This is a genomic window from Cupriavidus sp. 96C5-1 (assembly GCF_057798855.1).
In genome coordinates, this window is sequence record NZ_JBYOJU010000042.1 from 1 (window position 1) to 91,589 (window position 91,589).

The window sequence follows — 91,589 nt, forward strand, 5'->3', positions numbered from 1 at the left end:
AGAACCTGTTTCAAAAAGACCAGCTGGGTACTGTTAACCGCAAGGCGAAGCTGTTAACCTCGTCCGTTGTGACAACAGGATAGAGAGGATGGGCAAGCCGATCATCGACGACGAATTGTGGGCATTGATCGAACCGCTTCTGCCGCCAGCCAAGCCGCGGCGATTCCGGTATCCGGGTCGTATGCCGGTGTCGGACCGGGCCGCATTGACCGGCATCCTGTTTGTGCTGAGAAGCGGCATTCGCTGGAACGAACTACCCATCGAAATGGGCTGCGGCTCCGGGGTCAGTTGCTGGCGGCGGCTGCGCGACTGGCAAAGCGCGGGGGTATGGGATCGCCTGCACGAGATCTTGCTGGCAAAGTTGCGTGCAGCGGACCGCATCGATTTCTCGCGCGTCATCATCGACTCCTCTTCAGTTCGGGCGGTTGGGGCGGGCCAAAAACAGGACCGAACCCCACCGACCGCGCGCGACCCGGTTCCAAGCACCACGTCGCTACCGACGCCAACGGCACGCCGATTGCGGTCATCCTGACCGGCGCGAACCGTAACGATATCACCCAGCTTTTGCCTCTGATCGAAGCGATTCCTGCGATCCGGGGATGTCGAGGCCGTCCCTTGCGCAAGCCAGGTCGGATCTACGCAGACCGCGCATACGACCACGACAAGTATCGTCGACCGCTTCATGCTGCCGGCATCCCGACTTCGATCGCCCGGCGTGGTCAGCCCCACGGTAGTGGACTCGGCAAGATCCGCTGGGTCGTCGAGCGTACTCATGCCTGGTTGCACGCATTCCGTCGTCTGCGCACCCGCTTCGAGCGTCGCGCAGACATTCACGAAGCTCTTCTCAAGCTGGCCTGTTGCCTTATTTGCTGGCGCACCCTTCAGCGTGAAGAGAGTTCATTTTGAAATGAGTTCTTAGTGCCCCCGATACATTGATATCTGTGGCTGCCCCAAGTCCCCGCGGACGCGGAGCGCACGAGCAAGCCACTAGGACGCATTGGATGATGCCCGGCGAGCCTATTCCAGTCGGCTTTGGAAGAAACGCCGTGTTCCTTCATCCATGAAGTGCACATAGCATCCCTTAATACCACGAGTGAGCAATACTCGATATGTGTTCTTCACTAGCTCCACGAACTGATCTTTCGAGCGCTTGACAGTCGAGTCCGCTGATTTTCTTACGTCCCCGATCCACTCTCCGGCATCCGCGTCATAGCGTAGGTCCGGACCGAAAATCACTCCAACGTAGTCAAACTCGAAACCCTGGGCTGTATAGATGCAACCCACTTGCTCAATGCCGCCTGGGTCAGATGCCCAAAAATTTGACTTCGGGATCCCAGCTGCTAACCTGCCCGCATCGGGCTTTGCATTCCAGGGCATTTCCCACGCACCGATTTGCACGTCATTGATCAAGGTCCCCTCGGCGCGAGGATCGCTCCAGGGCCAACAGAAGCCCGCCACTAAACGCGCTGTATTTCCGGATGCGTTTTTGGCTCTTATAGTCTGCTCAAGTTCCTCAATGGAACGGCAAATCCCGAACTCATACGTTTCGGTCACTGGCCAAAGGACATTGGCCGTTCGTCTCACATCAAGCGTATTGTCAACCCAATTAATGAAGCCATCTGACCCCCCGCATCGAAATTGGGTTTCAAGCGTGAATTCGATAAGCTCGGCATTTAGCTTCGCTGCTGTTTCGCGTACGAGTTCAGCGCTGCCAACTTCACCTGGGCGGACAACCTGGAGATCATCAATAAAGAAGACTGACACCTTGGACGCTTCGATCAGCTCCTCGATCTGAGTCTTTCCTGACCTATGCTCCGCTTTCGTGAATCGAGTTGCACTGACGGCCCTGATCCGATGTGCCTCGTCCACTATTAGCGCGTCGAAGAATCCCGATTGGATATCGCCTTTCATATTGAAATGCGTGTATCCGAATTGGGCCGCAGCACGTGTCCCCACAACCTTCTTGATATTCTCAGTAAACGCCTTTGATCCGGTCGCGTGAAGCACACTGAATCCGTCCGCGGACAGCTCCCCAAGCAAGTGAAGAGCGATCACGGACTTGCCAGTACCGGGACCGCCCTGAACCAGCACCATTGTTCGCCTTGGCGAATGCCGAGCCTTTGTTCGAACTCGAGATAGTACCTTGTTGAAGACAACTTTCTGGTCATCCAGCAACACATAGCTCGTCTGCCGCCTGACAACACTCGCAGTATGCTCGAGAAGCTTTTTGCTCTGAGCATATTTGCTGGAGAGCACTTTCTCCATAACCGGCAAGCCCTTTGCCCTGGCGAGTCGCGCTTGTAGATATCCCCTGAACGCGTCAACCTGATCACCCCCGAAGACCGGATAGGCCTCCAGTAGCGCCGCATGGCGAGTTTGGTAGATTTCATTCGCGGGATCGTGCTGTAAGTTGTGCAAGAAGACGCATGCGGAAAGCCCGACTTCACCGGCACTAAATGCCGAGTGTACATCCTTCAAATACTGCTCGTACTGACCAACCTGGCTGGAAGGGTGAAGGACGTCCCGCTGGCATCCAGCAAGCCATGTGGAGACGCAATCCTCTGTATCACTCGGACCGACCTCAGTCCATTGCTTCAGTTCCACCACTACAGCGTGAGGATTACCGCCCTCATCGTGGCCGGTAATCATGAAGTCCAATCTCTTGGCGCTCAACGGGAGCTGGTATTCGAGCACGACGCCATGATCTGTTAGACGCGCATGCTGAAGAGCAACTGCCATCTGCAGTAGCGAGTTCTGCCACGACATCACCTCTTGTTTTGAGGGGTGATAGCGAAATGCCTGAAAGAACTTGGCCTGAAGCTCGCCGGTAATGGCATTCCTTGTTGTCTGATCAATAAATTTTTGCGAGCTCCCCGCATATAGCTGCATGACTGCGTATCCCGATTTCTTCTGTCAATCCGTTCTCTCTCGAGTAGCGTTGCCCCTAAAAAAGAGCAACCTAAAACTCCCCTCGCATGCCCCCTGGAGGTAATATTCCATCCCGCAGGGCAGGTATTTCACTCAATCAGGGTGAGCATTCACCTCGGATAGAGCAGCCTTGAGCTGCACTGCAACTAGCTTCTTTATATCGGAAACGCGTTTTTGATATGCCTCCATTCGGTTTTGATTCAGCGAAAGCATCGATGGACGGCTCGGCAGACCAGACAATAATGGACCAAAATTTTTCCAAACCAGAACACGATCTTTCGCGTGATTAAGCTGATCATTCAAAAACAAAACTCGCGCATCCAGATAATCCAGGAAATTGTTAATTTTTTTATAAGAATATTCCTCGGAACTATTGATGAAGAGCTTCACCCGGTCGAAAAGATCTTTTGTCGTACCAACGACGCCGGTACGAGCCTCAGAACGAACAAGCTGCTTTCGTGTCGCCTTTGACAAGAACAAACTCTCCAGGACGCAGGCATCTGCAAGCATTTTTGACGAAGCGAAAACTGCTGATAGGGACTCTTCGAAATCCTGATACTCACCAATCACATCTGCCAGGGACCCATAGACAGTCGCATATACTATAAGTGAACCGTCCTTCGTCTTGACCTCTGGTCTAATATCTGAACAAAGCAATAACTTCCCTCGAGCCTCTTGATAATGCTTAACCTCCACCTCATAGGCGGCCTTCTCAGAAGCACTCAAGCTTATTTTTTCAATCCTCGCGTAGCCCTGCGAAAGGATTGTTTCCCGGACGTAATCTGCCATATCTACGATCAGATAATTCTAGATTTTGAATAATTTTCTTTAAATGCCTCAATTCTCTCGCGGCGAGCATCACTTCCTGGACGCTCCCCAAGAATCTGTATGAGACCCCTCGACAAATTCATCAAAATTAATGTCTCGTACGAATAACTCAACATCTCCTCATGCCGAGTCGAGAAAAATAGCGCAGAATTTCTGACGTTGAAGTTTAGTGCATAGGCCATCGCGTAAGACCTAAAGCATTTTTCTATATCATCCTCTACTAAACCCAGAAGGTAAACCGAGGAGAGATATGAATCCAACGACGGAATTGACGTTATGTGATAATCAAATTCAGATAAATCATCAACCGAGCAGCATTCGCTTATTTTCTGATAAATCAAGTCGGAATCAGCCCCCAAAAGGAACTGATTCTTCTCACGCAGATGCGCTCCGAGTGCTCTTGTTAGCGTACGCAATGCCGCCTCCGCTGCACTCGCAATTCCGCCAAGAAATGCACTCGCTTTCCTGATGGGAAGTTGCATCCAAAATGCTGAATTCTGATTTAGAATCTTCAGGACTGGCGATTCGAAGCTATCCAATCGCTCGTATTCTGCTATTTTATTTACAAGAAAAGTCTCAAGCTTGCGAGTTGCCGTTAAAAGATAGGGTTCAGTGTATAAACCACTAACATCGAAGATCCGCTTATTATCCGGGTGCTCCTCCCGAATCAAGATTGTCGGTCTCGCCGATACGGACAATCGAACCCCTAATTCGAACATCACATTGGGGTTAGCATGACTCCCCGAGAGGTCGCATATCACGACATCGGCCCTTGCCAAATCTTCAATTATGCGATCCAAGATAAGAAACGAATTACCCGAACGAACAACTTCATATTCGTCGTGCAAAATCTTACTTTCCTCAATCGGCTGCCTAATATAGTCGTTAAAGAAAGTGGTCAGATCTGCCTGCGTTCTACCATTGGCCTCCACGAAAGGCATTATGACAAAGATCTTCTTCTTTGCGCCCGCCACGTTAGTGCTCACCCGGTCCCCCAATAGTACGATGCGTGTAGGATCACCCACGTCACACAATCATAACGTTGTGCGCATTCGTGAGCCACCCCCACAGAGGGGTGTAAAGCGTGGGAATTTTTTTGTAGCGATGCTAGCCCCAAACCGCCGGCGGATAGAATCCCGCATAGAGTCGCGGTTCTCCGAACGTCGTAGAATAGCCGTTCCCCTGGCTCCCCAAGCCGCTACGGCACGACCAAATCTACTGCTGGTGCGGGTTTCAAATTGATGTATAGATTGCAGAAAGTTGCAATTCGAATCCTTTCAACGTACCCGAGCAGACGACGCTCTATTCCTGCTAGCGCCCGGCATTCCTCTCCACGATTATCACCTTAATCGGCTGCGCGAAACGCACCAGGACCAGTGGTTCCGTTGGTCAGCTTGTAGCACTCTTCCGCTGACGGAGTGCTCGGCACCAGAGGCGGAGACGGACCGCTGCTTGCCGATCTCCTCGTCGAACGGCTCATAGACATTCGCCATACCATCATCGGTATCAGGGGTACCGAGCGGTCCGCGCCTGCGTCTCTAGGAGCTAGCGTTGGCCCAATAGCGAAGGCTTCTTGGCTCTAAAAATCGATACTGCAATGGGACATAAAATGGAATGAATTTTAGGCCTCCATTAACAAATCGACCTCTCCAGGTTTTTCGCTGGTATCACCAAATAGGTGAGTTTGCGTCTTCCTTTCAAATGGACGATCAAGTTGTTGCAGCCTTTTGTGAGGGAATGTTGCCTCTAGAACTTCGGCTATTGTGCTAAGCGTAAAATCACGCGCATCCACCCTGACCAAAATACGCGCATCCGTCGCAAGCAAGGGCGCAGCGCGAGAAAAAACCGTTTCAATTAATCTTTTATAATTATCTCTACTTTGGAATTTATTTTGCCATTCGCCACTCGAATACGTTGGATGATCGGGCCCGCCCAGCATCCAACGGCGAATCCACTGGTCGTAGTTGTAATTCACAATACCAAAATATGGTGGTGACGTCAGGAGTAAGTTGAATGGACCGACCGCCCTTGCTTTGCTCAGGTCACGCGTACTATCACCAAAAATGGCCTTGATATTCTTACCATGCTTAAAAATCCCGTGTCGATATCTCCAATTTAGCTTGCCACGTATGAGGTCACATCCGTCCTGAGGCATCGGTGTCATACGTCGCTCCTTCCACCAACGGACCGCATAGTCCGGCGCCATAGACTTAGTCTGGCGCATTTGGTTACTAAGCGAATCGTTGACCTTACCGTGGAGATCCACAAGAATAAAGGCCATCAGGGTGCGGTCGACTTTGCTGTCTTTCCATCGAAGATGTGTACGTGCTGCGATCAAGAATTGGAGCACACTCTTGCAAAACGCCCACGAAAAGAATTCTGGCAACTCAGGCACATTCGTCTCTCTCGCTACCATCTCCAGTTCGCCCAGGCGGCGGAGTACATGACCTTGTGATGCCGGATCCGTTTTCGTACGCGCATATAACCATGCGATAGGATTGATTTCGATCCCCGCGGCGTCGCGCCCTAGCACAGAGGCTGCCGCTAAAGTTGTACCGCGGCCCATGAACGGGTCTAGGACGGCGTCGCCGGGTGCCGAATGCTGTTCAATAGCAGATAGCGCGAATTCCGCCGGGAACATGGCGTACCATGGTCCCATCCGCATCCATCTTTTGGCTGCTGCTGGAATTGTCGTTAGGAGATTTGGCGCTGTGTTGGGTCCACTCATTGGCTACTTTACCCCTTTGCCAATGTGCTCTCGAGCTAACTTATCAAGGACTTTTTCACCCATTTGCAAAGGAATTGCCGCCTCGGCATGCGCTGCGATCAAAGGAATGATGGCATTCGGATACCGCATCGACACCAGCAGATCAAGCAAATCAAGTGTGTCCCCAAGGCGCGGAAATTCGCTCACGGTCGCCAGTGAGCGATTGTCATGCTCTGGTGTCAGAATTGCACTAATGCCTACAATCATCGCGCCGGTTTTTGTTTTGTATAGAAAGGGCCTACCATAATAAGTATCCTTCCCGTGTGGCTTGTCACTCTCAGTTGGAACAACGTATCGCTTTATGTATGAATTATCGGGGAGTAGCGCAGATTGACTTTCCAATCGCCCCCCCGTAATTGCTTGAAAAGCGGCGTCTTCGCCTTCCTCGCTCTCTATTCTCTCCCGATCGTGGTCTGCTCGGCTCTTGACATCAAGGCGACACCAATGATCGAAAAATCTGCCGCTCTTCTCAATCCCAAAAACGAGCATATCATCACCCGTCTTTGTCCGAACCACATTGTTAATTCGTGCCAGTTCCTTTTTTATGGCCTGGCTTAGCCATGCCGGATGGCCGAAGATTGCTAAACTACCATCCATTACGACGGCCGTATCAGTAAACATTGCCCATTCGCCGCTTTCGGTACAAATGCGCTCCATGTGCCTCAGATAGGCCACGAGAAGCAAGTGCTCCAATACGCGCATTACTTCCCCGAAGCTTTCTCCATTTGTATTGCTGTCGGTGAAACGCTCATGTATGCGCAAAATATCCGTTGTGTACACCGGGTATTTACCGCATGCGCATTTTTTACTTTCGTAATCAGGTGCAGGTAAATTATCATCACCGCAACCGTCATTCAATGGGCATTTTTGATCGCTTTTTGTTGCTTTATGCGAAAGGAGTATGTGATACGTTTCCAGCAATGTCTCAGCTTTTGCCGCGGGACGCGTATTTACGAGTAGCTCGTACCATGATGCCCTAAACGAACTGCGTGCATCAGGGAAGCCGTGGCGCACCATGTTCGCACTGGGCAACACGATCGGTAGAGTGTAAGCCGATTGCACTTGGTTAAAGGCTACAGGGTCTATCGTAGGCTTCTCTGACTCAGCAATTAATGTATCTACATTGATCAACACCGTGGCAATGCTAATAAAGCTAAATTCTGCACCCGGAAAGCCCTTCTCGTAGGGAATCTCCTTATGGCTTCCATCTATGGCGACCACATATTTCGGTCGCCAATCTCTGCGCGCAATTTTTTCGCCACAAGCGCGGCTTTCTTCAGGGAACTCTGGTTCTTTGCATGTTTTAAGAAGTTCCTTAACGCTTGGATTTTCCACAAAGCGCCCGAGAATTTTGTGCTGGGCGAACTCGTTAGCGTACGGCATCAGGATTTTCCTGTTGAGTATCTGGGCCAAGCATTTCCGCTGAAGGAAGCTGCAACTCAAAGCGCTCAATCTGTACGGGGTTGATATATGGATTGCTTAGCATCTTAACGCGAAGGAATCCACGGTTTTGAGCCCGCAAAATCGAATCTTCGAAATTTGCAAAATCGTAAAATTTCCGAAGCTCACGCGTCTCGTCAGTGTTGTTCAAATGTGAAATGAACCAATTCGCGGTATTTTTTAGAATATTTTTTTGTATGCTCGAGACTTCCTGAGTAGCGTATACGAGACCAATTCGGTATTTACTCCCTTCCTTTGCCGTCCGTACCCATACATCCTTTAGGTCATCTGCCTTGCTAGGGGGCAATAGATTGTGGGCCTCCTCCACATAAATCAAGATATCCCTCGGGGTTTCACCCGCGATGAATGTTCGCTGATTTCCTTTGAAGATGGACCACATAATGCGACGTGCGGCCGCTTCATTCAACGCGGGGTCACCACCCGCCTGGTCAATAATGACCAGCTTTCCGCGAAGCAGATCATCATAGATTTGCTGAGCGAAATCGCGCGAATTGTGAGCGCCATGATACGACTGAAGCCGCGCCACGGACCGTGCACCGTTTGGATATCGAAACATTTCCAATAGTCGGGCAACGTTTTGATCAGCCCATGCTTCGCCGGAGCTGCTCCTTTGAATATAGGCGGTGTTGAACTCTGCGTAGCCGCTATCCTTGCTTGAAACGAAAGTCGCGAGCGCCTCCAGTGCGTTAGCTAGCTTTTCCCAAGTAAGACTAGAAGCATTTGCAAGATCTAACGCATCGGCTGCCACGGTATATCGCGCGCGCTCGTCCTGCTCTTCACAATTTCGCATCGCGTCCAGCAGCTCGCTGCCGAAAAGCCCGCTTTTCCCCAGGCCACGAATGTCCGGCTTTGCTAATTTGCTTGGCACATCGAGACCCGCTTTAGCAAGCAACGCGCGATAGATGAGTACGGCGCGGCGATATCGCACCTGTTTTGAAGAATCCTTAATATTATCCGGAACCGATATATCAACTTCGCAGAAATTTCGAATGTACTTTGCGGTGTCATCGGCGAGGAGGTCGTCAAGAATATTTTTTCCAACGACGAGCATATCTAGGTCCTCCGACGTCTGGACGCTTTCGCTCCAGTTCGAGGGAGGATTTCCAAATGCATTGATCTGTAGCAGGCACCGGTCAGGGTCAGTTTTCGGCCTGCTCAGGCCATATGTTACTACGTCATTTTCGGAACCTGCCCGTTCCTTCCAGACGTTTTTTAAAGCATTGGCGGCAATATCCTCACTTCCCTGCGTATTTTCATTGGCATATTCACCGTTGTAATCGAATATGATTTGCCCAACGCGTGTTGGTTTTTCCTCTGCTCGACGGAGATCGTAGATCGCTCTTGCGATGATCTTGGTAGTATTCGATTTTCCAGTTCTACTCATGCCAAAAAGAGCTGTGCGCTGAGCGATCATATCGGCTGGGGCGATCTGCACAGCGACTTCATCAATTCCCTGCATTGGGCGGCTTGTGCTAGCGTACCGCACGTGCCCGATCGGCACGGAATAGTCTCTCAGCGGATGGCTCGGCGTAAGCGACGGGTCGCGGTAGTTTACAATCGCAAGAAGCGCGTCGCCGATAGGCTTGTAAACCTTCAGGCCACGGTTCGGATAGAAATTGTTAATGTCCGTACCAAACCGTAGCTCAAGATCCCCATTAGGTTCATCGCTGAGTCGCCCCAGATAGAAAGTTCCAACTACCTCGCACATTAGGCCTGCAAACGACAGCTGATATCTTGTGTAGCCATCCATGAACTCCGTCGCGTCCCAGTGCGCGGTCTCGGTGCCAGTCGCGCGCCGCGCAGCTTCTGCTCGAACAACGGTATCCATCATATCGCTAGGCGTCGGCGCTGCACCCAAGACGCGTAACAGCAGCACATTTGAGTCATCCATTAGCCAGCTGATCGGCTCCTTCCAATGCTGGATACGTGATGCAACCAGGTAGCTCAAATGAGGAATGCCACCAACGAGTTTCCTGTGATGGTCGTGGACTTGCACAGTGACATTTCGGAAGTCCATGCGGACTGTCTCACCAAGGTACTGCTCCTTCTGGACCAACCTTCCAAGAATCTCCTCAGCGCGAGTTTCGTCTCTTCGGCGCGCGGTATCTAGCGCATTCAATTTCTCTTTTTCCCCTCGCTCTTCAACCACTTGAAATGGATTCGACATAGTATTCATTTTTCGTAGATGCCGGCGAAAAGGTGCAAGAATCGTTCCGGCGCAGTTTAGATGTCCATTATTTAGCTCGGTGAAGCAACCCCAGCCCCTGTACCTCGGGTATCTTACCGTGGTATGCATAGCACCGCACACTCTTCCTCGAGCCAAGCCCGGCAACTGTATCTTTGAGACACCGGATTTTTATCGACGCCTACGGGGCTCTTGCCGCATGTGCGATGGGGGAAGTGCTGCCGATGCGGGTCCGAGGGATCTTATGCTTCCTGGGATTAATTTGACAGCCGTCACGCGAAGGGCGTCAACGATTCAACGTAGTGGGGCATAGCGAGCTTGTGCCGCGTCTTACTACAGAGCTATTAGTACAGGCACCGGCTTTTTAATCCCGGCCTACCGCTAGAAAGCAATGGACTCCGTTCTGACGCCGCCGTGGTCACGCCTGTGGTCTTTGAACGCTCGCTAGGCGCGCAATGGGTTTGGCCCTTCAGTGCCAACCGCGCACCTAATATGGCCTCTGCTGACTTCTGCACCGCCATCCCGACGCCTCTTGACGTCAGTAGCCCCATGGCAGCGGCGCAGATCTCCCCGGGTATGACGCACTCGCCTTCACGCTTATGCCTGTCGGATATACGCTGCATCGTTCCGTGCAAGTACTGGGCTTTGACAATTTCGGCTACCTCACCCCGATACGACGCCTCATCAGCTTCCTGTTCGTCAGGCCAGCGCTTTGCATCGGACTTCCTTCAGACTCCCAGTCGCCCGGGAAACCCTTGTCTCTAGCTAACACTTCCCCTTGCCGGGTGTGTAAGGGACTTGCACCCTCAAGTGAGTGCGCCCTGCCGGGCGCACCAAAAAAAAGCACTTGCAACTAAACGCAAGTGCTTGATTCAGAGCTAAAAATCTATTTAGTTGGCGGGAAGTAGCATTAAGACTAATCTACGACGAATTAGGAGACCGACGTCGCAAGTGGAAAGGTGAAAACAACCTCACACACAGCCTGAACCTAGCCAGGCTACATTCAATCTCGCACAAAACATCTTTCTTCAAACATCAATATTCCTCGCCACCAACGCATTAGATTCAATAAAATTCCGCCGCGGCTCAACCTCATCCCCCATCAGCGTAGTAAAGATCTGATCCGCCGCAATAGCATCCTCAATCTGCACCTTAAGCAAGCGGCGCTGAGTAACATCAAGCGTGGTCTCAAAAAGCTGCTCAGGATTCATCTCCCCCAGCCCCTTATACCGCTGACGAGAAACCCCACGCTCAGCCTCAGACAACAGCCACTGCATAGCAGCATGGAAGTCATTCACCGTCTGATCCCGCATCTTCTCGCCCTCGCCACGGCGCACCTTGGTGCCTTCCGCAATCAACCCCTGGAAGGTCTTGGCAGCCAGCGACAGTGCAGCGTAATCAGCCCCGTGGACGAAGTCAGCGTCCAGATGCGACAACCGCACATTGCCATGATGCCGGCGAGCAATCATCAAACGGTGCTTATCCGTCTTCTCATCAAACTGCGCATAGACATCCGCCGTGCCGTCGTCGTTGACGGCGGCGCCCAGCAGGGTCTTGGCGTGCATTTCCGACAGCTTGGCCTTCAGCGCGTTGGCTGAGGCTTCGGCGGCGGCGGCGCTGTCCAGGTCCAGCTCCACGCCGTCGGCGATGGCGCGCAGGGCGTCGGCGTCAACAATGCGGGAGAGGCGGCCGATCACGGCTTCGGCCAGTTGGTACTGGCGGGCCAGTTCGGTCAGTGCGTCGCCGGAGACTTCCGTGCTGTCCGGGTAGACCAGCGCGGCCTTTTCCATGGCCAGGCGCAGCAGGTAGGCGTTGAGCTCGTTGTCATCCTTGATATAGCGCTCTTCCTTGCCGTGCTTGATCTTGTACAGCGGCGGCTGGGCGATATACACGTAGCCGCGCTCGATGATGTCGGGCATCTGGCGGTAGAAGAAGGTGAGCAGCAGCGTGCGGATGTGGGAGCCGTCCACGTCCGCGTCGGTCATGATGATGATGCGGTGGTAGCGCAGCTTCTCGAGGTTGTAGTCGTCCTTGCCGATGCCGGTGCCTAGCGCGGTGATCAGCGTGAGCACTTCCTGGCTGGAGAGCATCTTGTCAAAGCGGGCGCGCTCCACGTTCAGGATCTTGCCCTTGAGCGGCAGGATGGCCTGGAACTTTCGGTCGCGGCCTTGCTTGGCGGAGCCGCCTGCGGAGTCACCCTCCACCAGGAAGAGTTCGGACTGGGCCGGATCTTTCTCCTGGCAGTCTGCCAGCTTGCCGGGCAGGCCCATGCCGTCGAGCACGCCTTTGCGGCGGGTCATTTCGCGGGCCTTGCGGGCGGCTTCGCGGGCGCGGGCGGCGTCTACGATCTTGCCGCAGATGATCTTGGCGTCGACCGGGGTTTCCAGCAGGAAATCGCCCAGGGCCTTGGCGACGAGTTCTTCCACGGGCAGGCGCACTTCCGACGAGACCAGCTTGTCCTTGGTCTGCGAGCTGAACTTGGGCTCGGGGACCTTGACGGAGAGCACGCAGGCCAGGCCTTCGCGCATGTCGTCGCCGGTGGTTTCCACCTTGGCCTTTTTGGCGATCTCGTTTTCTTCGATGTACTTGTTCATCACGCGCGTCATGGCGGCGCGCAACCCGGTGAGGTGGGTGCCGCCGTCACGCTGCGGGATGTTGTTGGTGAAGCAGAGTACCTGCTCGTTGTAGCCGTCGTTCCACTGCATGGAGACTTCCACGGCGATACCGTCTTTTTCGGTGTTGGCGTAGAAGATGTTGGGGTGCAGGGTGCTCTTGCCGCGGTTGATGTATTCGACAAAGCCCTTCACGCCGCCGGAGAAGGCGAAGTCTTCTTCCTTGCCGGTGCGCTGGTCGGTCAGGCGGATGTGCACGCCGTTGTTCAGGAACGAGAGCTCGCGGATGCGCTTGGAGAGGATCTCGTAGTGGAACTCGACGTTGGTGAAGATTTCTTCGTCGGCCAGGAAGTGGACTTCGGTGCCGCGCTTGTCGGTGGGGCCGATGACCTTCATCGGCGAGACTTCCACGGGCACGCCGTCGGGGCCGGGTACGGTTTCCACCAGGCGGTTCTGTACCGCGCCTTGGGCGAATTCGAGCAGGTGGGCCTGGCCGTCGCGGCGCACGGTGAGGCGCAGCCACTTGGAGAGGGCGTTCACGCAGGAGACACCCACGCCGTGCAGGCCGCCGGATACCTTGTAGCTGTTCTGGTTGAACTTGCCGCCGGCGTGCAGCTCGGTCATGGCGATTTCGGCCGCGCTGCGCTTGGGTTCGTGCTTGTCGTCGAACTTGACCAGCGGGGGGATGCCGCGGCCGTTGTCGGTGATGGAGATCGAGTTGTCGCTGTGGATGGTGACGGTGATTTCCGTGCACCAGCCGGCCAGGGCTTCGTCGATGGAGTTGTCCAGCACTTCAAATACGAGGTGGTGCAGGCCGGTGCCGTCGGACGTGTCGCCGATGTACATGCCCGGCCGCTTGCGCACCGCCTCCAGGCCTTCCAGGATCTGGATCGAGCCTGCGCCGTAGCTGTTTTCCTGTTGCGGTTGCGGTTGTTGCTGTTCGGTCATGTTCTCTTACTCACGGCGGATGCGGCGATCGCGTCGCGCCCGATGGGGCGCGTGACGGATGGGGCCGCATGGCGGGTTACATAAAAACGGCAAAAGGGGCGGATCGCCTGATCCTGCCCCTGCGTGCTGCGGTGCATCTTTCGCCTGCCGGGCGAGAGCCGTAGCCTGCCGTTCGATGTTCCGGTGTTGCGTATGTTGTTTTCCTTCTACCTTCTACCGGACCATCAGATACGCATCGGCATGACGACGTACTTGAAGTTGTCGTCTTCCGGCACGGTGATCAGCGCGCTCGAATTGGAGTCGCCGAGGCTGACCTGGACCTGTTCGCTCTTGAGGTTGGCAAGCACGTCGAGCAGGTAGGTCACGTTAAAACCGATATCGAGGGCGTCGCCCGAATAATCAAGTTCGAGTTCTTCCTGCGCTTCTTCCTGGTCGGCGTTGGTGGAGCTGATCTTGAGTACGTGGGTGTCCAGGATGCAGCGCACGCCCTTGAACTTGTCGGTGGTCAGGATGGCGGTGCGTTGCAGCGCTTGCTGCAGCTGTACGCGGTCGATCGCGAAGGCGTTCTTGTAGCCCTTGGGGATCACGCGCTGGAAATCCGGGAACTTGCCTTCCACCAGCTTGGAGATCAGCTCGATGTTGGCGAAGGTGAACTTGACCTGGTTGGCGGCCAGCTGCACCTGCACGGGATCGTCGTTGTCTTCCAGCAGGCGCTGCAGTTCCAGGATGGTCTTGCGCGGGATGATGACTTCCTGGCGCGACGGCGCGCCGCCTTCGCTGCCCGTGGCCGCGGTGTCCAGCTCCACGCCGCAGTAGGCCAGGCGGTGGCCGTCGGTGGCGACCGCCATGACCTTCTTGCCGTCCACCACCAGCAGCATGCCGTTGAGGTAGTAGCGGATGTCCTGCTGGGCCATGGCGAAGTGGACCATGGCGAGCAGGTGCTTGAAGGTCTTCTGCGGCAGGCTGACCGAGGCGCCGAACTCGCTGGCCTCGGCCACCGTGGGGAATTCCTCGGCGGCCAGGGTCTGCAGCGCGAAGCGGCTCTTGCCGGACTGCACGGTCATGCGCTTGTCGTTGAGCGACAGGGCGACTTCGCCGTCGGGCATGGCGCGCAGGATGTCGAGCAGCTTGCGGGCGGCCACGGTGGTGGCGACGCTGTCGCTGCCCACACCGCATTCGGCGTGGGTGGTGATCTGGATCTCGATGTCGGTCGAGAGGAAGGATACGTTGGACCCGGACTTGCGAATCAGCAGGTTGGCCAGGATCGGGAGGGTGTGGCGGCGCTCCACGATGCCGCTCACGATTTGCAGCGGACGCAGCAGATTGTCTCGCGAGGTTTTGACCAATTGCATTGAATTTATCCTTCGTCGTTTGTAGTAAGCGACCGCGGGTGCGAACTGACCGGGACTAACTCGGGGGTGATTCCAAAAAATCTTAGGAATCAACGAGTTAATTCGCCATTGTACCAAGGATAAGCCGCTGCGGTGAAGCGGGGCGAGCGCGTTCGGAGAGGCAGAATTATGCCGCATCAAGCACAATTCCTGGCTGTTCTTGCCATGGCCGGGCCATGGCCCGACCATCGTCCGGCCATGATCCGGCCGTTCCCTCCGCCCGCTCGTCCCGACTCACCGCAAAGCCTTAGCCCAGGCCGTTTTCTGGCGATGTTCCGGCAATGCTCCGGCGATGCTACCGATTGTTTCATGCGCCGGGCCCAGCCCGGCGCGTACCCTACAGTATGCCAGCCCTGCGTGACAGGCCCGGCAAATCCCCGCTTGATGCCTTCAGACGCGCGGGATCACCCCTTCAGCGTCTGTTCCAGCACGTGCAGCTCGTGGTTGAGCTGCGCGTCCTTGCTGCGTTCGTCGGCGATCTTGCGCACCGCGTGCAGCACGGTGGTGTGATCGCGTCCGCCGAAGAGTTCGCCGATTTCCGGCAGGCTCTTCTGCGTGAGTTCCTTGGCCAGGTACATGGCAATCTGGCGGGGCCGCGCGATATTGGCGGGCCGCTTCTTGCTGTACATGTCCGCGACCTTGATGTTGTAGAAATCGGCGCAGGTCTTCTGGATGTTCTCCACCGAGATCTGGCGGTTCTGCACCGTCAGCAGGTCCTTCAGCGCTTCGCGGGTGACATCGATGGTGATGTCCTTGCCGTGGAAGTTGGAGAAGGCCAGGATCTTGCGCAGCGCGCCTTCCAGCTCGCGCACGTTGGAGCGCAGGTGCTTGGCGACGAAGAAGGCGACTTCCTCGGGCACGCTCACGTTCTCGGCGGCGGCCTTCTTCATCAGGATGGCCACGCGCATCTCCAGCTCGGGCGGCTCGATGGCCACCGTCAGGCCGGAGTCGAAGCGCGAGATCAGGCGATCGTCGATGCCGCTGATTTCCTTGGGATACGTATCGCTGGTGATGATCACCTGCGCCCGGTTGGCGATCAGGGCCTCGAAGGCGTAGAAGAACTCTTCCTGCGTGCGGTTCTTGCCGGAGAAGAATTGAATATCGTCGATCAGCAGCAGGTCGAGCGAGTGGTAGTAGCGCTTGAACTCGTCGAAGGCCTTGCGCTGGTACGCCTTCACCACATCGGAGACGTATTGCTCGGCGTGGATGTAGCGGATGCGGGCGCGCGGGTTCTCCAGCAGCATGAAGTTGCCGATGGCGTGGATCAAGTGGGTCTTGCCCAGGCCTACGCCGCCATATAGATAGAGCGGGTTGTAGGATTTGCCGGGATTGTTGGCCACCTGGATGGCCGCGGCGCGCGCGAGCTGGTTGGCCTTACCGGTGACGAAGTTGTCGAAGGTGAGGATGGGGTTCAGGCGCGAGCGCTCGTGCACCGTGTCGTTCTGCTGCTGGGCGCCGAGCGGGTTGCCGGGGTGGCCCGGGTGGCCCATCTGGCCGCCGCCCGGGTGGCCACCCTGCGCGCCGCCCTGCATGGGCTGCTGCGGCTGGGGCACGCGGTAGGAGCGGGCACTGGCTTCGGCCGGGTCCAGCTGCGGCACGTCGATGTCGACCAGCTCGCCACCCATGCCGCCCATGCTGTTGCCCTGGCCGGGATGCGACGGATAGTTGCCGGGGTAGGGCGCCTGGCCGCCGCGCTGGCCGCCTTGCGGCTGGGTGCCGGCCTGGTTCATGGGGCCGTAGCCGGGCGCGCCGTGGCCCGGCTGGCCGAAGTTCTGCGACAGCGGCTGGCCGGACGGGTAGCCGGGGCCGGGGTGCGCCATGCCGGGCTGGCCGGCCTGCTGCGGGTAGCCGGCAGCGGCCCGGCCCGAGGCGGCGGGGTCCAGGACAAAGTGAACGCTAACGTTGGCTTCCCAGTATTCGCAGGCGAGCGCGGTGATGCGGCCGGAGAACTGGCTTTTTACCCAGTCGAGCTTGAAGCGGTTGGGCGCGGCGATACGCAGCGCGTGCGCTTCCTCGTCGAAGCCGACAGGCGCCAACGGCTTGATCCAGGTCTTGAACTGTTGCGGCGTCAGTTCGCGCTCGAGTTGCGCGGCTGCCGCCTGCCAGAAATCTTGCATTGTTATGTTGTTCGGTTTTCGCCACGGGTGGGTGGACAGTCCGGCGGCATCGAGTGGAATGGGCGGCGGGCAGGGATCGGTGGTGCATCCCTGCCAGTCGTCGGTACCTCTTTGATGCCCGGATTGCGATCGCCAAGCGATCCGCACATGACCCCGCTTCCCGGACTCCCCCTGGTGATCGACGCGATCGGCTCGCGGCAAGCGGGACGCGCTGACCGGCAGGCGACAAAAGCGTCGCCGCCGGCTGCGCATCCGTTATCCGGCATGCCAGGGTGTTGCCCGGGTTGCGCTTGCGCCACGCAGCCCGTGTGGTGTTTGGACCCGGATTGTACCCCTCGCCCCGAGTTATCCACAAAGGATAAGTCTGTGGATAAGTTGTGAAAAAGCAGTGAATTGTTGTGCACAACCCCAGTTCCGGCGCGGGTTTCCGGGTAGGCAAAACGGAGGAAAACCCAGTCGAAACAGAGACTTCCTTCTACCTGGCCGACCCCGCCCGGCACCCCTGCATAAAAAAAACTTACCCACTGGCGATTGTGGACAATGAAATACAACGGCCTGTTGCATGTTTTTCAGGCAGGGGTGGCGCACACGTCTCTAATCCATATGGAGCCTTGACACTTTCCGCGAAAATCAGTTAAATGGCGGGTTCTGCGATGCGGCAGGGGATCTCGTATGCGCATCGCCGGGTCTGACCTGTTCCGTGCAAGACCGGTGCGTTTCACCATGCTTTAACCAGCTGGAGGCGTGCCGGAAATGGCTGGATTGGCCGGAACAGGCAGCGGGCCGGCAGGCTGATGGGGTCGGGACGGATGGGTGTGCGATGGGTTCATCGGCAATCCGGTCCGGCAAGATTCCCTCCCAAACCTGCATCGCGAAATTCGAAGGCCGCCGATGATCGGTTTGATTTGTTCCGATCTGCTGGCCGGCGCATTCGAGACGCGAAACACACGGCCGGCAGCAAGATAACCACAGCAGTCGGCATACCGCATCCGCGGCAGCCCCCATGCGAACCATACGCGGCGGCCACGGCGCCCGGCACCTTGCCGGAAACCGGGCGAGCCAAGATCAACCAGAGAGTGCAACATGAAACGTACATACCAACCTTCCGTTACCCGCCGCAAGCGTACCCATGGTTTCCGCGTGCGCATGAAGACCCGTGGCGGCCGCTCCGTCATCAACGCGCGTCGCGCCAAGGGCCGCAAGCGCCTGGCAGTCTAAGGGCCTGGCGACCGGCTTTGGCGGTGCTTCACGCGCCGCCGGAGCCAACCGCCTCGCCTTTCGGACGGCCGGTAGCTCGCAGCCAGACGCAGCGTTTCCGCTAGGTTTGCCCAGCGTGTCTACCCATGCCTACCCCAAAGCCGCGAGGCTCACAAAGACGGATGAGTTTTCATCCGTTTTTGCATTGCGCCCGCGCCGCCGCAGCCAGCACTTCGTGCTGTATGTGGGCGAGAACCGCCTGCCGCAGGCCCGCCTGGGCATCGTGGTGGGCAAGAAGTTTGCCAAGCGCGCCGCCGAGCGCAACCTGGTGAAGCGCATGGTGCGGGAACTGTTCCGGCAACGGCAGGACCAACTGGCGGGCCGCGATGTATTGCTGCGCCTGCAGGCAAAGTTTCCGCGTGCGGAGTTTGCCAGCCGCAGCGCCATACGCCGGGTGTGCCTGGCCGAGTTGACTGGCCTGTTCGAGGTGGCGGTGCGTCCGCTTGCCCCGCGCCCGGCTGCCCCTTCCGGGGTGTCGCCGCCTGCGTCCGCCGAGGCTGCGCCCCCGGCGGCCCCGCCCTCCGGCGCTTCTGCTTAACCGGCCCGCCGTCCCATGAAGCGAATCCTGCTTGCCCTGCTGCGTATCTACAAGATCGCCCTGAGCCCGTTTTTCGGCTCGCAGTGCCGCTTCCTGCCCACCTGCTCCGACTACGCCCGCGAAGCCATCCTGCGCCATGGCGCAGGACGCGGCAGCTGGATGGCCGCTTGCCGGCTATGCCGTTGCCATCCTTTCACGGATGGCGGGTATGATCCGGTGCCACCGGCATCGTCAACACCGCAAGACCGGGCTTCCGCCGCGGCTGGCCAGCGGCCAGCCACGATCCGGCTGCCCCGCCCCTGATTTCCCCCGACCACAGCGAGACATGGATATCAAACGCACCATACTCTGGGTCATCTTCTCGATGTCCCTCGTGCTGCTCTACGACAACTGGCAGCGCGCCAACGGTCATCAGTCGATGTTCTTCCCCAGCGCGACGCAGCAGGCAGCGCCGGCCTCCGCCGCGGCCGCCCAGGCCGCGCAGAACGACGTGCCCAAGGCAAGCAACGGCGCCGCCGCGCCTGGCGCGCCGGCTGCCGCACCCGCGGCCGCGGCCCAGCCGGGCGGCGAGAAGATCGTGGTGAGCACCGATGTGATCCGTGCCCAGATCGATACCGCCGGCGGCATCGTCTCGCGCCTGGAGCTGCTGGATCACCACGAGCACGACGGCAAGCCCGTGGTGCTGTTCGAGCGCGACCAGACCCGCACCTATATGGCCCGCTCCGGCCTGATCGGCGGCGACCTGCCGAACCACACCACGGTGTTCACGGCGACCCCGGGTCCGCGCGGCCTGGACGGCTCGGACAAGGTGGAACTGACGCTGACGGCCGAGAAGGATGGGGTCAAGCTGGCCAAGACCTACATCTTCCGCAAGGGCAGCTACGTCATCGACACGCGCTTCGCCGTCACCAACGACAGCGGCAAGCCGATCTCGCCGACGCTGTACATGGAACTGACGCGCGACGGCAGCAAGGTCGAGCAGTCGCAGTTCTATAGCACCTTCACCGGCCCGGCCATCTACACCGACGCCGACAAGTACCACAAGATCAAGTTCGAGGACATCGCCAAGGGCAAGGCTTCGGTACCGGCGGCCAGCAACAACGGCTGGGTGGCGATGGTGCAGCATTACTTTGCCTCGGCCTGGATCCCGCAGACCGGCAAGGACCACAGCTACTACGTCGAGGCCATCGACAACAACCTGTTCCGCGTGGGCGTGCAGCAGCCGCTGGGCCAGGTTGCCCCGGGTGCCACGGTGACCACCGATGCGCGCCTGTTCGCCGGCCCGCAGGAAGAGCGCATGCTCGAGAAGATCACCCCGGGCCTGGAACTGGTCAAGGACTATGGCTGGCTGACCATCCTGGCCAAGCCGATCTTCTGGCTGCTGGAGAAGATCCACGGCATCCTGGGCAACTGGGGCTGGGCGATCATCGCGCTGACGGTGCTGATCAAGCTGGTGTTCTTCCCGCTGTCGGCGGCGAGCTACAAGTCCATGGGCAAGATGAAGGACCTGCAGCCCCGCATGACCGCGATGCGCGAACGCCTGAAGGGCGATCCGCAGAAGATGAACCAGGAGATGATGGCGCTGTACCGCACCGAGAAGGTCAACCCACTCGGCGGCTGCCTGCCCATCGTGATCCAGATCCCGGTGTTCATCGCGCTGTACTGGGTGCTGCTGTCGTCCGTGGAAATGCGCGGCGCGCCGTGGCTGGGCTGGATCCATGACCTGTCGCTGCCGGATCCGTTCTACATCCTGCCGGTGCTGATGGCGGTGTCGATGTTCGTGCAGACCAAGCTGAACCCGACCCCGCCGGACCCGGTGCAGGCCAAGGTCATGATGATCATGCCGCTGGTGTTCTCTTTCATGTTCTTCTTCTTCCCGGCCGGCCTGGTGATGTACTGGGTGACGAACAACGTGCTGTCGATCGCCCAGCAATGGCAGATCAACCGCATGCTCGGCAAGAACAAGGCGAAGACCGCCGCGATCGCCAAGAGCTGAGGTTGAAGCTGTAGTTATGTAGTTGGCGCTGGCGGGTTGCGAACCTGCTGGCGGAAAAAAGCCCGGTGCATTGCACCGGGCTTTTTTTTGGCTTCGCCGATATGCGGGGGGAATGAAGGTCGCTTGTCGGCCCCAGGCGGGCATCCGCCGGGCGTCATCCGGGCGTTGCCAGTCAAAGCACCGTCGCCTTACCGCACGGCGCTGGTGTCGCAAGCCTCAGAATCCGTTGAGGGCGTGACGTACCAGCAGGGCCGACAGGACGAGCATGGTCATGCCGATCAGGCCATCCAGCACCTGCCAGGCCCTCGCCCGGGCGAACCAGGGTGCCAGCCAGCGCGCGCCAAATCCCAGAAGCACAAACCAGAACAGGCTGCCCGAGCTTGCGCCCGCCACGAACCAGCCACGTAGCGCCGCTGGCTGCTGGGCACCGATGCTCCCCACCAGCAGCACCGTATCAAGGTAGACATGCGGGTTGAGCAGCGTGAAGGCAGCCGCCTGAGCCAAGGCGGCACCCCGGCTGAGACCATCCCCGCCCACGGAGGCTTTCAATTGGTGAGAATGCCGCGCACGTCGCAGCGCCTGCCATCCATATACCGCCAGGAAGAGGGCACCGGCCAGCGCCAGTGCACGCGCAAGGGCCGGGCGCTCCCCCAAGGCCTGGGCCATGCCCAGGACACCGGCCGCAATCAGCAGCGCGTCCCCCATGGCGCAGAACAGCACGATGCTGCCCACATGTTCACGGCGCAGACCCTGGCGCAGCACGAATGCGTTCTGCGCGCCGATGGCCACGATGAGCCCCAGGCTCAGGGCCAGGCCCTGGAGGGAAACGGATAAAGCGAGCGAAGCGGTGGCAAGCGAGGTAGTCATGGGTTGAGCTTGCCCGCACTCGCGAATGAAGACAAACTACTTCTCCTTCATTTGATTTAGCCTGCCTTATCCGATGCTGGATTACTCCGCTTTGTCTGCATTGGCTGCCGTGGTTCGAGAGGGCAGCTTCGAGCGTGCCGCCCGCGCGCTCCATGTCACGCCATCGGCGATTTCGCAGCGTATCCGGCTGCTGGAGGAGCGCGTGGGCTGCGCGCTGGTCGTGCGCGACCAGCCCTGCCGGGCCACGGAGACGGGACGACGACTGTGCCAGCACGTTGACCATGTGCGGCTGCTCGAGCAGGAATTGCAAGGCGCGCTACCGACGCTTGCGCCGCAGGGGATTGCCCGGGTAGCGCTGCCGATTGCGGTGAATGCCGACAGCCTGGCCACCTGGCTCGCCCCGGCCATCGCTGCTTTCGGTGCGGAAAACCCCGTGTTGATGGCGGTGGCGGTGGATGACCAGGACCACACCACCGAGTGGTTGCGCAGCGGCGCGGTGCTGGCCGCCGTGACCGCCACGGCCCGTCCCGCCGCTGGCTGCAATAGCCGCCCGTTGGGTTCGATGCGCTACCTGGCGGCCGCCAGCCCGGCGTTCGTGCAACGCTATTTCGCCGACGGCGTGGGGGCTGGCAGTCTGGCGACGGCGCCCAGCCTGGTGTTCAACACCAAAGATGAATTGCAGGCGCGCTGGGCACGGCGCTTGTGCCATCGGCATGTGGAGCTTCCCCGCCACACGTTGCCTTCGTCCCAGGCCTTTGTGGCGGCGGCTGTGGCTGGCATGGGCTGGGGCCTCCATCCGCAGGCGCTGATCGCCCCTCATCTTGAGGACGGCTCACTGGTCGAGCTGGTGCCGCACACCCCGCTGGACGTATCGCTTCACTGGCAACACGCACGGGCGGCGTCAGCGCTGCTCGATGGTTTGAGCCGTGAGGTTCTGGCCGCCGCCTGTTCTGCCCTGCTACCGCCCTGACTTGCGTGAAGCCAGATGCTAGCGGCGTGCAATCAGGCTACTGTCCCAGCGAGAACGAACCGAAGCGGCAAGTGGCAAATGGCAAATGGCAAATGGCAAATGGCAGCGCCTACGCCAATCGCAGATCCCACAACACATCAAGTACGTGTTGCGTGGAACGCTCGACGTAGCCCGCACGATGTGCAATGCCGAGCCGACGCCACAACGCCGGGCGCAGCGGACGCATGACAATGCGACTATCGGGTAATGGCGTAGTGGCCTCATGGGGCAACAGCGCTGCGCCGTAGCCTGCCGCTACCAGGCTCTTGATCGCGTCGTTGTAGTTGAGCTGGATGCGCGGCGCAGGATGGTGCCCCCCGCTCGCGAACCACTCCGCAGTCAGACGCGAGAGCCGCGTGGTCGCGTCATTGAGAATGAGGGGTTGGGCGGCGAGCCATTCAGGCGTGACGCGGGCCGGACACCGCCAATGCGCCGGCACAAAGGCCATCACGGGGTCGCGGCGCCAGGGCTTTATCACGAGTCCGGCTACCGGGGGCTGAGGCAGTGCGACCAGCCCGACATCCAGCGTTCCATCCGCCAGCCGGGACAGCGTTTCATGCGAAGTGAGTACGGCAACCTGGATGTCGATAGCGGGATGGTGCTGGCGCAGCACCTCAAGCGCTTGCGGCAACAGGTGCGCGAGCACGCCCGTCGACGCACCGACCCGCGCGCGCCCTTCGAGCCCCTGCACCTGGCGTTGAATATCGTCCAACGCCTGCTCCGCATCGGCCAGCAGTCGACGCGCGCGCTCCACCAGCACCTCGCCTATCGCCGACGGCCTGACATGTCCGCGCTTGCGTGACAGCAGTGGAGCCCCGATGCGGTCTTCGAGTTCGGCGATGTGGAGGCTGACCGTTGGCGGCGCCAGGTGCAATGCACGCGCCGCATCGGCAAATGAGCCACGGTCGGTAATGGCGACCAGAGTGCGCAAACGGTCCAGGCTGATCTCTCGCATGTCGGCGTCCAGATTCAGAAAAACTGAATATTCACGTTATGAAATACAACTTTCTCTATTCTAGCGGTCCATGGAACATAGGGGCTCGTTGTACTTGTTACAACCCACAGCCACCGGAGTATTCCACGTATGCGCTCTCCCCTTGTTTTCATCGACGGCGACCAAGGCACCACCGGGTTGCAAATCCACGAACGGCTGCGCAACCGGACCGACCTTAGACTGTTCACGCTTGCCGCCGCGGAACGCAAGGATGCGCGGCGTCGCGCAGAAGCCATCAACGCCTGCGACATCGCCATCCTCTGTTTGCCTGATGCCGCCGCGCGCGAGGCAGTGGACGCCATTGTCAATCCTGCCGTCAGAGTCATCGACGCAAGTTCCGCCCACCGCACGCAGCCGGACTGGACATACGGCTTTCCGGAAATGGCGCCGGGACAGGCCGAGCGCATCGCGAACGCACGTCGGGTCACCAATCCCGGTTGCTATCCGACCGGTGCCATTGGCTTGCTGCGTCCCCTGATGCAGGCTGGGCTCATACCAGGCAACTACCCGATCAGCATTCATGCGGTGTCCGGCTACTCCGGACGCGGGCGTGCCGGCGTGGAGGAACATGAGGGGCAGGGTGCCGTCAACGCGCCTTCATACCAGGTATATGGCCTGGAACTCGCGCACAAGCACACCCCGGAGATCCAGCAGCACGCCGGGCTCGCGCAGCGTCCCATCTTCGTCCCTGCGTATGGTGCGTTCCGCCAGGGCATCGTGCTGACGGTGCCCTTGGCGTTGCGGCTGCTGGCACCCGACGTGGATGGCGCCACGTTGCACGCATGCCTCGCACGCCACTATGCCGAGGCGGCCCACGTACGCGTCTTGCCGCTGCACGAATCCTGCGCCTTGAAGCACCTGGACCCGCAAGTGCTGAACGGTACGAACGACATGCGCCTGAGCGTATTTCCTAACGTGGAACACGGGCACGTCCTGCTGTCCGCGGTGTTCGATAATCTCGGCAAAGGCGCATCCGGCGCTGCGGTTCAGAACCTGAACCTGATGCTCGCGCAGCAATAGTGGCCGATGCCCGCGCTTGCTGCGGGCCTCGCTTCAGGCGAGGTCCAGCACGCTCATGGTGGCGTTGAAGCGGCTGACCAGCACCGCCTCGCCATGCACGCTGGCAAACACATCGGCCTCCACCACGATGATGCTGCGGCCGGACTTGAGCACATCCGCGCGGCAGGCCAGGCGCTCGGTGCGGGCGGCGCGGAGCAGGTTGATCTTGAACTCGGCGGTGACCACGTGGCGCCCGGTGTCGAGCATGGTGGTGGCCGCGGCGCCGGCGGTGTGATCCGCCATGGTGGCCTGCACCCCGGCATGCACGATGCCGCCGTGCTGCAGGTGGCGCGGGGTGACCAGCAGCTCGCTCTCGCACCAGCCGGGTCCGCAATCCACGAGACGGATGCCGATGTCCGTGACAAAGGCGGCCTCGCGAAAACCGGCTTCGATGGTGTCCCGCAGCAAACGCCGCTCTTGTTCGGTGGACATGGGCTTCTCCTCGCACTGCATGGGTGGTCGGGTACTGGTTGGGGTGGCCATGGCGGCCGGGCCACCAACGAACGGCCCGCGCAATGCCCCATGCGCATTGCAGCGCGAAGCGGGCGCGATGTCAACGAGTGCCGCGGCGATCACGCGCAACCGCGTCAAGGGAGTGCGGCGCAACCGGCACAATCGCCTACACTGGATAGACATGCCCTGAAACCACGCCATGCGCGCCGTCAATTCCATCCGGTTGCACCCTCGCATGCGAGCCCTCGATGCCTTCATCGCGCTCGGTGACGAGGGATTGGTCGCCATCGCCGACCTGCTCGACGCCCTGCACCGGCGCGACCATCCCGACGACGTGCACGAGCTGCGGGTGGCGGTGCGGCATCTGCGCGCCGTTTGCTGGGCGTTCGGCCCGGTCCTGCCCAGGACCATGCGCGCGCGCTGGCAGGCATGCCTGCGCCAACTGGCACGGGCCGCCAGCGAGGTGCGCGACTGGGATGTGTTTATCGCCGAGACGCTGCAGCCCGCGCTGGACCTGCAGCCGGAAGATCCTGTGCTGGCCGCCGTGCACGACGTCGCGGTCACCCGCCGCCACGCCGTGCGCGAGACCATGGTGGCGCAGCTGGCCGAATACCAGCGCTGGCCGCTGCCCGTGCTGCACCGCGACCTCACGCATCTGGGCAGCAACCCGCGGAGCGCGCGCGCCGCCGCGCGGGCCCGCCTGGGCGAGTTTGCGCCGCGCAGGGTAAGCCGCGCAGACAAGCGGGTGAGGGCGCTGGCGCGTGCGGCGAAGCCAGGGGACCTGGAGCGCGTGCATCGCTACCGCATCGGCAGCAAGCGGCTGCGCTATGTCATCGAGTCCCTGATGCCAGTACTGCCCAAGCGCCAGGGCAAGCGCCTGCACCGCAAGCTGGTCAGGCGCCAGCGCAAGCTGGGGAACCTGGTCGACGGCGCGGTGGCGCGCCGCCTGATGGCGCAATGCCTGGACATGGCTGCGGCGGATGCGCCCGCGGCGGCACCCGCGGCGGATCGATCTGCGACAATATCGCCATGACTTCTTTCCAGCCTCGTTCCGCCTCCGCTGCCCACGCCACGCCCATCGCCGCCATCGCTACCGCGCCCGGACGCGGCGGCATCGGCGTGGTGCGGGTGTCCGGCCCCGATGTCAGCGCGATCGCGCATGCCGTGTGCGGCCAGGCGCTCAAGCCGCGCCATGCCACCTACCTGCCCTTCCTCGACGCCCACGGCAAGACCATCGACCATGGCCTGGCGCTGTACTTCCCGGCGCCGCACTCCTACACCGGCGAGGAGGTGCTGGAGCTGCAGGGCCATGGCGGCCCGGTGGTGATGCAGATGCTGCTGGCGCGCTGCCTGGAAGCGGGCCGCGACATCGGCCTGCGCCTGGCCGAGCCCGGCGAGTTCACGCGCCGCGCCTTCCTCAACGACAAGCTCGACCTGGCCCAGGCGGAAGCCGTGGCCGACCTGATCGAAGCCAGCACGGAAGCGGCCGCGCGCTCGGCGGCGCGCTCCATGGAGGGCGTGTTCTCGCAGGCCATCCGCGCACTGGTGGAGCAGGTGATCCACCTGCGCATGCTGGTGGAGGCCACGCTGGATTTTCCCGAGGAAGAGATCGACTTCCTCGAAGCCTCCAACGCGCGCGGCCAGCTCGCGGCGATCCGTGATGCGCTTGGCGGCGTGCTGGCGCAGGCCAGGCAAGGCTCGCTGCTGCGCGAGGGCTTGTCGGTGGTGCTGGCGGGGCAGCCCAATGTGGGCAAGTCATCGCTGCTCAACGCGCTGGCCGGCGCGGAACTGGCCATCGTCACGCCGATTCCCGGCACCACGCGCGACCGCGTGCGCGAGACCATCCAGATCGAAGGCATCCCGCTGCATATCATCGACACCGCCGGCCTGCGCGAGGACGCCTCCGACGAGGTCGAGCGCATCGGCATCGAGCGCACCTGGGACGCGGTGCGCCGCGCCGACCTGGTGCTGCACCTGGTGGACGCCGCGGATTACGTGCGGCACGGCCTGTCTGAAATCGACGACGCCATCGATGACCGCCTCTCCGGCCACCTGCCGCCGGGCTCGCCGATCCTGCGCGTGGTCAACAAGATCGACCTGGCGCCGAAGGTGGGCGAGGTGCACTTTGGCGCGAACCGACCGCACGTGGTGGCGGCCAACGGCCCCAACCCGGCCGAGGTATGGATCTCGGCGCGCACCGGCGCCGGCATCGACCTGCTGCGCGGGCAGCTGCTGCGCCTGGTGGGCTGGCAATCCGGCAACGAAGGCGCCTTCCTCGCGCGCGAACGGCACCTGACCGCGCTGCGCAACGCGCAATCCCACCTGGACCTGGCCAACGAACGCGCGGAACAGCAGGCGCAAGCGCTGGACCTGTTCGCCGAAGAGCTGCGGCTGGCGCAGGATCACCTGAACAGCATCACCGGCGAGTTCACCAGCGACGATTTGCTGGGGACGATCTTTACGCGGTTCTGCATTGGCAAATAACCTCACTTCCACCGGGCTCCATCAAGGTCTACAAATCGCCTTGAAACCCGCATGAATACTAGGTTTCTTGCCCATAAAGCTCTGCTGAAGCACACTGAAAGCCGTCTGTTTTTATGTCCAAGTTTATGTCCAAGTAGCGGTTTTGGCCCGGGCCTTCCTCTACTTGGACATACGGAGGAAGAAGATGGCACTCACCGACACTGCCTTGAAGGCACTCAAGCCCAGGGACAAGACCTACACCGTTAGCGACGATCGCGGCCTGTACCTGGAGGTATTTCCAACCGGGGGGATGGTCTGGCGCTACCGCTACCGGCTGAACGGCAAGTACGAAAAGCTCACGCTGGGCAAGTACCCTGCATTGACCCTCAAGAACGCCAGGCTCATGCGCGATGGCGCCTCGCAGATGGCGGCCATTGGCGAGTCTCCCGCGCAGAAGAAACAGCGCGCCAAGGTGGCCGGCCCGGAAGACACCACCCTGAGCCAATTTGCCGAGCGTTTTTTCAAGGAAATCCAGCAGCGCGACCGCAAGAACAACACGATGCCGCGCCGCTATCTGGACAAGGACATTCTTCCGCACATCGGCATGAAGCCGGTATGTGAACTCACGGCCGACGACGTTCGGTCGGTTATCTGGCGCAAGAAGGAGCAGGGTTTTGACGCCGCAGCAGGGCAAGTACGCGGCATGCTTAAACGCATGTTGGACTACGCGGTGACATGCGGGCTGATCTCGGCCAATCCAGTCATGGCACTGCCCATGCGGCACATCTACAAAGCTGTCTCGCGTGAACGTGCATTGCCCACCGAGGAAGTCAAGCAGTTCCTGCAAGCCGTGCACCTGTCGAACGTCCGCCGTCAGTTCAAGATCAGCCTGCAACTCATCCTCATGACGCTGGTACGCAAATCGGAGCTGCTGTTGGCCAAGCAAAAGGACGTGCATCTCGAAGAGGCCGAGTGGCACATTCCCCAGGAGAACTCGAAGACGGGCAAGCCGCATATCGTCTATCTGTCGAAGCAAGCGGTAATGCTGTTCCGCGAACTCTTCGTGCTTGCAGGCACCAGCGAATGGGTCTTGCCTGGGCGTGGCTCACTGACGAAGCCGTTCGCCCATAACGCCCTCAACCAGGCGCTAAAGGTCTCGCTCCGGGGGCAGGATATTCCGGCATTCACCGTTCACGACCTGCGCCGGACGGCATCCACCTTGCTCCATGAGAAGGGCTGGGCGTCCGATGTGGTGGAGAAGGCACTCAACCACACCATTGGCGGCGTGCGCGGTGTCTACAACCGGGCTGAGTACGCAGAGCAGCGCAAAGAAATGTTGCAGGCTTGGGCCGACACCATCGACTCGCTTGTACCTGCCGCAAATTTGGTTGTTTCACGGCCGTAGATTGTGCTGACGGCCTGGCGATGCCGTCCCCGCGTCATCGCCATGGCCGCCATCGGCATGTGCACGAAGCCACCGCGACGGATGCACCTCCATGGCAGTCATCGACCGAGATACACCGCCGTAATCTGCGTGCGCTCGTGTCCCAACTCGCGGCTGATCGCCTGCCGCGCCTGCGCATCCATGGCGCGCTGCGCAGGCGTCAACGACCGCGCCGAAGGCCCGCCAGCGGCTGGCGCCTTCCAGCCCGTCAGCACTTCATAGCGGTCCTGCGCGTACCGATGCCGCAGCCCATGCATATTGCTCAGGCCCGCCGCCTTGCACTGACCATCGTAAGAGTTGCGCTGCTGGATAAAGCTCTTATGCGCTGGAATCAGCGATCCCGCGCCGGCCAACTGGTGCACCTGGTCGAGTACCTGCCGTTGCTCGGCCGTGGTGATCGGCACGGTGCGCTCGCGCCCGCCCTTGGTCCAACTCCCCTTGAGCGCGATGTGGTCGCCCCGGTCCGCATAGCGGGGCTGGAACTTGATGGACTCTTCGCGCCGCAGCCCGAAAGCCTGCTGCAATTGCAGGCTCATCCGCACATGCGCATCGCGCACGCCATCAAGCGCATCCCCCAACGTCCTTGACTTGTCCGCGTTGGTCACATGCTGCCGCTGCGGCACCCCCAGCAACGTGTTATCTGCCGGGATAAGGCCGGTCTTGCCCACCTTCTCGGCCCACCAGCGCACATGCGCGAGCCGGTTCTTCACCGTCCCGGCCGACAGGCCCTCGGCCTGCCAGCGCTCCACCAGCGCCTGCACATGCTTACCCTTGAGCGAATTCGGCGACATCCGCCGAAACCCCGCCTCGCCCAACTGGCGAGCCACCAGAGTCAGCCCGCCCAGCCGGTCGCCCTGGGTGGCATGGCTGCCATCCTTGTTGCGCCGGCAAAGCTGCCGCAGCCCGTAGGTCAAATCATCCATAGCGCACCTCCTGGGTGTTGGGTGTTGCGTCTTGTCCTGCTCTCTGAGATCGAATCGGTAAGTGAAATTGCCGGCTCGCAAGGCGAGGCTCCCGAAGGACGAGGGCATGGTGCTCAGAACACCGGATTTGCCTCGAAATGAGGCGTCTGCCGTACTCCCTGGAGGGAGATGGGGCAGAGGGTCAGCGAAAGACAAACAAGCCAGTGGCAGTGAAAAAACCTCCTTTGAGTGAGTGGGATGGGTAAGGCCGGTCAGCGAGCGTTGCGCTCGAAACGTGGCCGCAGGAATAGCGCGCCGTGGGCGCAGGATTGACGAGAACAGCCGGAGAAAAACGGCTCTGCCCCATGGGTAGGGGCGGCATGCGGGGGAGCCTGGGCATGCCTGGGGATGGTTCCGCCCTGGACAGGGAGACGCTTGCGGGAACCTGCGTCTTTGGGGTTGCCGATGAACAAAGCCCATCGGTCTTGGCGTACTGCAGGGCCAGTGTAGGGGGGCATCGTCACGCATGCCGCAAACAATAGGAACGCGCGCAAACCCATATTTCGTGCGGGTTCCGTGGGGCCGTCACTGCGGTGCAGTGACGGCCCCCTCGCGTCGCTGCGATGCCGTGCAAAAAGCCAAAGGCGCTGCGGCAGCATCCGCGCAGCCAGGCGCTGGGCCAGCCGTATGCGTGCCTGCTGACGCGCCCCTGCGGGGCTTGTCGGCTACCCGCCCTGGGCGCGCAATGGGTGCCCCATTGCACCCCCAGCACGGGCAGCTTGATTTGCGCAGCGGCTTGCCTGGGAGGCTCTGGACGGCGCGCAGTGGGGGTCAATGGCGGGCGCGCAGGCCGCAGCGGAGCGCAGCCGCAGGCGAGCACCGAACGGGCGAGCACCCGGCGCAGCGCACCATTGACGCCCACGCAGCGACCCAAGCCTCACGGCAGGGTGCAGGGGGGCTTTTACCCCCTGCACCCTTGCCCTTCGGCGAGAACGGAGTTCCAAGAGGCAGCGCCTCTTGGTCAAGGCCGCAGGCCGCGAAGACCTGCCCGGGCCTTGGCCTTGCGAGCCTGCCATGGACAAAGGCGGAAACCAGAGCGCCCACTTCCCCCGATTCAATAGATTATCAAGATTAAATTTTTGTTATTGATAGTTAATACAGCCAAGCCATCCGGTCTTTGTGCTGCTTTCGGCCCTTGCGCTTTTAAGATGCGGCGCAGAACCACCGGAGCCACGGCGGTTCCGGGGTCATTTCCCAAACAGTGCAACGGGCCAGACTAAACGCAATAACAGCCCATTCCGCCTGCCGGAAAAAAACTCTGTCGTCGAAAAAGTATTGATGGATTGGCGATCGCACGCGGTTGCCGGAGGGAGGAAATATGGGTAATCGCACATTCATCGCGCACAGCCCGCTGGGCGAGCAATTGGAATTCCGTTCGCTCGCTGGCAGCGAACAGATTTCGCGCCTGTACGAATTCCGTGTACGGCTCATCAGCGAGTCCGCCTCCATCTCCGCCAAATCCCTGCTCGGCAAGGACATGAGCATCGAGGTGGACCTGACCACCGAAGAAAACGGCAGCGGCACGCGCTTTCTGTCGGGCCAGGTAACGCAGTTCACCTACAGCGGTAAAGACGGAGATTTTTACGCATATGAAGCGATATTGCGCCCCTGGCTGTGGCATGCCGCACGGCGTACCGACTTCAAAATATTCCAGTTCAAGACCGTTCCCGAGATCGTCAAGGAAGTGCTGGGCAAATACGGCTTCCCCATCGAGGACAAACTGACCGGCCAATACAAGGAATGGCCGTATATCGTTCAGCACGGCGAGAGCGATTTCAACTTCGTCTCGCGCCTGATGGAGCACGACGGGCTGTATTACTTCCATCGCCACAGCAACGGCAGCCATACGCTGGTGCTGGCCGACGATATCGGCTCGCACAGTCCACTGCCCAACGGGCCAACCGCCATCCCGTATTACTCGGGCGACCGCGCCGCCCATGTGCACGATGAGGATTTCATCGATGGCTGGGGCTTCATGGAGGATATCGCTTCGGGGCATTTCGAGGCCGACGACTACGATTTCGAAAAACCGAAGGCCGACCTCACCACGCGCCAGCAGCAGCCGGCAGGCCATACCGAAGACAGCCGCGAAATCTACGACTGGCCGGGAGGCTACACCGATGTGGGCGATGGCGAGAACTACGCCCGCGTCCGCATCGAGCAGCAAAAGGCCCAGCGGGAAGTCATGCAGGGCGAGGGCAATGCCCGCAATATCGCTCCGGGCTACCTGTTCACCTTTCACAAATACCCGCGCGAGGACCAGAACCAGGACTACCTGATCGAGACAGCCTACTACCGCTTTGAAGAAAACGTGCGCCGCAGCGATGGCGCGGGCGGCTCGGGGGGAACCAAGCGCGCCGGCACCGACAGCCCGACCACGTACCGCATTGCCTTCACCGCCGTGCCCAAGCGCGTGCCCTACCGCAGCCAGCGGGTGACACCCAAGCCCAGCACCACCGGCCCGCAGACGGCCGTGGTCACCGGCCCGGCGGGCGAGGAAATCTACACCGACAAGTATGGCCGCGTGAAAGTGCAATTCCACTGGGACCGCTACGGCAAGATGGACGAAAACAGCAGCTGCTGGATTCGGGTATCGCAGACCTGGGCCGGAGCCAACTACGGCAGCATGCACATCCCGCGCATCGGGCAGGAGGTGATTGTCGACTTCCTCAATGGCGACCCGGACTATCCCATCATCACCGGCCGTGTCTACAACGCCATGCAGATGCCGCCGTGGGACTTGCCAAGTCAAAAAACCATGTCGGGCATCAAGACCCGCAGCAGCCAGGGCGGCACGCCCGGCGACGGGATGAAGGACAGCCCCGGCACCGCCAACGCCCTGCGCTTCGAGGACAAGGCGGGCGAAGAGCAGCTCTGGATACATGCGCAGAAGGACCAGCTCACCGAGGTCGAGCACGATGAAGACAAGTGGGTGGGTAACGACAGGCGCAAGACGGTGGATGGCAACGAAACCAACGTCATCCACAAGAACCGCACCGAGACGGTGGATGGTAATGAAACCATCACCGTCCACCAGAACCGTACCGAAACGGTGGACATGGATGAAAAACTCACCGTTCACCAGAACCGCGACAAAACCATCGACCAGAACGAAACCGACCACATCAAGAAGAAACTGGACGTCACGGTGGGAGAGGTGCGCGCGGAAAAAGTCGGCCTGCTCTCGACCTTCACTGCGGGAGTGGCGCATGCGGAGAACGTAGGCGGAATGCACAGCTCCATCGTGGCCGGCCCGCGCCTCGAAGTCAGCGGCTTGAACAAGATCGAGATGGTGGGCGGCTCGCGCACGGCCACGGTCAAGAGCGACACCTTGCATGTCGCGGAAAAGCACCATGTGATCGCCGAAGAGATCGTGTTTCAGGCGACAAAAGGGATCACATTCGCCTGCGGCCCTACCAACACGCATTTCACTCCGGAGCAGTTCCAGGCCCTGGCGAACCTGATCAAGCACAACTGCTGACGGGCGCATCCAGCCCTACCGTCATCACCGCATCACCAAACAACCAAGAGAGGGGGACCCTATGAGCGGCAAACCAGCAGCGCGCATCAGCGACAGCGTCAAGGGCGGCAAGATCATCACCGGCTCGCGCACGGTCCTGATAGGCAGCCAGGGCGGCATTGCCTGCTCCGTCTGCCCCGGTGGCGTCAAGGTCGGCAGCCCCGTCAATCCGCAGCTCGGCGCCAAGGTCCTCTCCGGCGCGGCCGACCTCGACTTCGCCCTGCCGGGCGCTATGCCGCTGGTGTGGCAGCGCCAGTACAGCAGCTACGTCAATGCCGAACAGGGCGGCCACTGCGGCATGCTCGGCTACGGCTGGGCCGTGTCGCTGGAGATGCGTCTTACCGTGCGGGCGGACGCCACCTTGCTGCACGACAGCCAGGGCCGCACCATCACCTTCGATGCGCTGCCTGCGGGCGAATCCCTCTACAGCCCCAGCGAAGACATCTGGCTGCTGCGCGCCGGCATGCACCCGGGCGGGCTGGCGCAAGAGCTGGCCAGCCTCAGCGGCGCGGCCCGCTTCGCCGGTGAGGCCAGCGACGAACCCCATACGGTAGAGCCCATCGCCGCAGACCAGCAAGCCCCCGCCTGGTGGCGTGATCGATTCGCCTGGGTGCGCCGCGACCTCGCCTGCAGCGCCCATCTCATCTTCGCTGCCAACGGCGCGGGCGACCATCTCTGGATCTTCGCGCCCGTTAACTGGAACGCCATCGAAACCGCGCGCCAGGCCCTGCAAGCCGGCCAGGCCCAGCCCTCGGAGAACCAACTCCCCGCGCCCAGCGCGCAATGGGTCCTGCTCGGCCAGCTCGACCGCCTGGGCCGTTCGCAGCGCTACCGCTGGAGCGACACCGACGGCCATCCGCGCATCACCACCATCGAAGACGGCGTGGGCCGCCTGTACCAACTGCACTATGGCCAGGCTCTTGCGGCGCAAGACGCCAAGCACTACACGCACAAGGACGGCAACTATTACGGCAACTATTTCTGGCAGGCCGACAGCGGCCTGCGCCTCACCGGCATCGACCTTGTGCGCGACCCCATCCACCCGCTGCTCAACCAGGAGACACAGGCCGCGCGGCCCATGCCGCTCGTGCGCTACGGCTACAGCGCGCAGGGCGACCTCATCACCGTGCACGACCGCCACGGCGAACAGGTACGCCGCTTTGGCTGGCGCAACCACCTTATGGTCTTCCACCAGGAGCGCGACGGCCCGGAGCACCACTACACCTACGACCGCGACGAGCCAGGCGGCAAAGTGATCGAGCAGCGCAACCAGCAGGGCCTGGACTACCAGTTCGACTACCGGACACTGCCGGAAGCGGACGGCCAGCCGCGCCACGCCTGCCAGGTCAGCGACAGCCTGGGCCGCATGGAGAGCTACGTGTTTCAGGGCGAGGCAGGGCTGGCGCGCCTGGTCGAACACACACGGGCCGATGGCACCACCCTGCGGTACCACTACACCCCCTACGGGCACCTGAGCGCCATCACTGACCCCCTGGGGCGCACCGCGAGCCGGCTCATCAGCCCCACGGGCCAGTTGCTCGCCACCCAGGGGCCGGACGGCGCCCGCAGCACCCAAAGCCACGACGACGCCACGGGCCTGCTGCAAAGCGCCACCGACGCGGCCGGCCGCACCACCGGCTACCACTACGACGCGCACCACCGGCTTATCCGCGTTACCGGGCCAGACGGCAGCGAAGAACGCTTCGAGTACCCCGAGCCGGCCCTCGACCGGCTCAACGCCGACAAGCCCATCCGCATCACCGACGCCAGCGGCGGCGCCAAGCAACTGGCCTACACCCCGGCCGGGCAACTGGCCAGCTACACCGACTGCTCCGGCTACACCACCCACTACGAATACACCCGCTGGGGCCAGCCAGCGGCAACGACCAACGCGCTTGGCGAGCGCATGAGCTGGCAGTACAACGAGCGGGGCCAACTGCAGGCCATGCACCATGCCGATGGCAGCACGCAGCGCTACCAGTACGACGACCGGGGGCAGGTCAGCCAGGTCAGCCACGTGCCGGCCAACGGCGGTGCCTCCGCGCCAACCCCGGTCAGCCTGGAATACGACCAGTGGGGGCGCCTCACGCGCCGCAGCCACGCCGGCCACAGCCTGGCCTTCGCCTACGACAGCGCCGGGCGCCTTGCCCGGCTCACCAACGAAAACGACGAACACACCCACTTCGCCTGGGATGCCATGGACCGGCTCGTGCGCGAAACCGGCTTCGACGCCCGGGTGCAAAGCTACCGCTACGACGCGGCCGGGCAACTCAGCCAATCGAGCGACGGCTGGGCCGACGAGCAAGAGCAGCCCGAACACACCACCCGCTACGAATGGAACCGGGCCGGCCGGCTGGCCGCGCGGCACCTGCCGGCCACGGCCCTGGCCCCGGCACTGACCCACTGCTACCAATGGAGCGTAACGGGCGAGTTGCAGCAGGCCAGCGTCTGGAGCGCAAACAGCGCCCAGGCCAGCGGCAGTGGCAACAGCGACACCGGACGGCAATGGATGCGGAGCCAGGCGCTGATCGAGCGCGACGGCGCGGGCCGGGTGACAGGCGAGGTACAACGCCTGTTCAAGGCCCCGCAGGTGAGCAACGGCCATGTGTCCCCCGTGCCGCCCGACCCCGAAATCGAATTCGAGCACCGCATCCACCATCGGCTCGACGCGCTGGGCGCCCGCATCGCCAGCCAATTGCAGGGACTGGGCGAAGTCGGCTACCTGCTCTATGGTTCGGGCCACCTGCACGGCCTGCTGTGGGAAGACAACAGCCTTGTGGACTTCGAGCGCGATGCGCTGCACCGCGAAACCAAACGCCTGTGGAGCCAAGAGACAGGCATGCCGGCCTCCGCACAGCCGTTCACCCGCCAGCTCGAATGGGACGAGGCCGGGCGGATGCGGGCCATGCGGCTGGCGGGCCTGCCCGCGGCCATGCCGGCCGACATGCTGGATGCGCCCGCGCAAGCCGCCTATGCCGCCCGCCCGGTGCGCGCGCCGCAAGCGCTGATCGGTGCGCTCACCTCGCGCCACTACCACTACGACGGCCTGGGCCAGATGGTGGGCATGGAAACCCCGGCTGGCGCGAGCCGCTTTGGCTACGACGCGGCCGGGCGCCTCACCTCTGCCCAGCACCCGCAGGGCGGGCAGCAGCAATGGCGCTTCGACGCGGCGGGCAACCGCCTGCCGATCATCGCCGGGCAGGCACCCGAAGCCATCACCACGCCTACCGGCCAGCTCACCACCATCGACCGCCAGCGGGCCGAGGAACGCGCGCAGCACCAGGCCCGCTTCGCCACGCCGGGCGGCTCCCACCAGCCGGGCCAGGCCCAGCCGCACTGGATGGAGCCGCACTACAACGTGCTGCACGGCACCGACACCTCGGAGGGAGCGCCCGGCAACGCCGCCCTGTACTGGGCTGGCAACCGCGTGGGCAACTACAGCAACAGCGAGGATTCAGGCAGCGCAGGCGCGCGGCTGCACTACCGCTACGACAGCCGGGGCAACCGCACCGAAAGCGTGGACGAAGCCAGCGGCCGGCGCATGCTGTTGGCGTACGACGGAAGCAATCAACTGGTGCAGGTGACGGTGACGCAGGGCGACACCAACAGCACCGCGCGCTACAGCTACGACGCCTTTGGCAGACGGCTCGCGAAATACAGCAGGAATGCAGAAGGCAACTGGCAGGAGCAGGCGGACTACTACGGCTGGGACGGCGACCGGCTCATCCACACCGAGCGCCATGGCGCGGGCAAGGCCCAGCCCGAGATCATCCACACCGTCTACGAGCCGGGCAGCTTCACGCCGCTGCTGCAACTCAGGCGGCCTGCCGCTGTCGAAAAAGCCGCTCCCACGCTGGTGGAAACCATCATGGGGCACCTGCCACAGCCTATGGTGCGCGATATGCTGGAGCCGATGCTGCGCGACCTGGAGGCCACGGCACAGCAGCTCGCACAAAGCGCCGAGCGCATCGGCATGGCGCAGGATGCGCAGGAGCTGATGGCCAGCCAGTTTGCGCTGTTGCAGCAGGACCGGGCAGAGAGCCGGGCGCTGCGGGCCAAAGAGATCGAGGTACGGCACTACCTGTGCGACCACTTGGGCACGCCCCAGGCACTCGTTGACCAGCAAGGCGAGGTCGAGTGGGCTGCTGCGCTGGATGCCTGGGGCAATGTGCAGCAGGAGCACAATCCGAAGGGGCTTTACCAGCCGATACGGCTGCCGGGGCAGCACCAGGATGGGGATACGGGGCTGTTCTACAACCGGCACAGGTACTACGATCCGATGCTTGGGATATATATCAACCAAGACCCAATTGGTCTCAAAGGTGGATTAAATAATAGTGCTTACCCATGGAATCCAATGGAGGGATTTGATCCTCTTGGTCTGCAGGATTTTTCTAACTTCCCGGGAATGGGGGCTGGTACAACTCAAAGAGCATCTCAAATACAAGACCTGATACAAAAAGGCTACTCGCCAGAGCAGATTGATTCTATTATTTATCCCAAGCCGGAATCCATTTTAAGCCCATTTGAGGCTATGGGCGATTTCTACAAAAATTACACAGATATGAGGGACGCCAACACTATTGGGGGAGATAAATATTTCCACTGCAAAGCGAATTGCGAGGCCGCGAAGAGAGGGGCGAATGCCTCATGGATGGCATGCAAAATATCAAACTTGCGAGAGATAACCGACCAGAGAATCAAAGGAGATCCAAGAAGCGCTTCTATAGAGGATCAAGTGGCAAACCATCATGGACGCCAAGGTGCCAACTCCCCCCAATCTTGTGAGCAGGTTTGTGATAAATTTAGGCCGAATGGATTGCCTGGAAAATACTAGTCATGAAGAGAATTTTTATTCTGATAATTATATTATTTGCCATAGTTTCCTGCATTTACTTTTATGACTGGCTGAGGGTGGATAAATGTCTTGATCTGGGTGGTCGATGGAACCACGAGCTATCTCAGTGTGAGAATGGCTTATAAATCTCCGCTAAACCATCCGTTTGGGCTGCCGGGGAACTTGGGCGCGTCGATAAGACCGGTATGCTCACCCTCATGCCGGTGGAAACAATCATGGGGCACATGCCGCAGCTAATGGTGTGCGATGCGCTGGAGCCGATGCTGCGCGACCTCACTGCCCGGCTAGGCGGATCACGCAGAGCGCCGAGTGCATCGGCATGGCGCAGGACGCGCGAGCTAATCGCCAGCCAGTTCGCGCTATTGCAGCAGGGCCAGGTCGGCGGAGCTATAAAACGAGTTGGACGGCCTCCCGTCGCGGGTCAGTTCAGGCGGATTCCGGCCGTCTTGATGACCTTGCCCCAGCGTTCGTACTCACGCAACCAGTGCTCGCGCATCTCTGCGGGTGTGCTTGGCGTCGGCTCCAGCGACAACGCATCGAAGCGCGCCAGGACTGCTGGGGAACGCAGGGCCTCTTGCAGCGCCTGCGACCAAGCCTGCAGCGTGGCGTCGTCGGTGCCAGCGGGCGCGACCAGCCCCTGCCATCCATCGGCCTCGAATCCGTCCAGACCTTGCTCGGCCAGCGTCGGAACATAGGGGTACTGCTTTAGCCTTGTAGCACTGGCAACGCCCAGCGCATGCACCTTGCCTGCGGCAATCAGCGGTGCGCCGGTTGCGCTGTCGATGAACATGAAGGGAACCTGGCCACTCACCACATCGAGCAGCGCCGGCAGCCCGCCCTTGTACACCGCATGCGTGAGCTTCCAGCCCATGCGCTGCGCCATCAGCTCGGTGGCAAGATGGTGCGGCGTGCCCAGCCCCGGGCTGGCGTAGCTGGCCGGGCCATCCTGCCGGCGAATCCAGGTATCCAGTGCCTTGAAGTTGCGCGTGGGCATCTGGTTGCCCACGACCAGCAGCAATGGCAGCCGCGCCAGCAACCCCACAGGAGCAAAGTCCTGCTGCGCGTCGTAATTGAGCTTGCTGAACAAGTGCGGATTGGCGGCAAGCGAGGGAAACCCCGCCGAGAAGACCATGTCGCCACGCAGCTTCGCGCGTGCCACGTATTCAGCCGCGATGTTGGTGCCCGCACCCGGTTTGTTCGTGACGACCACCGGCCGCCCGAGCGCCTGCCCCCAGACCTCGCCTACGCTGCGGGCAACGGCATCGTTGCCCCCGCCAGGCGCGAAGCCGACAACCCACTCGATGGGCTTGCTGGCGGCTCGCGCCGAAGCTGCGAGCGCGAACGGTGCGCCGAATGCCAGGATGGCCTGGCTTGCGTGCCTGCGTTTCATGTCTCCCTCCTTTGGTTGCTGGAGCACCCGGTAGAACCTTCACCGACGTGCCCCTCCATGGTGGGAGACAGAGCCCATTAGGGCCATGAAATAAACCATCTAAGAAATATCCATGGCGTGGATATTCCCCGATTCAAAGGACGCAGGCTACGAAGCGCCAACCATCGGCCTACGCGGAGCTGGGCCGCGTGCGCCCATCCTGCAAGAACATCTCGGCCACGATGTCGCCGGCCCGTGTTGGTTGCCCCAGGAGCCGGCGAGCCCGGGCAAGGTATGCCTGCGCCACCTCGGGCGCCGCAGGCTTATGCGCAGGTGTCGGCGGTGCAGCCGGAGTTGCCTTGTGGGCAGGCGCATTAGCGGGGTCGGGGCTGGTAGGCTTCTTCGCTGCCCACAAGCGGAATTCCCCTGCCAGCATGCGCCGCACCAAGCCGAACAGATAGGCCACGGCATTGCGCACAGCACCCAACTGCACGCGGGCCTCCAACTCGTCCAGCACGTCTTGCTGGTGTTCACTTGGCAGACGCCGCAAGGCCATCTGCACATCGCGGTGCTGGTCGGGAGCCATCTTGTCCAGGCATGGCGGCAGCCGCAGCGGGGACGCCGATGTTGGTGAGTCGCTTTCTTGCGTGCTCGCGCGGTACGTACGTACTTCTTTTAAAGAATACTTATACGTACGTACTGGCGAATCAGCCTTCGATGTGATCGAACCCGTGTCGTCGCGGGCAACTAGCAAGGGTGCTTTCCCCTTTGATGGCGGCGGAGGCGGGTTGCTGGGATCGTCATCGTCCGCCAGCCCGCCCCGAGTGCGGGCCAAGGCAATCTGCTGGCGAAGTGGCGCGGGCAAGTCCCGATCCGCCGCCAGCTCATTCAAAACGCCGATCGCCACCGAGCGCACGACGTGATTGAGGTGCGAGACGGAGCGCTCCAGCAACTCGATGTACTCGGGGTCCGAGGCACACACCTCCGGGCACGATTGCGGCGTGTCATGCACGGCATAGAGCGTGTTCTGCACCTGGCCGGTGAGCGGGTCGCGGCGATACCCCGCCAGATGCACCCAGCGCGTCATGCGCAGCACGCAGACAGTGCGCGAAGCCGTCTCGTATGCCGCCCTCTGATTGCCCGCCTTGCAGGCCAGGAACGGGCGCATTTGCTCATAGTTGGGCAGGGCACTGGTGCCGTCTTCACCCACGCGGGCGCGGAAGACCATCCAGGCATTGCGCTCCAGCGGCGTCAGCCGCTCATCGAGCAGCAACGCAAGGGGGACGCTGACGTTGCCGGGTGAGCGAGGGTTGGCCGAGGCCCGCGAATCATTGGATGAAGGGTTGGTTTGGTCGAACATGTTCGGTCTCCATACGGTCCTGGCGAGATAGCCAGATGGGCCATATGTCAGCCGAAGCCTGCCTTCGTGTCGTCGAACAATCCGGCATGCGCCCGCCCGTATTTACGGACGAACAAGGGCGTGAAAAAAATGGGCTTCGCGGCTAGAATCAAGCACGTCTGGCCTCCATGAGAGACAGGGCCTGTCTCTTGGCCAGTAGTGACCGACGAATGGCAGCGAAAGATATCCACAGGACCCGCCCCCGCACGGTATCTAGTGTCTCCACTGTCATCCACAGTCGGCCACGAAGCGCTAGGGCATGAACGTATGTCCAAGTTTATGTCCAAGCGTCTAAAGCGAGCCTAAAAAATTGCTTTAAATTCAATTGGTTAGATAGCTTTCTCTTGCTTCTGTATCGGAAAGTAACGGCCGGCCCATAGGCCGGGCGTTCGCGGCGCGGCGCCTGCACAGCCCCCGCACCAACGCTGCCCGTACGCGGTGAACGGGATTCGGCATGCAGCGACAGCGATGCCGAAGGCCTGATGTCCGAGTCAGGCGCGACGGTCAAGGAGGACGTGAAAATCCCGCGGGGTACCCGCCCGATGCATCTGGAGCAACGGCGCGGCGCGCTTCACGCCAGGTGAATCGCTTTCTCGCGGGCATGCTGCCGTGAATGTCCGGCTTTCCCGTTCCTAGTCATCGTGGCCGTGGCCGTGACCGTGGCCACGGTCATGATCGTGGCCTCGGCCATGGTCATGATCGCCTTCATGGTCATGCCAGTCATCGCGGTCGCGGCCACGGTGGTGATCTTCCCATTCCCGGCGCTCCCAATACCGGCGACCGTCGTAATACCTTTCCCCGTACCAGCCGGGCGCGATAACCACCGGGGCCGGGGCCACCACGACAGGCGCCGGGATGCCAATGCTGATGCCGACGTCGACAGCGTGCGCGGCGCTCGAAAGCCCGATGCCAAGGGCGGCAAGCATGGATGCCAGGACGGGATACTTCATGGGTTGCTCCAAAAGAGGGATGCGACAAGCCGCAAGTACAGGTAACAGTTGGCTTGCGGTCGTGGCCGCCGGTTTGGCCGCGCAAGCGCAAGCGCCATCCTCTCCATTAGTGCGAAGCCCCGCCTTGCCGTTGACATGCCGGCCGCTGCAACGTGGAAATTGACCATTGTTTTTTTGGATGCGCGGATAGCCTGCTGCTGGATGTGTCTGTTCCGCCGCGCGGAAGCACGGCCGGGCCGACACTATCTGGCATGGCGTGGCGCGCACTTCCGAATCAAGGGCACAGCCCTTCGGATGCACTCCACGCCTGCGACGCCGCCGATCAGCACCCGCGCGAAGGACGCTCCGGTACGGCAGGGAGAACGGTGGGAAAACGCATTGGCATCAGGTGCGCCAATGGTAATGACGCGGGCGGCGATGCTGTACCGCACCATGCGGAGGGCGGCGGGCATGGTGAAAGATCGCGCGGATCGCGAATATGTACACCATCAGCACCATCAGCGCGGCAACGATCAGCGTGAGGGTTGTCATGGAAGCGCCTCCCTATTGAGACGGATACGCGGGATATGCGATGCCGGCTGGCGTCTGCTGCCTACCGGCCGTGACCGCCGCCGTGGCCGCCGCCATGGCCCTCGCCGCCGCGGCCTTCTCCGTGGCCCCCGCCGTGGCCGTGGCCTTCGCCGCGGCCCTCGCCGTGGCCGCCATGGTGTCCGCCGCGATGACCATCACCACCGAAGAAGAAGCCACCGCCATAGAAGCCGGGCCACCAGCCATAGTCGTAGTAGTAGGGATCGCCGGCGTAGTAGGGCTCGTAGGGGTAGTAGCCCAGGTCACCGGCCGAAGGCTGGTAAGGGTAATAGGGGGAATAGGGGGAATAGGCGTCGTAGGCGGGCTCGGTCACGCAGCCAGCCAGTGGCACGCACACTGCCGCGCAGATAGTGAGGGTTCGGATACGTGTGTTCATCGATGTACCCCGTCCGTCCAGACTATTAGACAGCAATGCCTGTACAGCATTCCCGCCGGGCCGATCCGCTCATCGCGCCAACGGGCAGGGAGGGCAGGGGACAAAAGGAAGCCCGCCGGATGGGCGGGCCGATGCGATGCGCGTTACCGCGCTCAGTGCCGATGGATCAGATGGTCGAACCAGGCGCGTACCGAGTGTTCCTGCGCCGACAGTAGCGTCGGATCCCTTTCGCGGAGCACCCAGACAACGAGCGCGCATAACGCCAGTCCGATGAGCAGGACGACTAGTGAGGCAACCATGGCAGCCTCCTGACAGAGTGGCCATATAAGCAGTGTAGGCCGCGCTACTGCCGGTCGCGAGACAGGCGATGAAAAGAAGCCCCCAATACGGAACAGAGGGGCTCGCGGCCCCTCGTGTTTCTTGCATCTCGTCCCTGGCCGGTTGCCTGGTCATCCGATCGGCCGGCGATCCGGTCGCCAGGGGTATCGGGCCTCAGGCATCGTGCGTCGGGACAGGGCTCATTGGCCGATCTGCTTGCTCACCGCGTTTTCCTGCTGGTTGACGGCACGCTGATCGGCACGGGTGATGTGGCCGCCATCGTGGCTTGCCATCGTGCGTTCTTCCTTGCGGATCTGGCGGTCTTCGCGATGCAGCCTGGCGGCCTGGCCGCGGGAGATTTCACCTTCCTTGACCTCGTTGTGGATGCGCTTGTCCTGATTGGCCAGGCGAGCGTTGACCTGCTCGCGGCGCGGATGGGTCTTGTCCCAGTGCGTCTCTGCGGCCATTGCACCGCCAGCCATGCCTGCGGCCAGAATGGCGACGGCCAGGCTTCCGATCAGTTTGCGCGAAGTGAACATAGTGAGCTCCCGTGTCTGTTAGTGCCCGGCAGGATTGGCCGCGCATGAGCCAGTAACGCCACCGGTTCGGGCGGCGATGACGACGAGCGGGGAGCGCTTTGTAACGATATGTTCGGCCGCGCCGGGCACTTTGGCGCGCCCGGATTCACACATGTAGTGCCGCAAGCACAGCGAGCACGCCACCGAGCGCGCCGATGCCATACGATGCGAACTGCAGCCACCTGCGCCGCGTCAGCAGCGTGATCGCCGCCATGGCGATGGCGACCTGCAGCGCCACCACCGACTGCGCCCAGCGGTGGTGATGGTGCACGGCTTGCTCGCTGGCCTGGTCCGCATCCCGTGCCGCCTGTTCCTGCGCCTCCGCCTTCTGGCGGACCTGCTCCTTCTCGGCGGCATAGCGCCGGGCTTCCCGCCTGGCCGCCTCGTGATCGACCCCGGGCAGTTGCGCCGTCAGTTCGGCGATCGCTTCCTTCTGTCCCTTGGCCTGGTAGTAAGCCCATTGATTGGCGGCTTCGGTCTTGTGGATGGCGGCTTCGTTCTTCAGCAGCAGCGCTTCGTTCTGCGTAGCGCCACCCTGGTAGCCGAACACCGCGCCGGCGGTCGACAGGATGGCTGTCATGACGGCGATCCTGCCGGCCAGGCGATCGGATTCCGCCGACTCCGCGGCATGGTCAAGTACGTCGTCGTGCACGCCGCGCACCTCGAACTCTTCGGACATCGCCGCGTCTCCCCCTCGGAAAAAGTGTCTTGTGGTCTTGCCTGCGTTCCACGGCGGCAGTCTCGCCGGGCTTTCGTTCAGCCCGCCTTGTATCCCGGCAGGCCGCTGGCCAGGCTGCTCTTTGCCAGCAACAGGCCGGCCTTCACGGCCGCCTGGAAGTTGGCCTGCAGATCCTCGATGGCGATGCCGCGGCGGAAAAAGTCCGCCCAGACAAACTCGGCGAACGCCGTCGGCGTCTTGTCGTAGCCGCCCGCGTCGCGCACGTAGCCGGCCAGGGATCGATAGGGATCGTCGAGCAGTTTCTCGAGATGGCCGGGGATAAGCGAGTAGACGTGCCGCACGCCTTGCTGATCGAGCGGGTGGACCCACAGGTGCTGGTCCATCTCCTTCCAGAAGGCCGCCATATCGCTGGCCGACAGGTCTGCCTCCACCGTGAAATAGCCGCTGGTGACGCCCGCCTCCAATGCGGCGCGCCCGAGATGATGGTGGTCGGTGATGAAGAGCTTTCCCCCCGGCCCCGTCACCGCCGGTATCGGATGGGCCTGCATGAACGCCTGCTGTTCCTTGGCGCTCAGCGAGGCGAGGTGCTTTTTCTTGTCCTGGACTTCGATCATGCCCACCGTGAGCTGGGTCGGGTGGAGGTCATGAATCAAGGCTTCTTGGATCTTCGGCATTTTGCTTCTCCATGCTTTCTTGCCCCGGCGCGCCCCGGGCGGCTTTCGGGCTGGTGCTTGCGTACTGCGGTGCTGCCGCTGATACCGGCCAGCCCGCTTTCCCGATCTTCGTACCAAGATTAGTACACATTCCGGGCTACGCTTTGGCTTGCGGCTTCCGCCCGCCGGGCGGCGTTGTCCTGATCTGCCAGGCTCCTATACTGGTCGTGTCGGTAGCGCGCGAAATCCGCACTCTCCACTGCTACGGGCAGGCCCGCACGGCAGCCTGCCCGCAAGCCATGATAAGCATGCCGTGCGGCAAGACAGGAATCGGGGCGCCGGATACCGTATCCGGCGCCAGGGCGAATGTGCGCGTGGCGCCATGATCGGCCCGGATTCCGGCAAGGAGAATGTCATGGCCAACGCTCAAGGACAACTCGTCTCCACCTTGAACCACCTGATCGAGGTGGGCAAGGACGGCGAACTCAGTTGCATGACCGGCGCTCGCGAGGTGCATAACCCCGAGATACGCGCCATCCTCACGGGCACGGCGGAAACCTGCCGCGCCTCGGTGCTGGAGCTCAAGGCGCTGGTGAGCGCGCTGGGGGCGGAGCCGCGCGACCGCGGCAGCATGGGCGGCTCGCTGCATCGCGGCTGGATGGAGGTGCTGCATATGATCGCGCCGCATAACGACGATGCCGTGCTGCAACTCTGCGAACGCGACGAGGAAACCGCCAGGCGGGAGTACCAGTCCGCGCTGACGAAGGAGATGCCCGCCGATGTGCGCGCCGTGGTGCAGCGCCAGTACGAAGGCATCCAGTGGCATCACGACCGCATCCACGCGATGCGCGGCATGCAGATCCACTAAGGCAAGCCCGCTTCGATACGCTGGCACAGGCGCCGCCCGAGGGCGGCGCCGGGGAACGGCCGGGCCATCCCCCTTTGCTTTTCCTTTTCCTATACCTTTGCCTTTGCCTTTACCTTTACCAGACGAACGGTATCAGCCGGTAGCGCACCCGCGCGGCGTACGCGGCGTAGCCATCGAGGCCACGCAGCAGTTCGCGGTCTTCCATCGCCGTGCGCAAGACGATGGCGCCGTCGAGCGCCAGCGATGCGGCAAGGCCGTACCACGAGCCGAGCACCAGTGCGTTGGCCGGCAGGAATACCAGCGCGGCGGCGTACAGCGGATGACGGATCACGGCGTAGGGGCCGCTTGAAATCACGCGATGCCCGCGCTCGGCCTGGATCCTGACAACGGGCGCCAGGAAGGTGTTTTCATGCAGTACGCGGTCGATCATGCGATACGACAGCAGCAGCAGCACGGCGCCCGCGCCTTGCAGCCACAGCGGCATCGCCGACCAGCGCAGCCGCACGGCATCCAGGCCCATCAGTACCAGCCAGGCGCACCACGCCACGCTCAGGGCCAGCATGAAGATCTTGTCCCAGAGCGGCTGGCCGGCCTGGAGCGGCATTTTCATGCGCTCGGCAAGCAGCGCGGGATCATGCCGCGCGAGGCGCAGGGTCGCCCATATCCCGCAGCCGAAAAACAGGATGAGGTAGGCCCAGCCGGCAGGCCAGCGCAGCGTGCCCGCACCGCCGAACAGCAGCCCCGCGAAAACCAGCGCCTCCACCCCCAGCGCGAACCACACCTTGATGCCCATGGGACCTGCCTCCTGGCCGTCCTGCCGCAACGATGAATCGCATGCTGCGGCATGCCAACCGCTACAATGGGCCGTTTCAGCGAACGAGCCCCTGCCATGACCGATTATCCGCGCTTTACCCTCAATCGCTCGCTCGTCGTGCTGGTGCCGCAGCAGCCCTTCTTCGAATGGATCATGGCGGTGGATACCGACCCGGTGCCCACGCTCACCCTCGAGCATGTACGCGAGGACCAGAGCGTGTTCCTGGTGCCGGACGAAGTCTCCACCTCGCCGGAAGCGGTGTTGTGGGTGGAACAGCGCTGGCGCGCGTTCTTCGAATTCATGCTCGGCGAGTGGTTCGACGAAAGCTTGTGGCCCGAAAAACTGACGCTGCAGCAATTCCGCGACTGGTTCACCGTGCAGCACCACTCGATGGTGTTCGACATGGCGCCCGATACCCCGGTCGAACACGAGGACTGGGAAGAGGAAGAGGACGAGGGCGATGCCGGCCTGCGGCACCTCCACTGAGACCGGCACCGCAAGCCCCGGTCCCGCCGCTTCGCCGCGGCGTGCCTGAAGTCCGCCCGATCGCCCTGAAAGTGCTCGAAACTGCCCACGCGAAATACCGTGCGGCACGCATCCCGGGCTGTGGACAAGTCTGTGGAGAAGACCGAACAACTCTGTGGGCAAAGCTGTGGGCAACTTTTCCGGCGCCGCCGCCGGGCCCCGGAAAGCGGCGCTGGCCTTGGCCACAGGCGGGCTGGCGGCCGGGCGGGCCAGCCCGGCCCACGGCACCGGCAACGCGGATCGCCCACGGGCGGCGGCCTATTTTTATCGCAGGAACCCCCCAATGCTGAACCGTACCCAACAGATCCTGATCGCCGGCGTCGCCGTGGCCGTCCTCGGCATGCTCTGGTTCACCGGCAACCATGAAGCGCAGCTGGACGACCCGGCTCCCGCCGACGCGGCGGCCCAGCCGGCCAGCATCGTGCGCGGCGTGCCCCGCAACGGTACGCTGGACCCGATCAGCATCGATCCGGCGCGCTCCATGGACGAGCTGCCGCAATACCAGGCCGACGCCCTCGTCGACGACTACCAGGCCAATCCGGGCGAGGCCGACGACCGTTACCGGGGCCGCTATTTCATCGTGGAAGGGGTAGCCAGCGGCGTGCGGCGCGAGGACAGCGACAAGGTCTTCCTCGATATCCGCACCAACAGCCCGAAACTGGCGGTGCGCGCCAGGCTGCTGCCGCAGCAGATCTGCGGGCCGGCCGGGCGCACCTGCGAAGTGGAAGCGCGCGCCACCATGGTCCGGCGCGGGCAGAAAGTCGCGGTCGAATGCACCGGCGCCGGCCAGATGGATGGCTCGCCCCTGCTGGAAGACTGCCTGGTGCGCGGCGGCGCCAACTGAGCAACCGAGGGCGCTGGCTTGCCCTCCTGCTTGTTGTGTATGGCCGTATATAGCCGAAACCGGGCCAGGCGCTACCGGCGGCGGCTTCCGGCGAGACTCCGAGCCCCGAAAACCCTGACTCCACACCGATATTTCGCATGCAGACCCTGCTCTCCGTACTGGCCCTGACCATCCTGATCGTCACCGTGGTGGGACTGGTGACGCCGCCCTTTATCAGCAACGCCTTCCTGAAAGGCCGCCCGGTGGGACGCCTGCAGATCCTGCTGGTGGGCGTGTTCCTTGCCGCCATCTGCCTGGTGGCGGTGGGCACGATGGCGAGCGGGGGGCCGGCGGCCCGCTGAGGGAAGGCAGCCGGACCAAGCCGGCAGGATGCGCCAAGACCAACGCAAAACGATGCCACGTGGCCCGTACCGGGCCTACTTTGTTGGCGATGCGCCAGCCAGCCGCCACAAGAAGCAAAGCCAACGGCTTTATCCTGCGCCACCGCACCGCAAAGCGCCTCCCAAACCTCTTGTAGGACACGTCCCACAGCAAGATCGGCGCCCAGTCGACATTGCGCGGCCCCGGCGCTGCGTATTCTTCCATCACGATACGAACAAACGTCAACGAGCGACATCGGGCCGGGCGTCCCGCCGGACGCAGTCCGCGCCGAACATCGAATCATGAAGGAATACCGCATTCCGGGCAGTATGGCCGCGCCCCAAGCCCTGGCACTGGCCAGCATCCTCGCCGTCACCCGCCGCGAGTGGCAGTTGGCTGGCGCCGGGCGGATTGGCAGCAATACAGTCCACCACGACGGCCGGAAAGCCGGCGCCCCCGGCTCCCGACCGCGGCAGCGCCGCCGCGACCAGCTTGCGCAGCGCGCCGCGCGCGCCTTCGAAGCCCAGATCATGGCGCTGCGCTGCCGTCAGGCATTCGTTGCCTGAGCCGGGCGCCGCGCTGCGCCGCGCAACCGCGGCCTGGGCCGCAAACGTGGTGTCCAAGGGAAATTCCCCCTCTGGCCAGCCTCCCGGCTGGCTTCTTTTTTTCCTGGCGCGGCGCCGCCGTGGGCCGAGCGCGCCGCCGGACCCGTTTCCCCGCTCTGTTCCACCGATTGCCGGCGCCGCGATGGCCCTAAAGTTGGCGGGCACGCCTGCCGGCGACAGGGTTCGACCCGCCAGGCGCGCCGCCACGGCACCCGCCGGGCAGGTCCGCCAGCGCCGGGGTGCGTTCGGCACCCTTGCAGCAGCGATCCAGGAGCATCATGAAAAAAGCATTGCTAGCCGCAGCCGCCAGCCTAGGCTTGCTGGCCACCGGCTGCGCCACTTACCAGTCCGTCGTTCCGGTCGACCGCGGCGACCGCATCGCCTCCATGCAGCCGGCCGACGGCACGCTGTTCTGCGTGATCAGCAACCCGGTCGGCAACGCCTACGTGGAAGCCTTGCGCGATTCGGTACAGCAGCGCGGCTTTGAGTTCAAGGCGCTGCCGCCCGGTTCCTCGGTCGCTTCATGCCCCTATACCGCCACTTTTGTCACGCAGCGGCTGTCATACTGGCGCGATTTCCTGGGCTCGGCGGAGATCATCGTTTATGTCAACGGCGAGCGCGCGGGCAAGGCGTACTACGATGCGCTGCGCAGTGCCGGCGGCCTCAACCTGAGCAACCTGGTGCCGCCGGAGATGAAGATCGAGGAACTGGTCGAGCAACTGCTGCCCGGCATGCGGCCGAAGTCCGCCACTGCCGGTGCCGGCGGCGCGGGAGCCGCTCCCGCCGCGCCCGTCTAGGCGCCGCACGCTCCCGCGAAGGCAGGACGCTAGGGACTGCCGCCGACCGGACGATCAGCCCACCAGCTGACCCAGCCGCACCACGGTCACGCCCGGGCGCAGCTGCCGCAGCGACGGCATCACCAGCACGCAGTCCGGATACGGCGTCACCACCGGCTCGCCGTCGCGCCAGCCGATCACGGTGCCGGCCTCGGCAAAGGTCTCCAGCCCGGTGTACGGACCGGCAAAGCGGAAATCCATGCTGCTGGCGACCACCGGCTCGGTCACGCGGACCACCCGCTGCGGATGCAGGGGCCACAGCCAGCCGGCGGGCACGTCGGCCTCGTCGATCACGCCGGCGTTGAGCAGGAAACGCGCGGTGCTGTCCTTCGCCACGCCCACGGCAGCGGCCTCCCAGTGCTGGCCGCACTCGATCAGCAAGGCGTTCTTCGGGCTGGCGGGATCGCCGAAGCCTTCGTAGTCGCGCATGCGGCGGCCTTCGGGATGGCCTTCATCGACGATCACATTGGCCGGCGCGCCCACGGCGCGTGCCAGCGCGATACCCTTGTCGAGCGGGCCGGACACGATCAGCGGCAGGCTCTTCTCATGCATGGAGTGCAGGTCGAGCAACAGGTCCACGGTGTCGATGAGCGGGCGCATGGCGCGGGCGCGGCGCAGCTCGGACGAATCGCGGCTGCCGTCGTCGAGCACGGCCGCGGTCCACACGCGGTTGAAATCCTGGTCCACGTAGCGTGAGGCATCCGGGCGGGTGGGGTCGAAGGCGTGATACGCGTCGACGTTGGCAAAGGCCAGCGTCAGGCTGCCGCGGCGCGGGCGCAGGCCGAGGTCCAGCAGCGCCTTGACGGTGATGGCGCCGCACACCTCGTTGCCATGGGTGAGCGCATTGACCATCACGTGGGGGCCCGGCACGCCGCTGTCGAAAGTGTGGACGTAAGGCACGCCGCCGGTGCCGGCGGCGTAGGGGCGGATATCGGGGAACGCGACTTCAACCGGGTAGGCGTCGAAGCTGGGGGCAGTGGGGATCATGGCTGTGGGTCGGCAAGGTTGCCGCTGGTATCAGGTATATCGGGTATCGGGGATGGTGCCAGGCGGCGGCCGCGGCCGTGGCGACGATCGTGCATGCGGGCGCCGCCGCTTGCGACAAGCAAATGGTACGCCTGCCCGGCCCGCGCGGGCCGGGCCGCCCCCGACGGCTTATTCGTGGATGCCCGCGGTCTGCACGATGCTCTTGTACTTCGCTGTTTCGCGCTTGATGAACGCGCCGAACTGGCCCGGGCCGCCGGGCGCGACTTCCACGCCGGCCTCGGCCAGCTTCTTCTTCACGTCGGGCATGGCCAGCACGGCCTGCATCTCGGTATTGAGTCGCTCGGTCACGGCGCGCGGCGTGCTGGCGGGCGCCATCAGGCCGAACCACACGCCCATGTCGACGCCCTTGAGCGCGCTGCTTTCCGCCAGCGCGGGCACATGGGGCGCCACCTGGGAGCGGCGCGCCTCGGTCACGCCGTAGGCCTTGACCCGGCCCGCCTGGATATGGGGCAGGGCCGACGACAGCACCATCACGGCGAGGTCGATCTGCCCGCCGAGCAGGTCGGTCGCCATGGCCGACGCCCCCTTATAGGGCACATGGGTGATATTGACCTTGCCCTGCTGCTTGATCAGTTCGCCGGCCAGGTTGAGCGGCGTACCCACGCCGGACGAGGCGTAGGCAAGCTTGCCCGGCTGCGCCTTGGCCAGCGCGATCAGCTCGTCGGCATTCTTTGCCGGCAGCGCGCTCTTGCCCACCAGCACCATCGGCTGGGTGCCGACGAAGGTGATCGGCGCCAGGTCGCGCTCGCCGTCGTAGCGCACGGCGGGATTGGTCAGCCGCGCGATCGAGACTTCGCTGCCCGAGCCCATCAGCAGCGTGTAGCCATCGGCTTCGGCCTTGACCACCTTGGCCGCGCCGATGGTGCCGCCCGCGCCGCCGAGGTTTTCGATCACCACGCTCTGGCCCAGGCGCTTGCCCAGCTCCGGCGCGATGGTGCGCGCCACCAGGTCGACGCTGCCGCCGGCGGTGTAGCCCACCACCAGCGAAATCGGCTTGTTCGGCCAGGCCGAGGCACTGGCGTTGCCGGCGGCGCCGGCCAGCATGATGAAGGACGCGGCAGCAGCCGCACGCAGCAATTTGTTCATGGCGGGTCTCTCTCCTTTGGCTTTGCGGATCCGTTATCTGACGGATATCCGACGGATAAGCGGCGATCTTAGAGAGCGTGCGGCTGCAACAACGTGCGGCTTTGGCAACGGCGCTTGCCGTTTTGGCAAGGGGCGGGCGCGGCAGGCAGGCGGCGGCTAGGCGACCGCGGCGCGCCAGAAGGCTTCGTCCAGCGGCCGCATGGGCGCGCGCGGGCGGTAGAGCAGGATCTGCATCGCCAGGTCGGTCTCGCCGCCCGCTTCCAGCCCGACGCGCACCAGCCGCCCGGCGTGAAGGTCGTCGGCGATCAGCCGCGCCGGCAGCCAGGCGATGCCCATGCGCTGGCGCACCATCTCGTGCACCGACTCGGCCAGGTCGCTGATGGCGATCACGTCGAGCCGGCTGGCCAGGCGCCGCCGCGCGATTTCCTGGTTGACCATGCGGCCCAGCGTCAGCGTTTCGGCATAGGCGATCATCGGCACCGGCGCGCGGCCGCGTGCCTGCAGCTTGTACAACGGCCCGCCGCCGTCCGCCGCGGCGCTCACGCAGACCAGCCGCTCCTCGCCCACCAGGTGGACCCGGTAGCGCGCGTCGTCGAGCGTCACCGGCTGTTCGGGCGCGTTGTAGCAGAGCAGGAAATCGGCGTCGCCCTCGGTGAACATCACCATCGCGTCATGCGTGGGAAAGGTGGACAGCCGCGTGCGGAATCCCGCCGCCACCGGGTCGTTGCGCAGCTGCTGGCGCAGGTTGGCCAGCCACGCCGGCACCATCGAGCGCGCCAGCGTCTTGCCGGTGGCGATCACCACGGTGCTGGCATCGGCCCGATGCGCCGCGCGCAGCGACAGGCGCGCCTCGTCCAGCGTGCGCAGCGCGCTCTGGGCCGCTTCCAGGAATTGCTTGCCCTCCCTGGTCAGGCGCACCGGAAACACGCTGCGGTCGATCAGCGGGGCGCCGGCCCATACTTCCAGCGCCTGCATGCGGCGGCCGAAGGCGGGCGGCGTGACGTTGCGCAGCTCCGCCGCGCGCGCGAGGCTGCCGGCCTGTGCCAGGCACACAAAATCCTCGAGCCAGCGGATATGCATCGGAACGCGCGCGCAGGGGCGCAGTGAAGTTGAGGGGAAGGCGCCGCCCAGCGGCGGCGCTGGCGATGATTGTAGCCCTACCGGCCCGGCGCCCCGGCCCCGGGGGGATGGCGCACGGCGGCCGCGCGAGTCGGGTAGAATTTTTGCCATGGCCCTCTTCAAGCGCAGCGCTGCGCCCACCTCTCCGCCCCCCGCGCAGGATGCCGCCGCCGGCAACGGCGCGCCGCCCGAATACACCATCGACGAGCTCGCGCGCGCGGCCGGCACCACGGTGCGCAATGTGCGCTCCTACCAGGACCGCGGCCTGATCGATCCGCCCGAGCGGCGCGGCCGGGTAGGCATCTACACGCAGACGCACCTGGGCCGGCTGCGGCTGATCAACCACCTGCTGGCGCGCGGCTATACGCTTGGCAATATTCAGGAACTGCTCAAGGCCATCGTCGAGGGCCACGACCTGCGCTCCATCCTCGGGCTGGAGACGGCCATCAGCAGCCCGTGGACGGACGAGCAGCCGCGGCACTACTCCTACCTGTCGCTGGCCAGGCTGTTCGGCCGCGCGGTATCGCGCCCGGCGCTGGCCAAGGCGATCTCGCTCGGCCTGCTGGAGCCGGACGGCATGGGTTATCTCGCGCGCAGCCCGCGCACGCTGGCCGCCGGCGCCGAGATCGCGCGGGCGGGCTTTCCGCTGGAGGACGTGCTGTCCATCATCGAGCATGCGCGCGGGCATTTCGAGGCGGTATCGGACCGGATCGTGGCAATGGTGGTGCGCGAACTGGACCGCTTCGGCGAAGGCAGGCTGCCGCCGCCGCAGGACGTGCCGCGGCTGGTGGACATCCTGTGGCGCATCCGCCCGCTTGCCATGGTGGCGGTGGAGGCGGAGATGAAGCGGGCGCTGGAGCAGTCTGCCAACAAATACCTGGGCAACCGCGTGGCGGCGATCATCGAGCACCTGCATGACGAGCCGGCGGGCGAGGGCGGCAAGCCGACGCGCGCATCCGGGAAGTCCAAGCGCTGAGCAGTCAGGCCTTTGACTTGAACACCCAGGCCTACAACGCCACCATCGAGAAATCCCCCTTCCTCATCCCGCAATCCGGACACCTCCAGTCCTCCGGCACTGCCGCCCAGGCCGTCCCCGCCGCGATACCGTGCTCCGGCATGCCGGCCGCCTCGTCATAGACCAGCCCGCAGATCTCGCATTGCCACACCGTCATGCCGCGGCCCTCACCGAAGGCGCGCGGCTGGAGACGCCGGCACGCGCGGCATTCGCCTCGATCTCGGCGATCAGCGGCTCGATGCGCGCGAGCTGCGCGCGGTTGTCGTGATCCCACGGATGAAAACCCGGGCGGAAGTAATCGAACCACGCCGGCATCATCCTGCGCAGCACGCCGGGCCTGCCCCACAGGAACTTCGCCGCGCCCAGGAAGCCACCCAGCTTGTTGCGGCATTCGCGGTCGGCCATCACCAGCCGGATATGGAATACGAACACCATCGCCCAGAACGTCGCCGTGGTGGTGAGCATGGTGAAGGCCCGCAACAGGTAGCGCGAGAGCCCGGGCTTCATCACCGTGTTCCACACATCGTAGGCCACCCCCTTGTGCTCGGTTTCCTCCAGTGCGTGCCAGATCCACACCTGGTGATAGCCCGGCTCGGAGCCCCCCATCTGCTCGGGGTCGGCCAGCAGGCCGCCGGCGAGCATGGCGGTGTAGTGCTCCAGCGCGATGGTGTGCGCGAGCTGCCACGACCTGGGCAGGATCCTGCGCATGAGATTGAGCACCCTGGCCACGAAGCGGTCGAGCGGCGCGGCAGGCAGGCCGGCGTCGTTCATCAGCTTGTTGTAGAGGATATGCTCGCGCGTGTGCATCGCTTCCTGGCCGATGAAGCCGGCGATGGCGCGCTTGAGTTCGGGGTCGGCGACGTCGTCGCGATAGGCGCGCACGCTATCGATGAAGAAACGCTCGCCGGCCGGGAAGAAGATCGATAGCGCGTTGACGAAGTGGGTGACGTGGCGGCCCCGTACATGCCAGTCGCCGATGCGGCTGGCCGGTAAATGGGGATGCACATCGCGTCGGACTGGCATCATGATGATGGCTCCTGTCGATTCGTTGAATACGTCTGGCGTGGCGCCTTGCGGCAATGTCGCTATGCCGCTTCAGCGCCCGTCGAGAAAAGGCAGCAGGTCCGCCGCCACGCGCTGCGGGTCTTCTTCCATCGGGATATGGCCCAGGCCCGCGTAGCGCTGCAGGCGTGCGCCCGGAATGCGCTCGGCAAAGGCCTGCGCGTGCGCGGGCGGAATCCAGCGGTCGCGCTCGCCCCACAGCACCAGCGTGGGCGCGCGGATACCGCCGAGCATCCCGGTGTCGAGCGCGTCGAAATCCAGCTTCGGCACCATGCGGCCGACGGCCTCGCGGCTGCCCTCGGCGTAGAAGAAGTCGACGTAGCGGCGGAAGGTGGCCTCGTCCACGCGCGCGGCATCGCCATAGACGTCGCGCGTGGCGGCGCGGATCACGAACTCCGGCAGCATCCACGGCGCCGACCAGCGCACCGGCGCGTGGTTGAACAGCGCGATATAGCGCGGCAGCTGCATCGGGAAGCCGGCGGCGTCGATCAGCACCAGCTTGCCGACGCGGCCGGGATGGCGCGCCGCCATGTCCCAGGCGATCAGGCCGCCGAGCGAGTTGCCGATCACGCTGGCGCGCTGCAGGCAGACGGCGTCGCAGAAGCCATCGATGAAACGGCGATAGGCGTCGACGTCCATGGTGGCGATGCGCCGGTGCGCATCGCGCAGCGGCCCGGTCAGGCCGAAGGGCGGCAGGTCCACGCGCAGCACGCGGTAGCGCTGCGTCAGCGCCGGCATCAGTCCCTGCCAGGTATGCAGCGAGGCGCCGAAGCCGTGGATCAGCAGCAGCGGCTCGGCATCGGGCGCGCCTTCGTCGGTGTAGTGCACCAGCGTGCCCATCACCTGCACCCAGCGCGAGCCCGGCAGCGCGTGGCGGCGTGCCAGCGTTTCGCGCGACAGGCTGAACAGCCCGACGCGGCCCTGGCCGAACCAGCGCGTGAACGCGCCCGGCGGCTGTAGCAGGCGGCTGTCCGCCGGCATGGCGGCGCGGTTCATTGCGCGTCTCCGCGGCCCGCGGTCTTCGCCGCCGGCGCGCCCGTGCCGGCGGGCTTGCCGAGCGGCCCTTTGCGGCGCGCGTCGAATACCACCAGCGCCTGGTAAGCGGCGGGCAGCACCCGCGCCATCATGTCGGCGGCCACCGCGTCGGGCCCGATCAGCACGCGGCGGCGGTTGTGGCGCACGCCATCGAGGATCACGCGCGCGGCCCTGTCCGCCGTGGTGATGAAGTACTTCTCGAAATCCTCGCGCCCTTGCTGCTCGTCGTGCACCAGGAAGCCGGCGACGTTGGGCGCAATGCGGCTGGCCTGGGCGATATTGGTCTTGATGCCGCCCGGCAGCACGCAGGTGGCCGACACGCCGCAGGCGAGCATGTCCAGCTCCTGGCGCAGGGATTCGGTGAAGCCGCGCACCGCGTACTTGCTGGCGTTATAGCCGCTCATGCCGGGCTGGGCGAACAGGCCGAAGACGCTCGAGGTATTGATCACGTGGCCCTCGCCACTGGCCTTCAGGTAGGGCAGGAAGGCCTTGGTGCCATGCACCACGCCCCAGAAGTTGATACCCATGATCCATTCGAGATCCTCGTAGCTCATGCCTTCGATGGTGCTCGACAGCGCCACGCCGGCATTGTTGAAGATCAGGTTGACGCGGCCGTGCGCGCGCGCCGACTCCTCGGCCCAGGCATACATGGCGGCACGGTTGGCCACATCCACGCAGTGCTGGGTAAAGGCCAGGCCCGGCGCCACCCGCATGAGCTCGGCCACGGTCTGCGCCAGGCCTTTTTCATTGCGGTCGGACAGCGCCAGCCGGCAGCCATCGCACGCCAGCGCGAGCGCGAGCGCGCGGCCCATGCCCGAACCGGCGCCGGTGATGGCGGCCACCTTGTCTTTGAAGTGCTTCATGCCGGGGTCTCCTCGGGTGTGTCTTGCTTGCGTTTTGTGCGTTGTGCTTGCGGGCTGCCGCGCATGGGGCTCATGCCTTCATGGCCTGCCCGGCGCTGCTGGTTTCGCCCGCCTGCGCGGCAGGCGCAGTGCGCATCAGCGGGCGCGTCTCGTAATCCGCCAGCCGGAAGCGCGCGGTGGCGCGGCGGAACTGCCAGGTGAAGCCCGGCCACAGCGTGGTGTTCTTGCCGCTCTTCGGGTCGAGATACCAGCTCACGCAGCCGCCCTCCGACCACACGGCGCGCGCCAGCCTGCGCTGCAGCCCGGCGTTGTAGTCGCGCTGCGCGGGCGGGCGCACGCCGATGGCTTGCACGCCGTGCTCGCCCATGGCCTTGAGCGCGCCGAGGATGTAGTTCACCTGCGACTCGATCATGAACACCATCGAGCTGTGCCCCAGGCCGGTGTTGGGGCCGACCACCAGGAACAGGTTGGGGAAGCCGGCCACGGTGGTGCCAAGATAGGCCTCGGCGCCGTCGCGCCAGGCATCGAGCAGGTCGGTGCCGCGCTGGCCCAGGATGGCGCCGCGCGGGATCGGGTCGGTGGCGTGGAAGCCGGTGCCGAAGATGATGCAGTCGGCCTCGCGGCGGCTGCCGTCGCGCATCACGATGGCGTCTGCCTCGATGCGGTCGATGCCGGCGGTGACCACATCCACATTGGCGCGCGCCAGCGCCGGGAAGTAGTCGTTGGAGATCAGCACGCGCTTGCAGCCGATGGTGTAGTCCGGCGTGACGGTGGCACGCAACGCGGGATCGGCGATCTGCTGCCTGATATGGCGGCGCGCGATGCGCTCCACCATCTTCATCAGCCCGGGATGCACCACGAAGCCGAGCACGCGCGACTCCAGCGTCCAGTAGATGCCGGTGCGCAGCAGCTTCTGCGCAAAGGGCAAGCGGCGGAACAGCCAGCGCTCGGCGGCGGACACCCGGCGGTCGGGCTTGGGCATGATCCACGGCGGCGTGCGCTGGAACAGGTCCAGGTGCGCCACCTGCGGCGCGATCTGCGGCACGAACTGGATGGCGCTCGCGCCCGTGCCGATCACCGCCACGCGCTTGCCCGCCAGCGCATAGCCGTGGTTCCAGTGCTGCGAGTGAAACGCCTCGCCGCGGAACCGGTCCAGGCCCGGGATATCGGGATAGGCGGGCCGGCTCAGGCCGCCCATGCCGGACACCAGCACCCGTGCCCGCACGCGCTTGCCATCGGCCATCTCGAGCTGCCAGGTGCCGCCGGCCTCGTCCCACGCCGCGCGGCGCAGTTCATGGTTCAGGCGCAGGTGGGGGCGCAGGCGGAACTGGTCGGTGCAGCGTTCCAGGTAAGCGCGGATCTCCGGTTGCGGCGAGAACATGCGCGACCAGTCCGGGTTGGGCGCGAAGGAGAAGGAGTACAGGTGCGACTGCACATCGCAGGCGCAGCCCGGATAGTGATTGTCGCGCCAGGTGCCGCCGACCGCGGCGGCCTTCTCGAAAATCGCGAAGTCATGCCGCCCGGATTGCTTGAGCCGGATCGCCATGGCCAGCCCGGCGAAACCAGTGCCGATGATGGCGATATCGCAATGCTCGGCCGGGCCGGGGCCTTGGAGAAAGGGCACGGCTGTGGATAACTCGGGTGGCAGGTCCGCAGGGGCGTTCATGGGCTGTCTCTCGTGCCGCTGGCGGGTACGGCGGGATGCCGCACCGCGTCGCAACATCATTTATTGTGACATTGGTGGATGTCATCGTAGGCAGCCGAAGGCCCGGGGTCAATACGCGATTTGGAATACCAACTCTAATTTTTGGCAGATTTTAGCGATGTTTTGACCGCATTAAACGCAAGAAAAACAGCGTTTGGCGCACTGGGCGGCGTACCCACCGCTGCGTTTGAAACCGCGCACCGCGCAGTGCGGGGGTCACGAAACGATCCGCAGGGGGCAAGGAAATCAGCCGCGAGCGCCACCGAGCAGGCGCCGGCGCCAGGCGTTGGGGGTTTCCTGGGTCCAGCGTTTGAATGCGTGGCTGAACGCGCTTTGCTCCGAAAAGCCCAGCAACATGGCCAGTTGCGCCAGGCTGATGGCGGGGTCCGCAAGATAGTGCTCGGCTTTCAGGCGGCGCACGCCGTCGACCAGCGCGGAGTAGCTCAGCCCTTGCGCCTGCAGCCGGCGCTGCAGCGTGCGCACCGGCAGCCGCAGATGCGCCGCCACCGCGGCGATCGGCACCTCGCCCCGGTGCAGCGCGCCGCCGATGAAGGCGCGCGCCTGCGCGATCTCCCCGGTGCCGCCCGCCTCCAGCGCGCGCAGCTGGGCCTGGGCGATGCGCGCCATCTGCGCCTGCATCTGCGCATCGGCCTGCATCGACGGGCGCGCCAGCAGGGCGGGGGCGATGTGCATGGCATGGCGAGGCGCGTTGAACACGACCGGGCAACCGAACACCTGTGCGTAATCGTCGGCATGGCCGCCCGGCGGCGGCGCGTGGGGAAACTCGATGCGCTCGGCAAAGTGGCCATCGCCCAGCAGCCACCGCGCGAAACAGATCCACGTGGCCATATGCAACTCGTGCGCGTGGCGCGAAAGCGGGCCATGCAGTGCCTCCCACGTCATCCACGCGCCCTGCGCCGTTTCATGCAGGCGGGTGCGGCCGATGTCGTTGGCTAGCACCTCGTAGCGGATGCCTTGCAGGATGGCCTCGCGCACGGTGGGCGTGGTCAGCACCACATAGCCCATCTCCGCATAGTGGCGCGGCCGGAACTGCGCGCCCGCGTGCAGGCCCGCCAGCGCATCGCCGGCCGCATGGGCAAGGCCGTCGAGCAAGGCCAGGTAGCTGGCCGCGCGCACACGCGCGGCAGGGCCGCCGGCGCCGTCGAGCAAGGCGGGATCCAGCCCGGCCATCGCCAGCTGGTCGGCCGGCGCAATGCCGGCGGCTTCGCCGTAGTCGAGCACGGTACGCAGATACGGCAGCGACACGGTGCCGCCCGTCTCAGCGAAACAGGAAGCGGGAGCGATGGCGGTGATGGCGGCTGCGCTGGCCGCCGCATTGGCGCGTGGCATCAAATCGCTGTCATGCGGGATCAAGACCGGGGAACGATCTTTGTCCAAACTGAGGCGAGCGTCAATGCGGGCTGTCCCGCAAATGCAAGGTCCGAAGCGCCGGACGAAGCTGACCGGATGCGCCAAAGCCGTCCGAAATGACGACGGTGCTGCCCCCCTCCCACAAGCAGGAGAGGGCAGCAAACCAAACCACCGAAGACCGGAGACGCCATGCCCATCCCGCCCACCGAGCCGCCCGACGCCGCCGCGCTATCGCGTCGCGGCTTTCTCAGGATCGGCTTCGGCCTGTCCGCCGCGATCGCCTGCGCCGGGCTGATCCCGGCCTTGTCCGGCTGCTCGCCCGCGCGCAAGCAGCCGGCGGCCGGCATGCGCTTCCTGCGCGAGACCGACGTGGCGCTGTTCACCGCGCTGCTGCCGGCCGTGGTGGCCGAACTCGCCGTCCGCGACGCCGCCACGCGCCAGTTGCACCTCGAGCAGGCCCTGGGCAACGTCGACGCCACCTGTGCCGCCATGGAGGCCAACGCGCGCGCGGAACTGCGCAAGCTGCTCGACCTGCTCGCCATCGGGCCGCTGCGCCGGGTCCTGGGCGGCGTGGGCCAGGACTGGCGCCAGACGGATCCCGCGCAGGCCCGCCACTTTCTCGCGCGCTGGCGCGCCAGCCGTTTCGCCACCTTGAATGCCGGTGCCGTGGTGCTGGTCAAGCTCTGCAGCGTGGGCTACTACCTGCTGCCGGCGGCATGGCCGGGCAGCGGCTATCCCGGCCCCAATCCCGCGGTCTACCGCGCCCTGCACGCCAACGCCTCATCCGCCTCACAGCACGCCTGACATCATGGCCATCCCCGATATCTACAGCGCCGGCATCGCGTCCGGCTGGAAAGTCGTCGACGGCGCCGCGCTTACCGCGCCGCTTGCACTCGACGCCGACGTGGTCATTGCCGGCAGCGGCGCCGGCGGCGGCGTCGCCGCCGAGGTCCTGAGCGAGGCCGGCCTGCGCGTGGTGCTGCTGGAGGAGGGCGCGCTACGCACCGCCGACAGCTTCAAGGACATGGACGAAGGCCGCGCCTACCGCGAGCTATACCAGGAGGGCGCGGCGCGGGCCACCGCCGATGGCGCCATCGCCATCCTGCAGGGACGCGCCGTGGGCGGCAGCACCACCGTGAACTGGTCGTCGAGTTTTCGCACGCCCGGGCCCACGCTGGCGCACTGGGCCGGGCACCATGCGGTGAGCGGCCACGGCGCGCAGGACATGGCGCCGTGGTTCGAGCGCATGGAGGCACGGCTGTCGGTGGCGCCGTGGGGCATGCCGCCCAACCACAACAACGATGTGCTCAAGCGCGGCTGCGACAAGCTGGGCTGGGAGTCGCACGTGATCCCGCGCAATGTGAAAGGCTGCTGGAACTCCGGCTATTGCGGGCTGGGCTGCCCGGTCAACGCCAAGCAGTCGATGCTGGTGTCGACCATTCCCGCGGCGCTGGCCAAAGGCGCCACGCTGGTCCATCGCGTGCGGGTGCGGGCACTGGAACACGATGGAAAATCCGTGACGGTGCTCTCCGGCGAAGCCCTCGGCGCCGACGGCCGCACACCCTCCGGCATTGCCGTCACCGTACGCGCGCGTCACTACGTGGCCGCCGGCGGCGCCATCAACACGCCAGCCCTGTTGCTGCGCTCACGCGCGCCGGACCCATATCAGCGGCTGGGCCTGCGCACCTTCATCCATCCGGTGAACCTCAGCATCGCCGTCATGCCCGAGCAGGTGGACCCGTACTATGGTGCGCCGCAATCGATCGCCTCGGATCACTTCCAGTGGAAGGATGGCGCCACCGGTGCGATGGGCTACAAGCTGGAAGTGCCGCCGCTGTTCCCCGGCATCAGCGCCGGCGTGTTCAACCAGGTGGGCGACGCACTGCGCGCCGACATGGCCGCGTTGCCGCACACCAACGCCATGCTGGCGCTGCTGCGCGACGGCTTCGTGCCGCAGAGCGAAGGCGGGCGCGTGCGCATCGCCGGCGACGGCAGCCCGGTGCTCGACTACGACATGAGCGACTACGTATGGGACGGCGTGCGCCGCGCCTGGCTGAGCATGGCCGAGGCGCAGTTCGCCGCCGGCGCCCTGAAGGTGCGGCCGGCCCATCTCGACGCGCCTTACTACGACAGCTGGGCGCAGGCCCGGCAGGGCATCGCCGCCTTGCCGCTGGCCAAGTTCCGCGCGGCGCTGTTCACCGCGCACCTGATGGGCGGCTGCGGCATGAGCGACCAGCCCCAGGGCGGCGTGGTGGACAGCCATGGCCGGCATCACCAGTTGGGCAACCTGTCGGTGCTGGACGGCTCGGTGTTTCCCACCAGCATCGGTGCGAATCCGCAACTGTCCGTCTTCGCACTGACGGCGCAGAACGCCCACGCGCTTGCCGCTGAGCTGGCCCGGTGAGCGCCGGCGGCAGTACGGCGCGAGTGCATGCGCGCCGTGCGCGCACCCCCTGCTTGAGTGGGGGAGAACAAAGCGATCTGCCGCGCGCCGCGCAAATGCACAATGCACATTGCACAACGCAAAGGAATTAGAGTCTTCTCTCCAAAATTGCACTTGTGAAACGCCCACAGCGCTCGCTAGGCTCCCTACAGCTGTTTCAAGCATCCGTTTGCCGTCAGAGCATGGAGCGGGACAGTGGCAGGATTGGCAAGGGGTCCACTGCATGACAATACGAGACACGCCCCCTATGAAGACCGGGAAAGGCACGGCAGGAGACACCAAGGCCCGTATTCTCGACGCAACCGAGCGCTTGTTTATCGAGGTTGGCTATGAAGCCACCTCGCTGCGGCAAGTGACATCTCGCGCGATCGTCAATCTGGCCGCGGTCAACTATCACTTCCGCAGCAAGGAAATCATGATGCAGGCGGTCCTGGGCCGCCGGCTGGACCCGCTCAATACGCGGCGCCTTGCACTGCTCGACGCCTGCGAGGCCCGCTGGCCGGGCAAGGAAATCCGCTGCGAACACGTCATGGGCGCGCTGTTCGTGCCCGCACTGCAGATGGCGCGCGAGCCCGAGGCCGGCGGCCCGTCGTTCCTGCGGCTGCTGGGGCGCGTGTATTCGGACACCTCCCCCTTTATCCAGTCCTACCTGCTTGGGCACTATGCGCCGGTGTTCGGCCGCTTCTCCGACGCCTTCGCCCGCGCCCTGCCGGAGATCCCGCCGCAGGAACTGGGATGGCGCCTGAACTTCGCGCTCAAGGCGGTGGCCGGCGTGCTGGCCGGCGATGAACTCGGCAACCTGCTGCCGGCGTTCACGCAGGGCAAGGACCTGAGCGACGCGCATGTGCTCGCACAGTTGAGCGCCATGGTGGTGGCCGCGCTGAAGGCACCCGTGCCTGCCAGCCAGCAGCTCTGCGCGCTGCAGGACGTGTATCAGATCGGCGAAAACCAGCACGCCATGGCACGCGCACAGCAGGCCGCGTTGAGCGCATTGGTGGCGGAGCAGGCGCTGCGCGCCGACACCCAGGCCGCTGCCGCCCGCAGGAACCGCCGGGCGGCCCGCAATGAGGACGCCACGCGCGCCGCGGTCGCCAGCATGGCGGTGCGAGGCGCGCGCGAGCACCCCATCGTCTTCCCGAGCAATCCGCTCGACGACTGGATGCGCACCCGCTCCAGAACCTAGGGGCGCGGCAGCGCCGGCCGACCCGCCGGCGCAAGCCGAGCCGCGCTCATCCGCTGCCCGAGCCGCGTAGCCACGTCGCCACGCTATCCGCACGATCCGCGCTTGGCGGGCCGTAGGCGAACCGCGCCCAGGCAACCTGCTTCGTTGACCACACGCGTGCGTCCCGCGCACGCGCATGGCCCGCTGTCGCCTGCGTTCCGGCAAGCCAGCGCCATCACAGGAGACCTTGACCGTGAAGCCTTCGCACGCCGATGCACCGAGCGCATCCCGCACCAGAGCGCCATCCCCCTTGCTGCGCCTGCTGGCCGGCACCTGCGCGATCGCGCTGGCCTTGCCGGCCCTTGCACAGCCCGGCGGCGGCACCGTGCCTGCGGCCGCCACCATGCCCTCGGGCTCCGGCACCGCCTTCGACGGACTCTCCGCCAGGCAGCAGGCCGCGCTGTTCTCGAAGCAAGTGGCCAGCGGCGAGCTGGCCAGGCTGGCGGACGACCAGTTGCTCGCGGTATTCAACGCCCTGCAGCCCGAAACGCCGCTGCTCTGGGCCAAGGCCGAGATGAACCGCTATCCCGAGTACGAATACTGGATGACGCGCCAGGAACGGCTCAATGGCCAGTGGCAGGACCAGCCCGCACGCATGATGATCCGCTACCGCCATTCGCCGCGCCAGCTCTACGCCAGGTGGCTGCCGGGCGGCAGCCAGGCCGGCCAGGAAATCCTCTACGACGAAACGCAGCGCAAGGATGAGATGTACGGCCATCTCGGCGGCCTGATGGGCTTCACCTCGATGTGGATCGCGCTCGACGGCACCATCGCGCGCGCGCAGTCCAACCACACGGTGCGCGACCTGGGCTTCCAGTATGTGGTGGCGATGCTCGAGCGCAATGCCGGGTCGCTGCGGGCGGCGGGCCTGACGGAAAGATTCACGCGCGCCGAGGTCGTGCAGGAACAAGGCATGCGCATGGTGGCCCTGACCTGGGAGCTGCCCGCCGGCGCGCCACGCTACTACGCCAAGCGCGTGCAGTTGATGCTGGACCTGAAGAACCCGTGGCCGCGCGTGGAAACCGCGTGGGATGCCGACGGCAACATGGTCGAGAAGATCGTCTTCGAGAAGGCTGCGCGCAAGACATTCGATGCCGGCGCCTTCGATGCGAAGAACAGCGACTACAGGTTCTGATGCCGCTGCGGGTTCCGGTGGATCCGTACGCGCCGGCGCACGCGCAGTGGTTTGAACAAGCGGCGCAGGCACTTGCCCGGCCGTGGCAGGCGCTCGGTGCGGCCTGTTTGGAACGGGCGCTCTATTGACGCTCGCGCGGGCCAGCGGCGAGAGTCGCTGCACCGGAAGCGGCGTGAAAAGCCGGCAGGACCGGCAGGTCGAGCAAGACAAAACCCATAACAAAGCAAAAACAAAGCAACGAGAAAGGAGACAAGTCATGGCCCGTCTGAATGCATGCAGAGGCCTTGCAGCGATGGCTGGCACGAGCCTCGCACTGACGCTCGCCGCCTGCGGCGGCGACGGCGTTGCCAGCCCCGGCAGCGCCAATGTCGCATCCTGCGCCAGCACCAGCAGCTGCCCCGCCACGGGCGCCACGCCGACAGGACCGGCTGCCGCGCCGCTGTGTCCGGCTTCGCTCGATTACTCGACGGTCTACACGGGCGGCTCCGGCGCAGGGGAATTCGTCAAGATGCAGTTCGACACCAGCGCCATGACCTATCGGCTGCAGATCATCGAGTCGCCGGTGCCAAAGGCCATCAAGAGCGTGAGCCCCACACGCGCCGGCGTGACCTTCACCGGCAAGATCGCGCATCTCACTTCGCTACCCAGCGCGGAACAGAATCGCTGTGCGCTGGCCCTGCAAAGCGCCGCGCCTTCCGATAATGCCTCGCAGGCGATCATCGACCCGGCCAATCCGCCGGTGATCTTCGTCGGCAACGGCGTCGCCGGCGGCGGCATTCCGGGCGCGACGATTTCCTTCGACGGGCTGCTGGGCTTCGGCGTCATTCCCGCCAGGACCTTCCCGATCTACCCGGTGCTGGCCTTCGCGCAGACAGAGACCGATTTCACCAAGGTGGCCGGCACCTACAACGTGCTGGGCTACCACCAGGTGCCGTCCGGCGGCGCCTTGATCGGACCGGTCACCAATTTCGCGCCCGCCACGGCGCGCACCGTGGAGACCCTGAATGCCGATGGCAGCTGCACCGCCGGCGCAGGCAGCTGCGTCACCACGGGCAACCCCTGGACGCCGCGCGCGCAGAACGACGGCGCCTTCGAGAGCAGCAATGCCAGCGGCACCCGCCGCTACCCGGCCTTCTACAGCCAGGCCATCACGTCCGGCAACGCCAGCCGGGCCAAGGGCGTGCTGGTGGTGGGCAAGCTCAATGGCGCGCTGGTGCCGCTGCTGATCCGGGTGGGCTATGCGCAGGTGGACTCCATCCTGAGCATCAACGTCGACGACGAGTCCGGCCTGGCTATGCTCGCGCCCGCCAGCAAGCTGAGCAATGCACAACTCAACGGCGGCTACGTGGGCTCCGGCAGCGACCTGGTCTACACCGCCTCGATCGTGCAAGGCAATGCCGTCGCGCTGATCGATCCGCTCACCATGAACGCCAGGGGCGGCTACCAGCTCGACCTGACGCAGGCCACGCCGGGCCTGGTGACCACGGTGGACAACAGCGGCACCACGGGCGCGCTGATCTCGACCGGCCACGTGTTCGCCCACCTGGCCGGCACCGGCGGCGGCAATCCGACCTTCCGCGTGAGCGTGTTCGCGAGCCCCTGAGGCGGCCTCGCGGCGGCGGCCAGGAGGGCCGCCGTGCACGAAGAAAAAAATCACACATAAAGCATCCGCGCGAAACAGCGCTTCAGGAGACAAAGATCATGCATCAGCACCCCCTGCAGGATAAGGAGCAGCATCATCGCGGCCAGCGGCCGCTCGCCACGCCTCGCGCGCGCGACACGCAACGCGCGCCCGGCCGCTGGTTGCGCTATGGCGCGGCACTGCTGGGCGCGGCCCTGCTGGCCGCCTGCGGCGGCGGCGGGGGTGGCGACACCACCAGCACCAGTACCGCGGCGGCGATCCCGGTGCGCCTGTGCCCGGCCTCGCTGGATTACGCCACCACCTTCACCGGCGGTACCGGCTCGGGCGAGCTGGTCAAGGTGCAGATCGACACCACCAGGAAGACCTGGGCGGTGACTTTCCTCGATTCATCGGTGCCGCGCAAGACCGGTACGGTGCAGCCTACGCGCAGCGACACCACCGGCGGCCAGAACGTGATGACGGGCACGCTGTCGCAAGAAACCGGCCTGCCCACCGAGAAGCTCAACCAGTGCGCATTCCAGCTCAACGGCGCCAGCCTGGATCCGAGCCGGCCGGCGCGGCTGTTCGTGGGCGATGGCGTGGCGGGCGGCACCATCCCCGGCGCGCGCATCCAGTTCGATGGCGTGCTGGGCGCCGGCAAGGTACCGGACACCACCTTCCCCTACTTCCAGTTCATCGGCTTCGCGCAGACCGAGACCGACCTGAGCAAGATTGCCGGCCAGTACAACGGCTCTGGCTTCCACGAAGTGCCGTCGAAGAACTTCCAGACCGTGGCGCAGGATTACCGCATGGCGCTGGCGGCCGACGGCGCCTTCCAGGTGTGCGACAACAAGGCGGGCGGCACCTGTTCGCAGAAGGGCAAGAACTTCGTGCCGCAGGCCAATGGCAGCCTGATGTCGGCCAACTACCAGGGCGAGCTCAGTCCGCCCACGCTCGGCGCCACCCTGGGCCGCGCCTACCTGATCGTCGGCAAGCTGCGCGGCCAGCTGGTGCCGGTGATGATCCGCGTGGGCTACGCCAACGGCTCGGTCACCAACGGCATGCCGCTGGGCGCGGACGACGAGATCGGCATCGGCATGATGGCGCCGGCGGTGGCCGTCACGCAGGGCACGGTCAATGGCGAATACGTGGGCGTGGACAGCAACTTCGACTACCGCACCACGGCGCTGGTGGCTGCCGACGCCGCCATGCTCGACCCCTTCCATCCCTCGGACGCCTCGCTGGCGGTCGCGCTCAAGCTGGACTTCTCGCAACAGACCGCCGGCGTGGTGACGACCACGCGCAAGAACGGCTCGGCCAGCGATCCCACCGGCAAGTTCATCTTTGCCGGCGGCGTGTTCGGCTTTCTCGAGTCGCGCAGCGGCGGCCCGTATTTCACCATCGGCGCCTTCGTGCAATGACCGCCGCGTGGTCCGGAAAAATCAACGATAAACGCTTCGGGGAAGACACCATGACAGTGACGACGAAACCCTTTCGCCTGGCGGCATCGCTGCTGATCGCCACCCTGGCCTGGCTCGGCGGCATACCCGCCGCGCAGGCGCAGAAGGCAGGTGACAACGTGGTGGCGCTGGGCTGGTTCCATATCCGTACCGCCGGCAACAGCGGCCCGTTCACCACCAGCGTGATCGACGTGCCGATCAACGGCCCGCTGGGCCTGCCGTCGTCGTTCTCGGCGCCGGGCAGCAGCATCAGCACATCCAACGCCGACACCGTGGGATTGACCTTCAGCCATTTCTTTACCGACCATATCGCGCTGGCCACGGTGGGCGGCATTCCGCCCAAGTTCAAGCTCTACGGCCACGGCAACCTGATCCCGCCGGGCCCGGCCGGCGCGCTGGGGCAGCAGCCGCTGGGGGACGCCAACATCAACCCGATCATCAGCAGCGCGCGCCAGTGGAGCCCGGCGGCGATGGTGCAATATCACTTCTTCGAGCCCACCGCGCGGGTGCGGCCCTTCATCGGCATTGGCGTGTCGTATAACTTCTTCACCAATATCGAGCTGAACCCGGCCTTCGCCGCTTCCGTCAACAACAACCTGGGCGCGACCCTGGCCGCCGGCGCCGGCAAGCCCGGGCCGACCTCGGTGGAGGCCAAGGCATCGAACGCGTTCGCGCCGGTGTTCAACCTGGGCGGCTCGTTCGCCATCACGGACCAGTGGGGCCTGAGCGCCTCGGTGACCTATATCCCGCTCAAGACCACGTCGTCGATGGTCATCAAGGCGTCGGACGGCACGGTGCTGTCCACCTCCAAGGCGAGCCTCAGCCCGAACCCGGTCATCGTGTTCGTGGCGGCGACATACAAGTTCTGAGGGGGATGTCCAAGGCTCGTGAAATGCACGGCAGCGAAATCGGCGCGTCCTGCACGCTGGAGAAGCTCCCGCGGGCGGGAGAGGGGAGCCACAAAGCGGTCAGGATGCGCCAAAACCGTCTGCAATGACGACAGCTTTCACTCCCTCTCCCCTCATTGGAACGCTCGAGAACGCCACGCATCACTTCACCGGCAACCTCGCCGCCTGGATCGTCACGGTCTTGCGCACCGGACTCGACAGCACCAGCGACGTGGTGACCGAGCCGTGGGCCGCGAGCGTGTCGACCACGCGCTCCAGGTCCGCCGGATCGGCAATGGCGCAACGGACGATAAAGCAATGCTCGCCGGTGACGCGATCGGCCATCAGCACTTCCGGCATGGTCTCGAACAGCTTCACGTATTTCTGGATGTGCGCATGCGTGGTCTCGATGTGGATGATGGCCTGCAGGCCCACGCCCACCGCCCGCAGGTTCACGCGCGCCCCATAGCCTTCGATCACGCCCGCGTCTTCCAGCTTGCGCACGCGCTCGCTCATGGCCGGCTGCGACAGCCCGATGCGCTTGCCGAGCGCCGCCAGGCTCTGCCGCGCGTCGGCCTGCAGTGCCTCGAGGATCAATCGGTCTTTCTTGTCCAGCTCCATCCGCGGCTCCCATGCCCCGTGCGCGGCGCCGATGATTCATCGGTGCGCCGCGCCATTTTCCAATGCCTTGCCATATGCCGCGCCCGGCGATGCCATTATGCTGGAAGACATCCGGCTCGACATATCCGGTATCGATGGCGGTGTCGCCGTATCGGTAGCGAGAGCCGCAACCCCGCCCAGGAGGACAGGATGCAACTCATCGGCATGCTCGATTCACCCTATGTACGCCGCGTCGCCATTTCGCTGCGGCTGCTGGATATGCCCTTCGAACACCAACCGGTCTCGGTCTTCAGCACCTTCGAGCAGTTCCGCGCCATCAACCCGGTGGTGAAGGCGCCCACCCTGGTTTGCGACAACGGCGTGGTGCTGATGGAGTCGGGCCTGATTCTCGACTATCTCGAAACGCAGGCCGGGCGCAGCCTGATGCCGGCCGGCGGCAGCGCGCGGCAGCATGCCCTGCGCGTCGCCGGGCTGGCGCTGGCCGCATGCGAAAAGACGGTGCAGATCGTCTATGAGCGCAATCTGCGCCCCGCCGAGAAGCAGCACGAGCCGTGGCTCGCGCGGGTGCGGGGCCAGTTGCTCGCCGCCTGCTCGGCGCTGGAAACGGAACTGGCAGGGGTGGCGCTTCCGGCGGACGAGCGCACGCTCACGCAGGCTGACGTGACCACCGCCGTAGCGTGGCGCTTTACGCAGATGATGCTGCCGGAAGAGGTCGATGCATCGGCGTATCCGGTGCTGGCGTCGTTCAGCGCCGCGGCGGAGCAGCTTGCCGCGTTCAAGGACACGCCGCCGCTCTGATGCCGCCCGCGAGCTTGCCCGGCTGCACATTCGGCGCGCAACGGCGGGAGCGACGCCGGCGGGGTTGAAAATCCTTGCCGGCTACCGGCGCGCGGCATGGATTCCGGCGCAGAATTGGCATGCGGGGCCGTCCCGCGCGCAGGCGATCCGTCGCCTGCCCGCGTGCTCACGCCCGCTGGAAAGGAAGTGCATGATGGGCGAAGTTTCCCGGACCGCTACCGATGGTACGGACCCGGCCGGCGACGGCACGGGCGTGCGTTTGTTCCTGTGCGGCGACGTGATGACCGGCCGCGGCATCGACCAGATCCTGCCGCATCCGGGCAAGCCGCACCTGTTCGAGGCGTGGGTGCATTCGGCCATCGGCTACGTCGAACTGGCGGAGCGCGCGGCCGGGGCGCTGCGCCGCCCCGTCGACCCGTCCTATCCCTGGGGCGACGCGCTCGGCGTGCTCGAGCGTTTCCAGCCGCAGGCACGCATCATCAACCTGGAAACAGCCGTCACCACGAGCGAGGATGCGCAGCCAGGCAAGGGCATCCACTACCGCATGCATCCCGCCAACCTGCCGTGCATCGCCAGCGCCCGCATCGATTGCTGCGTGCTGGCGAACAACCACGTGCTGGACTGGGGACGCGCCGGGCTGGACGAAACGCTGGCCTCCCTGCATGCGGCGGGCGTGCGCACCGCGGGCGCCGGCCGCAACGCGGCGCAAGCCGCCGCGCCCGCCGCGATCGATCTCGCGCGCGGCGGCAGGGTCCTGGTGTTTGCCTACGCGACCGCCACCAGCGGGGCCCCGCCGGACTGGGCGGCTGGCGGACGGCGCGCCGGCATCGGCTTTCTGGCGGAGATTTCAACGCAGGCCGCCGACGATGTCGCCCGCCAGACGCTGGCGGCAAGTGCGGCGGGGGATATCAAAGTGGTATCGCTGCACTGGGGCGGCAACTGGGGCTTCGAGATTTCGCGGCAGGAGCAGGCCTTCGCGCACCGGCTGATCGATGTGGCCGGCGCGGACATCGTGTACGGCCACTCGTCCCATCACATCAAGGGCATCGAGGTGTATCGCGACCGGCTGATCCTCTACGGCTGCGGCGACTTTCTCAACGATTACGAAGGCATCGCCGGACACGAGCGCTACCGGCCCGACCTGTCGCTGATGTACTTCCCCCTCGTCGATGCCGCGACCGGCAGCCTGCGCGAGCTGGCCGCCGTACCGATGCAGATCCACCGGTTCCGCCTGCGCCGGGCGCCGCAAGAGGGCGTGTCCTGGCTGTGCGCCACGCTGGACCGCGAATGCGGCAGGTGGGGCGTGCGTGCCATGCGGGCGGCGGACGATACGCTGTCGTTCCGCTGGGGCGGCTAGCGTTATAGCCCGCGCTATGCGCCAACGGCCTTGGCCATCTCGGTGGTCGCATGCCAGCCCAGCGCCACATACAAGGGCCGGCCCATTTCCGTGGCATGCAGGATCGCGAACTGGAGCTTGCGCTCGGCGAATTCGTCCTCCGCCAGTTGCATCAGCCGCCGGCCCAGGCCCTGCTTGCGGTACGCCTGCTCCACGTAGACGTTCAGCACGTAGCCACGCTTGTCCTGGGTGGGATGGGACGGATGCGGCGGCCAGTCGATCGCCATCAGGCCGATGCCGGCCACGGCCTCTCCCCCGTCCATCAGCACGAAGCCGAAGTAGCTGCCGTCGCGCAGGCGCGGCGCCAGCCAGGGACGGAATTGCGCCGTCATGGTCCGGAGCACGTCGTCGCTGCGCCCGGACTCGCGGAACATTGCCTCACGATGGCGGCAGACCAGTTCCAGATCGTCGACTCCGAGCGCACGTGCTTCCATGGCAGGCTTCCTGCAGGCGGGGGTTGAGGGGGCGCGGCAACGTCATGCTAGCGCATGCGGTGCGATTCGGAAATCCTATCGGGGAAATGCGCGGCAACCGGGACAGAACCACACCGAAGGCGGGAAGCCAGCCGGAATAAAAAAAGCGAAGCGCGGTCGGCGCTTCGCTTCGAGGCCATCGGAGCGGATCGCTCCGATGGCAGGACGAAAAAACTGTCTGTCTTACTGCGTGGTCACCGCCGGCTTGATGCCCTCGGCCGACGCCACCGGACCGGTCTCGGTCAGGCCGCCGCCAAGCGACCGGTACAGGTCGATGGCGTTGTTCAGGCGCAGCTGCCGCGCCTGGATCAGCGCCTGGTCGGCGGAGAACAGCTGACGCTGCGCGTCGAGCTGGTCGAGCTGGCTGGCCACGCCGTTGCGAAAGCGCATCAGCGACAGCTCATAACGCGCCGCCTCGGCGTCGCGCACCTGCTCCTGGCTCGTCACCTGCTCTTCCAGCGTGCCGCGCGCCACCAGTGCATCCGCCACTTCGCCGAAGGCCGTCTGGATGGTCTTCTCGTAGTTGGCGATCTGGATGTTCTTGCGGACGTTGGAGAGATCCAGGTTGGACAGATTGCGGCCGTAGTCGAAGATCGGCAGCACCAGCTGCGGCGCAAACGACCACGCGCCGGTGCCGGCATCGAACAGCCGCGAGAAGGTCGGGCTGATCGCGCCGGCGTTGGCGGTGAGCGTGATGCGCGGGAAGAAGGCCGCGCGCGCCGCGCCGATATTGGCATTGGCCGACAGCAGCAGTTGCTCGGCCTGGCGGATGTCGGGACGCTGCTCGAGCAGGTCCGACGGCAGCCCGGCCGGGATGTCGCTGATGATGCGTTCGTCCGACAGGCGCATCGGCGCGGGCAGGTTCTCGATGCTGCCGATGGGCTTGCCCACCAGCACTTCGAGCGCGTTCTGCGCCTGCGCGCGCTGGCGTGCCAGCTGCGCGGCGGACACGCGTGCCTGCGCCACCAGCGACTCGTTGTCGCGCAGGTCCAGCGCCGAGGTGGCGCCCGCCTCGAAGCGCTGCCGCGCCAGTTTCAGCGTATCGTCGCGCGTCTTCAGCGTGACCTGGGCCAGTTCATACTGCTCGGCGTTCGAGCGCTCCGACAGATAGGCCTTGGCCACTTCCGAGACCAGCGAGATCTGCGCCGAACGGCGTGCTTCCTCGGTGGCGAAATACTGCGCCAGGGCCGCGTTGGAGAGGCTGCGCACGCGGCCGAAGAAATCGAGCTCGTACGAAGAGATCGCCCCGCCCGCCTGGTAGGAGTCGGCGATATAGGGCTTGTTGTTGGCGGACTGCGCGGCGGCGAAACGCTGGCGCGTATAGCCGCCGGTGGCGTTCACCGTGGGCAGCAGGTCGGCACGCTGCACCTGGTACTGGGCGCGTGCTTCCTCGATACGCAGCGCCGCGGTGCGCAGGTCGCGGTTGTTTTCCAGCGAGGTGGCGATCAGCACCTGCAGGCGCGGGTCGTGGAAAAACTCGCGCCAGCCGATATCGCTCGCGCGGCGGGTTTCGCCGCTCTTGACTTCGGCGGCCGCGTAGCCTTCCGGCGCCGCCGGGAAGTTCGTGGCCACCGGCGGGGCGGGGCGCTCATAAACGGGTGCCAGTGTGCAACCCGAGAGGACGCCCGCCACCAGCAACAGCGTGGTCAGTGTCTTTGTCATTGTCAGATTCCCTCTTTGGGTTCGAGCCGCTGCTGGTCCAGCATCTGCTCGCGCTTGCTGCCCTTGAAGCGGCTGCGGATGACCACGAAGAACACCGGCACCAGGAAAATCGCCAGCACCGTGGCGGTGATCATGCCGCCGATCACGCTGGTACCGATGGCGCGCTGGCCACCCGAGCCCGCGCCGCTGGCGATCGCCAGTGGCAGCACGCCCAGGATAAAGGCCATCGAGGTCATCAGGATCGGGCGGAAGCGCAGGTGCACGGCTTCAAGCGTAGCGTCGATGACGCTGCGGCCCTGCGCCTGCAGATCCTTGGCGAATTCCACGATCAGGATGGCGTTCTTCGCCGACAAGCCGATGGTCGCGATCAGGCCCACCTTGAAGTACACGTCGTTGGGCATGCCGCGGAAGGTCACCCCGAGCAGCGCGCCGAGCACGCCCAGCGGCACCACCAGCAGCACCGCGACCGGGATGGACCAGCTCTCGTAGAGCGCGGCCAGGCACAGGAACACGATGATCAGCGACAGCGTGTACAGCATCGGCTCCTGCGAACCGGCCAGGCGCTCTTCATACGATTGCCCGGACCACTCGAAGCCGAAGCCCGGCGGCAGCTTGGCGAAGTTCTCTTCCATGATCTTCATGGCTTCGCCGGTACTGCGTCCCGGCGCGGCCTGGCCCGCGATCTTCACCGCCGGCAAGCCGTTGTAGCGCTCCAGGCGCGGCGAGCCCATGATCCACTTGGAAGTGGCAAAGGCAGCGAACGCAACCATATCGCCCTTGCTGTTCTTCACGCGCAGCTTGGTCAGGTCGTCGGGCAGCTTGCGGTCGTTGCCTTCCGCCTGGGCAATCACCTTGCGCACACGGCCTTCATAGATGAAGTCGTTGACGTAGGAGGAGCCGAAAGCGATCGCCAGCGTCGAGTTGATGTTGGCCACCGAGACACCCAGCGCGCGTGCCTTCTCGCGGTCGATGTCGATCTGCAGCTGCGGCGCGTCTTCCTGGCCTTCGGGGCGTACGCCCGCCAGCGCAGGATTCTTCGCTGCCATGCCGAGCATCATGTTGCGCGCTTCCATCAGCTTGGCGTGACCCTGGCCGGTGCGGTCCTGCAGGCGGAAGTCGAAGCCCGAGGAGTTGCCCAGTTCGGAAATCGCCGGCGGGTTGAGCGGGAAGATGATGGCGTCCTTGATGAAGGACAGCGCGCCAAATGCCCGGCCAACCAGTGCCTGCGCGGTCTCGTTGGCGCCGGTGCGCTCCTTCCAGTCCTTGAGCCGCACGAACGCGATACCGCCGTTCTGGCCGCGGCCGAAGAAGGAGAAGCCTGCCACGGTGATCATCTGGTCCACCACCTTGGATTCCTTCTGCAGGTAGTAGTCCTCGATCTGCTTGAGCACGCCGATGGTGCGCTCCTGCGTGGCGCCGTTGGGCAGCTGCACCACCGTGATCATGTAGCCCTGGTCTTCCTCGGGGAGGAAGGACGAAGGCAGGCGCTTGAACAGCACCACCATGCCGACGACGATGAGGGCGTAGATGATCAGGTAGCGGCCGCCACGCTTCAGGATGCGGGCGACCGTGCCCTGGTAGCCGGTGGCGGCGCGGGCGAAGGTGCGGTTGAACCAGCCGAAGAAACCCTTCTTCTCGTGGTGGTGGCCGGCCTCGACCGGCTTGAGCAGCGTCGCGCACAGCGCCGGGGTCAGCGTCAGCGCCAGCAGCGCCGAGAACGCGATCGACGAGATCAGCGACAGCGAGAACTGGCGGTAGATGTTACCGACCGAGCCGGAGAAGAACGCCATCGGGATGAACACCGCGGTCAGCACCAGCGTGATGCCGACGATGGCGCCGGTGATCTGGCCCATGGCCTTGCGCGTGGCGTCGCGTGGCGAGAGTCCTTCCTCGCTCATGATCCGCTCGACGTTTTCCACCACCACGATCGCATCGTCCACCAGGATACCGATCGCCAGCACCATGCCGAACATGGTCAGCACGTTGATGGAGAAGCCGAAGGCCAGCAGCATGCCGGTCGTGCCCAGCAGCGCCACCGGCACCACCACCGTCGGGATGATGGTGGCGCGGATGTTCTGCAGGAACAGGTACATCACCAGGAACACCAGCACCACGGCTTCGACCAGGGTCTTGATCACTTCCTCGATCGAGATCTTGACGAAGGCCGAGGTGTCGTAGGGAACGGTGTACTGGTAGTCGCCCGGGAAGAACTTGGAGAGTTCCTCCATCTTGGCGCGCACCGCGGTGGCGGTGGCCAGCGCATTGCCGCTCGGGGCCAGCTTGATGGCGATGGCCGCCGACGCCTTGCCGTTGGTACGGGCCAGCGTGGAGTAGTCGGCACCGCCGAGCTCGACGCGGCCGACGTCCTTGATGCGCACCGAGGAGCCGTCCGGGTTCGTGCGCAACAGGATGTTGGCGAACTGCTCCGGCGTGGAGAGGCGGCTTTCGGTGGTGACGGTGGCGTTGAGCTCCGTGCCCTTGGGCGACGGCGTGCCGCCCAGCTCGCCCACGGCGACCTGGACGTTCTGCTCCGAGATGGCAGCGGTCACGTCCTGCGGCGTCAGGTTGAAGCCGGTCAGCTTGGCCGGGTCCACCCAGATGCGCATGGCGTACTCGGTGCCGAACAGGTCGGCCTGGCCCACGCCCGGCACGCGGCGGATCGAATCGATCACGCTGGCCGAGACGTAGTTGCCCAGCTGGATGGCATCGGCCTGTCCGGACTTGGACGTGACCGTCAGGAACATCATGTAGTTGTTCCCGGCCTTGTCCACGCGCACGCCCTGCTGGCGCACCTCCGCCGGCAGGCGCGCTTCCACGCGCTTCAGGCGGTTCTGCACCTCGACCGAGTTCAGGTCGATGTTGGAGCCCGGCTGGAAGGCGATGGTGATCGTCGACAGGCCGGTGGATTCACTGGTGGAGTTGTAGTACAGCAGCCCGGGAATGCCGTTGAGCTCCTGCTCGATCACCGAGGTGACCGAGTCTTCCAGCGTCTTGGCGGAAGCGCCCGGGTAGGTCGCCGTGACCGAGATCGTCGGCGGGGCGATGTTGGGGTACTGGGCGATCGGCAGTTGCACGACCGACAGCGCGCCCCCCAGCACGATGATCAGCGCGAGAACCCACGCGAACACCGGCCGGTCAATAAAAAACTTGGCCATAAAACTGGCTCCCTTCGTTTTGCGCTGTGGTTAGCCCTGCTTGGCGTCGGCCTTTTCCGCGGTCACCGCGGCCGGAGCCGAAGCGCCGCTGGCGGCTGGCTGCGCGGCAGGGGTCGAGGCGTCGGCGGTCTGCGAGACGAACGGCACGGCCTTGGCGGGCGCGCCGACCTTGACCTTCTGCAGGCCCTCGACGATGACCTTCTCGCCGCCCTTGAGGCCTTCGGTGACGATCCAGTTGTCGCCGATTGCCTGGGGCGCCTTGACCGGCAGCGAAGCGACCTTGCCGTCACCGCCCACCACCAGCACCGATGCGCCCTGGCCGGTGCGGATCAGCGCGCGCTGCGGCACGGTCAGTGCGTTCTCATCCACGCCCTGCTCGATCTTGACGCGCACGAAGGTGCCCGACAGCAGCTCGCGCTTGGGATTGGAGAACTGTGCGCGCAGGGTGATGGCGCCCGTGGTCGGGTCGACCGTCATGTCCGAGAACAGCAGCTTGCCGGTTTGCTCGTACTCGCGGCCATCCTCGATGAACAGGTGCACGCGCGCGCCGCCGTCGACGCCCTTGACCTTGCCGCTCTCGATCGAACGTTGCAGCTTCATCACTTCGCTGGCGGGCTGGGTGAAGGTCACCCAGATCGGATCCACCTGCTCGACCGTGGCCAGCTTGGTGGCTTCGCCGCTGCCGACCAGCGCGCCTTCGGTGACCAGCGCGCGGCCCACGCGGCCACTGATGGGCGCGGTCACGGTGGTGTAGCCGAGATTGATCTGGGCGGTGCTGACCGCTGCCTTGGCCGAGGCGATGTCCGCCGCGGCCTGGCCAGCCGCGGCGACGGCGTCGTCATACTCCTGCTTGCTGACCGCGTTGACGGCCACCAGCGGCTTGTAGCGCTCGGCCTTCAGGCGCGCGGCCACCGCATTGGCTTCGGCGCGGGCCAGGCTGGCCTTGGCCGACTCGAGTTGCGCCTGGTAGGGCGCCGGGTCTATCTTGAACAGCAACTGGCCGGCCTTGACCTCACCGCCCTCGCGATAGTTGCGGGACAGCACGATGCCGGCGACCCGCGCCCGCACTTCAGCGGTGCGCACGCCTTCCAGGCGGCCCGGCAGTTCATTGACAACGGCAACGGTGGTCGGCGTGACGGTTACGACACCGACTTCCGGCGGCGGCATGGCGCCGGCCTGTGGCTTCTTGTCACCGCAGGCGGAAAGCGCAAGCGCCGACAACACAGCAGCGGCAACGCAAGTGATACGTTGGGACTTCCTCATCGATAACCCCATGATGGCAATTTGAGATCGGCCGCATGCGTTCCCGGTGTCGCGTCCGGATACGGCGCCGTCCGCCGCCCGGCGGTTTACCGGGAAACGGGCAAAAAAAGAGTAATGCTAGCCACAATTGGCAACGCTGACGTGACGCTTGCGACGAAAGGTTGCAAATCAGTAACGACATGCCGACATGGCACCGCGAAACAAAGGAGGGCGCTGCGGTGCCGTCCGGCCGATGGGCTGGCCGAAAGTCAGGCGAACGCGTATTATATATACATTCAAGCATGTATGTAATAACCTGTTGCAATGCGGCAATATTTGCTCCATATACCGTCGTTCTAGTGCACTGGCACAGCGTACGCCGCGCATCGGCGGCCCCCATCGCCGGCGCTCCGGGAGACAGAACCAGACCGGTCCGCGTGGCCGGCAGCTGAGAACATCATGGTCAGACGCACCAAGGAAGAGGCGCTTGAAACGCGCCATCGCATTCTCGACGCGGCCGAGGCCGTATTCCACGCCCGTGGCGTGGCCCGCCCCTCGCTGGCCGACATTGCGGAGGCGGCCGGCGTGACCCGCGGCGCCATCTACTGGCACTTCAAGAACAAGAGCGATGTCTTCGCCGCCATGTCCGACCGCGTGCACCTGCCGCTGGAAGCGCTGTGCGCGCCGGAGCGCATCGCGAGCCAGGAAGACCCGCTGGGCAGCATCCGCGATATCTGCGCCTTCGTGCTGCGGCAGACGGTGGAAAACCCGCAGTGGCGGCGGGTGTTCGAGATCGTGTTCCACAAGTGTGAAATGGTGGCGGACAACGGCGCCATCTTCGAGCGCCAGCGCCAGTCGCACAAGGAAAGCGCGGTGAAGATGCTCGGGCATCTGCGCATGGCGGTGGAGCGCGGGCAGCTGCCGTCCGACCTCGACCTCGACCTCGCCGTCAACGTATTCCACGCCTCCATCGGCGGGATGCTGTCGCACTGGCTCTTCGCCCCCGAGGATTTCGATCTCGAAGCCAATGCCGAGCGGGTGTCGGATGCCTTTATCGACACGCTCAGGCTGTCGCCGGCCCTGCGCAAGGGTTATGTCCCGCGTCCCGTCGCCAAACTCAAGGAAGAAGTGGCTTCGATGTGCCAGGAGGCACAGGCGGCGCACGTCGGGCAGCTGGCGGCGACCAAGGCGGCGCAACAGGCACTGCCCGGGAAAGCCCAGCCGGGCTGAAGCCGGCGGCGGGGCAGCGGACCTCCGGCTGCTCAGCCCCGCATGGCGTCGCGCCAGCGGGCCAGGAAGGTCCGCTTGCGCAGCGTGTCCTGCGCCGCCAGCAGGCCGGGGCCCACGCTGATCGGCTTGAGCGCGTAGCCGAGGCGCTCGGCCAGCGCGGCGGCGGTGTGCACGCTGTCGGTATCCGTGCGGATGGTGTAGAGCTGCGAAGCGCTTTGCCCCAGCAGGGTCTGGCCGGCGCGCGAGAGCAGGAAATCCAGCCACAGGCGCGCCGCGTTGGGATGCGGCGCGCGGCGCGCGATAAAGGCCACGCGCGACATCACCAGCGTGTAGTCGCGCGGGGCGATCACATCGATCCCGGCGCCGCGCTCCATCAGCGAGAGCGCGTAGGACCCCAGCAGGTTGTAGCCCATCACGAACTCGCCGGAGGCGATGCGCTCGATCATGTTCGCCGTGGACGCCGACATCTGCACGCCGCAGCGGCCAAGCGCCTGCGCCAGGTACCAGAACTCGTCGCCCATGCGCGCATCCTGCTGCGCCAGCAGGTAACCCACCCCGGATTTCTCCACGTCGTAGGTCACCACGCGCCCGCGCCAGCGCGGCGCATTCTCCTGCAGCAGGCGCGCCAGGCCGGTGCGGCTGCGCGGCACCTGCATGCCGGCAAAGTGACGGCGGTTGTAGACGATCACCGCCGGCTCGAAGGTGGTGCCCCAGGCTTCGTCGCGCCACGCCGCCCAGGCCGGCAGGCCGGCCCGCTCGGGCGAGGCGTAGCGCAGGGCGTGGCCATCGTTGACCAGCTTGATCTGCAGGTCCATGGCCGTGCTCCACAGCACGTCGGCATAGTCCGGCCCGGGCGGCTGGCCAGCCTCCAGCCGCGCGTTTTCCGCCAGGTAGCGGTCGTTCAGGTCCAGCGTGTTGAGATCCTGGTAACGCACCTTGAGGCCGGGGTAGCGCGCCTCGAACGCCGTCACCAGCGGATGCGCGATATCCACGTCGGTGGAGGCATGGATGTTGACAGTGCCCTCCTGCAGCGCCCGCGCGATGATCTCCGCATAGCTCGCCGGATAGCCGGCGGGCACCGGCGGCGTAGCCTGGGCGCGCGGGCCGCTGGTCATGCCGGCGGCGCCCAGCGCCGCGGCGGCGGCCGTCAGCACGCGGCGCCGCGTGCGGCTGGCGGGCATGTCGGCGGGGGCGGCGGACGGCGGGGACGGGGGCAACTTGCGCAAGGCTGGAACCATCGGTGGCGGCATCGGTGGCTGGAAAGGGCCTGGGCGCACTCGCCGCGCGTGGCCCGGGGCGGAGGTATTATAGGCCCCCGCGGCAAGTCGCCGTGGCGCCGGCGGCTGCGCTGCCGGCGGCGAATTCAAAGCCATGGTCTCGTGCAAACGGACGCTTATCGAGCAGGGGAGGACCGGCGTGCGCTTATTGCTGGTAGAAGACGAGATTGAACTGGCGCGCTGGGTGGCGCGCGCACTGGAGCAGGGCGGCTTCGTGATCGAGCACGTGGCCGACGGCCTGCAGGCCGAGGCGCGCCTGATGGCCGAGGAATACGATGTGGTGGTGCTCGACCTGCGCCTGCCCGGCAAGGACGGCCTGGCCGTGCTCAAGTCCATGCGCGGGCGCGACGACCGCACCCCGGTGCTGATCCTGACCGCGCAGGACACGCTCGACGAGCGCGTGCGCGGGCTCAACCTGGGCGCCGACGATTACCTGCCCAAGCCCTTCGCCATCGCCGAGCTGGAGGCCCGCATCCTGGCCCTGATCCGGCGCAGCCGCGGGCGCGCCCATCCGCGCCTGCAATGCGGCTCGCTGGTGTTCGACGGCGAGACCCGCAGCTTCACGCTGGACGGCGTGCCGCTGGCGCTGACGCCGCGCGAATCGACCCTGCTGGGCGCGCTGCTGGCCAGGAGCGGCCAGCCGCTGACCAAGGCGCAACTGCTCGACAAGGTGTTCTCGCTCGACGCCGATGTCAGCCCCGACGCCATCGAGGTGCTGGTCTACCGGCTGCGCAAGAAGCTCTCGGGCCACGGCGTGACCATCGTCACGCTGCGCGGCTTCGGCTACCTGCTGGAACCGGAAGGGCAGGCCTGATGCTGCACCGGCTGCCACGCCACTGGCTGCGGCGCTGGCTGCAGGGCAGCCTGCGCCGCCAGTTGCTGCTGCTGCTGTTGCCCGCGCTGGCGGCCATGATGGCGCTCGACACCTGGCTGACCTACGGCACGCTGCGCGATGCCGCCAATGCCGCCTACGACCGCTCGCTGTACGGCTCGGTACGCGCCATCGACAACGCCATCGGCATGGCCGGCGAAAGCGTGCAGATCGCGCTGCCGGACGCCGCCATGGAAATGTTCGAGACCGCGGCCCAGACCCATGTGTTCTACCGCGTCTCGCTCGAACGCAACGGCAAGATCGAAACCGTCACCGGCTACGACGACCTGCCGCTGCCCAAGGGGGAGATCGCCAGCAACCAGCCGCGCTTCTACGATGCCGGCTATCGCGGCGACCCGGTGCGCATCGCCGTACTGGCGCATCCGGTGTATCGCCCCAACGCGCATATGCGCGTCATCGTGCAGGTGGCGGAAACCGCCGAGCCGCGTTTCGAGTTGATCGCCACCGTCTGGCGCGGCGCGCTGGCGCGCGACGTGCTGCTGATCCTGATCAGCGCCTCCATCCTGGTGGCCGGCATCACCTATGTGCTGCGCCCGCTGGCACGCGTGCGCGACGACGTGGAAGCGCGCTCGGCCGACGACCTCACCCCGCTGGCCTTCGACCACGTGCCCGTGGAAGTGCAGCCGCTGGTCGACGCGGTGAACCGGCACGTCTCGCGCTCGGCCGCGATGACGCAGGCCCAGGCCCAGTTCATCGCCGATGCCGCGCATCAGTTGCGCACGCCGCTGGCCATCCTCAAGACGCAAGCCGAATTCGCCCAGCGCCAGCTTTGCGCCAGCGCCGATCCCGCGCGCGCGCCGCAGGCCGCCAGGGAGGCGGTGGGCGGCATCGTCACCCAGCTCGAACAAGCCGCGCGGCTGACCAACCAGCTGCTGGCATTGGCGCGGGTGCGGCAGCATCCGGGCAGCGATACGCCGGGAGACGCCGAACCGCTGGAACTGATCGACGCCGTCGCCGTGGCCGAGCAGGTGGCGCTGGACTACCTGCCGCTGGCGCGCGGCAAGCAGCAGGATTTCGGGTGGGAGCGCCCGGCGGGGCTGGTATTGCCGGTACGCGCCGATGCCGCGCTGTTGCGCGAAGCCTTCGCCAACCTCGTCCACAACGCCATCCAGTATTCCCCCCGCGGCAGCCGCATCACGCTTTCCGCCGCGCGCGCCCAGGACAGTGCCTGCCTGGTGGTCGAAGACGACGGGCCCGGCATTCCCGCCGAGGAACGCGAGAAGGTGTTTGCGCGGTTTTACCGGCGGGTCGGGCACGCGGAGCCCGGATCCGGCCTGGGGCTGGCGATTTCCCGGGAGATGACCGCGCGCTTCGGGGGGGCGGTGGAACTGCGGGACGGGGCGCAGGGGCGAGGCGTCCGGGCGGTGTTGAGGCTGCCGGTCGGCGAGTGAGGCTGCTTGCCGGCGGGGTTTTCCGGATTTCCCTCGGACATTTCCTGGATGCCTCCGGGCTGCCTCCGGGACGCTTTATCAAATGACCGGTTTCCCAGACATCCAACCCCGTGTAAACCCCACCCCATTTCCAGTCAAATTGACAGGCTTTTGACAGTTTCCCCCGCCTAAAATCGCCCCCATGGCCGTCGCACCGGCCAGACCACGTAGAAAAGCCAAAGAACAAGTCCGGCATGCAAGCACAGCAAAGGACAGGAGACAACGCCCAGCCAGGCCGGCCAACCCCGGCACACCGCGAAGTTCTCCCGTCCATGCCAGCAAGCTCCGCTGCCAGCCGGATGCCTCCGGGTCGGGCCAGGCCAGCGATATCAGCCTCCCCCCTTCACCGGCAACCCTCTGAGAAAAAGCAGGAGACCGTAATGCGTCGTTCGATTCATCGCCTTGCCCATGTCGTCATGGCTTCGGCCGCCATCACCGCCACCGTGGCTGCCGCTCCCGCCTTCGCGCTCGACAGCGTGAAGTTCATGATCGGCGCCAACCCGGGCGGCGGCTTCGACCAGACCGGCCGCTCGCTGGGCGCCGCGCTGGTTGCCGCCGGCGTCGCCAAGACGGCTTCCTACGACAACAAGGGCGGCGCGGGCGGCACCATCGGCCTGACGCAGTTCGTCAATACCGACAAGGGCAACCCCAACGCGATGATCGTCACCGGCGCGGTGATGGTGGGCGCGATCGAAACCAACAAGCCGCCGGTCACGCTGAAGAACGCGACCCCGGTGGCACGCCTGTTCGCCGACACCATGGTGATCACGGTGCCGGCCGCGTCGCCGCTGAAGTCGATCAAGGACCTGACCGCGCAGCTCAAGGCCAATCCGGGCAGCGTGAGCTGGGGCGGCGGCTCCAAGGGTTCGATCGACCACATCCTGGCAGGCCTGGTGGCCAAGGAATCCGGCGTGGACCCGAAGAAGATCAACTACGTGCCGTTCCAGGGCGGCGGCGAAGCCTCGGCCTCGATCCTGGGCGGCCACGTGACGGTCGGCATTGCCGGCGTGTCCGAGTTCCTGCCCTTCATCAAGAGCGGCAAGATGCGCGCGCTGGCCGTGACGTCCAAGGAACGCACCGCCGACATCGCAACCCTGAAGGAGCAGGGCATCAACGTCGAGATCTACAACTGGCGCGGCGTGTATGGCGCGCCGGGCATCACCGCCGAGCAGCGCAAGGCCCTGGTCGACGCCGTGGTGAAGGCAACCGAATCGCCGGTGTGGAAGGAAACCCTGGCCAAGAACGACTGGACCCCGTTCCTGCTGACCGGCGATGAATTCGGCAAGTTCGTCGACAGCGAGTCGGCACGCCTGGGCGGCACGCTGCGCGAACTGGGCGTGGCCAAGTAAGCGCCAGGGGCAACCCACCTTACCGCCTGCGCACCGCTTCAACCCGTTTCACCGCTTTACCTGTCGGCCCTGCCTGCGGCGCACCGTAACACCCGGAGCGCATGCAGCAGGCGGGGGCCCGGTGTCCACCTGCGATACCCAAAACCAAACTACAAATCGCCGGGCCCCTGCCGCAAGCGGGGCGACAAACCGCGGCAAGCCAAGGGTCGGCCAACACCACCGCAGGCGCCGCATGAAGGAGCCACTTCCAACCATGAAACCCTCGCACCTGGCGATCGGCATTGCCGTATTGCTGCTCTCCCTCTTCTTCTTCCTGGGCCTGCCGGGCATTTCCGGCGACGAAGGCTATGCCGGCCTGTCGCCGCGCTTCATGCCGACGCTGGTCGCCATCGGCCTGGCCGCATGCGGCGCCGTGCTGACCTGGCAAGGCATTCGCGGCGGCTTTCGCAATATGCCCGAGGAAGACGCCGAACTGCCTTCGGCACCGCATAACTTCCGCGGCTTCCTGTGGGTGGCTGCCGGCCTGGTGGCCAATATGGCGCTGATCGGCATGCTGGGCTTCGTGCTCGCGTCGACCCTGCTGATGGTCTGCGTGGCGCGCGGCTACGGCAGCCGGCGCTTCCTGCGCGACGGCCTGATCGGCCTGTGCATCACGTTGCCGATGTGGGCGCTGTTTGAATTCCTGCTCGGCATCAATTTGCCGCTGCTGCCCGTCGCCGGGTTCTGATCGGAGCTGATTCATGGATACCCTTAACCTGCTGATGCATGGCTTTGCCATCGCCGTCACGCCGATCAACCTGATGTGGGCCCTGGTGGGCTGCTTCCTGGGCACCGCCATCGGCGTGCTGCCGGGCATCGGCCCGGCGCTGACCGTGGCCATGCTGCTGCCGCTGACCGCCAAGGTGGAACCCACCGCCGCGCTGATCATGTTCGCCGGCATCTACTACGGCGCCATGTACGGCGGCTCCACCACCTCCATCCTGATGAACACGCCGGGCGAGTCGTCGACCATGGTCACGGCGATGGAAGGCAACCTGATGGCCAAGAGCGGCCGCGCCGGCCCGGCGCTGGCTACCGCGGCCATCGGCTCCTTCGTGGCCGGCACGATCGGCACGGTGCTGCTGTCGATGTTCGCGCCGGTGGCGGCCGACGTGGCGCTGCAGTTCGGTCCCGGCGAATACTTCATGATCATGCTGCTGGCCTTCACCACGGTGTCGGCGGTGCTGGGCTCGTCCCTGCTGCGCGGCATGACCAGCCTGTTCCTGGGCCTGGGCATCGGCCTGATCGGCATGGATTCGCTGTCGGGCCAGACGCGCTATTCGATGAACGTGCAGGAGCTGTACGACGGCATCGACATCGTGGTGATCGCGGTGGGGCTGTTCGCGGTGGGCGAGGCGCTGTTCAACGCCTTCTTCCCGCAGCCCGATGGCAGCTTCAACCGGCTCAGCTCGATCATGATGACCAAGTCGGACTGGAAGCGCTCGGTGCCGGCCTGGATCCGCGGCACCGTGATCGGCTTCCCGTTCGGCCTGATCCCGGCCGGCGGCGCCGAGATCCCGACCTTCCTGTCGTACGCCACCGAGAAGAAGCTGTCCAGGCACCAGGGCGAGTTCGGCACGGTTGGCGCGATCGAAGGCGTGGCCGGCCCCGAGGCCGCCAACAACGCCGCGGTCACCGCCACGCTGGCCCCGCTGCTGACGCTGGGCATCCCGACCTCGAACACCACCGCGATCCTGCTGGCGGCGTTCCAGAACTACAACCTGCAGCCGGGCCCGATGCTGTTCCAGACCTCGGGCGACCTGGTGTGGGGCCTGCTGGCTTCGCTCTACATCGGCAACGTGATGCTGCTGGTGCTGAACCTGCCGGCCATCGGCCTGTGGGTGCGCATGCTGCGCATTCCCACGCCGCTGCTGTACGGCGGCATCCTGATCTTCGCGGGCCTGGGCGCCTACGGCATCCGCCAGTCGTGGTTCGACCTGCTGCTGCTGTTCGTGATCGGCGTGCTGGGCATGGCCATGCGCCGCTTCGACTTCCCCACCGCGCCGGTGATCGTGGGCATGATCCTGGGCCCCATCGCCGAGAAGCAGTTGCGCAATGCGCTGTCGATCAGCCAGGGCGACTGGTCAATCTTCGTGACCCAGCCGATCTCGGCCACCATCCTGGCCATGACGGTGGCGGTGGTGCTGATCCCGCGCATCCTGGGCTGGCTGGCCAGGCGCTCGGCGCGCGGCAAGGTGGCTTGATCGGGCGCAAGATGCGGGCGCTGCGCTGAACGAAGCAGACCGGATACGCCAAGACCATTTGGAATGGCGACTGTGTTTACTCCCTCTCCCCTCGCAGGCAGAGCAATCGTGTCAAGTGGCCATGGTGTTTTGCCATGGCCGACCGCTCTTCACCGTGGTGGATTGACCAACGCTATCGGAAGTCCTGCGCCAGCCAGTGCGATGCTGACCCGCGTCTCATAACCGCCGGTCGCTTCCGGCACGACGCGATCGATTTGACCTTGAGCGTTATGCTCAGCCAGGTACGCCAACGGCGTGGCGATTCCCGGCTCGTCATTGGTGAACCGGCGGCTCGCGCAGTCAGGAAAAGAAGTCAGAGCCGGCGTGTTCTTGCTAATGTCGATTCCTTCAACCTTGATATCCATTCGGCGTATTTCCATTCCATCGTTTGGGTTCAATGGCTGGGCGGTTGAGATAGGTCTGCAGGGCCTAAAGGCGGGGTGGTGTCGGGCTCTTGGGCGCATGGAGGTATTTGGTTTTCAGTAGGACCTCATGCCGTTGTAGAGACCTGATTCAGGTCTGCAGGGCCTAAAGGCGGAGTGGTGTCGGGCTCATGGGCACATGGAGGTATTTGGTTTTCAGTAGGACCTCATGCTGTTGTAGGGACCTGATTCAGGTCTGCAGGGCCTAAAGGCGGAGTGGCGTCGGGCTCATGGGCACATGGAGGTGTCACTTTTCTTTACTCGTAAAGAAAAGTAACCAAAAGAAAGCGATCCTTGCAGGAGGCTGGCTTATCAGGCTCGCTGGCTTTGCGGATTCGTCGTGGGCGCGTCAGCTCTGCCGGAATCTGCCGGTACCGGCGCTGACCATCACTACACAGCGAATGACAGTGGTCTCGTGGTACGACCCCTGAATGACGAACCTGCTTGCCCGTTCATGCATCTGCCGTTACCCGTTTATATGGCCACTCGATCATGAACGGCACTGGTTTCGTCGTGGGCGCGGTGGCTCCAGATTTGGGATATTCGCCTCAAGCGGGGCCACCGCGCCCACGACGAAACCAGCAAGGATCGGGAGGCAGTGGCCATGCGAACCGGTAACGGCAGATGCGTCAACCACCACGGGCCAGTGCCATCAGGGGCGCTATACTGAAACCAGCGCCATCCGCATTGGCAATGCCGTTCGCGCCGGTAGCGCCAGCAGTTCATTAGAACCGCCGCGCCCACCACGAATCCGCAAAGCCCCTGAGCCCGACAAGCCAGCCCCCCTGCAAGGGGTCGCTTTCTTTTGGTTACTTTTCTTTACGAGTAAAGAAAAGTGACACCTCCATGTGCCCAAGAGCCTGACGCCACTCCGCCTTCAGGCCCTGCAGACTTGTCTCAACCTACCCAAGCCCATAAGCCTGACGCCACTCCGCCTTCAGGCCCTGCAGCCCTGAATCATGCCCATAAAACTGGCCAATCGCTATCAAGAATAGAAGCTTCAATCCTGGCTCTCCCACAAACTTGAGCTTGGGTTAGTCGATCTGAAGCTTCCAGAACAGATTATGAAACACATAAGGGTTGAGGAAGGGGAGCAAACCAACAGTCGCATGCGTTATACAGTCTGAGGCCCTGCCCTCCAGAGGTGCCGGGCCTTTGCCGTTGCTGCGCCATGGCACCGGCGCCTTTGTCTCTACATTGCACTCCATCATAAGAACACCACGCCAGGCCGCTGCAACATGTCTTCTCTCATTCACCGCTGGCGTCCGGTCCTGCTGACGCTGCTGCTCGGCCTGTCGGCCGCACTGCTTTGCTCGCTGCTGCACACACCGCTGCCGTGGATGATCGGCCCGCTGCTGTCGGTAGCCATCGCGCGCATGCGCGGCGCCGACCTGCGCGCGCCGACGCAGGCGCGCAACGCCGGCCAGTGGGCCATCGGCACCGCGCTCGGGCTCTACTTCACGCCCGACGTGGTGGCGCGGCTGGTGGAGTTCCTGCCGTATATCGTCGCCGGCTCGCTGTTTGCGCTGGTGCTGGGCTGCGGCGGCGCGTTCATGCTGCGCAGGAGCACCGGCGTGGCATTCAAGACCGCGTACTTCTCGACCGCCATCGGCGGTGCCTCGGAGATGGCCAACCTGGCCGAGCGCAACGGTGCGCGCATCGACCAGGTGGCCGCCGCGCATTCGCTGCGCGTGCTGATGGTGGTGGTGGCAGTGCCCGCGCTGTTCCAGTACGGCGGCATCCACGGCCTGGACCCGTATATTCCGGGGCCGCGCACGGTGGACTACTTCTGGCTGCCCGCGCTGATCGCGATCACCGTCAGCGTGGCGCTGGCGGCCAGGCGCGTCAACCTGCCCAATCCCTTCGTGATCGGCACGCTGCTGGCGGCGGCCGCGCTGACCGCCTCGGGCATCGAGCTGTCGGCCATCCCCACCTGGATGAGCCGCGCCGGCCAGTTGCTGATCGGCGTCTCGCTGGGCGCGCGTTTCTCGCGCGACTTCCTCCACACCGCGCCACGCTTCCTCGGCGGCGTGGCGCTGTACACGCTGGCGGCGCTGGTGCTCTCCGCGCTGTTCGGCTGGGCCCTGTCGGCCATGTCGGGCGTGCATCCGGCCACCGCCATCCTGGGCACCACGCCCGGCGGCATCGCCGAGATGTGCATCACGGCCAAGGTGCTGGAGCTCGGCGTGCCGCTGGTGACAGCCTTCCATGTGATCCGGATGGCCTTCGTGGTGCTGTGCACCGGCCCCCTGTATCATTGGCTCAAACATCGCGCCGCGCCGGAGGAGATCGAATAGCAACCTGGCCCGGCCCCACCCCAGGACAAACGGGAGTGCCATGCCGGAATCCAACCTGACGCTTGCCGATATCGACGGCACCTTGCAGCACGTATTGGCGCCATGGGTGCGCCAGCTCGGCCTGCGGGCCGAGCGCGTCGATGCGCAGAGCGTAACGCTGCGCCTGCCTTTCGACGAATCATTTCGCCATGCGGGTGGCGTGGTGTGCGGCCAGGTGCTGATGTCCGCGGCCGACACCGCCATGATCGTGGCGATTGCCAGCGCGCTGGGCGGCTTCCGGCCCATGACCACGGTCACGCTGACCACCAATTTCATGCGCCCGGTGATCGAGGGCGACATCCTGGTGCGCGCCAATGTGCTGCGGCTGGGCAAGACCGTGGTGTTCGGCGAGATCGAGCTGACCGGCGCCGACGGCAAGCTGGCCGTGCAGGCCACCACCACCTACGCGCTGCTGTGAGCCACGCCATCCCTTGCATGAGTCACGCAGCATGAGTTCCCTTGTCATCCAGCCCGCCGCCGCGGCCGTGGCACCTGCCGCACACGCCGCGGCCGCCTCGCCGTTCGACCAGGTGGTATTTGCCGGTGGCGGCAACCGCTGCTGGTGGCAGGCTGGCTGGTGGGACACGGTGGCGCCGGAGCTGGGCTTGCGCCCGCGCGTGATCGCCGGCATTTCCGCCGGCGCCGCCACGGCCTGCATGATCCATGCGCACGATTCCCGCCAGGTGATGGCGTACTACCAGCAGGTGCTCGCCGGCAACCGCCGCAATGCCTACTGGGGCAATCTGCTGAGCCGGCAGCGCGTGTTCCCGCATTACGGCATCTACCGCACCGCCTTGCTCAACATCTTTGGCGAAGGCCGCCTGGCGCAACTGCAGACAGCGCCGGAGATCCGCATCGGCGTGGCGCACATCCCGCGCTGGAGCGGCCCGCGGCTGGCGGTGATGGCCGGCCTGGTGGCCTACAACATCGAGAAGCACTGGCTCAAGACGCTGCACCCGCGGCTTGGCCGCAAGCTCGGCTTCCATCCGGAGTTCGTGCGCGCGCAGGACTGCGCGTCGCCCGAACAACTGGCCGACCTGTTGCTGCAATCGGCCTCGACCCCGCCCTTTACGCCGGTGCTGCGGCGCAATGGACGGCCGGTGCTGGATGGCGGCATGGTCGACAACGTGCCGGTCGATGCGCTCGACGCAACGCCCGGCGACGTCCTGGTGCTGGTGACGCGGCTGTATCCGCGCCCGCGCCGCTTCGTATTGCGGCACGGCGCCCAGCGCCGGCTCTACCTGCAACCTTCGCAACGGGTACCGATCTCGAGCTGGGACTACACCCAGCCCGGCGCGATGATCGGTGCCTACGATCTCGGCCGGCGCGACGGGGAAACCTTCTTGCGTGAATGGCCGTCTGTCCTGAAGACGGAGCTTGGCACCGCCGCGTAGCGTCCAACCAACGCGCCGGCCGTCCTCGCGGCTCCGTCATCGCGATGTGCAACGCGGCCCTCGCGCCGCCACAGGAGGCATTGATGACGAAACGCCAGGCAAGACCCACGACCGAGCGCCAGAGCGCCCGCAGGGCGACC

General features: G+C 64.5%; 75 protein-coding genes. 37 read left to right on the forward strand and 38 right to left on the reverse strand.

Translation table 11 applies throughout. The features are described 5' to 3' along the window. The first annotated feature begins 88 nt into the window (after positions 1–88). Positions 89–906 (forward strand): IS5 family transposase gene (locus AC3FOF_RS33795; RefSeq protein ID WP_488728592.1). Its coding sequence is split into 2 segments (ribosomal slippage): positions 89–437 and positions 437–906, totalling 819 coding nucleotides; the frame shifts between segments, so codons are not numbered across the junction. A 111-nt stretch (positions 907–1,017) separates the two neighbouring features. On the opposite strand, the gene AC3FOF_RS33800 is transcribed toward AC3FOF_RS33795, so the two are convergent. From AC3FOF_RS33800 to dnaA, 9 genes are all read right to left on the reverse strand, one after another. Beyond that, positions 1,018–2,889: a DUF2075 domain-containing protein gene (locus tag AC3FOF_RS33800; RefSeq protein WP_488729073.1), complete on the reverse strand. Its 1,872-nt coding sequence runs from the start codon at positions 2,887–2,889 to the stop codon at positions 1,018–1,020. A 132-nt stretch (positions 2,890–3,021) separates the two neighbouring features. Continuing rightward, the gene (locus AC3FOF_RS33805; RefSeq protein ID WP_488729074.1) at positions 3,022–3,717 is read right to left on the reverse strand and encodes a hypothetical protein; all 696 of its coding nucleotides are present in this window, start codon (positions 3,715–3,717) and stop codon (positions 3,022–3,024) included. An 8-nt stretch (positions 3,718–3,725) separates the two neighbouring features. After that, positions 3,726–4,742 carry a hypothetical protein gene (locus tag AC3FOF_RS33810; RefSeq protein WP_488729075.1) on the reverse strand — a complete coding sequence of 339 codons (1,017 nt, stop codon included), beginning with the start codon at positions 4,740–4,742 and terminating at the stop codon, positions 3,726–3,728. A 635-nt stretch (positions 4,743–5,377) separates the two neighbouring features. Next, a complete protein-coding gene (locus AC3FOF_RS33815; RefSeq protein WP_488729076.1) occupies positions 5,378–6,397 on the reverse strand; it encodes a DNA methyltransferase in 1,020 nt (339 codons plus the stop codon). Between the two features lie 90 nt (positions 6,398–6,487). Then, on the reverse strand, positions 6,488–7,906 hold the full coding sequence (locus AC3FOF_RS33820; protein ID WP_488729077.1) for a hypothetical protein: 1,419 nt from the start codon (positions 7,904–7,906) through the stop codon (positions 6,488–6,490). After that, on the reverse strand, positions 7,893–10,151 hold the full coding sequence (locus AC3FOF_RS33825) for a helicase HerA domain-containing protein (protein WP_488729078.1): 2,259 nt from the start codon (positions 10,149–10,151) through the stop codon (positions 7,893–7,895). The genes AC3FOF_RS33820 and AC3FOF_RS33825 overlap by 14 nt, the downstream gene beginning before the upstream one ends. A 1,046-nt stretch (positions 10,152–11,197) precedes the next feature. After that, entirely contained in the window at positions 11,198–13,729 is a 2,532-nt protein-coding gene (gene gyrB, locus AC3FOF_RS33830) for a DNA topoisomerase (ATP-hydrolyzing) subunit B (protein WP_488729079.1), read from the reverse strand. A 224-nt stretch (positions 13,730–13,953) separates the two neighbouring features. Continuing rightward, the gene (gene dnaN, locus AC3FOF_RS33835) at positions 13,954–15,081 is read right to left on the reverse strand and encodes a DNA polymerase III subunit beta (protein WP_017223912.1); all 1,128 of its coding nucleotides are present in this window, start codon (positions 15,079–15,081) and stop codon (positions 13,954–13,956) included. Positions 15,082–15,524: 443 nt separating this feature from the next. After that, complete coding sequence (gene dnaA, locus AC3FOF_RS33840) at positions 15,525–17,237, reverse strand: chromosomal replication initiator protein DnaA (protein ID WP_488729080.1); 1,713 nt, start codon at positions 17,235–17,237, stop codon at positions 15,525–15,527. Between the two features lie 1,083 nt (positions 17,238–18,320). On the opposite strand from dnaA, the gene rpmH reads away from it, so the two are divergent. The 4 genes from rpmH (at position 18,321) to yidC (ending at position 21,028) form a co-directional block, all read left to right on the forward strand. Continuing rightward, positions 18,321–18,455, forward strand: a complete 135-nt coding sequence (gene rpmH, locus AC3FOF_RS33845) for a 50S ribosomal protein L34 (RefSeq protein WP_017229861.1) — start codon at positions 18,321–18,323, stop codon at positions 18,453–18,455. Between the two features lie 115 nt (positions 18,456–18,570). Next, a complete protein-coding gene (gene rnpA, locus AC3FOF_RS33850) occupies positions 18,571–19,032 on the forward strand; it encodes a ribonuclease P protein component (RefSeq protein ID WP_276269641.1) in 462 nt (153 codons plus the stop codon). A gap of 15 nt (positions 19,033–19,047) precedes the next feature. Beyond that, positions 19,048–19,335, forward strand: coding sequence for a membrane protein insertion efficiency factor YidD (yidD, locus tag AC3FOF_RS33855; RefSeq protein ID WP_488729081.1), 288 nt, complete (start codon positions 19,048–19,050; stop codon positions 19,333–19,335). 22 nt (positions 19,336–19,357) lie between these two features. After that, on the forward strand, positions 19,358–21,028 hold the full coding sequence (gene yidC, locus AC3FOF_RS33860; protein WP_488729082.1) for a membrane protein insertase YidC: 1,671 nt from the start codon (positions 19,358–19,360) through the stop codon (positions 21,026–21,028). 216 nt (positions 21,029–21,244) lie between these two features. On the opposite strand, the gene AC3FOF_RS33865 is transcribed toward yidC, so the two are convergent. Beyond that, positions 21,245–21,895, reverse strand: a complete 651-nt coding sequence (locus AC3FOF_RS33865; RefSeq protein WP_488729083.1) for a LysE/ArgO family amino acid transporter — start codon at positions 21,893–21,895, stop codon at positions 21,245–21,247. A gap of 73 nt (positions 21,896–21,968) precedes the next feature. Between AC3FOF_RS33865 and AC3FOF_RS33870 the strand changes: the two genes are divergently transcribed. Continuing rightward, a complete protein-coding gene (locus AC3FOF_RS33870; RefSeq protein ID WP_488729084.1) occupies positions 21,969–22,865 on the forward strand; it encodes a LysR family transcriptional regulator ArgP in 897 nt (298 codons plus the stop codon). Between the two features lie 109 nt (positions 22,866–22,974). Here the strand turns inward: AC3FOF_RS33870 and AC3FOF_RS33875 are convergent, their stop codons facing one another. Beyond that, complete coding sequence (locus AC3FOF_RS33875; RefSeq protein ID WP_017225460.1) at positions 22,975–23,859, reverse strand: LysR family transcriptional regulator; 885 nt, start codon at positions 23,857–23,859, stop codon at positions 22,975–22,977. Positions 23,860–23,988: 129 nt separating this feature from the next. Between AC3FOF_RS33875 and argC the strand changes: the two genes are divergently transcribed. Beyond that, on the forward strand, positions 23,989–24,918 hold the full coding sequence (argC, locus tag AC3FOF_RS33880) for an N-acetyl-gamma-glutamyl-phosphate reductase (RefSeq protein WP_488729085.1): 930 nt from the start codon (positions 23,989–23,991) through the stop codon (positions 24,916–24,918). 33 nt (positions 24,919–24,951) lie between these two features. On the opposite strand, the gene AC3FOF_RS33885 is transcribed toward argC, so the two are convergent. Then, positions 24,952–25,389: a PaaI family thioesterase gene (locus tag AC3FOF_RS33885; RefSeq protein WP_488729086.1), complete on the reverse strand. Its 438-nt coding sequence runs from the start codon at positions 25,387–25,389 to the stop codon at positions 24,952–24,954. Between the two features lie 256 nt (positions 25,390–25,645). Between AC3FOF_RS33885 and AC3FOF_RS33890 the strand changes: the two genes are divergently transcribed. The 3 genes from AC3FOF_RS33890 (at position 25,646) to AC3FOF_RS33900 (ending at position 29,278) form a co-directional block, all read left to right on the forward strand. Then, positions 25,646–26,443 (forward strand): CHAD domain-containing protein, encoded by a 798-nt coding sequence (locus AC3FOF_RS33890; protein WP_488729087.1) that lies wholly within the window; start codon positions 25,646–25,648, stop codon positions 26,441–26,443. Beyond that, complete coding sequence (gene mnmE / locus AC3FOF_RS33895) at positions 26,440–27,894, forward strand: tRNA uridine-5-carboxymethylaminomethyl(34) synthesis GTPase MnmE (RefSeq protein ID WP_488729088.1); 1,455 nt, start codon at positions 26,440–26,442, stop codon at positions 27,892–27,894. Before AC3FOF_RS33890 ends, mnmE begins: the two co-directional genes overlap by 4 nt. A gap of 184 nt (positions 27,895–28,078) precedes the next feature. Further along, entirely contained in the window at positions 28,079–29,278 is a 1,200-nt protein-coding gene (locus tag AC3FOF_RS33900; RefSeq protein WP_488729089.1) for a tyrosine-type recombinase/integrase, read from the forward strand. Between the two features lie 98 nt (positions 29,279–29,376). Here AC3FOF_RS33900 and AC3FOF_RS33905 read toward each other — a convergent pair whose 3' ends face one another. Beyond that, positions 29,377–30,240, reverse strand: a complete 864-nt coding sequence (locus AC3FOF_RS33905; RefSeq protein ID WP_488729116.1) for a phage integrase N-terminal domain-containing protein — start codon at positions 30,238–30,240, stop codon at positions 29,377–29,379. Positions 30,241–31,597: 1,357 nt separating this feature from the next. Between AC3FOF_RS33905 and AC3FOF_RS33910 the strand changes: the two genes are divergently transcribed. Next, positions 31,598–33,760: a type VI secretion system Vgr family protein gene (locus AC3FOF_RS33910; protein WP_488729090.1), complete on the forward strand. Its 2,163-nt coding sequence runs from the start codon at positions 31,598–31,600 to the stop codon at positions 33,758–33,760. A 61-nt stretch (positions 33,761–33,821) separates the two neighbouring features. Continuing rightward, positions 33,822–38,636, forward strand: a complete 4,815-nt coding sequence (locus AC3FOF_RS33915) for an RHS repeat-associated core domain-containing protein (protein ID WP_488729091.1) — start codon at positions 33,822–33,824, stop codon at positions 38,634–38,636. A gap of 442 nt (positions 38,637–39,078) precedes the next feature. Here the strand turns inward: AC3FOF_RS33915 and AC3FOF_RS33920 are convergent, their stop codons facing one another. The 8 genes from AC3FOF_RS33920 to AC3FOF_RS33955 all read right to left on the reverse strand — a co-directional run bounded on the left by AC3FOF_RS33920 (position 39,079) and on the right by AC3FOF_RS33955 (position 45,588). Beyond that, on the reverse strand, positions 39,079–40,047 hold the full coding sequence (locus tag AC3FOF_RS33920) for a Bug family tripartite tricarboxylate transporter substrate binding protein (RefSeq protein WP_488729092.1): 969 nt from the start codon (positions 40,045–40,047) through the stop codon (positions 39,079–39,081). A 169-nt stretch (positions 40,048–40,216) separates the two neighbouring features. Further along, complete coding sequence (locus tag AC3FOF_RS33925) at positions 40,217–41,386, reverse strand: STY4528 family pathogenicity island replication protein (protein ID WP_488729093.1); 1,170 nt, start codon at positions 41,384–41,386, stop codon at positions 40,217–40,219. A 671-nt stretch (positions 41,387–42,057) separates the two neighbouring features. Continuing rightward, a complete protein-coding gene (locus AC3FOF_RS33930; RefSeq protein WP_276264392.1) occupies positions 42,058–42,375 on the reverse strand; it encodes a hypothetical protein in 318 nt (105 codons plus the stop codon). A 384-nt stretch (positions 42,376–42,759) separates the two neighbouring features. Beyond that, a complete protein-coding gene (locus tag AC3FOF_RS33935; protein ID WP_488729094.1) occupies positions 42,760–42,906 on the reverse strand; it encodes a hypothetical protein in 147 nt (48 codons plus the stop codon). A 61-nt stretch (positions 42,907–42,967) separates the two neighbouring features. Beyond that, complete coding sequence (locus AC3FOF_RS33940; protein ID WP_488729095.1) at positions 42,968–43,339, reverse strand: hypothetical protein; 372 nt, start codon at positions 43,337–43,339, stop codon at positions 42,968–42,970. Between the two features lie 518 nt (positions 43,340–43,857). After that, positions 43,858–44,196 (reverse strand): hypothetical protein, encoded by a 339-nt coding sequence (locus AC3FOF_RS33945; protein ID WP_488729096.1) that lies wholly within the window; start codon positions 44,194–44,196, stop codon positions 43,858–43,860. A gap of 145 nt (positions 44,197–44,341) precedes the next feature. Then, positions 44,342–44,914, reverse strand: a complete 573-nt coding sequence (locus tag AC3FOF_RS33950; RefSeq protein ID WP_488729097.1) for a DUF4337 domain-containing protein — start codon at positions 44,912–44,914, stop codon at positions 44,342–44,344. 77 nt (positions 44,915–44,991) lie between these two features. Next, positions 44,992–45,588, reverse strand: a complete 597-nt coding sequence (locus AC3FOF_RS33955) for a ParB-like protein (protein ID WP_276264389.1) — start codon at positions 45,586–45,588, stop codon at positions 44,992–44,994. Positions 45,589–45,982: 394 nt separating this feature from the next. Here AC3FOF_RS33955 and AC3FOF_RS33960 point away from each other — a divergent pair, with 394 nt between their 5' ends. Next, positions 45,983–46,435 carry a PA2169 family four-helix-bundle protein gene (locus AC3FOF_RS33960; protein ID WP_035813052.1) on the forward strand — a complete coding sequence of 151 codons (453 nt, stop codon included), beginning with the start codon at positions 45,983–45,985 and terminating at the stop codon, positions 46,433–46,435. Between the two features lie 115 nt (positions 46,436–46,550). Here AC3FOF_RS33960 and AC3FOF_RS33965 read toward each other — a convergent pair whose 3' ends face one another. Next, entirely contained in the window at positions 46,551–47,228 is a 678-nt protein-coding gene (locus tag AC3FOF_RS33965; protein ID WP_488729098.1) for a methyltransferase family protein, read from the reverse strand. A gap of 96 nt (positions 47,229–47,324) precedes the next feature. On the opposite strand from AC3FOF_RS33965, the gene AC3FOF_RS33970 reads away from it, so the two are divergent. The 5 genes from AC3FOF_RS33970 (at position 47,325) to AC3FOF_RS33990 (ending at position 50,380) form a co-directional block, all read left to right on the forward strand. Next, entirely contained in the window at positions 47,325–47,735 is a 411-nt protein-coding gene (locus tag AC3FOF_RS33970; RefSeq protein ID WP_035813055.1) for a hypothetical protein, read from the forward strand. A gap of 322 nt (positions 47,736–48,057) precedes the next feature. Beyond that, positions 48,058–48,618, forward strand: a complete 561-nt coding sequence (locus tag AC3FOF_RS33975; protein ID WP_488729099.1) for an OB-fold putative lipoprotein — start codon at positions 48,058–48,060, stop codon at positions 48,616–48,618. Between the two features lie 137 nt (positions 48,619–48,755). Next, entirely contained in the window at positions 48,756–48,959 is a 204-nt protein-coding gene (locus AC3FOF_RS33980) for a hypothetical protein (RefSeq protein ID WP_276264388.1), read from the forward strand. A 321-nt stretch (positions 48,960–49,280) separates the two neighbouring features. Continuing rightward, positions 49,281–49,544, forward strand: a complete 264-nt coding sequence (locus AC3FOF_RS33985) for a hypothetical protein (protein WP_488729100.1) — start codon at positions 49,281–49,283, stop codon at positions 49,542–49,544. A gap of 317 nt (positions 49,545–49,861) precedes the next feature. Beyond that, positions 49,862–50,380, forward strand: a complete 519-nt coding sequence (locus AC3FOF_RS33990; RefSeq protein WP_488729101.1) for an Sbal_3080 family lipoprotein — start codon at positions 49,862–49,864, stop codon at positions 50,378–50,380. Positions 50,381–50,434: 54 nt separating this feature from the next. Here the strand turns inward: AC3FOF_RS33990 and AC3FOF_RS33995 are convergent, their stop codons facing one another. The 3 genes from AC3FOF_RS33995 to AC3FOF_RS34005 all read right to left on the reverse strand — a co-directional run bounded on the left by AC3FOF_RS33995 (position 50,435) and on the right by AC3FOF_RS34005 (position 53,632). Continuing rightward, positions 50,435–51,406, reverse strand: coding sequence for a M14 family metallopeptidase (locus AC3FOF_RS33995; protein WP_488729102.1), 972 nt, complete (start codon positions 51,404–51,406; stop codon positions 50,435–50,437). Between the two features lie 168 nt (positions 51,407–51,574). Then, positions 51,575–52,552 carry a tripartite tricarboxylate transporter substrate binding protein gene (locus AC3FOF_RS34000; protein ID WP_017226434.1) on the reverse strand — a complete coding sequence of 326 codons (978 nt, stop codon included), beginning with the start codon at positions 52,550–52,552 and terminating at the stop codon, positions 51,575–51,577. 156 nt (positions 52,553–52,708) lie between these two features. Next, positions 52,709–53,632, reverse strand: a complete 924-nt coding sequence (locus tag AC3FOF_RS34005; protein WP_488729103.1) for a LysR family transcriptional regulator — start codon at positions 53,630–53,632, stop codon at positions 52,709–52,711. Positions 53,633–53,780: 148 nt separating this feature from the next. Between AC3FOF_RS34005 and AC3FOF_RS34010 the strand changes: the two genes are divergently transcribed. Further along, entirely contained in the window at positions 53,781–54,647 is an 867-nt protein-coding gene (locus AC3FOF_RS34010) for a MerR family transcriptional regulator (protein WP_488729104.1), read from the forward strand. Positions 54,648–54,678: 31 nt separating this feature from the next. Here the strand turns inward: AC3FOF_RS34010 and AC3FOF_RS34015 are convergent, their stop codons facing one another. The 6 genes from AC3FOF_RS34015 to AC3FOF_RS34040 form a co-directional block, all read right to left on the reverse strand. Further along, the gene (locus AC3FOF_RS34015; protein ID WP_276265677.1) at positions 54,679–54,843 is read right to left on the reverse strand and encodes a rubredoxin; all 165 of its coding nucleotides are present in this window, start codon (positions 54,841–54,843) and stop codon (positions 54,679–54,681) included. Beyond that, entirely contained in the window at positions 54,840–55,712 is an 873-nt protein-coding gene (locus AC3FOF_RS34020; protein ID WP_276265678.1) for a metal-dependent hydrolase, read from the reverse strand. The genes AC3FOF_RS34015 and AC3FOF_RS34020 overlap by 4 nt, the downstream gene beginning before the upstream one ends. A gap of 69 nt (positions 55,713–55,781) precedes the next feature. Then, complete coding sequence (locus AC3FOF_RS34025) at positions 55,782–56,744, reverse strand: alpha/beta fold hydrolase (protein ID WP_488729105.1); 963 nt, start codon at positions 56,742–56,744, stop codon at positions 55,782–55,784. Continuing rightward, a complete protein-coding gene (locus tag AC3FOF_RS34030; protein ID WP_488729106.1) occupies positions 56,741–57,646 on the reverse strand; it encodes an SDR family NAD(P)-dependent oxidoreductase in 906 nt (301 codons plus the stop codon). Before AC3FOF_RS34030 ends, AC3FOF_RS34025 begins: the two co-directional genes overlap by 4 nt. Before the next feature lie 70 nt (positions 57,647–57,716). Continuing rightward, entirely contained in the window at positions 57,717–59,312 is a 1,596-nt protein-coding gene (locus tag AC3FOF_RS34035; RefSeq protein WP_488729107.1) for a flavin-containing monooxygenase, read from the reverse strand. 285 nt (positions 59,313–59,597) lie between these two features. Beyond that, positions 59,598–60,701, reverse strand: coding sequence for an AraC family transcriptional regulator (locus tag AC3FOF_RS34040; RefSeq protein WP_488729108.1), 1,104 nt, complete (start codon positions 60,699–60,701; stop codon positions 59,598–59,600). Between the two features lie 210 nt (positions 60,702–60,911). Here AC3FOF_RS34040 and AC3FOF_RS34045 point away from each other — a divergent pair, with 210 nt between their 5' ends. From AC3FOF_RS34045 to AC3FOF_RS34075, 7 genes are all read left to right on the forward strand, one after another. Then, positions 60,912–61,526: a hypothetical protein gene (locus tag AC3FOF_RS34045; RefSeq protein WP_488729109.1), complete on the forward strand. Its 615-nt coding sequence runs from the start codon at positions 60,912–60,914 to the stop codon at positions 61,524–61,526. Between the two features lie 4 nt (positions 61,527–61,530). Then, positions 61,531–63,126 (forward strand): GMC family oxidoreductase N-terminal domain-containing protein, encoded by a 1,596-nt coding sequence (locus tag AC3FOF_RS34050; protein ID WP_488729110.1) that lies wholly within the window; start codon positions 61,531–61,533, stop codon positions 63,124–63,126. Positions 63,127–63,412: 286 nt separating this feature from the next. Further along, a complete protein-coding gene (locus tag AC3FOF_RS34055) occupies positions 63,413–64,348 on the forward strand; it encodes a TetR/AcrR family transcriptional regulator (RefSeq protein ID WP_488729111.1) in 936 nt (311 codons plus the stop codon). Between the two features lie 292 nt (positions 64,349–64,640). Beyond that, on the forward strand, positions 64,641–65,522 hold the full coding sequence (locus AC3FOF_RS34060) for a DUF1571 domain-containing protein (protein WP_488729117.1): 882 nt from the start codon (positions 64,641–64,643) through the stop codon (positions 65,520–65,522). A 256-nt stretch (positions 65,523–65,778) separates the two neighbouring features. Beyond that, entirely contained in the window at positions 65,779–67,125 is a 1,347-nt protein-coding gene (locus tag AC3FOF_RS34065; protein ID WP_488729112.1) for a DUF2957 domain-containing protein, read from the forward strand. Positions 67,126–67,223: 98 nt separating this feature from the next. Next, positions 67,224–68,564: a DUF2957 domain-containing protein gene (locus tag AC3FOF_RS34070; RefSeq protein ID WP_276265687.1), complete on the forward strand. Its 1,341-nt coding sequence runs from the start codon at positions 67,224–67,226 to the stop codon at positions 68,562–68,564. Positions 68,565–68,614: 50 nt separating this feature from the next. Continuing rightward, positions 68,615–69,472 (forward strand): OmpW/AlkL family protein, encoded by an 858-nt coding sequence (locus AC3FOF_RS34075; RefSeq protein ID WP_017230783.1) that lies wholly within the window; start codon positions 68,615–68,617, stop codon positions 69,470–69,472. Positions 69,473–69,652: 180 nt separating this feature from the next. Here the strand turns inward: AC3FOF_RS34075 and AC3FOF_RS34080 are convergent, their stop codons facing one another. Next, on the reverse strand, positions 69,653–70,111 hold the full coding sequence (locus AC3FOF_RS34080; protein WP_276265688.1) for an Lrp/AsnC family transcriptional regulator: 459 nt from the start codon (positions 70,109–70,111) through the stop codon (positions 69,653–69,655). A gap of 189 nt (positions 70,112–70,300) precedes the next feature. On the opposite strand from AC3FOF_RS34080, the gene AC3FOF_RS34085 reads away from it, so the two are divergent. Further along, positions 70,301–70,909 (forward strand): glutathione S-transferase, encoded by a 609-nt coding sequence (locus AC3FOF_RS34085; protein WP_488729113.1) that lies wholly within the window; start codon positions 70,301–70,303, stop codon positions 70,907–70,909. 193 nt (positions 70,910–71,102) lie between these two features. Then, entirely contained in the window at positions 71,103–72,266 is a 1,164-nt protein-coding gene (locus AC3FOF_RS34090) for a CapA family protein (RefSeq protein ID WP_488729118.1), read from the forward strand. Between the two features lie 14 nt (positions 72,267–72,280). On the opposite strand, the gene AC3FOF_RS34095 is transcribed toward AC3FOF_RS34090, so the two are convergent. The 4 genes from AC3FOF_RS34095 to AC3FOF_RS34110 form a co-directional block, all read right to left on the reverse strand. After that, on the reverse strand, positions 72,281–72,739 hold the full coding sequence (locus tag AC3FOF_RS34095; protein WP_276263283.1) for a GNAT family N-acetyltransferase: 459 nt from the start codon (positions 72,737–72,739) through the stop codon (positions 72,281–72,283). A gap of 222 nt (positions 72,740–72,961) precedes the next feature. Continuing rightward, a complete protein-coding gene (locus tag AC3FOF_RS34100; RefSeq protein WP_017227201.1) occupies positions 72,962–74,440 on the reverse strand; it encodes an efflux transporter outer membrane subunit in 1,479 nt (492 codons plus the stop codon). Positions 74,441–74,442: 2 nt separating this feature from the next. Next, complete coding sequence (locus AC3FOF_RS34105) at positions 74,443–77,595, reverse strand: efflux RND transporter permease subunit (protein WP_017227202.1); 3,153 nt, start codon at positions 77,593–77,595, stop codon at positions 74,443–74,445. 30 nt (positions 77,596–77,625) lie between these two features. Further along, a complete protein-coding gene (locus AC3FOF_RS34110; protein ID WP_276263284.1) occupies positions 77,626–78,858 on the reverse strand; it encodes an efflux RND transporter periplasmic adaptor subunit in 1,233 nt (410 codons plus the stop codon). Between the two features lie 438 nt (positions 78,859–79,296). Between AC3FOF_RS34110 and AC3FOF_RS34115 the strand changes: the two genes are divergently transcribed. Continuing rightward, entirely contained in the window at positions 79,297–80,067 is a 771-nt protein-coding gene (locus AC3FOF_RS34115) for a TetR family transcriptional regulator (RefSeq protein WP_017227204.1), read from the forward strand. Positions 80,068–80,099: 32 nt separating this feature from the next. On the opposite strand, the gene AC3FOF_RS34120 is transcribed toward AC3FOF_RS34115, so the two are convergent. Continuing rightward, positions 80,100–81,248 (reverse strand): ABC transporter substrate-binding protein, encoded by a 1,149-nt coding sequence (locus AC3FOF_RS34120; RefSeq protein WP_488729119.1) that lies wholly within the window; start codon positions 81,246–81,248, stop codon positions 80,100–80,102. 235 nt (positions 81,249–81,483) lie between these two features. Between AC3FOF_RS34120 and AC3FOF_RS34125 the strand changes: the two genes are divergently transcribed. The 5 genes from AC3FOF_RS34125 to AC3FOF_RS34145 all read left to right on the forward strand — a co-directional run bounded on the left by AC3FOF_RS34125 (position 81,484) and on the right by AC3FOF_RS34145 (position 87,258). Next, positions 81,484–82,158: a response regulator gene (locus AC3FOF_RS34125; RefSeq protein WP_276267704.1), complete on the forward strand. Its 675-nt coding sequence runs from the start codon at positions 81,484–81,486 to the stop codon at positions 82,156–82,158. After that, on the forward strand, positions 82,158–83,627 hold the full coding sequence (locus AC3FOF_RS34130; protein ID WP_488729114.1) for a sensor histidine kinase: 1,470 nt from the start codon (positions 82,158–82,160) through the stop codon (positions 83,625–83,627). The genes AC3FOF_RS34125 and AC3FOF_RS34130 overlap by 1 nt, the downstream gene beginning before the upstream one ends. Before the next feature lie 419 nt (positions 83,628–84,046). Next, positions 84,047–85,015, forward strand: coding sequence for a Bug family tripartite tricarboxylate transporter substrate binding protein (locus tag AC3FOF_RS34135; protein WP_017229312.1), 969 nt, complete (start codon positions 84,047–84,049; stop codon positions 85,013–85,015). 253 nt (positions 85,016–85,268) lie between these two features. Continuing rightward, complete coding sequence (locus tag AC3FOF_RS34140) at positions 85,269–85,742, forward strand: tripartite tricarboxylate transporter TctB family protein (protein ID WP_017229311.1); 474 nt, start codon at positions 85,269–85,271, stop codon at positions 85,740–85,742. A 13-nt stretch (positions 85,743–85,755) separates the two neighbouring features. Continuing rightward, entirely contained in the window at positions 85,756–87,258 is a 1,503-nt protein-coding gene (locus AC3FOF_RS34145) for a tripartite tricarboxylate transporter permease (protein ID WP_488729115.1), read from the forward strand. A gap of 149 nt (positions 87,259–87,407) precedes the next feature. On the opposite strand, the gene AC3FOF_RS34150 is transcribed toward AC3FOF_RS34145, so the two are convergent. Continuing rightward, entirely contained in the window at positions 87,408–87,662 is a 255-nt protein-coding gene (locus tag AC3FOF_RS34150; protein ID WP_017229309.1) for a hypothetical protein, read from the reverse strand. Between the two features lie 1,295 nt (positions 87,663–88,957). Between AC3FOF_RS34150 and AC3FOF_RS34155 the strand changes: the two genes are divergently transcribed. The 3 genes from AC3FOF_RS34155 to AC3FOF_RS34165 are packed head-to-tail and all read left to right on the forward strand — an operon-like array spanning position 88,958 to position 91,449. After that, a complete protein-coding gene (locus AC3FOF_RS34155) occupies positions 88,958–90,016 on the forward strand; it encodes an AbrB family transcriptional regulator (RefSeq protein WP_276266656.1) in 1,059 nt (352 codons plus the stop codon). Positions 90,017–90,056: 40 nt separating this feature from the next. Beyond that, positions 90,057–90,473: a PaaI family thioesterase gene (locus tag AC3FOF_RS34160; protein ID WP_276266655.1), complete on the forward strand. Its 417-nt coding sequence runs from the start codon at positions 90,057–90,059 to the stop codon at positions 90,471–90,473. Between the two features lie 31 nt (positions 90,474–90,504). Further along, positions 90,505–91,449, forward strand: coding sequence for a patatin-like phospholipase family protein (locus tag AC3FOF_RS34165; protein ID WP_488727923.1), 945 nt, complete (start codon positions 90,505–90,507; stop codon positions 91,447–91,449). The last annotated feature ends 140 nt before the right edge of the window (positions 91,450–91,589 follow it).

What these genes read in the sequence shown, in the direction of transcription:
- AC3FOF_RS34000 (WP_017226434.1), bottom strand. Translation starts at nt 52,552, where the DNA reads ATGAACAAATTGCTGCGTGCGGCTGCTGCCGCGTCCTTCATCATGCTG.
- AC3FOF_RS33805 (WP_488729074.1), bottom strand. Translation starts at nt 3,717, where the DNA reads ATGGCAGATTACGTCCGGGAAACAATCCTTTCGCAGGGCTACGCGAGG.
- AC3FOF_RS34090 (WP_488729118.1), top strand. Translation starts at nt 71,103, where the DNA reads ATGGGCGAAGTTTCCCGGACCGCTACCGATGGTACGGACCCGGCCGGC.
- AC3FOF_RS33890 (WP_488729087.1), top strand. Translation starts at nt 25,646, where the DNA reads ATGCGAGCCCTCGATGCCTTCATCGCGCTCGGTGACGAGGGATTGGTC.
- AC3FOF_RS34050 (WP_488729110.1), top strand. Translation starts at nt 61,531, where the DNA reads ATGGCCATCCCCGATATCTACAGCGCCGGCATCGCGTCCGGCTGGAAA.
- AC3FOF_RS34155 (WP_276266656.1), top strand. Translation starts at nt 88,958, where the DNA reads ATGTCTTCTCTCATTCACCGCTGGCGTCCGGTCCTGCTGACGCTGCTG.
- AC3FOF_RS34035 (WP_488729107.1), bottom strand. Translation starts at nt 59,312, where the DNA reads ATGAACGCCCCTGCGGACCTGCCACCCGAGTTATCCACAGCCGTGCCC.
- AC3FOF_RS34120 (WP_488729119.1), bottom strand. Translation starts at nt 81,248, where the DNA reads ATGCCCGCCAGCCGCACGCGGCGCCGCGTGCTGACGGCCGCCGCCGCG.
- gyrB (WP_488729079.1), bottom strand. Translation starts at nt 13,729, where the DNA reads ATGACCGAACAGCAACAACCGCAACCGCAACAGGAAAACAGCTACGGC.
- rpmH (WP_017229861.1), top strand. Translation starts at nt 18,321, where the DNA reads ATGAAACGTACATACCAACCTTCCGTTACCCGCCGCAAGCGTACCCAT.
- AC3FOF_RS33875 (WP_017225460.1), bottom strand. Translation starts at nt 23,859, where the DNA reads ATGCGAGAGATCAGCCTGGACCGTTTGCGCACTCTGGTCGCCATTACC.
- AC3FOF_RS33800 (WP_488729073.1), bottom strand. Translation starts at nt 2,889, where the DNA reads ATGCAGCTATATGCGGGGAGCTCGCAAAAATTTATTGATCAGACAACA.
- AC3FOF_RS34005 (WP_488729103.1), bottom strand. Translation starts at nt 53,632, where the DNA reads ATGCATATCCGCTGGCTCGAGGATTTTGTGTGCCTGGCACAGGCCGGC.
- AC3FOF_RS33975 (WP_488729099.1), top strand. Translation starts at nt 48,058, where the DNA reads ATGCTGAACCGTACCCAACAGATCCTGATCGCCGGCGTCGCCGTGGCC.
- AC3FOF_RS34105 (WP_017227202.1), bottom strand. Translation starts at nt 77,595, where the DNA reads ATGGCCAAGTTTTTTATTGACCGGCCGGTGTTCGCGTGGGTTCTCGCG.
- AC3FOF_RS34110 (WP_276263284.1), bottom strand. Translation starts at nt 78,858, where the DNA reads ATGAGGAAGTCCCAACGTATCACTTGCGTTGCCGCTGCTGTGTTGTCG.
- AC3FOF_RS33815 (WP_488729076.1), bottom strand. Translation starts at nt 6,397, where the DNA reads ATGTTCCCGGCGGAATTCGCGCTATCTGCTATTGAACAGCATTCGGCA.
- AC3FOF_RS33960 (WP_035813052.1), top strand. Translation starts at nt 45,983, where the DNA reads ATGGCCAACGCTCAAGGACAACTCGTCTCCACCTTGAACCACCTGATC.
- AC3FOF_RS33905 (WP_488729116.1), bottom strand. Translation starts at nt 30,240, where the DNA reads ATGGATGATTTGACCTACGGGCTGCGGCAGCTTTGCCGGCGCAACAAG.
- AC3FOF_RS33865 (WP_488729083.1), bottom strand. Translation starts at nt 21,895, where the DNA reads ATGACTACCTCGCTTGCCACCGCTTCGCTCGCTTTATCCGTTTCCCTC.
- AC3FOF_RS34085 (WP_488729113.1), top strand. Translation starts at nt 70,301, where the DNA reads ATGCAACTCATCGGCATGCTCGATTCACCCTATGTACGCCGCGTCGCC.
- AC3FOF_RS34070 (WP_276265687.1), top strand. Translation starts at nt 67,224, where the DNA reads ATGCATCAGCACCCCCTGCAGGATAAGGAGCAGCATCATCGCGGCCAG.
- AC3FOF_RS34010 (WP_488729104.1), top strand. Translation starts at nt 53,781, where the DNA reads ATGGCCCTCTTCAAGCGCAGCGCTGCGCCCACCTCTCCGCCCCCCGCG.
- AC3FOF_RS34150 (WP_017229309.1), bottom strand. Translation starts at nt 87,662, where the DNA reads ATGGATATCAAGGTTGAAGGAATCGACATTAGCAAGAACACGCCGGCT.
- AC3FOF_RS33820 (WP_488729077.1), bottom strand. Translation starts at nt 7,906, where the DNA reads ATGCCGTACGCTAACGAGTTCGCCCAGCACAAAATTCTCGGGCGCTTT.
- mnmE (WP_488729088.1), top strand. Translation starts at nt 26,440, where the DNA reads ATGACTTCTTTCCAGCCTCGTTCCGCCTCCGCTGCCCACGCCACGCCC.
- yidC (WP_488729082.1), top strand. Translation starts at nt 19,358, where the DNA reads ATGGATATCAAACGCACCATACTCTGGGTCATCTTCTCGATGTCCCTC.
- AC3FOF_RS33915 (WP_488729091.1), top strand. Translation starts at nt 33,822, where the DNA reads ATGAGCGGCAAACCAGCAGCGCGCATCAGCGACAGCGTCAAGGGCGGC.
- argC (WP_488729085.1), top strand. Translation starts at nt 23,989, where the DNA reads ATGCGCTCTCCCCTTGTTTTCATCGACGGCGACCAAGGCACCACCGGG.
- AC3FOF_RS33945 (WP_488729096.1), bottom strand. Translation starts at nt 44,196, where the DNA reads ATGTTCACTTCGCGCAAACTGATCGGAAGCCTGGCCGTCGCCATTCTG.
- AC3FOF_RS33910 (WP_488729090.1), top strand. Translation starts at nt 31,598, where the DNA reads ATGGGTAATCGCACATTCATCGCGCACAGCCCGCTGGGCGAGCAATTG.
- AC3FOF_RS34030 (WP_488729106.1), bottom strand. Translation starts at nt 57,646, where the DNA reads ATGAAGCACTTCAAAGACAAGGTGGCCGCCATCACCGGCGCCGGTTCG.
- AC3FOF_RS33985 (WP_488729100.1), top strand. Translation starts at nt 49,281, where the DNA reads ATGAAGGAATACCGCATTCCGGGCAGTATGGCCGCGCCCCAAGCCCTG.
- AC3FOF_RS34025 (WP_488729105.1), bottom strand. Translation starts at nt 56,744, where the DNA reads ATGAACCGCGCCGCCATGCCGGCGGACAGCCGCCTGCTACAGCCGCCG.
- AC3FOF_RS34095 (WP_276263283.1), bottom strand. Translation starts at nt 72,739, where the DNA reads ATGGAAGCACGTGCGCTCGGAGTCGACGATCTGGAACTGGTCTGCCGC.
- AC3FOF_RS34135 (WP_017229312.1), top strand. Translation starts at nt 84,047, where the DNA reads ATGCGTCGTTCGATTCATCGCCTTGCCCATGTCGTCATGGCTTCGGCC.
- AC3FOF_RS33870 (WP_488729084.1), top strand. Translation starts at nt 21,969, where the DNA reads ATGCTGGATTACTCCGCTTTGTCTGCATTGGCTGCCGTGGTTCGAGAG.
- AC3FOF_RS34140 (WP_017229311.1), top strand. Translation starts at nt 85,269, where the DNA reads ATGAAACCCTCGCACCTGGCGATCGGCATTGCCGTATTGCTGCTCTCC.
- AC3FOF_RS34040 (WP_488729108.1), bottom strand. Translation starts at nt 60,701, where the DNA reads ATGCCACGCGCCAATGCGGCGGCCAGCGCAGCCGCCATCACCGCCATC.
- dnaN (WP_017223912.1), bottom strand. Translation starts at nt 15,081, where the DNA reads ATGCAATTGGTCAAAACCTCGCGAGACAATCTGCTGCGTCCGCTGCAA.
- AC3FOF_RS33935 (WP_488729094.1), bottom strand. Translation starts at nt 42,906, where the DNA reads ATGACAACCCTCACGCTGATCGTTGCCGCGCTGATGGTGCTGATGGTG.
- dnaA (WP_488729080.1), bottom strand. Translation starts at nt 17,237, where the DNA reads ATGCAAGATTTCTGGCAGGCGGCAGCCGCGCAACTCGAGCGCGAACTG.
- AC3FOF_RS33955 (WP_276264389.1), bottom strand. Translation starts at nt 45,588, where the DNA reads ATGCCGAAGATCCAAGAAGCCTTGATTCATGACCTCCACCCGACCCAG.
- AC3FOF_RS34165 (WP_488727923.1), top strand. Translation starts at nt 90,505, where the DNA reads ATGAGTTCCCTTGTCATCCAGCCCGCCGCCGCGGCCGTGGCACCTGCC.
- AC3FOF_RS34045 (WP_488729109.1), top strand. Translation starts at nt 60,912, where the DNA reads ATGCCCATCCCGCCCACCGAGCCGCCCGACGCCGCCGCGCTATCGCGT.
- AC3FOF_RS34115 (WP_017227204.1), top strand. Translation starts at nt 79,297, where the DNA reads ATGGTCAGACGCACCAAGGAAGAGGCGCTTGAAACGCGCCATCGCATT.
- AC3FOF_RS33965 (WP_488729098.1), bottom strand. Translation starts at nt 47,228, where the DNA reads ATGGGCATCAAGGTGTGGTTCGCGCTGGGGGTGGAGGCGCTGGTTTTC.
- AC3FOF_RS33990 (WP_488729101.1), top strand. Translation starts at nt 49,862, where the DNA reads ATGAAAAAAGCATTGCTAGCCGCAGCCGCCAGCCTAGGCTTGCTGGCC.
- AC3FOF_RS34020 (WP_276265678.1), bottom strand. Translation starts at nt 55,712, where the DNA reads ATGATGCCAGTCCGACGCGATGTGCATCCCCATTTACCGGCCAGCCGC.
- AC3FOF_RS34130 (WP_488729114.1), top strand. Translation starts at nt 82,158, where the DNA reads ATGCTGCACCGGCTGCCACGCCACTGGCTGCGGCGCTGGCTGCAGGGC.
- AC3FOF_RS33950 (WP_488729097.1), bottom strand. Translation starts at nt 44,914, where the DNA reads ATGTCCGAAGAGTTCGAGGTGCGCGGCGTGCACGACGACGTACTTGAC.
- AC3FOF_RS34055 (WP_488729111.1), top strand. Translation starts at nt 63,413, where the DNA reads ATGAAGACCGGGAAAGGCACGGCAGGAGACACCAAGGCCCGTATTCTC.
- yidD (WP_488729081.1), top strand. Translation starts at nt 19,048, where the DNA reads ATGAAGCGAATCCTGCTTGCCCTGCTGCGTATCTACAAGATCGCCCTG.
- AC3FOF_RS33885 (WP_488729086.1), bottom strand. Translation starts at nt 25,389, where the DNA reads ATGTCCACCGAACAAGAGCGGCGTTTGCTGCGGGACACCATCGAAGCC.
- AC3FOF_RS33995 (WP_488729102.1), bottom strand. Translation starts at nt 51,406, where the DNA reads ATGATCCCCACTGCCCCCAGCTTCGACGCCTACCCGGTTGAAGTCGCG.
- AC3FOF_RS34015 (WP_276265677.1), bottom strand. Translation starts at nt 54,843, where the DNA reads ATGACGGTGTGGCAATGCGAGATCTGCGGGCTGGTCTATGACGAGGCG.
- AC3FOF_RS33930 (WP_276264392.1), bottom strand. Translation starts at nt 42,375, where the DNA reads ATGAAGTATCCCGTCCTGGCATCCATGCTTGCCGCCCTTGGCATCGGG.
- AC3FOF_RS34100 (WP_017227201.1), bottom strand. Translation starts at nt 74,440, where the DNA reads ATGACAAAGACACTGACCACGCTGTTGCTGGTGGCGGGCGTCCTCTCG.
- AC3FOF_RS33970 (WP_035813055.1), top strand. Translation starts at nt 47,325, where the DNA reads ATGACCGATTATCCGCGCTTTACCCTCAATCGCTCGCTCGTCGTGCTG.
- AC3FOF_RS34080 (WP_276265688.1), bottom strand. Translation starts at nt 70,111, where the DNA reads ATGGAGCTGGACAAGAAAGACCGATTGATCCTCGAGGCACTGCAGGCC.
- AC3FOF_RS34160 (WP_276266655.1), top strand. Translation starts at nt 90,057, where the DNA reads ATGCCGGAATCCAACCTGACGCTTGCCGATATCGACGGCACCTTGCAG.
- AC3FOF_RS33900 (WP_488729089.1), top strand. Translation starts at nt 28,079, where the DNA reads ATGGCACTCACCGACACTGCCTTGAAGGCACTCAAGCCCAGGGACAAG.
- AC3FOF_RS34145 (WP_488729115.1), top strand. Translation starts at nt 85,756, where the DNA reads ATGGATACCCTTAACCTGCTGATGCATGGCTTTGCCATCGCCGTCACG.
- AC3FOF_RS33940 (WP_488729095.1), bottom strand. Translation starts at nt 43,339, where the DNA reads ATGAACACACGTATCCGAACCCTCACTATCTGCGCGGCAGTGTGCGTG.
- AC3FOF_RS33980 (WP_276264388.1), top strand. Translation starts at nt 48,756, where the DNA reads ATGCAGACCCTGCTCTCCGTACTGGCCCTGACCATCCTGATCGTCACC.
- AC3FOF_RS34075 (WP_017230783.1), top strand. Translation starts at nt 68,615, where the DNA reads ATGACAGTGACGACGAAACCCTTTCGCCTGGCGGCATCGCTGCTGATC.
- AC3FOF_RS34065 (WP_488729112.1), top strand. Translation starts at nt 65,779, where the DNA reads ATGGCCCGTCTGAATGCATGCAGAGGCCTTGCAGCGATGGCTGGCACG.
- AC3FOF_RS33825 (WP_488729078.1), bottom strand. Translation starts at nt 10,151, where the DNA reads ATGTCGAATCCATTTCAAGTGGTTGAAGAGCGAGGGGAAAAAGAGAAA.
- AC3FOF_RS33920 (WP_488729092.1), bottom strand. Translation starts at nt 40,047, where the DNA reads ATGAAACGCAGGCACGCAAGCCAGGCCATCCTGGCATTCGGCGCACCG.
- AC3FOF_RS33925 (WP_488729093.1), bottom strand. Translation starts at nt 41,386, where the DNA reads ATGTTCGACCAAACCAACCCTTCATCCAATGATTCGCGGGCCTCGGCC.